This window comes from Corynebacterium heidelbergense (genome assembly GCF_028609845.1).
GTDB classification, from domain to species: domain Bacteria; phylum Actinomycetota; class Actinomycetes; order Mycobacteriales; family Mycobacteriaceae; genus Corynebacterium; species Corynebacterium heidelbergense.
On sequence record NZ_CP063191.1, the window covers coordinates 2,066,297 to 2,181,639 of the forward strand.

Here is a 115,343-nt window from a genome sequence, read left to right on the forward strand (position 1 = left end):
GGTAGGTCTTCCGGTCGCCCACCAGAGAGGACCCCACGGCTTCTCGGAAGGGGCCGTAGAAGGCGCTGGCGTACTTCGCCGAGTAGGCCATGATGCTCACATCCGCGTAACCGGCCGTGTCGAGGGCTTCGCGGATGACGCGCACCTGGCCGTCCATCATTCCCGAGGGGCTCACGACATGCGCCCCGGCCCGTGCTTGGGCCACAGCCATGTCCGCGTATTGGGTGAGTGTGGCGTCGTTGTCCACGATTTGGTTGCCGTAGCGGTCCTGGCCCAGCACCCCGCAGTGGCCATGATCCGTGAACTCGTCCAGGCAGGTATCGGCCATGAGGACAATGTCGTCGCCGAAGCGCTGGCGAACATCCGCCAACGCCCGGTTGAGCACACCATGGGGGTCGATGCCCGCCGAACCCAGCGCGTCTTTCGTCTGCTCCTGTGGAACGCCGAAGAGGTCAATAGACCCGACGCCCGCAGCGAGCGCTTCCTCCACGGCGCGCAGGAGGGAATCCGTCGTGTGCTGCACCACGCCGGGCAGGGAGCTGATGGGCTTGGGCTCCGCGATACCGTCCGCCACAAACATGGGCAGGACAAAACTCCTGGGGTTCAGGTCCGTCTCCGCAGTGAAGTTGCGCATCGCGGGGGTGGTCCGCAGGCGGCGGGGGCGGCGGGAGGGGATGCTCAGTTCTCCGCGCTCTCCGTCCTGGGGGTTATCGCTGGGTGCAGCGCCGGTTGCGCCGCTCATTTGGTTCTTCAGGCTCATGCCCGCCGATGCTACTCGGCGGCCTCGGCGGGCTTCCGGCGCCGACGGCGCTTCCGCGGCGGGGGGAGCTGCCCCTTGGCCCGCAGATCTGCGACGTGGCCGGCGAGCGCGTCGACGAGCTCCGGCACGCCCGCGGCCTCCGGCATTACGTCCACGCGCAGGCCATGCTCCCGTGCCGTCTGAGCGGCCATGGGGCCGATGCAGGCGATGATCGTCCGACTGTGGGGCTTACCCGCAATACCCACCAAGTTCTTCACCGTGGAGGAACTGGTGAAACACACCGCGTCGAAGCCGCCGGTCTTAATCATGTCCCGCACTTCCGGGCTCGGCGGGGCCGCGCGCACCGTCCGATAGGCCACCACGTCCTCCACCTCCCAACCGAGTTTGATCAGGCCCTCCACGAGGGTCTCCGTGGCGATATCCGCCCGGGGTAGGAGAACCCGGTTGACCATGTCCAGGTCTGGGTCGTGCGGCGGGAACACGTCCACCAGGCCGGAGGCGTTGCGGGAATTGCGCGCAGGCAGTAGTTCGGGGGTGATGCCCAGATCCCGCACCGCCTGCGCCGTCTTGGGCCCCACTGCGGCGACGCGAACCCCCGCTAGGGCCCGGGCGTCCAGACCAAATTCCTGCAGCTTGTCCCAGGTCGCCTTTACCGCGTTGACGGAGGTGAACACGATCCAGTGATAGCGCCCATCCACCAGGCCCTTCACGGCGCGCTCCATCTGAGCCGGAGTGCGCGGCGGCTCCACCGAGATCGTCGGCACCTCCACCGGAATCGCACCGTGGGAAGCCAGGCGCGCACTCATCGGGCCCGCCTGATTCTTCGCCCGCGGCACCAATACCGTCCACCCGTACAGGGCCCGGTTCTCCCACCAGGAGTACTTGCTGCGGTTATCCACCTGCGTACCGATGGTGACCAGCAGCTCCTCGGGGATATCCCCCTCCTTTGCGGCGGGGCCCGTGGGAGCCACGACGTTCCTCAAGGACTCGAGGGTGGCATCGTAACTGCGTTGCCGACGGGTCGTGCCGTGCAGCGTCACCGTCACAGGCGTGGCAGCACCCACCCCCCGCTTCCCCAGTTCCGCGGCGATGTCCGCGAGGTCCTCCGGGGCGGCGGTGAGGATCAGGGGGAGGCCCGCACCGGCCAGCTGATCCCAGTCCGCTCCGCCGCGCACGTCCGCCTCGGTGACATCCGGGCCTACGGCGATGCCGGTGAAGGCGGGCACGGCCACGGAGCCCGTCATCCCCGGGACCACCTGGAACTCCACGCCCAAGGCCTCCACCTCGCGCAGTTCCTCCAGCACAGCCGGGTTGCTCAGCGGATTGCCGGCAACCAAACGAATCACGTCGTGCCCCTGCGACGCGCACTCGCCCATCCGGCGGGCAACGTCCCCGCTGGCCTCGCCGGGTTCGGCGGCCACGATCTCGGCGGCGGTCGGGGGCTCCGGGCGCGGTGGCTTGCGGCGGGCACCGGCCTGCTTTGCCTCCTCCAGTTGGGCGACCCACTCCGCCTCCACCCGGTCCAGCTTCTCCTGGGGCACGGGCACCTTCGCGGCAACCAGGTCCCGGACGGCGGGCAGGACCGCGGGGTCCACCCAAGCGTGGGCAGTGTGCTCAAGCACCTCGCGGGCGCGGACAGTCAACAGGTCGGGGTTGCCGGGGCCGGCGCCGACAAAGAGGACGCGGCCCAGCCCGGTGGGGGCGATTCCGGCAGTGGTCATAAGTGGACTTTCGTGTGCTCGGGGGAGGATGGGGATGGGGAGAGTGTTCTTCTGGTGGGAGCGGGCGGGAAAAGCAGCCGGGGATCTGATCGACCGGTGCCACCGCGGCTGTGGAGCCCGGTCACCTGGCGGTGGCCATCAACCTGTCCGCCCCGGCGCCGAGCAGTTCCCTGCCCACGTCCGCTCCGGCGGCCTCCGCCGCCTTCTTCCAGCTTTCGGCGGGTATTCGCACCCTGCGTTGCGTGACGAGTTTGTCGCTGCCATCCAACGCAAAAACGCCTCCGGTGATGGTGAGGGTGCTGTCGTCTTCCGCTAGCGTCGCATGGGCGGCCACGGGGGCGGAGCACCCGGCCTCGAGCGTGGCCAGCACGGCTCGCTCCGCGATAGCCCTCAGATGCGACGGCCGGTGATCCAGTCCCTCCACCGCAGCCCAGGCCAACTGGTCTGCTACCCGCACTTCTACGCTGAGGGCACCCTGGGCGGGGGCCGGCATGATGACGGCGGGGTCTATGGACTCGGCGGCGCGATCCAACTGCCCCACCCGTTCCAAACCAGCCCGGGCAAGGATCACGGCATCTAAGTCTTGGCCGACCCGCCCCATGCGGGTACCGATGTTGCCGCGCAGAGGCAGCAGCTTGAGATCCGGGCGCACGGCCAGCACTTGAGCGACCCGGCGGGGAGCGGACGTTCCCACCTTGGCCCCGCTGGGCAGCTCCAACAATCGGCGGTTATCCACGCTGATCAGCACTTCCCGCGGATCCACCCGCCGGGGCACGACCGTGCGGAAACGCGTGTCCGCCGCCGTCGGCAGGTCTTTGAAAGAGTGCACGGCGATATCGCATTCGCCGCGGGCCAGGGCGGTCCGCAGCGTCTCGGTGAACACGCCGATGCCGATCTGCTCCACGGGCGTTTGCGCCGCCTGGGAGGCGTCCCCGGGCGTGTGGACGATGTGCAGCTCGGCGGTGTGACCGGCTTCGGCCAGGCCATCGCGGACGTGTCCCGCTTGCGTGGTGGCCAGCAGGGAGCCGCGGGTGCCGATGAGCAAGGTGCGGTTGAGGGTCATGCTGATTCTCCCGGGCGCCGGTGGTCCGTGGCGGTCGTCTTTGTTCGGCTGGACGCCACCGACCGCAGCGCGGCGACACCGCCGCTGGGGAGGTCGGAGCTCTGCGGGTTGGTGACGGAATCCACGATCCCCGTGGGCAAGTTGAATAGGGCCGCAAGGGCATCCGGGTAGGTCACGGCCTGCCCCGCCGCGGAGAGCTTCTTCGCCTGCACAGTGGGAGTGTGGAGCAGCTTGTCCACGACTCGCCGCATGGATCGTTCCACCAGCGCGCGGTGGGCCGGGTCCATGCCCTCCGTCTGTCGCTCCAGTTGCAGGAGTTCTTCCGCCATGAGATCCGCCGCGCGGTGGCGCAGGGCCTTCACCGTGGGGACGACCGCCTGCACGCGCTGCTGCTCCAGGAACTCCGCGAGCTCGTGGGCCACGATGCTGCGCGCGGGCGCCTCGTCCTCCAGGGCCTCCCCGGCCATCGTCGTGAGTTGCTCGATGTTGAGCAAGGCCACGTCCTGCAAATTCCCCGCGCCGGAGGCGATATCCCGGGGCATGGACAAGTCGATGAGCACCAGGGGGCGCCCCGGGACGCGCCCGGGCAGCGCGGCAGCCACATGCTCCCTGGTCACGACGGTTTCCACCGCTCCGGTCGCGGACACCACGAGGTCCGCCCCGCCCAATGCTGCGGGCATATCGCCGAGGGCCACGGCGGTGGCACTCACCCCCGCCTGGGCCGCGTGATCAGCCAGGGTCTCTGCCCGGCTAAGCGTGCGGTTTGCCACCGTGACGTGGTCGATGCCCAACTTGCCGAGGTAGGTGGAGGCCAGGGAAGCCATTGCACCGGCGCCGATGATCAGCGCGCGGCGACCGGCCAGGGGCGCGCTGGTGGGGCTGGCGTCCGAAAGACCGAGAATCCGCAACCCCCGATCCACGGCAAAGGAGACCATAGAGGCCCCCGCCGCATCGATGGTGGTTTCCGAATGCACCCGCTTGCCCGTCCGCAGGGCCCGCTGGGTGAGGTCGTGCAGGGTCCGCCCCACGGTGCCGGTGTCCGAGGCAGACTGATAGGCGCTGCGAAGCTGACCGATGATCTGCTGCTCCCCCACCACCATGGAATCTAACCCGGAGGCCACATTGAGCATGTGCTCCGCGGCGGCATCGGCGTAGTGAACGTACAGGTGCGGCTCGAGGTCCTCTGCCGGAACACCGGAGAATTGCGCGACCGTCTCCACCACGTGATCTAACCCGGAGTGGAAGGCGTTGGCCACCGTGTAGAACTCCATGCGGTTGCAGGTGGACAGCACGAGGGATTCGGAGATGACCTCCCCATCCACGAGCGCCAATTGCAGCTTGGGCAGCTCGGAGTCCACGACGCTCACGCGTTCCAACAGGGGAACCGGGGCGGAGCGGAACGACAATCCGACGAGCAGAACCGAGGCCGAACCGGTACGGGCGTTGCCTGACATACGCGCTCGTCTACCTCCTGCTATTCGTCGACGGGCCTTCCGCTCAAGGCCCCCTCTTTCATCGAGGGGCGAAGGCCTGTGCAGCCTGCTTTTCGCCCCTCTTATCCTTCCCGGCTCACTCTTCCGTCCGGGGCTCCCCCACGTGGAAAAGGGGGCCAGGGGCTGTGCGAAGTCCGGGGCGACGGGCTGGCCGGTGGCGGGTCTGGGGTTGGTGGCTACCGGCAAAACCCCGCGCAACTGGCGGGGTGAATACGGGTACCTACGGTATCGCTAAGCCCACCCCAATGACAAAACGCGAGGGCTGTTTTGTTATATAACGCCACCAACCGGATCATTCGGCGGCGCCGAGCGCCGCGGCGAGGTCCTCGTTATCGACTTCCCAGCAGGCAAACTCGGCACCGTCCACGAGGACGACGGGCACCCGATCCCCGAACTCCGCCGCCGCCCCGGCGAACGCAGAGGGGGACTCCACGTCCACTACCTCCAAGGTGGCGCCGGCCCGGTCGACCACGGGCCGGATCTGCTCGAGGACCCGGGCGCAGGACCCGCAGCTAGCCCGGGTGAGGAGGGTGACCACGTGCCCGCCGGAGGGTTGATCCGGGCTCGACCCGGGGGAGGCATGGGCCTGCGGGGCTTTTCGGCTGCGTGACGTGCGGAAGGGAAACACAGCCCCGAGGATAACGAGGTGGGGCGGTACCGGGAGCGGGCGGCGGGGTAGTTTAGTCACTGTGACTGAGCAGCCGCGGGATTACGCGGACCGCCTGCGCAGCCAACGCCGACGGTTGGCGCATCAGGTCCAAAACAGTACCTCGGACAGCATCCTGGCTGTTCGGGGTATTGTTCGTGCCATTTTGAGCCAGCGGATTTTCCCCACCCGTGGGGACTCGGCCCAGCGCGAGGCCGGGGAGGCTTCAGTGCTCACCGCCCTGGACGGGCTAACCCCCGACGGGGAGGGCCCTGGGGCTCCCGCAGGCACCGTGGCCACCCGAGTAAGCCCCCCGGTGGATCCACGGAGCATCGACCCGGATTCGGATCATGCGGAACACGGGCAAGCCATCGACCAGTTGGCGCAGTTCCACGACCTGACTGAGGAGGAACTGCGCACGGCGCTGCGCAACGTGCGGGGAGCCCAGGCCGCGGCGGGCGGGGACAACCGGCTCAACGATCCGGATCCCACCATCCCTCAAGACGCGGGAGTGGCCGCCTTCTTCGATGTGGACAATACGCTGATTAAAGGGGCTTCCATCCTGCTGTTCGCCCGGGGGTTGGCAAAGCGGCGGTTCTTCACCGTTGGGCAGATCTGCCGGTTCTTGTGGAAGCAGGTGAAGTTCCGGGCCTCTGGAAAGGAGGACCCCAGCGATATCGCGTCTGGCCGGGAGGAGGCGCTGGCCCTGGTGCGGGGGCGGCGGGAGGATGAGGTCATCCAGATGGCGGAGGAGATCTGGGCGGCGACGATCGCAGAGCGCATTTTCCCGGACACGAAAGAACTGGCGAACATGCACTTGCAAGCGGGCCATCAGGTGTGGCTGGTCACCGCCACACCGGTGCAGTTGGCGCAGATCATCGCCCGAGAACTGGGCTTCACGGGGGCACTGGGGACGGTGGCGGAGGTCCGCGACGGTCGCTTCACCGGGCGCATGGTGGGGGACATCCTGCACGGCCCGGGCAAGAAGCACGCCGTTGTGGCCCTGGCCGCGTACGAAAACTTGGACCTTTCCCGGTGCACGGCCTACTCGGACTCCGTCAACGACATTCCCATGCTGTCCACGGTGGGAACCGCCGTGGCTATCAACCCCGATTCCCCTTTGCGGAAGCGGGCCCATGACCGAGGCTGGGAGGTGCGGGACTACCGGCGCGGCAGGCGCGCGGTGAAGCGGTTCGGGGCCCCGGCCGCAGCGGCAGCGGCCGCAAGCGCCGCCGGGGGCTACTGGATCATCCGACGCTGATCCCCGGTCGGTGAGGTGACCTTCGGGGGGACCGCACCGTGGGACCTTCCGCAGGCAGCAAAAATCCCCCTGCTTCCTAACGGCGAAAGCCAGGGGGTTCCACGGGCAGCTCCGACCGCGTCAGCGGCCGGGCGCAGGGCTTACTTGCCCAATTTCCGTCGCTGCACGCGCGTCCGTCGCAGCATCTTGCGGTGTTTCTTCTTGGACATGCGCTTGCGGCGCTTCTTGATGACAGAACCCATATGCGACGAACCTCGCTTCTACTCTTCGGCTAGTGCGGACAACTTCTTGTTGATGTGCCTCATCCAGGGCGCACGAATGGGGGCAATGTTACCGCCCCGCCCCGCTGTGGAACAAAAAGCCGCTCGTCGCACGGAGATTTACACGAAGGGGAGAGCGTTGAACTATCCCGTCTTGTCGGCGGAGTACACGGAGGACCCCAGGTACTCCTCCACCGCCTGCTGGTGAACGCGAAAGGAACGGCCCACCCGCACGGCAGGCAGATCGCCCGAGTGCACCAGGCGGTAGACGGTCATCTTAGACACGCGCATGAGCTCAGCGACCTCAGCGACGGTGAGAAACGTTCCGTTGTCTTTGCTAACCATAGATAGTCTTCACTTTCTTCGCGCTCTCCATGCGCTGCAGGCTTCCCCTCCCGCAGGACGTCACACGTGATCGCTACCGGGCTAGTGTACCGTGAAGTTTGTGGCTTATGCGCATCGAGGGGGAACATTATTCTTTTGTAACCTTCCGTGACTGTTGAGGTCACAGGACATGCGAGCACACCGACGCGGCTATTCCGGGGCCTGCTTGTGCCTCTATTTAGCCTATTTCCCCAGCTCGATGGAGCGATCCTTGCACGCCTGCATAGCGCGGAAGAAGGCGGTTCGGATCCCATTTTCCTCCAGCGCCCGGGTGGCGGCGGAGGTAGTACCCCCGGGGCTGGATACCTTCGCCCGAAGGTCTACCGGCCCATCCCCGTTCTCCTCATCATCTAGGCCAGCGGCCATCATCGCCGCCGCGCCCTCAGCCGTGGACACCGCCAGCTCCTCGGCCAATACGCGCGGCAGGCCCAGGTTTACCCCGGCGTCCACCATTGCCTCCGTGACCAGGAAGAAGTAGGCCGGGCCGGACCCAGACACGGCGGTCACCGCGTCGATATCCTTCTCCTTGACGATAACGGCCCGGCCCACCTTGGCGAACACATCCCGCACCAGCTCCAGGTGGGATTGTTCGGCCGCACGACCCCCGGCGAGGGCGCTGGTGCCCTTGCCCACCAACATGGGGGTATTCGGCATCACCCGTACGACAGGGGTGCCTGCGGGCAGCACGGATTCCATGGCCTCCAAGGTCACTCCCGCCGCCACGGATACCGCAATAGTCGCGCTGGGATTGGCGTCCACAACATCGGAGACCGATTCGAAGACCCCGAGGGCCACATCGGGTTTCACGCAATTGATGAGAACGTCGGCATCCTCGGCAGCGTCGGTGGCTTCCACGGAGGTCTTCACCCCGTAACGCTGCTCGAGCAGGCCAAGCCGCTGCTCGGAGCGATCCGCCACCGTGATGGCCGAGGGGTCAGTGCCCTTCGCCACCAGGCCCGACAGCAGGGCCTCGCCGATATTTCCGCCGCCAATAATTCCAATACGAGTCATGCCTCCCAGCGTGCCAGGAAGACCACTCGAGCGCTAACTAGGTGGCACAGAGGCGGATTATGGGCCCTAGGTGAGAGTTATATCCCCTGAATGAACCGTGGGCCGAGGGTGAGCAGCAGTCCGACGAGGAAAGCCAGGAGCAGATGCACCCGGTGGCTGTGCCGCAGCAAGACGTGCACCACGCCCACGAGCAGCAAAGTCACGGCGAGGGAGAGCAGCAGAACAACCCAGGTGGGCATACTGGCCCACAACAGGTTGAACGCGAAGAACACCCCGACACCGGCGGCGATAGCCAGGATGGCTTGGCCGATCAGGGCCGGCCAGGAGATGGTGTTGTCCTCGTACTCGATGATCTCATCGTCGTCGAGGTTCTCCTCCAGCTCCGCGATGTCCGAGGTGGGGCGGCCGTTGTCGGTGGCCTCTGCATCGGTGGTGGTGCCGTGCTCGGTGTTGGGGTCCTGCTCGGCGTCGGCTGTCTGGACGCCGGTGAGTTCGGTGCCAACGGTTTCGGCGCCGGCATTCGTGGCGGGCGCCGCAGTGGCTGCGGTCTCTGCGGGTACCGCAGTGGCTGCGGTATCCCGCTCGGCGTAAGCCACGTCCGAACCCATCCCGCGTGGTTCCTCGCGTGCCTCGCGACTGACCCGGCGGGCCGCCAGGCCGGGCCCCTTCGTTTCAGCATGGCTGTCCGCACTCCGTGCGGCACCGTGGTCTTCCGCATCCTCCGTCGCAGCAGAATCCGTCGCAGCAGCGTCCGTCCGCTGGGTGTTCTCGAGCTTGGCGACGTCCCCCCACGTTTTCTCCGCCTTCGCCGAAGAGCTGCCGTCAGCCTGGGCAGCTTTTTCACGCCGCCGCGCGCGGAAGAGGCCCCTAGAAGCTTCGCCGGAATCGTCACCCTCTACCACCGGCGTTTGCCCCGTCTGGGCCGCAGAGGGGCTGGGGGCGGAGCTGACGGGGCGCATCACAGCGGTGCGCTCACCAGGCTTTTCCCGTTTAGCGGTGCTCTGCGCGGCGGGCTCTCGCTGCTGATCCCGCGAGTCGTGCTGCGGCTCGGCCTCCCGCGGCGTTTCCGGCTCCCGTTGCTGGGCCACCTCGTCCGCCTGATCTTTCTCGGCAACGGCCTGGCCGGCTTCGTCGGTCTTGACGACGGGTATGGATCCGGTGAGCTCGGCGACGGAAATACCGCCGCCCTCAATGCTGCGGTGGCGACGGCGCCGGGGTGGCTGTGCCCCGTCCGCATCCTCGCGCCGATTGCGCGCCAACAGTTCTGCGACCGTCAGCTTTTCACTCATCCATCGATCCCATCAATCAAATCACCGGTAGCTGGCCGTCAACTTTACCTTGGCACCGTCGGCTGCCCTAACCGAAGAAGGATGTTTCCCGGTTGCGTTCACCACCCCGTCGCCTGGTCCATCTTGTTAAACAGCACCCCTTCTCGCAGCGCCCAGGGGCAGATGTGCAGCTCTTCGACACCGAGTTTGCGCATCGCGGCCTCCGCCACCAAGGCCCCGGCGACCACCTGATGCGAACGGTCTTCGCTGACCCCCTCCAGTTCCGCACGATCCGCCGCCGTCATCCGGGAAATAAAGGCGATGAGCTGCCGCAGCCCGGATTGAGTGAGCGTGCGCTGCACCCTGGGTCCCGCCGAACTCGGCGCCGCGCCGGTGAGCCGAGCAAGCATGCGAAAAGTCTTCGAGGTCCCCGCGGCACGATCGAAAGGCCCGGTGCTCAACAGAGTCTCCACCGGCGCCTCCAGCTCCGCGTCGATGAATGCCCGCAGTTCGGCGATAGCTGCCTTGGTCGGCGGATCGCTGTCAAACCATTCCCGGGTGAGTCGCCCGGCGCCGAGGTTCACGCTGAGGGCTTCGTCTGGCCGCTCGTTACCGCCGATGGACATCTCCAGGGAACCACCGCCGATGTCGAGGTCGAGGATGCGCCCGGCGGACCAGCCGTACCAACGGCGGACGGCCAGGAAGGTGAGGCGGGCCTCCTCTTCCCCGCTGAGGATTTCCAGGCGAACCCCGGTTTCTTTTTCCACGCTGTCTAGCACGTCATCTGCGTTTTTCGCGGAGCGGATTGCGGAGGTGGCGAAGGGCAGCATCTCCTCGCAGCGGAATTGCTCCGACATTTCCTTCGCAAGCACGACCCCCTTGGTGAGCCGTTCGATGCCCTTGGTGTTGATCGCCCCCTTTTTGTTGAGGTATTCCACCAGCCGCATGGGGGTTTTCCAATTGCTCATGGGGGTTGGCGGGCCACCTCGCATGGCGTCGACAACCACCAAATGCACCGTATTACTTCCCACGTCCAGGACACCTAATCGCACAGCGTTAACCCTATCCCGTCTAGCGTTGGGAAGGTGACTGCTCCCAGCGATGCCTCCGATAAACCCACGGGTTACCCGCGCGATACCGCCGCCGATCGGGCGGTGCGCAGTGGCCGAGAAGTTGCGGCCGATCATCCGCGGGAATGGCTGGAGTTCATGGATCCCAACGATTCCGCCCACGTTATTTCGGTGGATCTCACGTGGTTGCTGTCCACGTATAGGTGCCGTTTCGGTTCCGGTGATTGTCGGGGTATCGACGCCACCAACCCCGATGCGGGCTGTTGTGCCCACGGGGCTTTCCTCACGGATGCTGAGGATAAGGAGACCGTGGGGCGCATTGCCCGCCAACTCAGCCCGGAGGTGTGGCAGCACCACCCGGACAACGGTGGCCCCGCTGGGGTGGATCGACCGGGCCCAGAGGGGGAACTGGAACCATGGCTGGAGTGGGATGAGCTGGAGAACGATGAGGGTATCGCAGAACCCACACTGCGCACCCGGGTGCTGGAGGGGGCCTGTATCTTCGCCAACCGGGCCCGGTCCAGTAACGGGGAGTTTGCGGGCCCAGTGGGTTGCGCACTACACGCATTCGCAGTGCAACGGGGTATTCCGCTGCCGCAGGCTAAGCCGGAAGTGTGCTGGCAGTTGCCCATCCGCCGTTTAGAGGCGTGGGAAACCCGGCCGGATGGGTCGGAGGTGGTGCGCACGACCATCACGGAGTACACTCGACGGGCGTGGGGCGGGGGTGGGGAGGATTTCCATTGGTATTGCACCTCCGATCCCGCCTGCCACCGGGGCACCCGCCCATTATGGGAGACCCACAAGGAAGAGCTCACGGCACTGCTAGGTGAGGATGCTTACGCCTACGTTGCGCGGCATTGTCAGCGCCGGACCGCTACGGCCCCCAATGGCCAACCCCTCTTAGCGATTCACCCGGCAACAGCCGCAGCCCGGGATCAGATTTCGAACTTGTAGCCCAGGCCCCGGACAGTAACAAGGATTTCCGGTTGGGAGGGATTGCGCTCGATCTTCGAGCGCAATCGCTTGACGTGGACGTCCAGGGTTTTGGTGTCCCCCACGTAGTCCGCACCCCACACTCGGTCGATGAGCTGCCCTCGGGTAAGCACGCGCCCGCTATTGCGCATGAGGTATTCCAGCAAGTCGAATTCTTTGAGGGGCATGGGGACTTTCTCCCCGTCGACCGTGACGATATGGCGCTCTACATCCATGACGACCCGCCCTTCGCGCAGCACGAGGCCGTCGTCGCCATCGTCGAGCGCGTCCGACTCGCCACCGCGGCGCAGCACGGCTCGGATGCGGGCGATGAGTTCCCGCGCGAAGTAGGGCTTAGTGACGTAGTCATCGGCCCCCAGCTCCAGGCCCACAACCTTGTCGATTTCGCTGTCGCGGGCGGTCACCATGATGACCGGCACGCTGGAGGTCTGGCGCAGTTGGCGGCACACCTCGGTACCAGACATTCCCGGCAACATGAGGTCCAACAGAACAATGTCGATGTGCTTCTGGGCGAAGGTGTTGAGCGCGGTGGGGCCGTCGGCGGCGAGGTGGACGTCGAAGCCCTCTTTCTTCAGCAGGAAGGCGAGGGGCTCGGCGAGGGATTCCTCATCCTCGACGATCAGCACACTGGTCACGTGGAAACCCGTTCCTTTTCGCCAGCTCGGCGGGTAGTCAGTTGGGGAAATGTCAACCTAATTTTGCGTTGTCGTTTATCTCACCGCAACCGAGAGCGGGCTATCCGCCGTCGCGGTTCGGTGTCGCCCACCCAGTACGGCGGGGACTCGACTTCTGGGTAGCCGCCGGGTGCACGGGAAGTAAATGAGAGCCGCCGGCGCCGGGTACGGTCTAGCGCTCCGCTTCCCGTGCTTCTTCGCGCAGTTTCTTGGCGTCCGGAATCACCGGGCTTTCCATACGCGGACCGGGTATTCCGGTCGCATCGGGGACGCACAATGGCAGCTCGAGGGTGAAGGTGGAGCCGGTGCCCGGGCGAGACCACAGGGAAACCGCTCCCCCGTGGTTGGCCATGACGTGTTTGACGATCGCCAGCCCTAAGCCGGTGCCACCGGTGTTTCTGGAGCGGGCCTTGTCCACCCGGAAGAAGCGCTCAAAAACGCGTTTTTGGTCCTCCGGGGCGATGCCGATTCCGCGATCGGTCACGCGAATGATGACCGTATCGTCCCGCACCGCGCGGGAGACCGACACGGGCGTGGCTTCTGGGGAGTAATTGATGGCATTGGTGATGAGGTTCGCCAGGCAGGTGACGAGGAGGTTCTTATCCCCCATCACATTGGCGCCCACCTCGGAATCCCGTACGAGGTCTATTCCCGCAGCCTCCGCAGCCAGGCGGCAACGGTCGAACGCGCACTCGACAATGTCGTCCACGTCCAGAACCTCTGGGTCCGGGAGGGACTCAGCACCCTGCAACTTAGATAAGGAAATGAGCTCGGAAATCATCTGGGACATCCGGCGCGTCTCGTTCATCAGGCGCTTGCCGAAGTACTCCACGGAATCCGGATCGTCCCGGGCCTCCATGAGGGTTTCCACCAACAGCGAAATGGCCCCCACCGGAGTTTTCAACTCGTGGGAGACATTGGCCACGAAATCCCGCCGGGCAAATTCCATCCGGACGTGTTCCGAGTCATCCGTGGCGTACACCACCGCATAGCGATCGTCCATGAGCGTGAGCAACTGGACCTGACCGGCAACGGAGATGACAGGGCGGTTACCGCGCCGCGGCGGGGGGAGAAAACGCACCTCCCGGGGCTCGTGATCCCCCAGCACCCGCTCTGCCACGGTCCACGCGTTGGGATTGAGAATGCGCTCATGAACCAAACCCAATTCGTGGGCCCGCGGGTTGGATAAGACAACGCGTTGGCGGTGGTCCACCACGGCGATCGCTTCCGGGGCGGATTGGATGGCGAAATGGAGCACCTGGGTCACCGTGGAGACCCGGTTGCCCTCGAGCTCCTGGCGGGCACGTTGGTTGCGCTTCGCCCTCATGCGTCGACGGTAGGCCCACATCACTGCCATGCCGAGGAGGATGCCCACGGCGAGCCCGATGAGCATCCACATCCACTCGAGGGTGGGGGACCCGCCCCCGGCGGCAAGAATCATCGCGATGATTACTTAGAGGCCTGGCCCTGCGCGGCCACGGCGGCGGCACCGGCAGCAGCGGCCTCCGGGTCCAAGTAGTCCCCACCGGGGTTGAGCACCTCGCCCTGCGCATCCAGCCGGTAGACGAGGGGAATACCGGTGGGGATGTTCAACCCGGCGATGTCCTCATCGGAGATGTTGTCCAGGTGCTTGACCAGCGCACGCAGGGAGTTGCCGTGAGCTGCGACGAGGACTGTCTCCCCCCGCTTGAGGCGAGGTTCAATCTCGGACTCGTAGTAGGGCACAAACCGCTTAACGACGTCCAAGAGGCACTCGGTGCCGGGAATGCGGTCCAGGTTGGCGTACCGGGGGTCCGAGGTCTGGGCGTACTCATTGTTCGGGTCGATCTCCGGCGGCGGGGTGTCGTAGCTACGGCGCCACGCCATGAACTGGTCTTCTCCGTACTTCTCCTTCGTCTCCGCCTTGTTGAGGCCTTGCAGGGCCCCGTAGTGGCGCTCGTTGAGGCGCCAGTCCCGGATCACGGGAATCCAGTGCAGATCGGCGGTATCCAACGCGATATTGGCCGTGGTGATCGCGCGCCGCAGCAAGGAGGTGTAGAGGATCGTGGGGGTCAACCCAGCCTCTTTAATCATCTCGCCGCCGCGAACGGCCTCTTCCCGGCCCTTGTCCGTCAGGGCGACATCGACCCACCCGGTGAACTGGTTGGAGGCGTTCCACTCGCTCTGGCCGTGGCGCAACAGAATGAGAGTGCCGTGGTCTTCTTGGGGGTTTGCCTGAGAGGTGTCGGTCATACATTTCATCTTGCCACGCTGGCGGCCGCATGGTCTGCCCACCGGCATACCCCGAAGGTTTCGCTCCCGGCCAGAAGCCCCCTAAAGGGCCAGAAGCACGCCACAAGTGACGAGTGCGTTGTTCGATACGTGGAGCAGAAATGGGCCCCACAGACTCCGGAACCACAATCGCGCCATTGCAAGGGCGATCCCGAGGAAGAAATTGTACACAATCAGCGGAGGGGCGATGTGCACCAAAGCAAAACAGGCGCTTACGATCGGGACGGCAACCCACCGAGGCAAGACTCCCAGTAGGTAATCAAGGAGAACGCGCCTAAAGACAACTTCCTCCAATAAAGGTCCGACTAAAACATACAGGAAAACTGCGGGCACAATCGCTACCCAACTGAGCCCACCGAAAGCGGTTTTCTCGGATGTCCCCTGCGCCTCAACACCAAGGACACTGCCTACAATCGCCGTAGCCTTAGCCGCTAAAACTATCGCGATTGGGGACCACCACAGGATGTGCCATAAGGAACGACGCGCCTTACAGAACCCCAGTTGCACCCGATTCCACCGACAGTTCCGAATCAGACCGATCCAAAGAATGAGTAAAGCACTAAATGAAGCGGCGAGAAAAGTGCCACTGAGAACGAGCTCAGCTTTCGAACCTAACCCATCTCTGAAAAGTGGGAAGAAAGCCAAGGCCGTTAAGAATGGCAGATATGGAGATAGGAACAAACCTCCCGCCCACAAGAGGTGTTTCCGGGTGGGAGTGGGATGTAGTCCCAAATAGTTCCGTTTTCGCCGTCCAAGTTCTACCAAGTTCACTTCTCCGTTCCACCTGTCCCAAGCTTGTTATAAATCCAGTCACCGACCGGCTTGCGACCACTTTCTAGCCAACCGGCCGATAGCCCCAGGACTTCTGGCACAGGCAGTGGTGCTTTTGCTCTGCTGCTGCGGCAGATGAGACCCCGAAGCTGCTCCGCTAGGCTGGAATATAGCAGCCAGATGTGTCGCTGGCAGTGCGCGCAGTCGAAAGGACCTCTGTGGCAGCCCATCCGTACGTTGAGCCCAAAGTGAAACACCTCCCCTCTCGACCTCTTTACGGGGCCACCATCAGACAGGCCGCCTATCGATTCTTCGCCAAGTCCTTCGACTTTAGGGGATCTGCCTCCAGGAGTGAATTCTGGATAGTTACCGGACTCTTCTGGGCTATCTCGTTCCCGGTCGCCTGGATTGACAACCAGTTTGGTTTAAGGCTGGCTCAGGGATTGAGCATTCTTACCGCGATCCCTTGGCTGAGCCTAACGTGTAGGCGCCTCCATGACGCAGGGTTCTCAATCGCCCTCCTTCTAATCGCCGTGGTACCTTTCCTTGGCTGGATCATCTTGTCGCTACTCATCATGCTTCCCCCATGTACTCGCGATGGGCATTTGCCCAAAGCCGACGAGGCGAACGCTTCCGCTAAACCCGGAAACTAGGCGTAAACTTTTCATTGGCCGCTCCATGAGCGGGCCAGCAGGTTTCATTCTTGGGCCAAGCGGTCCCTGAAACATCCTATGATCCGCACGTACTACGCCAATCTCGTAGAGATTACCTCCATTGGGGGGCACCGCATCTAGGTAAGTCGAAGCATCGAAGGGCCGCGTCGGTTAGTCGGACACGAAAGGAGCAAGAAGACAGTGTCACAACCCTCTGCGGAACAAACTTCACACGGAGTCGAACGGAGAGGTTCCATAGTCCTGTTCGACGGGTTCGAGGCCCTAGATGCTTTCGGGCCAGCTGACCTCATTGGTCACGTCCCCTCCTGGCAAGTGGAGTATGTGGGTGTTCACCCTGAACGTAGCCCGGTTCGTAGCGCCCAAGGCTTCTCAGTTATACCTACTGCGTCGCTAGATGACCTGCGCGCATCGACAGTGGTCGACATTCTGCTTGTTCCGGGCGGCCCAGGGACCAGACTCCTGGTGAATAATGACCACACTTTGCAAGCAATTGCCGCTTTGGGCGAACGCGCGTCGGTCGTCAGTTCCGTCTGTACCGGTGCGGCGCTTCTCGCCCGTGCGGGCCTTCTTGACCACCTGAAGGCAACTTCGAACAAGATGGCTCTTGACTGGGTCTCGAGCCAATCGAGCCTAGTGGACTGGCAAACCAGCGCCCGCTGGGTCGTCGATGCAAACCGATGGACATCTTCCGGGGTGGCCGCCGGCATGGACATGACCTACGCCCTTATCGCCCATTACGCCGGAGAATACGCTGCGGCGACAGCTGCACGCTGCCTGGAACTAAACGTTCAGCGAGATCCCCTCCACGATCCCTTCTCTGCGGAACACGGGTGACTACGCCGAGCAGTTGACGGGCGCGTGTTCGCCAAATTCCCCCTTTTCAGCAGATCAAAAGGTGTTACTCCGGACGCTCCTCGTCATCCGTCAGCTTTTGCGCCTCCCCCTCCGGCTGCGCAGCCTCATCCGGCAAGTGCGAACCCGGCGGCGGCGCCAACAACGCGATCTCTTGATCGGAAGGCTTCAGACGCGCAAATGCCGCGAGGTTGAACGTCGGCTCCCCCCGGGACAGGCGCCAGGCCCACTCATGGCGGATGGAGCTGGCGAAGCCACGCTCCAGAATCCGGTTGAAGTCCCCGTCAGCCCGTTCCATGACGTGCCCCAGTACGCGCTCCAGGTCCTCCGACGTTGTCGAGTCCGGCAGTTGCCCCACCAAGTAGATATCCCCGCTGGCATCCACCGTGTAGTGCACCCCGAAGGTTCGCCGGTTCGCCTGGAGAAGCAACCGGTACACATCCTCGTGGGCTTCCTCCACCGCACGGCAGATAAACGCCTCCACCCGGATCATCCCCTCCTGGGGAATGAACAGGCAGTGGGTCTTCAACCGCTTCTCGCCCGGCAGGGTCACGGCAACCACGCCATCGCCCTGCGAGTACTCCACCCCTGCCTCATCGAGCAGCGCGCATATCCCTTGGGTGTTCATGTGCCCCAAGGTACACCCAGTTTCCCCACACCCCCCCTGGGCCCTAACCGGCGGGTTGGCGGGGCGGGCGCAGCTGCTGGCTCTCCACGTTCGTCAGCGAACAGTACAGATCGGCGAGGCTGCGAGCCGAGTTTTTCCAGGAGAATTTCGCGGCATGCTGCGGGGCATGCTCGCCGAACGCTATGCGCTTAGCGTCGTCCACAATCAACTCCCCCAACGTGTCGGCCCACCGCTGGATATCGTGACCATCCACCAGCAGGCCGGTCTGTCCCTCCTCCACGGCGATGGGCAGACCCCCCACGCGCGTGGCGACCACCGGCGTACCGCAGGCCTGTGCCTCCAAAGCGACCAGGCCGAAGGATTCGTTGTAACTGGGGACGGCCACGATGTCCACCGCCTGATACACGCTCACCAACTCCTCCGGCGGGCGCGGAGAAAGAAACCGCAGGTAGCCCGCAATGCCCAGCTCCCGGGCCAGTTCTTCCAGGGCCTCCGGTTGCTGCGTTCCCGAACCGCTGGGCCCCCCGCAGATGACGACGCGGATCTTTTCCTCCGGGTGCTCCTCGATCAGCCTCGCGACGGCGCGCAGCAAAATGTGCGGCCCCTTCAGCCGTTGGATACGCCCGACGAACGCAATCACCTTTGCGTTGAGCGGGATGCCCAGCTCCCGGCGCGTCCGCTCTGTCGCGTGATCGGAGCCCGGGGTGAACCGCGCCACGTCCGCCCCCGGCATCACCACTTCAATCCGTGAGGTGCGCGCGTCATAACCGCGGACAAGATCGTCCACCTCAGCAGGCGTGTTGACGATCAACAGATCCGCGTTATCCACGATTTGTTGTTCGCAGATGCGTCGGCTTTCTGGTTCGCGGACGTCGCCATCAGCCAGCGCGTTATTTTTTACGGACGCCAACGTGTGCGCCGTATGGACCCATGGGATGTTCCACAAGTCCCGCAGCAACCAACCCACCTGGCCGCTAAGCCAGTAATGCGAATGGATCACGTCATAGTGGGCGCCATCCTCGCGGGCGAAAGCAAGAACGGAGCCAGTGAAGGCGACTAACTGGGTGGGCAGTTCGGACTTCGCCAGGCCCTCGTAAGGGCCCGCGACGCAGTTGATTACCCGCAAGCCCGGGGCGCAGTGAACCACTTCCCCCTGCGACGGCCGGGTGGCTCGGGTGAACACGTCCACCTCCACCCCCAAACGCGCCAACTGCTCGGCGGTGTTGCGGATGTACACGTTCATCCCCCCCGCGTCCCCCGTCCCCGGCTGCTCCAGGGGGGAGGTGTGCATGGAGATCATTGCAATACGCATGCAGCAGAGCTTACCGGCAGGTGGCACACCTCATTGGGGGGCCTTTTCTTTGACATTTTTTGCCCCTAAACAGTTTTCCTTGCCTATTCTTATTGGGGTACATCGGCGCTTCTCGCGGCGCCAAGGCGATTCGAAACCCAGAGGACTGTTCATGACTAACCCCACGCACACCGCCGCCGGCTCCCCGTCTTCCTCTCCCGCCACCAGCGCGGAACCGGGCGGCGCGACGGGCGCAGAAACCGCTGCGAACAGCACCGGTGCGCAAGGCACGGCATGGAAGGACAAGCCCTACCTCAAGTACTACGCGGACTGGACCCCGCACAGCCTGGAGTACAGCGATAAGACCCTTACCGACATGTTGGAGGAGACCATCGCCGCCAACGAGGACCAGCCCATGCTGGAGTTCTTCGGGGCCACCACCACCTATGCCGAATTCGCCGAGCAGGTCAACAGCACCGCAGCGGGACTGCGCAGCCTCGGCGTGAAGCCGAAGGACCGTGTCGCCCTGGTCCTGCCGAACTGCCCGCAGCACCTCATTGCCTTCTTCGCCGTGCTGAAGCTGGGCGCAACCGTCGCGGAACACAACCCGCTGTACACCGCCCGGGAATTGGAGGGGCCCTTCGAGGACCACGGCGCCAAGGTCGCCATCGTCTGGGACAAAGTGGCCGGCACCGTTGGCGAGCTGACCGGGCGGACCCCCTTGGAGAAGATCATCTCCGTCAACATGATCGAGGCCATGCCCGGCACCAAGCGACTAGCCCTGAAACTTCCCTTCGGCCCCATTAAGGAGAAGCGGGACCTGCTACACGCCCCCGCCCCGGGGACCGTGGCTTTCAGCGACCTCATGGGCAAGAAGATCGGCGGGTTGGGCAAGGACATCGTGCGCCACCCCGACATGAGCGCCGACGACGGGGCCATCATCCTGTTCACCTCCGGTACCACGGGCAAGCCCAAGGGCGCCGAGCTCTCCCACCGCAACATCATGGCCAACGTCACCCAAGGCCTGGCCTGGGTCAAGGAACTGGGCAAGGGCGGGCAAGAAAAGTACCTGGCTGTGCTCCCCCTGTTCCACGTCTACGGGCTCACTCTCACCGCCGCACTGGGCGTTTCCACCGCAGGCAAGCTCGTCCTGCTGCCCAAGCCGGAGGTGCCGCTCATCGTGGACCAACTAAAGAAGGAACTGCCCACGTACATGCCGGGGGTCCCGACGCTCTACGACAAGGTGATTCAAGCCGCCGAGGAGCACGATATCGACCTCAAGGGCATCTCCAACGCCCTGTCCGGTGCGGCTCCCCTGCCCGTTCAAACCACCGAACGGTGGGAAAAGAAGACCGGCGGAAAGATCATCGAGGGCTACGGCCTCACCGAGACCTCCCCGATCATCGTCGCGAACCCCATTACCCCCGACCGGCGCGCCGGGTATATCGGGATCCCCTTCCCCGACACGGAGGTGCGCGTCGCCGACCCGGAGGACCTCTCCCGCACCATGCCCGACGGGGAAGCAGGTGAGCTGCTGGTCCGCGGCCCCCAGATCTTCAACGGGTACATCAACCTGCCGGAGGAGAAGCAACCCTTCCACGAGGGCTGGTTCTGCACCGGGGACATGGCCGTTATGGAGCCCGACGGCTTCATCCGCATCGTGTCCCGTATCAAGGAGATGATCATCACCGGTGGCTTTAACGTGTACCCGGCGGAGGTGGAGGAATTCCTCGAAGACCACCCGCAGATTCAGAAGGCCGGGGTGGTCGGCATCGAGGGCGAGGACGGCTCTGAGGAGGTCGTCGCCGCAGTCACCCTGCCGGAGGGTGTCAGCGAGGACCAGTTCGATGCGGAGAGCATCAAGGAATGGGCGCGGGAAGGCCTGACCCGGTACAAGGTGCCCCGCCGCTTCTTCGTGGTGGACGAGATGCCCGCAGACCTCATCGGCAAGATCCGCCGCCGCGAAGTCAAGGACCTCGTGAAGTCCATGCTGGAGGACGGCTCCAAGTAGGCGCCGATAAATCTGGTAGGCGCCGCTTAGCCCGGTAGGGGTCGTTAGATCTGCGCTCCGAGCCACACCGGCTCGGGCTCCAACTCCACCCCAAAGGCTTCGAACACCCCAGCTCGAACGGCCCGGGCAAGCGCCACAACATCCGCGCTGCTAGCCCCACCCCGATTCGTCAGCGCCAGGGTGTGCTTGGAACTCAAAGCGGCCTGCGGGGCCTCCGGCAAGTGCCAACCCCGCGTAAACCCGGCGCGTTCGATCAACCACGCCGCGGAGAACTTAAACGCCGGCTGCTCCTCCGAGCCCACGGAAAACACCGGCATCCGCTCGGCCTCGGCCTCCCCGACCCGCTCGGCTACCGCAGCGCGCACGGCAGCCCGTGCCGCCGTGCCCTGCACGATGGGATTGGTGAAGAAGGAACCTGCGGACCACGTATCGTAATCCCCCTCCTCCAACACCATCCCCTTGCGCCGGCGCAGTTCCAGCACCGCCTCGCGTACCTCCGCCACCGGCCGCCGAGCCGCCCGGGACCCCTGCGCCGCCTCCTCCGCGCTGATCCCCAAGTGCCGCGCCAGCTCCCCAAACCGCAGCGGAATGCTCAACCCCTCCGTATCCAGTTGAAACTCCACCCGCGTCACCACCGCCCGCTGGGTGAACTTCAGGTTGGAGTAGCGGTAACTCAAACCTAAGGCGTCCGGCGTCACCCAGCTACTGCGGGTCGTGCGCCGATCGTAGAGGTACACGCTTTTCAACGTGTCCGCGATCTCCGCCCCATAGGCGCCGACGTTCTGCACCGGGGTGGCCCCCACGGACCCGGGAATCCCGCTGAGGCATTCCAAGCCCCCCAACCCCGCGCGCACAGTCGCAGCAACGAACACGTCCCAGTTCACCCCGGCGTACGCTCGGGCCACCCCGGACTCCGCATCGATAGCGATGGCCTTCGACTGCTCTGGGTCGACCGCCGGGTCCGCCTCGGCGAGGACTACCACCCGGTCCGCCACCTCCGGGCCATCGCCCACGACGAGGTTGGAGCCGCCGCCCAGTACGATCAGCGCCTGGCTGGCGGCGTCCAAAATCTTCACAACCTCCGCCAACGCCGTGGAGTGACGGCACACCACCACGGCGGCCGGGGCACCCCCGATGCGCAGCGTGGTGAGCTCCCGGAAGGTGCGGGGATCCAGGTGGGCACCGTCCACCGCGCCGATGGCCTCCACCAGCCGGGGGCGCAATGTCGCGAGCGTCAACGGATCGGTGGCAGATTGCTTATCGCCAAAAACTTTCACCCCACCAAAGGTAGTCTGTCCACATGACGACAAAAAGCGAGAACACGGCAACGATCAACGCTCCGATCGACAAGGTGTACGCCGCCCTTTCCACCCGGGAATACTGGGATTACGAGGCCCAAAACGTCGGCGACGAGGCCGGGGAGGTGGCCTCCTTCACGGGCGCTCCCACCATCGAGGCCGTAATGCACGAGGTGCTTCCCGCTTCCGCGCTTCCGGAGGCCGTCCGTGGCATGATCCCCCAGGCCCTCAAGCTCAAGCGCACCGTCACCTTCGGCCCGCTGGAGGATGACAAGACCACCGGCGACGTTACGGCCGAGGTCAAGGGCGCCCCCGTGATCTTCCGCTCCGACCTGACCCTCAGCGGCGAAGGCGAAACCACCCTCCTTTCGGCGGACTCCGCCATCAGCGTGAACATTCCCATGATGGGCGGCGTGCTAGAACCCAAGGTTGCCGAATGGGTGCAGGAATTCTTCACGGAGGAAGCCGCCCTGATCGAAAAGTGGGTCGCCGAGCACTAAACCCGCCGGCAGATTCTCTTTCCCTTCCCTTCCCCCCGCTCCTTGCCAGATCACGCGCACAATCAACGGGTCCGGTCCTGGTCTCTAGCAGGATCCGGGCCCGTCGGCGTGCGCACCCGCGGCACCACCGCGCACAACCGCCTGCGCAAGGCGGACCGGTGGTTAGTGGCCCAGCCCCAGGTGCAGGCCCTGTTACGAGCAGCGGTGGTCCACGAACAGCGGCGCCCCCGAGCGGTGGACGTGGGTTACGGCGCTTCCCACACGACAACCGTGGAGTGGGCCCGCTGGCTGCGGACCATCACCCCAGACGTGGAGGTCGTGGGTCTGGAGATCGACCCGGATCGCGTTTTGCCCGAGCGGGAGGGAGTCCGATTCGCCCTCGGCGGATTCGAGCTGGCCGGGATGCGCGCCGACATCATTCGCGCGTTCAACGTGCTGCGCCAGTACGACGTCAGCGAGGTCCCCGCCGCCTGGGAGATGATGTGCAGCCGTCTGCGCCCCGGTGGCATCGTCATCGAGGGCACCTGCGACGAGATCGGGCGGCGAGCCACGTGGGTATGCCTGGATGCCAGCGGTCCACAGACCCTCACCCTCGCCTGGGCCCCGGCCGATGTGGCCCAGCCCTCCGATATCGCCGAGCGCCTCCCGAAAGCCCTCATCCACTGCAACACCCCGGGCCACCGAATCCATGCGGTCCTCCGGCAAATGGATGACGCGTGGGATCGCGCCGCTCACCTCGCCGTTTTCGGCCCCCGGGTGCGGTGGCGGGGGGCACTCGACATTTTTCACGACGCCACCAACATCAGCGCCGGCACGACCCTCGGCCCCGCGGCCGAGCACCACCCGGGCCAACACCGCCGCCTCACTCCCCGCCGACGGCTAAGCGACAACAGCCTCACGCTGCCCTGGTCCGCTGTGGCGGACTAGCCCACCTCGGATGTGCCACACTGGTGCGTAATGAACACGAAACCGATGTACCCGCTCGCCTCCGGCGATCCCTCCCACGGCGGCCCGAGTAGCGGGCTACGCGCGGCAGGGCGGCAGCCCGGCAGGCCCGCCGATCACCCCGCCCCCGGCGATGGCAGCCGCCGCACCGGGACAGGTCGGGGGCGCCCGCGCCGCTCCCTGGGCAAGATCCTGGCGATCACCCTCGCCGTCCTCGCCGTGGTTCTGCTGCTCGCAGAGTTTGGCATGCGCTGGTACATGCGCGACCAGATCATCAGCTCCGTGCAGAACAGCGCGGCGGAATCCGGGGCCCGCATCGAGGCGGACCCGGAAGTGAAGTTCGGTACCTCCCCGGTGCTGCTGGGAATGGCCCAGGGCACCATCCCCCACCTGGACCTAAACCTGCCGTCCACGCTGAACATCAGCTACGTGGATAACGACAAGTCCAAGCCAGTGGTCCAGGGCAATCCCGCCGTCCACATCACCGGGACCGACCTGAAACCGCAGAAGGGGTCGGACAACGCGACGTTCGGGGAGCTGGATGTGAACACCACCATCCCGCCGGAACTCATGCTCGCGGAGGTGCGCAAGAGCACGACGAACAGCCCCGCTGCGGAGGCTAGCCCCGTGGCGAAGCTCATCACCATCTCCGGGATCCGGCCCAACCCGCAAGATCAGAGCCTGGACTTCGAAATTTCCGGGGGGATCGCGCAACTGCGCATGAAACCGGTGGTGCGCGGCGGTCAGATGCAGTTCGAGGTGCAGGGGGCCAAGATTTTCGGCTTTAACGTGCCGGAGAGCTTCACATCCCGCCTGCGCGACTCGCTGGCCTCCGCCGCCGGGCAGACGGACGTGCCGGAGGGCCTGCAGTTCACCTCCGCGAAAGTCGTGGACGGCGGCCTCGAGCTCACGCTGCACGGCACGGACGTGGACATGAAGCGGATGACGGATAGCCTCAAGGCTCAGCAGGGGACCCAGGCTCTAGGCCAGGGCCAGCCAACAGCGCAGCCGGATTCGCTACGCCCAGCCGCGTAGCCCCCGCCGAGAGCAGCCGACCGGCCTCGCCCGCGGAGCATAAAACCCCGGTGACCTTGATCCCCACGGAGGTCGCCCCCGGCTGGGGGATCGCCCCGCGGTAAGGCGCGCGCCCCATCTGCGCCAACTGCCCAGCCATGGCCGACACGGCCGTCAGCGTAGCCTCTGCGGCGTGCTGCGCTTCCATCGGGCCGAGGCCCAGCCGCGCGTCGACGTCCCCCTCCCACCACACCACTTCCGAGACTCCCCCACGGGCGCACGCCGCCGCGAAGTTCGCGCACACCTGAGCCAGCCGGCCGTCCCGGCCCATTCCGCCAGGTTCCGGCGAACCCTCCTCGTCGGCGTCCACGGCCTCGAGCACCGCCCGGGCGGGTAGCACCAATGCCAACTCCACCGGGGGTGGTACCGCCTCGCGCAAGGTGAGAATTTCCGACAGCACGGCGTTGGTGTCCCCGGCCGCCACCGCCGCCCAATCGGCAATCACTTCCACCCTGTCCGCCCCCTGTTCTACGGCGAAACGTGCCTCCGTGGCCTTGAGCAGACTGTGGTTACGGCCGAAAGGGAGGCCAATGACCGGCGCGCAGGTTGGGGGTGTCCCCACCCCATCGGAACAGCCCGCTGCGGCTACGGCCGCAACTACGGCAGGGACCAGGGATGGCCACACCCCGATGCCACCACAGTCATGGGTTGCGGCAAGGCGGACCACCTCCCCCACGCCTGCCGGGCCCAACCCCGCGGACAGCGCCATCAGATCCACCCGGGCGGGATCGATATCCGCCGCGGGGTGGGCGCCACTCACCAAATACCGCCCTCGTTAGCCAGCACGTCCTTGATGGCCGGGCGGGTATCCTGCCAGTACACCCCCACAATCACCGCGGCGATGACCCACAGGATCATGGAGCCGCTGGCGTAGAAGGCCAAGCCCGCCGCCAGGCTAGCCCCCACCAGGAGCAGGGACCACGTCTGCTTCTGGCGATCACAGGCGCGAAAAGCGTCCTCGCGGGTTGTCAACACCAGGACGAGCCCCACCACTGCCAGTAGGAAAATCGCGAGGCTCAATCCCCGATCGAAGAGCAGGAAGGCGTAGCTCGCCATCTGGATTGTCTGCGTCATGGGGACCATCGTACCTAGCCGGACCAGGTGGCCACGTAATTCGCCAACTCCGTAGCGGCGTGGATGGCCAGCCCGGCTAGGGCACCCACCACCGTGCCGTTGACGCGGATGAACTGCAGATCTTTGCCCACCATCAGTTCGATCCGATCACTGGCTTCCTCCGCGTCCCACCGCTGCACCGTCTCCCCGATGATGCTGGTGACCTCCCCCGCGTAGTTATCGGCCAGGTAGCTCACGGCCCGAACCAGCCGGTCCTCCAAGTCCCGGCGCAGATCCGCCTCCCGCTGCGTGCGCAGCCCGAACTCCCGCACCCACGCGGTGATCTTGCGGCGCAGAATGGATTCCGGATCCGCGGCCATCTCCCCCAGGGTCCCGCGAACGGACTCCCACAGCTTCCCCGGCAAGGCCTGGACGGGGCCGGAACCGAGAATGTCCTCCTTGAACTTCTCCACCCTCGCGATCATCGTCTCGTCCGTCTGCAGGTCCTCCGCCAACTGGGTGAGGAAACCCCGCAACTGCACGCGGGCATCGTGATTGGAGTTGCGGCGCACATCGGAGGTGAAGGCAACAAGCTCGCGGTAGACCCGGGCGCCCACGAGATCGCGGATAAACCGCGGGGCCCACGTGGGGGTGCGCTCATCGATGAGCCGGACCACGAAGTCCTCGCTGCTGCGGGCCTTATCGTCCAGCCACACCACCACCGCTTCCACGGCGGGTTCGGTTCGCCCCTCCTCGTTGAGCTGCTGCAGCGCCCGGCCCAGCGGCGGCCCCCACATAGGCTCCCGCAGGCGGTCGACGATGAGCGAGTTCAGCACCTCCTCCGCCTCGGCGGCATTGATGCCCCGAACCACGACGTCCACGAGGCGGCCCAGCTCTTGGGAAACGCGCTCGGCCCCGCCCGGCTCCACCACCCAGGTCGCGGTACGCTCTGGGATGCGGGCCCCGCGGATCTTTTCGCTGATGAGCGGGGCGTTGAGGAAGTTCTCGCCGACGAACTCGCTGAGGGAGTGGCCGACCTGGTCCTTCTTCCGCTTGATGATCGCCGTGTGCGGGATGGGGATGCCCAGGGGATGCTTAAACAGGGCGGTGACGGCGAACCAGTCCGCCAGGCCGCCGACCATGCCCGCTTCCGCTGCGGCCTCCACATAACCGATCCACGCGGCTGTGTGGGTTCCGCCCTGGGTGCCCAGGCTGCGGCAGAGAATGTAGATCACCGCGGCGACGATCAGCAGGCCGGTGGCGAAAGCCTTGTGTTTACGCAATGAAGCGCGGCGCTCAGCCTCCATCTCCGGACTGGGTCCGGGGACGGGAAGCGGAGCAGCCGCGCCGTGGGTGGGGGTTAAAGTCACCTCACCATTATGCCCGCCGGGTGGGGGCCCCAGCGGGCCGCCTTCTACGGGCAGTCTTGGAAGCGGTGTCCGGACTGGCGGAACCCTAGTGGATTCGGCCCGTGCGCTTCTTGTACTCGCGGTAGTTCTTCCGGCCGATGTGCACGGCCAGGAAACCACTGAACAGCAGGCCGAACCCGAGGATCGCGCCGCCGATGGCCAGGTTCGTGGCCCAGGGGTGCAGATCCGAAACCATGCCGGACAGGCCGAAGATCATGGTCCCGAAACCGGCGAGGGAGGACAGCACCAGACCCATCCCGATCCACGTGATGCTGCTGTGGAGGGAAGAGTGGGGCGAATCGAAGCTGGAGGGAACGTAGCCCTCACCGTAGAGCTTGTCTACGTAGAGGTCCTCGGTAATTTTCGGCATTGCGTGCTCCTACGGTGAAACGTGTCTTAGCTGAAGATTAGTCATCCTTGCCGCGGAAAGCAGCACGGGACCGTTCTTTGGTGATGGCGGAAACGGCGGTGAGGGGGATGCCGGCCGGGCACACATCGGCGCACTCGCCGAACAGCGAGCAGTGGCCGAAGGTCTCCTCCAGCTCGTCCACCATCTTGCGGCCGCGCAGGCCGCGCTCTTCCCGGCCCAGCGGGGAGAGTGTCAGGTGCACCAGCTTGGCGCCGGTGAAGAGGTGGGCAGCGCCGTTGGGGCACGCGGCAACACACGCGCCACAGCCGATACACGCCGCGTGATCCAGGGCCTTCTCCGCATCGTCGTGGTTAACGATGAGGCTATCGGCGTCCGGAGCAGTACCCGCCATGACGGATACGAACCCGCCCTTTTCCATGACGCGGTCCAAAGCGGAGCGGTCTACGATCATGTCCTTGATCACGGGGTACGCTGCAGAGCGCATGGGCTCCAGCTTGAGGGTGTCCCCGTCCTTGAAGCTCAGCAGGCGCTGCTGGCAGGCCGGCTTGTTCTTGTCGGGGCCGTGGGGGCGATCGTTGACCATCAGCCCGCAGGTGCCGCAGATACCCTCGCGGCAGTCGGAGGCGAAGGCGAAGGGCTCCTTGCCGTTTTCCACGTAGCCGTTGTTGACGTGGTCCAGCAGCTCGAGGATGGACATCTGGGGTTCAGCGTCTGTCACGTCCACGGACTCGAAGTGGCCTTCAGCGTTCGGGCCCGCCTGACGCCAGATTTCAAGATGCAGTTTCATTACTTGTAATTCCTTGTCATCAGCGGGATTTGGTCGAAGTACAGCGGTTCGCAGTGGCGGATGAACTTGTTCTCGCCGTCCGGCTCCCAGGCGGAGACGAAGCACCAGTTGTCGTCGTCGCGCTCGGCCTCGCCGTCCTCGGAGAGGTGGTCGTCCCGGTAGTGGGCACCGCAGGACTCATCCCGGTCCAGAGCGTCGATGCACATGAGCTCGCCCAAGTCCAGGTAGTCAGCGACGCGGGTGGCGTACTCCAGCGTCTGGTTGAGGCCATTGGCCTCCCCGGGGACGTTGACGTTGGCCCAGAAGTCCTTGCGCAGCGCGCGGATCTTCTCGATGCCCTGCTTCATATCCTCCACGTTGCGGGACACGCCGCAGGAGAAGTAGAGGATCTCGCCGAGCTGACGGTGGTAGTACTCCGGTCCGTGCGGCTCGGGGCCCTCGATGGACATGAGGTCGATGATCCGCTGCTCCGCGCGCCGCAGGGCCTCCCTGGCTGCGGGGGATTCCGCATCGGGGATGGGTTGACCAAGCAGCGGGGAGAGGTAATTGGGAATGGTGAAGGGCAGGGTGAACCAGCCCTCCACAGAGGAGGACAGCAGGGAGTTCGCACCCAGCCGGTTAGCGCCGTGGTACATCCAGGAGGCCTCACCGGAGCAGAACAGCCCCGGGATGGAGGTCATCTCGTTGAAGTCCGTCCACAGGCCGCCCATCGTGTAGTGGCAGGTGGGGGCGATGCGCATGGGGGTCTCGTACGCGTTTTCGCCCGTGACCTCCTCGTACATCTGGATGAGGTTGGAGTAGCGCTCCTTGATCGTGTCCTTGCCCAGGCGCTCGATAGCGTCCGTGAGGTCCAGGTACACGGAGTTCTTCATCGGGCCCACGCCGTACCCGGCGTTGATCTGCTGGGCGTTGGCGCGGGAGGCGATGTCGCGGGGCACGAGGTTGCCGTAGGCGGGGTAACGACGCTCCAGGAAGTAGTCGCGCTCGTCCTTCGGGATCGTCATGGGATCCCGGTCGTCGCCCTTCTTCTTCGGGGTCCACACGCGACCGTCGTTGCGCAGGGATTCCGACATCAGGGTGGTCTTGGACTGCCAGGTGGAGTTCACGGGCAGGCCGGTCGGGTGGAACTGGACGAAGGAGGGAGATGCCATGTAGGCGCCCAGTTCGTAGGCCCGCATCAACGCGGAGGCGTTGGAGTTCTTGGCCAGCGTGGACATGTGGTACACGTTGCCGTACCCGCCGGTGGCGAGGACGGTGACGTGCCCGGTGTGGGCGGTGAGCTCACCGGTGATGATGTTGCGCATCACCACGCCCTGACACACACCCTCGTCCACGATGAGGTCCACCATGTCGTTGTGGGTGAAGATCTCTACGTGCCCAGCGCCGATCTGGCGGTAGAGCGCGGAGGTGGTGGCCAACTGTAGCTGCTGCCCGGTTTGGCCGCGGGTGTAGTAGGTGCGGGAAACCTGCACGCCGCCGAAGGAGCGGGTGGCCAGGGTACCGCCGTACTCGCGGGAGAAGGGGGCCCCGATGGCGTTGAGGTGGTCGATGACGCGCGGGGATTCCATCGCCAGCCGCCAGCAGTCATTCTCACGGCAGCGGTAGTCCCCGCCCTTGACGGTGTCCTTCGTGTGCAGGTAAGCGGAGTCGTTGTCCAGCTTCTTCCCGCGCGAAGAGTTCACACCACCCTGGGCCGCGATGGAGTGCGCGCGGCGGGGGGAATCGTGGTAGGTGAACACCTTCACGTCGTAGCCCAGCTCGCCGAGGGCCGCGGCCGCAGCGCCGCCGGCCAGGCCGGTGCCCACGATGAGCACACGGAACTTGCTGCGGTTCAGCGGAGAGACCATGCCGAAGTGTTCTTTGGCGTACTTCCACTGCTTGTCTTGGCTGGTGGCGTGAGGCGCGTTGTCCTTGAGGACCTTGCCCAGCGTCACGCCGGATACTTGGGAATCGGGCGCGGTGAAGGCGGCGACGGCTTTGTCGTAGTCGAAGTCCGGGCCCTGGTTATGGGGGTGGTTCTTGGATTCACTCATGTGCGTGTTCTCCTTTGTGGGCTCGCGGACTAGTGCCCGGCGTGCGGCATGAACGGGACCTGGTCAACTGCGCCGAACATGACGGCCAGGGGGATGGAGATGTTGCCGATCAGCACGATGGCGGGCAGCAGGTAGGAGATCCAGAGCATGACCTGGCGGGTGCGGTGACCGGTGATGCCGAGGTCGGAGGATGCGGTCCAGATGCCGTGGGAGAGGTGAGCGAAGAGGATGAACATCGCGAGGATGTAGAAGATCGCCACTCCGGGGCGCTCGAAGGAGGAGACAAGGTTTTGGTATGCCGCGTGGTGGCCGCCGTCGGGGTTTTGGAAGTGGCTCGAAGCGGCGGGCTTGACCCCGAGGGTGAGGTCGAGGATGTGGTAGATGATGAACAGCAGCAGCACGATGCCGGTGATGGGCATGGTGCGGGCGCTGAAGGTGTTCCAGGTGCTGCGCATTCCCTTACGCTTGTAGCGACCGCGGGATTGGCTGGACCGGCCGATAAGGGCGAAGGCGCAGCCAACGTGGAGCACCAGGCAGATCAGCAGGACGATGCGGAACAGCCAGAGGAAGCTCTGGTGCGGCAGCAGGGGGTAGCCGAAGGTACGCAGGAAGTCCGCGTAGGCGTTAAAGCCGTGTTCACCGCCGTAGACCTTCAGGTTGCCCAGCATGTGGACCAGCACGAAGAGACCAAAAATGATGCCGGTAACGGCCATAATCATCTTCATTGCCCACGAGGGGAACCCCGGCTTTTTCCGTAGGGGCTTGGTTGTTATCTTTCCGTGGACGATGGCGTCCCGGTCGTCGTATTTCACAGTCATGGCACCTCCAGTGTCACAGTAACTGTACGACTTGACCACCTTAAGCCACTAGTTTGCGGCAGGTTTCCGTCAGTGTGCCCACCCCGGATAGGGGGAACGCGACATCATTTAGGCAACATTCATGTTGCTTTATTCTGTTTGGGACGCTAGGAGCGGCGCGCTTCACCTGCGGTTTCGCTGCGATACACACTTCGACCGTTCCCGCAAGGCCCCGCAACGGTTTTCTCCGCCCGGTGATCCCCGACCGGTTAGATTTCGGTTAGTTGTCCCCGGAGGTCGGCCCGCCGTCGGGGGTCTGCGGAACCACGTCGTGGGAGTTGGACAGCTCCTCGTAGTCCTCTCCCTCCTTTTCATCCTCCAGAACCGGCGCGGAGGATCCGAACCACTCGGAACCGTCCAAGGAGCGATGCTGCAGCTCGTTGGCGCTCTCATCCTCGTCGCGCAGCACGGTGTCTCCCTTGACGGTGACAATGCCGTCGTCATCGAAGACCACCCCCTGGCCCAGCACCCAGATGGGATCCAGCCGTCCGGTCCCGGCCACGACCTTGAGCGTGACCTCCCCGGGGACCACCGTGACCTGAATCCGCACCCCCCGGAGGGTGATGGAGTACTCCAGGGACTTCCACCCGGCGGGCAGCCGCGGATCGATGGAGTACCGCCCATAGTGGTCCCGCAGGCCACCGAAGCCGTAGACCAGCGCACTCCATACGCCGCCGCAGGAAGCGATGTGAACCCCGTCCACGGTGTTCCGGTGCAAATCGGCGAGGTCCACGAACAGACCCCGGTAGAAGAAGTGCTCCGCGGTCTTCCCGTAACCCAGTTCCGCGGCCATAATGGACTGCACCACGGCGGACAGCGTGGAATCACCGGTCGTCAACCGGTCGTAATAGTCGTAATCCGCGCGCTTGATGTCCGTCGCGAAATCCTGCCCCTGCAGGAACAGGGCCAGGACCACGTCGGCCTGCTTGAGCACCTGGTAGCGGTAGATCGTCAGCGGGTGATAGTGCAGCAGCAGGGGGCGCTTGAGGGGGCCGTCCGGGTCGTCGAGGTTCCACACCTCCCGCTGCAGGAACTGATCGTCTTGCGGGTTGACCCGCAGCTTTTCGTTGAAGGGGATGTACATCACATCGGCGGCCTGGGTCCACCGCTCCAGCTCCGTGTTGGTGAGCTTCGTCTGCGCGAGCAGGTCCTCGTAGGCCTTGGGGCGGGCGTCCCGCATCTGCCGAACCACAGCGGCCGCAACGCGCAGGTTATATTGCGCCATCACGTTGGTGTACAGGTTGTTGTTCACCACCGTGGTGTACTCGTCCGGGCCGGTCACGGAGTGTATTTCGAAGCGGTCCCTCTTGGAGTTGAAGAACCCCAGGGACATCCAGAAGCGCGCGGTCCCCACCAGGATGTGGATGCCCTGCTCCAGCAAGAAGTCCGTATCTCCCGTGGCGTAGACGTATTTCATCAGGGCATAGGCGATGTCCGCATCGATGTGATACTGGGCCGTCCCGGCGGCGTAGTAGGCACTGGATTCGCGGCCGTTGATCGTCCGCCAGGGGAACAGCACCCCATCGTGGGAGAGCTCCATCGCCCGGTCCCGGGCCGCCGGCAGCATGCCATGGCGGAAGCGCAACGCATTGCGGGCAAAGGCGGGGTTGGTGTAGCTGAGGAACGGCATCACGTAGATTTCCGTGTCCCAGAAGTAGTGCCCGCCGTAACCGGCACCGGTCATGCCCTTCGCCGGCACGCCGTTAATCTCCGAGCGGGCGGAGGCCTGGATAAGTTGGAAGATGTTCCACCGCACGGCCTGCTGGAGCTGCGGCTGCCCCTCGATGCGCACGTCCGAGCGCTCCCAGAACCGGGCCAGCCATTCCGCCTGGTTTTCCACCAGGTGCCGGAAGCCCACCGCCTTAGCGCGGTTGATCGTGCGCGCACAGCGGAAGGCCAGCTCCTGAGGGGCCACGTGCCGCGAGGAGTGGTAGGAAACGAACTTCTCCAACCTCAACCGCATGCCCCGCTTGCCGTTGAGGTGGTAAACCACCCGTGCGACATCTTCTTCCACATCGGTGGAGATCTCCACGCCCTCGTCGTGGGAGCCGTCTGCGGAGTGATCGGTGGGGTTGTACACGTCCAACACGTGGTCCACCGAGCAGGCCACAGTCATTCCAGAGTGATTGACCTGGTAACCCAAAGTGGCCCGCTCCGGCTCCGGCTGGGCCTGATAGCGGGGCAGCAGCACGCGCTCGGAGAACTGCTCCCCCTTCCGCGGATCGAAAGCCTCCTCGGCCGCGGCCCGGGCGTTGTTGTCCGGGAACTCGCCCTCCCCATCCTGGCGGTTGAGTACCTGGGAGGAGATCACCACGGCAGCATCGTCATCGAGCAGTTCCACCTCCAGGGACATGATGGCCAGGTGCTTTTCCTGGAAACTCACCATGCGCTCGGAGGTCACCCGAACCCGCTTGCCCCCCGGCGTGCGCCAGATGAGGTCGCGGCGCAGCACCCCCTCCCGGAAATCGATGGATCTCCGGTAAGAGGACACCTCCGCGTTGCCCAGCCGCAGCGGCTCGTCGTCGATGTAGAGGCGCATCGCTTTCGCGTCCGGCACCTGGATGATGCTCTGCCCTTCCCGGGCCAGGCCGTAGGCATCCTCGGCGTGATCGATTTTCCACGTTTCGTGCAGGCCGTTGATAAAGGTGCCGTGAGCGGTGGAATCCCGGCCCTCCTCCGGGTTGCCGCGCATCCCCAAGTAACCGTTAGACACGGCGAAGATCGTCTCGGAAACACCCAGGTCCATGCGGTTCGGCTTGGTCTCCACCCAACCCCATTCGTTGACCGGGTTGTTCTCCCGGTCGATGAGCTCCTTGGGGTCCAGGGTGTGGTGGTGCTTATCGGCGCGATAGCCCACACCCACCATGTCCCCGCCGTCGATGGGCCGGGACGGGCCCGTGGCGCGGCCTTCGCGGCGGCGGGAGAAGAAGGCTTCCAACTTTTCGGCTTGCACCGTCCGCTTGAATTTGGCGCTCATGGCTGGTGGTTCCTTCCGCACAGGGGCTGTTCGGTGGGGCGGTTGGGCCGGCACCGGCGGGGGGTAGGTCTCGGCCTGTCCTCCGCCACCCGGCCCACGCGGTCTATTCGTGCGTCACTGATGTTTAGCACCACCCGGGCGTGCCACCCAGGAAAGCCTTCACACAGCACTACGTGATGCTAGCGGGTTTCTCCTTCCGCTTAAATTACCGGGTCTGCGCCCACCTCGCTCGGCGCAAAAGCAGTTGTGCAGTTGTACGGGGGCCTTAACTGCGCGGCAACACGGCAGAAACATCACGCGGCGATACTCGCAGTCATGACCACCGAAAGCATCCCCCTCGAGCGCTTCAATATGGCAGCGGATTCCCTCATCGTCGCCATGCTGGAGGATCTTTTCTGTTCCCGCGAGCTCGCCGTCCGCGTGGTTCTCGCCCGGCCGTTTGGCAGCGTGGAGGAAGCCGCAGAATACGCCGATGCCGCGCTGTTTCGCTTGCCGGACGAGGTGGTTAGGGATGCCGTCAATGCCCATCCCACGATTGGCGGCAAGGTCGCCCCCGGTTCCCACTCCGCCAAAGAGCAGTCCCAAGCACTCGCCTCCCAAGCCGGTTCCTCCGCACCTCATCGCAGCGGCGAGGACCAGGGGGCCGAATCCACCAGCGATACCCTCGCCCGCATTCGGCAAGTCTCCGCAGACTACGAGCAGCGCTTCGGGTACCGCTACCTCGTCCGGGCCGCCGGGCTCAACGCCGCCGACATCCTCGCGGATCTGACCTCCCGGATGAGGAACGATGACGTCAGCGAATGGTTGATTACCCGCAAGAACTTGGCGTCCATAAATGATCTGCGCCTACACAACGCCATCGCGGACCATCAGCCTGCCCACCCCACCCCGGCGCACAACCCTACGCACAATTCCTCGCAGCATTCCGCTCCACGGACCCAGGAGGCCGCCTCGTGAAACTCACTACCCATGCTCTCAACACCGCCACGGGACAACCCGCAGCGGACCTGGGCTTCACCTTGACCATTGTGGCCTCCGATTCCCCCGCCGACGGCGGCCCGGTCCAAGCTCACTCCTCCGATATCGCCGAAGACGGCCGCACCGACGAGGACGGACGCTACGCCTTCGACACCACCCTGGCCCAGGGAACCTACCGCCTACGCTTCCACACCGGCGCCTACTTCGCGGGCAGCTCCACCGAAACGATCTATCCCCACGTGGACATCACCTTCACCGTCCACAGCGGGCAGGGGGACCACCTGCATGTCCCCCTGTTGATCAGCCCGTTTGGGTACACCACCTACCGCGGCAGCTGAGGAAACCCCCTACCCCGAATCGGGGCTCCCCACTCTTTTCTTCGCCCGCTTGGTGCTCTTCCTCCCCCTTTTTCCCTCTCCCCCTTTCCGACGAAAGCCAGCGACGCCCATGAGCAACCCGACCCCCCACCGCGACGGCGCCTCCCCCACGGGACACATCGCGACCGCCACGGTCACCCCCGACAACCCGGCCGTGGCCCGCGCCGAAGCCGATCCCACCGCTCCCGAGGTCTACGGCGTGGACGACCGCCCACCACTGGGGAAGCTCGCGATCCTCGGCCTCCAGCACGTCCTGGCGATGTACGCCGGGGCCGTGGCCGTGCCCCTCATCGTCGGCGGCGCCCTCGTCAGCGCCGGTAAATTTCAAGCGGCCGACCTGCATCACCTCATCGTCGCCGACCTGTTCGTGGCGGGCCTGGCCTCCATCATCCAATCCGTGGGGCTGTGGCGATTCGGTTCCCGGATGCCCCTCATCCAGGGCGTGTCCTTCGTCTCCGTGGCGCCCATGATCTCCATCGGCTCCCAGCACGGCATCACCGCGATCTACGGCGCGGTCATTGCTGCGGGCCTGTTCATGATGCTCGTGGCCCCGGTCTTCTCCACCATTGCGAAGTACTTTCCGAACCTGGTGACCGGCACGATCATGGTGGTCATCGGCCTGTCCCTGGTCAGCGTGGCCGGGGGATGGATTATCGACGCCAACGCCCCGGCGCAAGAACAGGGCACCGGAGTGACCTTCCTTCTCGCCGGCGTGACCCTCATCGCAGTGATCCTTTTCCACCGCTATGCCCCGGAGGCCTACAAGTCCATGGCCATTCTCGTGGGCATCATCGTGGGCATGCTCGTCTCCTTCCTCGTGGGCAAGGCGGATTTCGCCTCCGTGGGGGACGCCGCGTGGGTGGGCGTGCCCCGTCCCTTCTTCTTCGGTCTACCCACGTTCCAGCCCGCCGCGATCATCACGATGCTCATCGTCGGGCTGGTGATCATGACGGAGACCTCCGGGGACATTATCGCCGTGGGCAAGATCGTCGGGCGGCCTGCCAACGGGCGGCTGCTGGCCGACGGGTTGCGTGCGGATGGCCTGTCCACCCTGCTCGGCGGCGTTTTCAACACCTTCCCCTACACGGCCTTCGCCCAGAACGTGGGCCTGGTCAGCCTGACGAAGGTGTTCTCCCGCTACGTAGTCACCGCCGCCGGTGTCATCCTCATCATCCTCGGCATGCTGCCGAAGATGGGGGAAGTGGTGGCCTCCATCCCCGCACCGGTGCTGGGCGGGGCGGGAGTCGCGCTGTTCGGGATGGTGACCGCCTCCGGGATCCGCACACTTGCCACGGTGCAGTGGACGGAGATCCGGGCGCTCATCGTGGGCGTGTCCATCTCCATCGCCCTGCTGCCCAGCATGGTGCCGACTTTTTACAACCACGTGCCGAAAAACCTCGCCATGGTGCTGCATTCCGGCATCGCCTCCGCCGCCATCTGCGTGATCGTGCTGAACCTCCTGTTCAACCGCGAGGATGACGGTCACATCTCCGACGAGTACCTCAAGGAGCACTCATGACCACTAGCGCTGCCCCACAGTTCTCCCCCGTCATCGAGCCCGACGCACCAGCACCACCCGCCTCCCCCGGTGCCTCGCCCGCCGGTTTCGCAAGCGCTACGGCCTCCGCCACCTCCGCCGCTCCCTACGCCGCCCCAAACGGCGCGGCCGGGGAACTGCCCCTTCCCCGCAACCTGACCTTCGACCCCGCGGACTGGCAGATCCTCGCCCGGTACTGGTACCCGGTCGCCTTGAGCAAGGACGTCACCGAGGGCCCCCTCGGCGTGACACTGTTGGACAAGCCCCTCGTTGTCTACCGCGTGGACGGGGAGGTAGTGGTCGCCGATGACTTGTGCCCACACCGGGGGATGCTGTTGAGCCTCGGCGAGGACCAACACGACGGCCGCGGCATCAAGTGCCCCTATCACGGGCTGCGGTTCGGAGCGCAGGGCAAGTGCACCTCCATCCCCGCACACCCGCGCAACAAGATCCCGGAGAAGATGCACCTGCGAGCCTATGGCGCGGTGGAGCGCTACGGGCTGGTGTGGACGTGCCTGGCCCGGCGCGCCGGGGAAGAGGAGGGGGTGGCCATTCCCCCGGTGCCCCACTGGGAGGATGAGGGCTTCCAGCAGATTAACTGCCCGTACATCGACGTTGCCGCCTTCGCCGGGCGGCAAGTGGAGGGCTTCTTGGATGTGGCGCACTTCGCCTTCGTCCATGCGGATTCTTTTGCGGACGCCAATAACCCGGAAGTTCCGGATTACAACCCCGTGCCCACACCCGATGGCTTCCACACGGACTACTGGTCCACCATGGCGAACATCCCCCACGGGGTTCACATGGACGTACCCGACGACTTCCTATGGCTGCGTCACTTCCACCTGCACGTTCCTTTCAGCGCCTCCCTGGTGGTCCACTTCCCCGAAGGCGCCCGGCTGTCCATGCTCAACGCGGCCAGCCCAGTCAGCGCCAAACAGACCCGCCTGTTCGACGCCCGTTGCCGCAACTTCGACACGGATCAGCCGGTGGAGGACGTCTACGCCTTCAATAAGCAGATCTTTGAGGAGGATCGGGCCATGGTGGAGGCCCAGAAGCCGGAGAACCTGCCCCTGGATCCGAAGCTGGAGGTGCACATCCCCGCGGATAAGTCCTCCATCGCCTACCGGCGGGCACTGCGGGACATCGGCCTGTCGGAGTTCTTCACCGCATGAGCGACACCACAGCCACGCCGGGCCGCGCGGGGACGAACACCGCTGCGGCGGAGCAGCCGTTGTTGGATGTGCTGGTCCACTCCATCACCCAAGCTTCCAGCCGGATTCTCCTCATCGAGCTGCGGCCCCTTGAGCCTGCGGAGCTCCCCGCCGCGAGCCCCGGCGCTCATATCGACGTGCACATCGGCCCGCTGGTTCGCCAGTACTCGCTGGTGGAGGCCCCCGGCATCGCGGGATCTGCGCAGCAGCGCTATGTCCTTGGCGTGTTGCGCGAGAAAACCAGCCGCGGCGGCTCCAAGGCCATCCACGAACAGCTCCGGGTGGGCCACCGACTGCAGATCAGTGCGCCCCGCAACCACTTCGAGCTGGTGGAGGCCCCGCGCCACGTCCTACTCGCCGGCGGGGTCGGGGTCACGCCGCTGGCCGCGATGGCCCGCCACCTCGGGAATGCCGAGTTCAGCCTGGACGTGTACGCCGCCCAGCCCTCCGACTTCCCCCTGTACGAATACCTGCAGGGCGCCCTCGAGCACGGGGATGCAGCGTCGGCGGACCACTCGGGGCGGCTGCACTGGCACGCCTCCAGCAGCGGTGATTCCCTGCGCACTGCCGACCACCTCCCCCGGCCCTATACCCCCGGCGCGCAGCTATACCTCTGCGGCCCGCCCGGTTTCCTGGACACCGCCAAGGCCCTCGCGGCGGCCGACGGCTGGCCGGAATCCTCGGTGCACGTGGAGCACTTCGTCTTAAAGGAACCCCTGGATCTCACGGGCGGGAGCTTTGAGGTCGTCGCGGCCTCCACCGGCCAGCGCTTGCCCGTCGGGGAGGAGCAGACCATCGCGGAGGTGCTGCTGGCCGCCGGTTACCCGGTGGAGCTGTCCTGCGAGCAGGGGATGTGCGGTTCCTGCATCCTTGGGGTGAAGGCGGGCATCCCGGAGCACCGGGATGTGGTGCAGTCGGAGGCCGAACATGCCAGCAACCAGCTGATCAACGTGTGTTGCTCGCGCTCCCGCACGCCCAGCCTGACCGTGGACGTGTAAGGCGGGGAGGAGGCGGAGATGTTTTCTGCGATCCGGGGCCATGTGGTCACCGCCACCAGAGAGGGGACGGTGGCGGAGTTCCCCGACGGGCTCATTGTGTACGACGCCACCATCCGCGCGCTCGGCGACTATTCGCAGATCGCGCCCCAGTTTCCCGACGTAGACATCGCCGATTGCCGGAGCCAGCTCATCCTCCCCGGGTTCGTCGATTGCCACGTCCACTACCCCCAGCTGCGGATGACGGCTTCCCCCGGCCACGAGCTGCTGGGCTGGTTGGAGAACTACACCTTCCCCGCAGAGATGGCTTTCGCGGATGCGGAACACTGCCAGGAGGTGGCCGAGGAGTTCTGCGCGCAGTTGACGGCGAACGGCGTGACAACGGCCGCCGTCTACGCCACGGTGCATCCCCAGTCTGTCGATGCCCTCTTCACCGCAGCCGAGAATGTCGGCCAGCGGGTGTTGTGCGGCAAGGTGTGTATGGACCGACACGCGCCGGAGGCCCTGCTGGACACCGCCGGGCAGGCATACGAGCAGTCCGGGGAGCTCATCGAGCGCTGGCATGGCAAGGGCCGCTTGGAGTACGCGATCACCCCCCGCTTCGCGCCGACCAGCTCCCCGGAGCAGCTGCAGTTGCTGGGCCGACTTGCCCACGAGTTTCCCGATGTGGCCATCCAGACGCACCTTTCGGAAAACGTGGCGGAGGTGGAGTGGGTCGCCGAATTGTTCCCCCTCCCGGACGGCGACCGGAACTTTGGGGATGTACACGACTACACCGGGGTATACGAGCGCGCCGGGTTGGTGCGGCGCCGCAGCATTTTCGGCCACGGACTGTACCTCAGCGATTCGGAGCTCTCCCGCCTGGGCCAGGCCAGGGCCGGGATAGCGCATTGCCCCACGTCCAACGCCTTCCTGGGCTCCGGTCACTTCGGGTATCGACGGGCTGCGGCGGTGCCGGGCCTGGAGGTGGGACTGGGCTCGGACATCGGGGCTGGCACCAGCTTGTCCCCGCTACAGACCATGGGTGGGGCCTATGCCGCCTCCCGGCTTTCCGGGGCGGCGATGGATGCCTTCGAGCTGCTTCATGCGGCAACCCTGGGGGGTGCCCGCGCCCTGGGCGTGGCCGAGCAGACCGGCAGCCTCGAGGTCGGGAAGGAGGCGGATATCGCCGTTGTGGACCCGCAGGCGGGCGGGGCCCTGTTGCGATCCCGGGTGCGCCACGCAGACAGCTTGGAGGAGGTGCTGTTCGCACTGTGGATTTTGGGAGACGAACGGGTTGTCAGCCGCACGGTGACGGCCGGGCGGGGTGCGACACGTAAAGCGTAGAGCGAGGTGCGGATAGATGAGCAAGTTAGGCAATTCCGCTCGCCACGAACGTGCCTTCGGTTATCGCCCCTAGTAGCGCGGCCCCTGCGGATAAGGCACGTCCACCCCGGGGCGGTGCTCTCCGATACTGCCCACCTCCTCGTAGTCGAAGGCCTTAAACTCCTCGAACATCGCGGGCCAGTTCTCCCGGGTGATGTCGCCAGCGATGCGGCGGGACAAGCGGGTCAGCCCCGCGTAGATGCCGGAGAGCTGATTTCCCGCCACCGCATGGGAGGCCCGAGCTCCCGTGGAGAAGTGGAACAGGCGCGGGATGTACTCCTTGGCAGCGGAATCGGCCCCGGACTTCGCCTGGAACTGGAAGCCCTCGCCCAAGTAGGGGCACTTGCCTAGAGGGTGGCCATTCGCGGCAGGGGCGAACTCGTCGGACCACAGCGCGATATCCGGCAGAAACTCTGCCAGCTCCGGCCGCAATGACAGGTCCACGGTGTACCCGGTCGCCGAGATCACATAATCGGCCTCCAGTACCCGCCCGTCCTGCGTGGTGATGCGCACCGGCTTAGCGGAGCCATCTTCAACGTATTCTGCACTGGCCCACCGAGTGTTTGTCTTCAGGTGAAAATTGGGCTGCGCATAGGCCCGCCACACCGCCGCCTGTGTCGGCGGCTGCGGTAGCCCCCCGTTGAACAGGCTGAACTCCCACTTCTGCTCGTCGCTGAGCTCGAAAAAGTGCTCCTGCATGCCGGGGAATTCCATCCATCGCAGGGAGTTCTGCCGGGGAATCTCGCTGCGGCGAACGTGCATCTCCACCTCCCCGGCTCCAGCTTCCAGGGCAGCAGAGGCGTTGTCGAAACCGGACGCTCCCCCGCCGAGGACGACGATCTTCTTGCCTTTGAGCGCCGCGAAATCGATGGCATCCTCCGTGTGCGCTCGCACGTGATCCGGCAGCGCCTTCACCGCGGGCGGCAGGAAGGTGGAGCCCCCGCCGATGAGGCCCAACGCGAAGATGATTCGCCGAGCCCGGTAGGTCACGGTGGTCTTCTGCCCCTCGGTGGTGCCCTGTTCAGCCGTGACGGTGAACATCCCCTCCGGCTCGGTGGGCGCATGTACGGCCGAGACCCAGGTGTGAAAGTCCACGTTGGCACCCGTGGTCTTGCGGTACCACGCCAGATAGTCGTGCCAGTCCAGCCTGGGCACCAGGTTGGTAGCGGCCCAAGCCTCCGGGCCGTACTTGGCCTCGAACCACCGCTGCGTGTGGAGGGAGGGGATATCCAGCTCGATGCCCTTCATGTTCTTCGGGCTCCGCAGGGTGTGCATTCGGGCGTAGCGATCCCAGCAGCCGATGGAGCTCTCCGGCCCCGCCTCCAGCACCTTCACCCCGCCGATGCGGTGGCGCTGCAGGGCGAAGGCCGCGCCGAGTCCGGCCTGGCCGCCGCCGATGATGAGGACGTTGTAGGCACCATCCGGCTGCCGGGGTACCCAATCGTGATTGTGGCCGAGGACGTCCATCTCCCGGCGCGCCTGTTGCGCTAGATCGCGAAGCGCGGCTTCCGCCTGGTCGGCAGACCGGGGTTCCGGCCGGGCGATGGACAGGGGTTGTTCTGCGGTGGTTTCCTCGACCGGGGAGTCGGAGGAATTGTCGAGCGAGGTGGTCATGTTTTTCGACGTTAAGCCGCGATTGTTTCCTCTATCGCATCGCTTCTATTTCGGCAGTATTAACTCCGACCAGCTTTCCTTGTTCCCCCTCTGCGCGCCGCAAGTGATACCCGGCGCAACCTCGCCGATACGACCTCCTAATCATTTCCTGTGAGTCAAGGATCTCTGGGTGGCTACTCCACTTCGAATTCGCCGAACCCCGCCAGCGGCTTGGGGGATCGCGGGGCATACGTGCCCACCCGAGACGTCCCCAACCCCTGCCGGACCAGCGATTCCGCCTGCCCCACTGCGGCGGCGACCCCATCCACAACGGGTGCCCCCAGACGAGAGCTCAGCTCCCCTGCGCGCCCGGCCATGCCCGCGCAACCTAGGCAAATGACCTCTGCGCCCTGCGCCAGTGCCTCATCTGCTCTCGCCAGGATGGCACGATCGGTGGAGGTGGCGTCCTCCTCCAATTCCAAAACCCCTAGCCCCGTCCCCCGCACCGAGGCGCATCGGGCCGCAACCCCAGCGGCGGCCAGGCGTTCGCGGATCATCGGCACCGTGCGATCCAACGTGGTCACCACCGCATAGCGATCCCCAATGGCCATCGCGGCGACGGCGGCGGCCTCGGTGATGTCCACGACGGGCACGTCCACGAGCTCCATCAGGGCCTCTTTGCCCTGGTCACCGTAGCCTGCGAGGATCCAGGCATCCACCGGGGTGCGGGTGGGGTCGGCGGTGTACTCGCGGACGGCGCTCAGCACTCCGGTGGCGGAGAGAATGGCCTCCACATGGTTTTCCACGCTCGCGGGGCCGATGGCGGGGGTGAGGCCGAGGACCGTCGTGCCCTGTGCTGCGACACTGCGGGCGGCAGCGAGGATCGTCTGTGTCATGCTCTCGGAGGTGTTAACGTTGACGATGCCGATTCTTATGGACGCCCGGCCCTCCTGCGCGGGCTGCGGGGATCGTGTCGGTGTCCCAGTGTCCTCGTTAGCCATCGGTGGTGGGGGCCTGCCTTCCTGCTCTCGTACTGCCAAACTGCCTGGCCTGCGCCGGTCTTCGCTCTACTACAGCACACCGGCGGGCTCGGCAGCGCCACGATCCGCGCTTCCGAGGTCATCTGCCGCGAGTCCCCGGCGCAGCCGGTGCTGGGTGGGCGCAAGCTTCTCCAGCACAATGAGCAGGACCGCAGCCAGGATGGCGCCAATGAACCAGGTGTAGGAGGACAACTCCTTGGCCGCGGGCACGATGACCATCACCAGAGCCACCGCTCCGGCGACGACAGTGGCCAGCACAGCGTTGCGGTTCACGCCGTTGGTGTATTTGTAGGGTGCCCCTTCCCGGGAATCGAAGAGCCCGGGGACACTGACCGGATCGCGGTTGATGACGTAGAAGTAGGCGATGAGCACGCCGAACAAGGGTCCGATGAAGGCGGCCAGGGTATCCAGCGTGTAGTGGATGACCTGGGGAGAGTTGTACAGGTTCCAGGGGGTGAGGAAAACGGAGCCAACGGCGGCGATCATTCCCCCGACCCGCCAGGTGATGCGCTTCGGGGCAATCGTGGAGAAGTCGAAGGCCGGGGCAATGAAGTTGGCCACGATGTTGATGCCGACGGTAGCGATGACCAGCGTCAGTGCGCCGAAAGCGATGGCCACGGTGTTGTCCATCTGCGCAATGGTCTCCACCGGGTCCGAAATGAGCTTGCCGTAGACCGGCAGGGTCGCGGAGGCCGTGACGACCACGAGCACGGAGAAGACCAGAAAGTTCAGCGGCAGGCCCAGCAGGTTGCCCCGCTTGACCACCTGTTGGCTCTTTCCGTAGCGGGAGATGTCCCCGAAGTTCAGCATCGGGCCGGAGAAGTAGCTGACCACGGTGGCCACCGCCACGAAGAATGCGGAGACGGCCGCGGTACCGCTGAGCTGGTGGTCCGCAAGGCTGAAACTGATGTTGGACCAGCCCGCCTTGTAGATCATGTAACCGGCCAGCAGCATCATGACCACGTACACAGCCGGCCCGCAGAAGTCGATGAAGCGCCGAATGGCCTCCATCCCCCTCCAGAACACCAAGGCCTGGGCCAGCCACAACGCGAAGAAGGCCACGTAACCCACTGGGGACAATCCGAGGAATCCGTGGATGTCCTTATCCGCATAGGGGCCCAAATCGGGCCATATCTTCACCAGCAACACGACGAGAGCGTGGCTGGCCAGGTAGGTCTGAATTCCGTACCAGGCCACGGCGATGAGCCCCCGAATCATCGCCGGCAGCTTGGCCCCCTGTATCCCGAATGCAGCCCGACAGATGACCGGGAAGGGGGTTCCCGTGCGCTGCGAGGGCAGCGAGACGAGGTTGCACATGAAGTACACGATGGTGATGCCGATGAGCAGGGCCAGCAGCACCTGCCAAGCGGTAAGCCCCAGCGCGAACAGGGCTCCGGCGGTGATGTACCCGCCCACGGAGTGCACGTCGGACATCCAGAAGGCGAAGATGTTGTAGGAGCCCCATGTCTGTTGCTTCAGCGGGGCTAGATCGTCGTTGATGAGCTGGGGATCCGCGCCGGGCGGAACCGCTACCTCGTTGTGTTGTACTGCTCCACCGCTCACGAATGGGTTCTCCTTAAAGATCCTGGGGGTGTGGACCGCAGCGGCCGCGTGGATCCACATCCACGTAGACAGCTCCGTCCACTGTTCCCTTGCGGACTTTAGAGAACCCGTGTTTCCCGGGCGGCTCAAAAGTGTTACCGGCTGATTACCAGCGCGCGGCGATGTCTTGCGCGCCCTTATCGGTCAGCTCACCCCACACCCGCAGGCGGGCCAACCCACCGTCCGGGTATACATCCAATCGGACGTGGGTGAAGCGCCCGGTGGAGGTGGCGTCCTCAATAAGGAAACGGTGGCGCGTATCCGGCAGCACCCGCGTTGTGGGCACCAGGGTGGCTTCGGTGCCGTCGGCGGCGATGCCGGTCAGCCGGATGTCGCCGGGGGCGTTGAACACGAAGTAGCTCGTGTCCACCTCCACCCATCGGAGCGTGGATTCGGCGGCGAGCTCCACGGTGAAGTGGTCGTTGCCTTCGCCGCGGCGGCGGGCGTTCTCCCAGCCGCCGCCCATGTTCACCGCCCGGCCCAGGCCGATGGCCTGGGCCGGGGAGGAGTAGAACATGTTCGAACACTCCGTGACACGGGCACCATTTTCCATCGCGGCGACGTCGATGGTGCCAGCCAGGAACCGGGGGTCCGGGGCGGGGCGGCCGTGGACGCGCAGGCGAGCGATGCCGCCGTCCGGGATCATGTCCAGCTTGACGTGGGTGACGCGCCGCTGCCGGGCGGGGTGGCCCTCCGGGACTTCGAATAGGTGCTGGTGATCGCCCTGCGCGGGGGTCCGGGGGACCAGCTCGAACCATTGATCGGCGGGCAGGTCCGCCAATTCCTGGCCGGTGAGCAGGTCATCCTGGCAGGTTCCCCACACCGCCACCTCCGGGGGGAAGTTGCCGGTGAACCAGGCGGTATCCACAACTACGCCCATGATTTGCCCGGGGATGCCCAGGCGCACGATGGCGAAGTCGTAGTCCCCGATCTCCTCGTGGCGGCGCCGGCGGGTCTCCCAGCCGTCGTAGACCTTGCCCTTGTTGCCAAATTCCGCCGGGTCGAAGAGCGGCTCGTGGGGCATGATGAGGTTTTCCCGCTCCGCGAAGGACTCGTCCGTCGCGTACACGACGGATGCGGCCAGGGCGCGGTTCGCGAGATCCGGAAAGTGCTGGAATTCCTTATGGATAACGTGCTTCATTCATTCTCCTTCCGGTCGGGACAATAGCGGGACAATGGGGTGCGGGAAAACATTCGCATCGCTGCGGTCGTCTGCTATTTGAGGGCGGCGGTACACGAGGGACCCGGCGATCCAGGTGTGGGTGACCAGCCCCGCCAGGGCCTGTTGGGCGTAGGCGGTGACTTTGTTGCGGTGATACAGGCATTCTGGCAGTACCACGAAGGCATCGTCAGCGGCAATGGCAGCGAAATCGGCCCGCGCGCCGACGCGTATAGCTCCGCGATCCGGCAGGCCCGCCCAGCGCGCTGGCTTAGTACACATCCAACCCACCACCGACGAAAGGTCTAATCCCCGTCGCCGAGCCTGGGACCACACCACTGGCAACCCCAGTTGGACGCTGGCTACCCCGCCCCAGGCGTCCCCGAAAGAGCCCTGTGCGCCCCGCGCGTCCGCGCCCTTTCCCCCGAGGTCGTTTCCGCTGCTGGCGACGGCACTGAAGGCGTGATCCCGCATGTCGCGGGCCGCGGCGGCAAACTTCTTGAGCTCCGCGGTACACGGGGAGTGATCGGTCACGACCATGTCGATGACCCCGTCGACGAGCCCCTTCCACAATTCCTCTCGATTCTCGGCGCAACGAATCGGCGGGCAGCATTTGAATTGCGTGGCGCCATTGTGGATTTCCTCGCTAAACAGCGACAGATAGTGAGGGCATGTTTCCGCGGTGATGCGCACGCCCCGGTTCTTGGCGTCCCGAATGATCGGCAGGGACTGCGCGCTGGACAGGTGGAGGATATGGGCACGGCAGCCGGTGGCCTCTGCCGCCTCGATAACGGTGCGGATCGCGGCGGTTTCGGCGGAATCGGGGCGGGAAAGCTCGAATGTCCGGTAGACCTCTGTTATTCCCCCGGCTTCCTGTTGGGCCTGCTCTGTTTCATTAATGACGCCCGGGTCCTCCGCGTGGACTATAAGCAGCCCATCGAACTCCGCGATTTCCCGCATGGCAGTGTAAAGCTGGTCGCGGTTCAGCGGGGCGAATTCATCCACGCCGGAATGCAGCAGGAAGCACTTGAAGCCGAAGACCCGGCCGGTTTCCCATAGCGCGCGCAGCTCGCCGGTGCCGACGTTTTCCGGCACTGCCCCGCCCCAGAAGCCGACGGTGATTTTCGCCTTTTGGGCCGCGATCTCGCGCTTCGTCGCGAGGGCCTTCAGGCTTGTCGTGGAGGGGATGGAATTTAGCGGCATGTCCAGCAGCGTGGTCACACCTCCTGCCGCCGCGGCCCGGGTGACGGTCGCGAAACCCTCCCACTCCGTCCGTCCGGGTTCGTTGACGTGCACGTGCGTGTCCACCAGGCCTGGGATGAGGACGTGTGTCGGTGGGACGTCCACGGTTTGGTCGGGCGGCACCTGCGCAGCCAAAGCCGAATCCGCCGGAGCCTCCCCTTGCCGGTCCACCTCCGGGCTAGCACCGCAGCTCTTCGATCGAATCTGGGTGATCATCCCATCGGATACGAAGATTTCCGCCGGGCCAGTGACCGTACGCCCGGTGGCGGGATCCTCGTAGACGGCCGAGTGGGCGCGGAAAACGGTGGTGGAGGCGGGCATCAGACGGGACACTCCTTGCTGTTCGATCTACTGGCTGGCTTAAGGTTCTTGGGCTAGTTTCTACTGCTACCTTCTGCGGTCACTGACTAGTGTTCCACGCCCATCAAAACACCGGTCGCTCGACGGCCGGGCGCCGTTATCCCTCGAAGTCGAGCCTCCCGGTCGCTCGTAGCTGCTGCATGTCCGCCATGCTCACGCCCGTCTCCGCGAACTCCGCTGGGGTGATCGCCCCGCAATCGTGGGCACGCACCAAGTAGCCCGCCATCGCCTTAGCTGTCGCCGGCTCGTCCATCCATGTCGTTGTGTCTCCGCGCACGTAGTCCCGAGTCCGCTCGATGCATTCCTGGGCGGAGACCCGGAAGTACTCGATCGTCGCTAAGTGCCGGGTGACAAGCTGATTCGGGTGCAGGTCCCAGCCTTGCCGGATGCCGCGCTGCAGGTGACGGGTCACTAGCTCGCGGTGGTTTCTCCAGGAGGGCAGCAGCTCCGCCACGCCGCCCACGGGGATGCGATTAGTGGATCCATCGGAGAGCTCCACTCCCCGGCCGGTACACGCGATCTGGATGAGCCCCTTTGCGGCATCTGCGACGGGGTGGGCCAGCGATTGGTAGGTGGCGTCCACACCCAAATAAGCCGAATAATCGTACGTGCCGTAGTGCATCGACAGACAACGGCCCTCGGCGGCCTCGATGAGTTCAGTGACCGCCACCGCGCCGTGCTCCCCCAGAATGGCCTGCGGGGTTTCCACCTGGATCTCGAAGGGGATCCGCGCCCCCACCTGGGCGAGGCCGAATCGCTCCTCTACTTGCTGCAACACACCGACGAGCGCGCGGACCTGGTCCGGGTGCTGCACCTTGGGGAAGGTCAGCCGCAGGGCGCGCGGGGCGTAGTCGGGGCTGCGGGGGTCCAGGATCGCCGCGAGCGTGCCGCGTTCGTGCAGCTCGGTGAGGAACCGGCTGAAGGTGCGTATGCCACGGCGCCGGGTGCCGGGATCGAAGGACTTGAAGCGGATACCGGCGAACGTGGGTGACGCCGCTGGGCCTCCCGGGCGCAGCCAACCATCCACCGCGGCGGCGGCCGCGGGGATGAGGTGGTCCTCGTCGGCGTCGCGGTTTTCCGGGGCGACGTGGCGCTGGGTGAATCCGTCCTCGAAGTCAATCCGGAGGTCTTCGATCGGCTGACTGTTGAGCTTGGCGGCGGTGAGCTGGGCGACCTCTGCCGGGTGCTGGATCTGCAATTCCCCGGCGAGTTTGCGCACGGCGGCGGGCAGGTCTCGAGTGCCGAAAGCCGCGGTCAGGGCGGAGCGGGAGTAGTTGGCCCACACGGCCGGGAGCTGTTCGGGGGTGGATTGGTGCGGGGCGGGCTGGGTGCCCGTCGGCTGGTCCGTTGCGGGCTGGCGGAACGAAAGGTGTTCCTCCTGCATGCCCGCAGGCGCCGCGCCCTCCCCGACCAGCCAATGAGCCGGTACGTAAACCGTATGTATCGGCTGTCGCCAGACAATTGCTGTGGACCACTGTTGGGTGATGCAATTGTCAGCGTGCGCTAGCTGTTTGTCGAGCGCCGTACTCATGACGTCGATAAATCCATTCTCTTGATTCTCGACGCCACCCCCCGGAATTCGGGCCGCACCATCCGGGTTCCCGCCGGACCCCACGTTCTGCTTGATTGCGTTTCCTTCGCTCGCCACAGTCAATCCAGCAGCTCCGCGAGATCGCTGACCACCACATCGGCGCCGGCCTTCCGGAGGGCCTCCGCCCCGGCGCCGCGGTCCACGCCCACAACGAGGCTGAAGTTCCCGGCCTTACCCGAGGCGACGCCGCTGGTGGCGTCCTCAACCACAACGGACTCGGCGACGGGAATGCCAAGCTGATCAGCAGCGTAGACGTAGGTATCCGGGGCGGGTTTGCCGGCTAGATCGTTATCTTTGGCAACGATTCCGTCGACGATGAGCTCGAAGCGATCGCTGAGGCCCGCGGCTTCCAGGACCGGCTTGGCGTTCTTGGAGGAGGAGACGATGGCGATGCGCGGCGCCGGATTAACAGCCGCAACCGCATCTAGGAGGTCGACGGAACCTTCGTAGGCGTCGATTCCCTGTGCGAGCAGTTCCAGGAACTTCTCGTTCTTGCGGGCGCCGAGGCCGTGGATCGTGTCCTGCGCGGCGGAGTCGTCCGGGGTACCGAGTTCCAGCTCGATATTGCGGCTGGTGAGGAGCGCGGCCACGCCCTCGTCGCGGCGGCGGCCGTCGAGGTAGTCGAAGTAGTCCTGCTCCTCGTAGGGTTTGGCGCTGCGGCTGTCGAGGAACTCGCTGAACATCTCCCGCCAGGCGGCGCGGTGCAGGTCAGCGGTCGGGGTGATTACGCCATCGAGGTCGAACAGGAGGGCGCTGTAGCTGAGGATGGGGCGGGCGTCCTTGGTCATGTGGTGAGTCCCCTTTTTCCGGTGTTGGGTTGGCGTTGGTCTGGGTGGTGCTTCGTGTCTTGGGCTGGGTGTTTGGGTGGTCCGTTGGGCAGGGCGTTGCCACGTGGACGCCACGAACCCGACCCATCCTAATGAAGCAACACTGGGCCTAGCACCCAAGGGCGCAACACTGCCGGGCGCAACTGGCGTTGTGCCCGATGCGGCCTGCGCCCGCCGCCGTAGCACGCCAGCAGCCGCCACTTTTACCGGCCCCATGCCACCCCGCACCGCACTGCACGTCTGCAGCCGCCGTTTTTACCGGTTCCATGCCACCAAACTCCACAGGACCGTCACCAAACCGGTAGAAACCCCGCCCCCAAGAAAGGACCCGGGCACTCACCCCCCCACGTCTGCAGCCGCCGTTTCAACCGACCTCACGCCGCCAAACCCCTCCCCTGCACACTTACAGCCACCGGCTTTACCGGTCCTATACCGCCCCGCGCCGCAGTGCACGCCTGCAGCCGCCGTTTTTACCAGTCCCGTGTCACTAAACCCCACGAAACCGTCACAAAGCCGGTAAAAACCTCAGCCGGGCTCAGGAGTGAGGGCGGAGACGCCCCAACTGGGCTCGAAAATGGGGCGATGGCAGCCCCCCTGGGCTCGGGGATGCGGGCGAACGCACCCCCGGGGGACTGCCGGGCACCAACACCTACCTAAGCGATCCCGTTCTTCTCTTTGAACTCGCGGCGCCGCGCGTGCAGGATCGGCTCGGTGTAACCGGAGGGGGAATTCGTTCCGTTCAGGATCAGGTCCTTAGCGGCCTGGAACGCCACGGAATCGTCGTAGTTCGGGGCCATGTTCCGGTAGGCGGAGTCGCCCTCGTTCTGCTTGTCCACCTTCTTGGCCATCCGCTCCAGCGCCTCGATGACCTGCTCCTCCGTGATGATCTCGTGCTTGAGCCAGTTAGCCAGCAACTGGGAGGAAATGCGCAGCGTAGCGCGGTCCTCCATCAGGTCGACGTCGTGGATGTCCGGCACCTTGGAGCACCCAACGCCCTGCTCCACCCAGCGGACCACGTAGCCCAGGATGGACTGGCAGTTGTTGTCCAGCTCCTCCTTGATCTCCTCGGCGGACCAGTTCGCCCCGCCCTCGCCCTTGGCAGCGCTGGCGACGGGCACGGTGAGGATCTTGCCCTGCGTGTCCCGGCGACCTTCGGTGCGCAGCTTCTCCTGCACCTCGAAGACGTTGACCTCGTGGTAGTGCGTGGCGTGCAGCGTGGCACCGGTGGGAGAGGGCACCCACGCGGTGGATGCGCCCTGCTTCGGCTGACCGATCTTCTGCTCCAGCATCTCAGCCATCAGCTCGGTCATGGCCCACATGCCCTTGCCGATCTGGGCCTTGCCGGGCAGGCCGTGCTCAATGCCCGCGTCCACGTTCTTGTCCTCGTAGGCCAGCATCCAGTCGGCGGTCTTCATCTCGCCCTTGCGGATCATGGGCCCCGCGACCATGGAGGTGTGGATCTCGTCGCCGGTGCGGTCCAGGAAGCCGGTGTTGATGAAGGCTAGGCGGTCCTTAACGGCGGCGATGCAGGCGTCCAGGTTGGCGGTGGTGCGCCGCTCCTCGTCCATCACGCCCACCTTCAGGGTGTAGCGCGGCAGGTCCAGCAGGTCCTCGATGGCGGCGAAGAGGTCGTTGGTGAACGCCACTTCCTCCGGCCCGTGCTGCTTGGGCTTCACGATGTAGATGGAGCCGGTGCGGGAGTTGCCCTTGTCGTTGTCCTCGGCCAGGCCGGGGATGGCACAGGCGGAGGTGATCACGCCGTCCATGATGCCCTCGAAAACCTCCTCGCCCTGGGCATCTAGGATGGCCGGGTTCTGCATGAGGTGGCCAACGTTGCGCACGAACATGAGGGAGCGGCCATGCAGGCGCAGCTCTCCGCCATCCCGGGAGGTGTATACGCGGTCCTCATTGAGGCGACGGGTGAAGCTCTTGTCGCCCTTCTTCACTTCCTCAGCCAGCTCGCCGGTGTTCAGCCCCAGCCAGTTGGCGTATCCCAGCGCTTTGTCGGTGGCGTCCACAGCAGCTACGGAGTCCTCGAAGTCCATGATGGTGGACACGGCGGACTCCAGGACCACATCCTTGACCCCTGCCTTGTCGGTCTTGCCGACCGGGGATTCGGGGTCGATCTGAATGTCGATGTACAGCCCGTTGTTGCGCAGCAGGATGGAGCTGGGGTCGTTCAAATCGCCCTGGTATCCCACGTAGGCCTCGGGGGAGCGCAGCTTGAGCTCGCTGCCCTCCACCTCTGCGGTGAACTGGCCGGAGGCGATGGAGTACTTGGTCACGTCGCGGTGGGAGCCGCCGTCCAGCGGCACGGCGCGGTCCAGGAAGTCCCGGGACCACTCGATGACCTTGTCTCCGCGGACCTTGTTGTAACCGGTGCCCTTTTCCTGGCCGTTTTCTTCGGAGATGGCGTTAGTGCCGTAGAGCGCGTCGTACAGGCTGCCCCAGCGGGCGTTGGCGGCGTTGAGGGCGAAGCGCGCGTTGAGCACGGGAACCACCAACTGCGGGCCGGCGGTTTCGGCGATTTCCGAGTCGATGTTTTGGGTGTTGATCTCGAAGTCACCGGGCTCTTCGACGAGGTATCCGATTTCCTTGAGGAAGGCGGTGTATTCCTCGGGATTCTGCTCGCCCTTGTGGTCTGCGTACCAGTTGTCCAGCTTGGTCTGCAGTTCGTCACGCTTGGCCAGCAGCTCGCGGTTGCGGGGGGTGAACTCCTCGACGATCTTGCCGAAGCCGTCCCAGAAGGCCTGTTGGTCTTCGGCGGAGCTCTTGCCGATCCGGGGGAGTACGTCGCCGTTGACGAAGTCGTAGAGCTTCTTGGCGACCTGCAGGCCGCCCGCCGTGACGCGTTCTGTCTGCTGGGGCTGGGTCATTGTGGGCTCCTTCGCATATTTATGGCAGGCGAGGGCGGCGCGGCAGTGCGCGGGCACCTCGCCCCGTGCAGTAGTTGCCGACGTGTGAGGTCACGCTTCGGCATCTTTAGTACCGTTTGTACACCGTCTAGATTAGGTGACCCCCATCACCGACGGCATCAATCTTGTATCTTCACACACATTGTCACCCCCACCTGGTCAGCTCACGGTGGGGGTCTGTTGCGTTTTTCTTCTTGTGGACGCCAGAAACATCCACGCTCCTACCCGCGCATTACCCCTGCATGAGAGGTATTTGGCGGAAATATGAACGGGAACCTACACCGGTGGAACTTTGCAAACTTCACAAAACCCCCCTTTACCCCTACACAAAAAACAGTTCGCGATGTGCGTTGACGTGCATCTTTACGTTGGTACAGTGGCAAGTGACAACGAAGGGCGCCGTCTTCGCGGCATGCCCGGCAGGAGTTTCGAGCTCATTGCAGGCATATTGCACGCCCCCGGATGGCGGGGGTGGCGCGGGAGCCCTTTCGGGTCGTGCACATGCACAACTTCGCGATTCACAAAGGAAGTGAACACTAGATGTCTAACGTCGGTAAGGCACGTACCGCTCAGGAGATCCAGAAGGACTGGGACGAGAACCCCCGCTGGGCTCACGTTGAGCGCGACTACACCGCTGAGCAGGTCGCCGAGCTGCAGGGCACCGTCGTCGAGGAGCACACCCTCGCTAAGCGCGGCGCCGAGATTCTGTGGGAGGCCGTGAACAAGGGCGACGATTCCTACATCAACGCCCTGGGCGCCCTGACCGGTAACCAGGCCGTGCAGCAGGTCCGCGCTGGCCTGAAGGCCGTCTACCTGTCCGGCTGGCAGGTCGCTGGCGATGCCAACCTGGCTGGTCACACCTACCCCGACCAGTCCCTGTACCCGGCCAACTCCGTGCCGCAGGTCGTGCAGCGCATCAACAACGCTCTCAAGCGCGCTGACGAGGTTGCCCGCGTGGAGGGTGACACCTCCGTCGAGAACTGGCTGGTGCCGATCGTTGCCGACGGCGAGGCCGGCTTCGGTGGCGCTCTGAACGTCTACGAGCTGCAGAAGGCCATGATTAAGGCCGGTGCCGCTGGTACCCACTGGGAGGACCAGCTCGCTTCTGAGAAGAAGTGTGGTCACCTCGGCGGCAAGGTGCTCATCCCCACCCAGCAGCACATCCGTACCCTGAACTCCGCACGTCTGGCTGCTGACGTTGCGAACACCCCCACCCTGGTCGTTGCTCGTACCGACGCCGAGGCCGCTACTCTGCTGACCTCCGACGTTGACGATCGGGATAAGCCGTTCCTGACCGGCGGCCGCACCGCTGAGGGCTTCTACAACGTGCAGAACGGCATCGAGCCCTGCATCGCCCGCGCGAAGGCCTACGCTCCCTACGCCGACCTGATCTGGATGGAGACCGGTACCCCCGACCTCGAGCTGGCCAAAAAGTTCTCCGAGGCCGTGCGCTCCGAGTACCCGGACCAGCTGCTGGCCTACAACTGCTCCCCGTCCTTCAACTGGTCCGCTCACCTGGACGACGACACGATCGCCAAGTTCCAGAACGAGCTGGGCGCCATGGGCTTCAAGTTCCAGTTCATCACCCTGGCTGGCTTCCACGCCCTGAACTACTCCATGTTCGACCTGGCCTACGGCTACGCTCGCAACCAGATGTCCGCCTTCGTGGAACTGCAGAACCGCGAGTTCACCGCAGCCAAGGAGCGCGGCTTCACCGCTGTGAAGCACCAGCGCGAGGTGGGCGCCGGTTACTTCGACCGGATCGCCACCACCGTGGACCCGAACTCCTCCACCACCGCCCTGAAGGGCTCCACCGAAGAGGGCCAGTTCCACTAGGCCACTTCTCCCCGCAGAGGTGAGGCCACGGGTGTAAGTCCCCGCTAGTCCACCGCTGCACCCCAAAATGGGGCGGCTCATGCACCTGCATGAGCCGCCCCGTTCTTCTTTCGGCCAGGTTCTACAACGCCTCGCAGGGGGTGCTCTAGGTCAACTAGCCTGCCGCAGATTTTCTACAGCACTCATGGCTTGCAGCCTACGTGAGAAGCCTTTTCATCTCCTTTAATCTTTCTAATCTTTTCGATCTTGCCCGCCTACACCAGCCGCAGCCGGCGGGCGACCTCCACGGTCACAGCGAAGGCCTCGTCCGGGGCCAGCCACGCCACCGGTGCGCTCTCCGAACCGATGGCGGCCGGGCGCTGCGCCCACAGCCGGGTGCGGCAGCAAAAGTCCGCCCGCAGGTCCATCCCAGGCTCGAAGGCGGCTGGCACCGTGACCCAGTTAGCTGCCTCCGTGGCCCGGATCCGCCAAGGCCCCGCTGCTGACCGGTTCCCCTCGGAGCATCGGCGGAAACCACGCCCGGCGCGCAGGGGACGGACGTCCAACCCCACCTCCCGACCACTAGCCGGGCACGTCGACTGGACCCGCACCGGACCGGGCAGAACGAGCCCGGCGAGCATCGCGTCGAAGATGCACCAGGTCCAGGCTGCTCCCCCGGGATGCACCAACCGATGCGGAGTGGGAATGCCCGTGATGAGGCTGCCTACAACCCGTCCCTGATCGTCCCACTGGGTGCAGGGAAAGGAGCGGATGATGTCCGCCTCACCAGGAGAAACGCCGCCCGGTCCCATGTCATAGCAACGCACGCTATCGGTGCGCACCGGCGTGCCACCCTCCCCTTGCGCCAGGGATCGAGCCAGAGCCAACCACACCTGGGCCCGTCGTCCACCGGTGAAGCCGAATGCCGCATCCAATCGCGCGGCCAGAAGCTCCGCCAGTGCCTCAAGCGGTTGCGGCAACGAGCTGCAATAGCCAGATGCGTTATGCGGGCCACTATCGAGGGGTTGCGTGGGAGAAAGCTGCGTCACCCTCCCCAATTTAATGGGAACTATTCCCATTAACAACCCAGCGCGCTCGCTTCCGCCCGTCACCGCCGCTAGCCTTCCGCACCCGTCCTCCCCTACCTTCCGCAACCCGCCCGCCCCAGCTACTGCGCCGCGAACACGTTGTGTTCCGGCCCGGAAGCAAACCCGGTGATGTTGTCCACCCTGTCCTCCCGCACCACGAGGATGTCGTGCTCCCGATAACCACCGGCGCCGGGCTGATTGTGCGGGACGGTGAGCATCGGCTCCATGGAAACCACCATTCCCGGCTCCAGAACAGTGTCGATATCCTCCCGCAGTTCCAGCCCGGCTTCGCGCCCGTAGTAGTGGGAGAGCACCCCGAAGCTGTGCCCATACCCAAAGGTCCGCAACCCCAGGACCCCGTGCTCGGCGTAGATCCCGTTGAGCTTTTTGGCAATCTCGCTGCACACCGCACCCGGTCGGACCAACTCCAACCCGCGGCGGTAGACCTCCATGTTGATCTCCCAATACCGCAGGTGCTCGGAATCCGGGGTGCCATAGAACATGGTGCGTTCGAGGGCGGTGTAGTACCCGCTGATCATGGGGAAGCAGTTCAGGGAAAGGATGTCCCCCTCCTGCACCTTCCGCGTGGTCGGCCAGTTGTGCGCCCCGTCGGTGTTGATATCCGATTGAAACCACACCCAGGTATCCCGCAGTTCGCACCCGGGGTAGCGCCGCGCGATCTCCTCCACCATCGCCGCCGTGCCGATCTGCGCGAACTCATACTCGCTGCGGGCGGGTCCCGCGCACAGGGCCTCCCGGATCGCCTCGCCGCCAATGTCCGCAACCTGCGCACCATCCGTGATGAGCTGGATCTCCTCTTCAGACTTCACCATCCGCATGCGCATGGCCGCAGCACCGACGTCGACGAGTTCCACGCCCGGCCCAAACTCCCCCTCGAGTGCGGCGAGCCCCGCGATCGTCATCGTGTCGTGTTCGATGCCCACGCGGAATTTAGGGCCGGTGAACCCCAGCATGTCCCGCACGGCTTTGCCCACTGCAGCGTGGAAGTTGCCTCGGCTCCAGTCCGTGTACACCACGTTGTCGCCGATGCTGCGCCGCCAGGGCATACCGGCGTCGATGCCGGCGCTGACGGTGCAGGTCGAGTCCTCCGTTACCACCATGGCGTAGGAGCGGCCGAAGGAGGTGAGCAGGAAGTCGCTGTAGTACTTGATGTTGTGCATGCTGGTCAGCACGACCGCGTCCAGGCCGTCGGTGGCCATGTGGCTGCGCAGCGCCTGCAGCCGACGATTCATCTCCGCGTCGCTGAAGGTCAGGGGGAGCTTCTCGCCGTTGCGTCCGTCGCGGATGCGCTCGTGGAGGAAGCTGTGGGTATCCAACACTGGGGTGCTCATGTGATTGTTCTCACCTCGGCAATTCTGGTTGTTCAAACGGTGGGCTCATTTGTGCTTGTGGACGCCAGGAACCTAGCGCCGCTCGCACCCTCGCGATGTGCCGGCGGGCCGCGCGCGGTGGGGTGGCGTCCCCAAGAAGAACAACCGCACCACGTGCCCATCTGCCGCATCGAACCCGCTCCCGCCGCCGCTCACCGGAGATGCTCTTTATTCGTTTCCGCGGCCCGCAGCACCGCGACGAAGGTGATGGTCGCCGCAAGCATGAGGTAGAACGCCGGTGCCAGCTTGCTGCCAGTCCACCCGATCAGCAGGGTCGCGACCATTGGCGCGGTACCACCGAACACGGCGTTGGCAATGTTGAAGGTGAGGGCGAAACCGGTGAAGCGAACCTTCGTGCTGAACTGCTCGGAGAGGAAGGACGGGAGGACCCCGTCGTTCAGCGCCAACACAAGCCCCATGAAAACCTCGATGAGGACCAGCAGGACGAAACCGACCTTATCCAGCAGCAGGAACGCGGGAATCGCGGTGCACACGAAGGCTACGGAGGACACCAACATCACCGTGCGCCGACCCACCCGGTCCGATAGCCACCCGGTCAACAGCACGCTGCCGATGTAGGCCAGCAGGGCAATGGTCGAGGCCATGAAGGCGTGCGTACGATCCTGGCCCAACTCGTCAGTGAGGTAGGTGGGCAGGTAGCTGAGGATGACGTAGAAGCCGATCGCGTTGAGCAGGGCGACGAACAGGGAGATGACCAGCGCCTTCGGCTCGGCCAGGACATCGCGTAGCGGAACGGAGTGGGCGATCTCCTTTTCCGCGGCCTCGAACTGGGGAGTTTCCGCCAGGTGCTTACGGATGTACAGGCCGACCAGGCCGAGGGGCCCGGCCAACAGGAAGGGCAGGCGCCAGCCCCAGGAGTTGACGTCGGCCTCCGAAAGCTGGCTAGTGAGGACCGTGGCCAGGATGGAGCCGAGCAGCAGACCACTGGCGGTGCTAGCGGGCACGACGGCGGCGAACAGGCCGCGCTTGCCGTTGGAGGCGTACTCTGTGAGCAGCGTGGAAGCCCCAGCGTACTCACCGGCGGCGGAGAAGCCCTGGATCAGGCGCAACAGCAGCAACAGGATCGGGGCCAGCACCCCCACCGTCGCGTGGCTGGGCAATAGGGCGATGCAGAAGGTCGCCCCCGTCATGATCATGATGGACCAGCTCAGCGCAGTCTTACGGCCGTAGCGGTCCCCGATGTGGCCCCAGACGAAGGCGCCGAGCGGCCGGATGAGGAAGGAAATGGCGAACAGGCCGAAAGTTTTCACCAGAGCGGTGCGGCCCGAATCCTCCGGGAAGAAGACCTGCGCGATGACGCTGGAGAGGTAGCCGTAGACGGCATAGTCGAACCATTCCACGAAGTTGCCCAGGAAGGAGGACTCGATCGCGCGGCGCCGGTCGTGGGCGCTGACCTCCGGGGAGAGGGGAACGGGCCCGGCCAGAGCTGGGGATACGACGGCTGTTGGGGGTTGGTGGGGAGGATTGGACATCGCGGTCATCTCCTTCATCTGCCGTCCGTACCGCAACTGATGGTCGGACGGCGGCGGTTGCTGTAGGAGCAACCAGATAGAATTCCAGGGGAGCCCTGGCGCGAATTCATTTCACAATATGGGCCGGGGGTTACGCGGCCATATCGAAAGTATTAAGAGGAGATTTCCCTCTCAGTTGGCCCTTTCGGGGCAACCGGTTTAGCCCCGAAACGCGTGACGGCGATGAGGGTTATCAGCGCTGCAAAAACCACGTAATAAGCCGGGGAAATGACCTGGTGGGTGGCCCCAATGAGGATAGTTGCCACCATCGGAGCACTGCCACCAAACACAGCGTTGGCAACGTTGAATGTCAACGCAAAACCGGTAAACCTCACCCTAGTGCTAAATTGCTCCGATAAGAAGGCCGGAATCACCCCATTATTCAGCGCCAGCACCGCACCCATAGCCACTTCTACGGCGATGATGGTGACGAAACCGCCGCGGCCGATGAGTAAAAAGGCGGGGACAGTCAGCACGATGAAGGCCACGGCGGAGGCGATCATCGTCAGTTTCCGGCCAATCCGATCCGAGGCGCGCCCGGTGAGCAGGACAGCGAGGACATAGGCGAGCAGAGCCACACTGGACGCGGCGAAGGCCTCTGTCTTGTTGCGGCCCAGCTCCCCGGACAGATAGGTGGGCAGGTAGCTGAGCACAATGTAAAACCCGATCGCGTCCAACAGGCAGGCGGCGAAGCATACGAGGAGGGCTCGTCGTTCTCGGAAGACCTCCCGCAGCGGCGCGCTGTGTGCTGACCCGCTACCCGCGTCATCGAAGACCGGAGACTCACGGAGCCGGAAGCGGATGTACAAGCCGATGAAGCCGAGTGGTCCGGCGAGGGCAAACGGGATGCGCCAACCCCAGCTAGCCATTTGCTCTGCGGACAGTTGGCTACTCAGCACGGTGGCGAAAACGGAACCCAGCAGCAGGCCAGCCCCCGTGCTGGCGGGGACGATGGCCGCGAATAACCCCCGTTTGCCCGGTGGGGCGAGCTCGGTGAGCAGCGTGGAGGCCCCGGCGTACTCCCCCACCGCCGAGAATCCCTGCACTAACCGTAGCAGCAACAGCGCCGCCGGGGCAGCCACTCCGATCGCGGCATAACCCGGCAAGAATGCGATGGCGAAGGTGGCCAGGGACATCATCACGATGGACCACGTCAGGGCAGACTTGCGCCCCCGGCGATCCCCGATGTGCCCCCACACCACCGCCCCGATCGGCCGGATGAGGAAGGAAACGGCGAACAGGCCGAGGGTCTTCACCAGCGCTGTTCGCCCCGTGTCCTGCGGAAAGAACACGGTGGCAATGACGGTGGAGAGGTAACCGTAGACCGCGTAGTCGAACCACTCCACGAGGTTGCCCAGGAAAGAGGAACCGATCGCTCGCCGACGGTCCGCGGGGGACACGGTAGCGGCCGCAGCCGTGTCGACGACCGGAGGTGACGGTGGCGAGGTGGTGCCGGAGTGCTCCTGAGAGCGAACGATGGTCACGGCGGGGCCTCCTGTCGTAGCCATGGGCGGTGGGCGGGTGCTGCGGGAGAAGGGGCGTGCGGTGGGGTCCTGCGCAAACGGAGTGCGGCAAGAACCGGGGCGTTGAGAATCGGCGCGGTAGGAATCAGCGTGCAGAAATTGCCGCAGTGACGAACGTAAATAGCCCATTTTGCCGTGCAATGACCCTTTTGTTACGTGCTCGTTTCCCCATTGGGTCCCCCGGCACAACAAACGGGTCGTTTATTGTCGGCAGATGAAATATACGGGCCGTACTGGGGTTTTCGGCCCACAATCGGGGGGTAGTCGGGCACTATTGAGAAAATTCACGGCCTCACGGCTGGGCACTTTCCCCGCCTCTTCCTCCCCTGCCGAGGGACGGACGGGACTACACGAAAAGGACGACGAGAATGAGCGATGTGGAGGGCGCGAGCCCCATGGATGCGGACGTCATTGTCGTAGGACTTGGCTCCATGGGCTCGGCCGCAGTGGATCGCTTGGCCGCTCGTGGAGTGAACGTTCTGGGTTTTGAACAATTCGGGCCGGTCCACCAACTGGGTTCCCACCACGGCGGCTCGCGCATCGTGCGTCTGTCTTACTTCGAGCACCCCAGCTACGTCCCCCTCCTGCGACGAGCCTTCGAGTTGTGGGATGACCTGCAGGGCTACGCCGAATCCCAAGGAGAGGAGCGGGTGATTCACTACTGCGGCGGGCTGTACGCCGGCTCCCCGGATTGCGCGACCTACGCCGGGTCCCTGCTCGCCGCCAGGGAGCACGGCCTGGACGTAGAGCTGCTCACCGCCGATGAGTGCAACCGGCGCTTTCCCCAATTCACCCTCGCCAAAGAGGAGGTGGCCCTGTTCGAGAAGAAGGCCGGGTTCGTCCGCCCCGAGCTGACCGTGGGGCTGCAGTTGCGCCGTGCCGCAGCACATGGGGCGGATCTCCGGTTCAACCAAAAGGTCCGTGAGGTCACCGATAGCGGAGGGCCCCAGGGAGTAGCCGTCACCACGGAGGAGGGCACCTTCCGTGCCCCCAAGGCCATCATCACGGCTGGGGCCTGGGCCCCCAAGATGTTCGAAAGTGCCGGTATCCCCCAGTTCGCCGAACGCCAGGTGATGTACTGGTTCACCCCGACGGATGCCGAAGGTGATCCGATGGCCCTGGCCGAGACCTTTGCTTCCGGCCCGGTCTACATTCACGATACTACGGATACCGCCCAGATCTACGGGTTTCCTGCGTCCGACGGCCCGGAGGGAGGGGCGAAGGTCGCGTTCTTCCGAAAAGGGCGGCCGACGGACCCCGATGAGGTCGATCGTGTCGTCACCGAGGAGGAAGTGGCCGCGATGCAGCAACGCCTCACCAGTTTCGCGCCCGCCCTTGCCGCCGGTGCCCTCGTGGACGCAAAAGCCTGCATGTACACCACTACTCCCGACGAACACTTCGTCATCGGCCCCCATCCCTCCCCGAACTCGCCGAATACCGCCATCGCCTGTGGCTTCTCCGGCCATGGCTTCAAATTCGTCCCCGTCGTCGGCGAGATCCTCGCGGACCTCGCCCTCACGGGCGAGACCGCACACGACATCTCCCTTTTCGATCCCCTACGCTTCAGCGAGGTGCGAGCAGCCCAAAAACCGGCTCCCGAGCTGCGATAGGGTCGAGTCATGAAGTTCGGAATGCGCACCCCCAGCTTGCGGAAATCCATCTCTGCCCGCACCACCGGCCGGTTGAAGCGATCGGTGAAGCGCCAACTTATCCCCGGATACGGCCGGAAGGGGATGGGGGTGCTGCGCGACCCTAAACGAGCCGCCTATAACGCCGTGTACCGCAGGACAACTTTTGGCCTTGGCGACCTGTTCAAGTAGATCGCTGTTCGTGGGCTACGTACTTTCCCCCCTACGTATCTTTGGCTTATGACCCAACCTCAGCCCAGCCAGTCGACCCATGCATATCAGGAGGATCGCCCATTCGTGGGGTCCCGTCTGCGCCAGTTACGCAAGGAGCGGGATATATCCCAAGCGAGGCTGGCCCAAACGCTGGGGTTATCGGCGTCCTATATCAATCAAATCGAACACGACAGCCGACCGCTCACCTTGTCGGTACTGACCAAAATCACCGATGCTTTCGGGGTGGACGCCACATTCTTTGCGCGCGAGGATTCCACCCGGCTGCTGGCCGAAGTGCAGGACGTGGTGCTGGATAAGGAGATCTGCCCCACCCCCGTGGATCTCACCGAACTGGCGGAACTCGTCCGCAACCACCCCACGTTGGCGCGGGCCATGGTGGACATGCACTCACGCTATCGCAACGTTTCCGACAAACTCTCGCTCGCCACGGAAGAACGCATTCAGGGTTCCGCCGTGCTGTCCATCACCCCGCGCGGCGAACTATTCGGTCGGGCCTCGGGACCGGAGGCCTTTTCCATGCCCCACGAGGAGGTCAGGGACTATTTCTATGCGCGGCAGAATTATGTGGACATCTTGGACGTCCAGGCCGAGCGCCTTTCCGAACACATCGGTATAGCAAAGCTGCAGATCCCCTTCACTGAGCAGATCATTGTGGACCGGCTCAAGAAAAGCCACGACATCACGGTGACCTACTCACGGGATTTGGGGGATACCCAACATCAGTTCATCCCCGAACGCCGGGAGCTGTTCGTCTCCGCGAAGATGCGCCCCGGGCAGATCGCCTTCCGCCTGGCCAGCGAGCTAGCCCACCTCGAGGCGGGGGATACCATCACCAGCCTGGTGGAGCTGGGGCACTTCACCTCCCAGGCCTCCCGCACCCTCGCAACCAGGGGGTTGGCCAGCTATTGGGCCGCAGCGCTACTGCTGCCCTATCGCACCTTTCACGCCTCCGCCGAGGAATCCCGCTACGACCTGGAATTCCTCATGCGGGAGTACGGCGTGGGGTACGAAACGGTCTGCCATCGCCTCTCCACCCTGCAACGCCCTAGCCTGCGCGGGATCCCGTGGACCTTCGTCCGCGTGGACCGGGCCGGGAACATGTCCAAACGGCAGTCGGCATCCGGGCTGCACCTATCCAACTCTGGCGGGACGTGCCCGCTGTGGAATGTGTACGAGACCTTCAGCTACCCCGGCAAGATCATGCGGCAGATGGCCCAGATGCCCGACGGGCGGACGTACCTATGGATCGCGCGAACAGTAAACCATCATCGCGCGGCATGGGGGCAGCCCGGGAAGATGTTTGCTATTGGGTTGGGCTGCGAGATGCGCCACGCCGAGCGCACGGTGTACTCCGATGGGCTTAACATCCACGATGCCTCCGCGGCCACGCCTATCGGCTCGGGCTGCCGGTTGTGCCCGCGAGATCGCTGCCCCCAGCGCGCCTTCCCGCCTATCCACCGAGCGGTGGAGATCGATGCCCACCGCTCTGCCGTCACCCCGTACTGAGCGGCGCCCGAGGCGGCCCGGCTAGCCCGCCCGGGCCCCGGCGCCGCGGTCACGCGGCGTTGGCTAGAGGTTCAGCATATGCCCAGCGATACCGTGGGCAGCTTCCTTCATGGCCTCCGACAGCGTGGGGTGGGTGTGCACGTTGCGGGCGATTTCCTCGGCGGTGAGGTCGAAGCGCTGGGCGAGAGTCAGCTCCGGCAGCAGCTCGGAGACGTCCGGGCCGACCATGTGCGCACCGAGCAGCTCTCCGTACTCCGCATCCGCGACGATCTTCACGAAGCCCACGGCGTGCCCGAGGCCCTGGGCCTTGCCGTTGGCCGTGTAGGGGAAGGTCGCCACCTTGATCTCGCGGCCCTGTTCCTCGGCCTTCTTCCGGGCCACCTCTTCGGTGTAACCGAAGCTGGCGACCTGCGGGGAGCAGAAGGTTGCCCGGGGCATCATCATGTAATCCCCTAGCAGTTCGGTTTCGGCCCCGGCAATGACCTCCGCGGCCACCACACCCTGGGCCTCAGCCACGTGGGCGAGCTGAAGTTTCGCGGTCACGTCCCCGATGGCGAAGATGTGCTTGACGTTCGTGCGCATCTCATCGTCGATCTGGATCGCGCCCCGCTCGGTGAGTTGCACGCCGGTGTTCTCCAGCCCGTAGCCCTCGGTGCGGGGCGCAAAACCGATGGAGACCATGACGCGGTCGGCCTTGAGGGTTTCCTGCTTGGAACCATCGGCGGATTCGATATCCACCTCCACGCCCTGCCCCTCGCCGTTATCGCGCACGGCCGTGGTCTTGTGCCCCGTCTTAAGCTTCACGCCGAGCTTCTTGTACTGCTTGGCGATCTCTTTGGACACGTCCTTGTCCTCGTTGGGCAACACCCGGTCCATGAACTCCACCACGGTGATGTCCACCCCGAAGTTGGAGAACACGTAGGCGAACTCCATTCCGATGGCTCCGGCGCCGATGATTACCATGGATTCCGGCTTGTTGCTATCGAGGATCTGCTCCTCGTAGGAAACGATGTTCCCGCCCAGTTCGACCCCGGGCAGCGAGCGCACAACGGAACCCGTGGCAATGATCGCGTTGTCGAAGGTGATTGTCTTGCCTGCGTCATCGCCGTCGGAGACCTCAATGGTGTGATCGTCGACGAAACTCCCCCGACCGTTAATCTCCTGGATCTTGTTCTTCTTCATGAGGAAGTGCACGCCCTTGACGATGTTCCCGGAGACCTTCCGGGATCGGGCGTGGGCAACGGAGAAATCCATGGAGATGTTGTCTCCGGTGATGCCGTAGGTCTTCGCTTCCTTGGTAATGGTGTGCGCCAGCTCCGCGTTGCGGATCAAAGCTTTGGAGGGGATACAGCCCACATTGAGGCACACCCCGCCCCAGTACTGCTTCTCCACGACGGCGGTCTTCAAGCCCAGCTGGGCCGCCCGGATGGCGCAGACATAGCCGCCAGGGCCGGCACCGAGTACTACAACGTCGAAATGCTCATTTTGTTCAGCCACGGTTCTTTAGCTTACGTCCTTTGCCCGCTGCCATGTCACCAACCATTTTTCGGCTAGCGGGGCCCGCTCTGACACGCTAAAATTCCCATGAACTACGGCCTGCCGGAACCTGGCAATCCCCTGCGGGCTGCTTCCAAGCTCGGCCCCCGGTCATGTGGCCTGCGTCAACCCCCGCGCGTCACCAACCTCCTCTTTCCCCTGCAACCCCCCCGGTAGAAGGACATCCCCCACCATGAAGCGAAGCATCCGCCGAATTGCCGCAGCGGTTTTGGCCGCCGCCGCACCCATCGGCGCCACGGCCCTGGCCGCCCCAGCAGCCCAGGCCTCCGCCATCAGCGCAGCCGAGCAGGCCCACGGTGCCGCTCCGGCCACTCTGACCTTTGGTCAGCCCACGCCGGGAATCGAAGGCAAGGATCGCTGGCGCGGGCGGTTGGAGGAGTTCCGCAAGTCGGGCTTCGACAACGTTCAGGAAGTGTGGGCCCACTCCCCGGCCATGAACCGGGACATCCCCCTGGTTGTCATACAGCCGAAGAAGCCCGAGCTGCGCGATAACGCCCCCACCCTGTACCTGCTCAACGGCGCTGACGGCGGTGAGGGCCGGGCGAACTGGATCAATCAGACGGACGTAGTGCAGTACTACGGCGGCAACGATAACCCGGCCGCCGGGGAAGTATCGGATGGCATCGGGGCGAACATCGTCATGCCCATGGCCGGGGCCTTCTCCTACTACTCCGATTGGATCCAGGACGCTCCCTCCCTGGGCGGAAAGCAGGCCTGGGAAACTTTTATGACCAAGGAGTTGCCGCAGGCCATCGAGCCGGCCCTTAAGGCCAATGGCAACCGCGCTATCGCGGGCATGTCCATGTCCGCGACATCCTCCCTGCTCTACGCCGAGCACAACCCGGGCACCTACGACGCGGTCGGATCCTTCTCCGGCTGCGCCGCCACGACCACCGGCCTGGCTCCGTCCTTCGTAGAGCTCACCCTTAACCGGGGCGGGGCCACCCCGGCCCAGATGTGGGGCGGACTCAACACGGACACCGCTCGCTACAATGATGCGCTGCTCAACGCCGAAAAGCTGCGGGGTCAGCCGAACATCTACGTGTCCAACGGCACCGGCATCGCCGGCGAATACGATTGGCCCACCTCCCCGCGGATCAACGGCAACCTGTCCGCCTCCGGCCAAGTCATCGTCGAGGGCGGCGTGATCGAAGCTGGTACAAACACCTGCACCCACGACCTTGCCAACCGGACCAATTCCCTGGGTATCCCGGTGACCTACAACTTCCGGCCGCTGGGCACCCACCAGTGGGGCTACTGGCAGCAGGACCTGCGCAGCTTCCAGCCGGTTCTGATGGCGGGCCTGCACCCGGCGAAGTAAGCCCACCCCGCGCCCGTCAGCGCTTTGCCCTCAAGGGCCCCGGGGGTTCAGCCTCTTTCGGCACCAGTCGTACGAATGGGCGCCGGACCTCGGAGCACCCACTGGGATTGGTGGAAACGCGGGATGCCGAAGAACTTGTTGTGCTCATTGCCCATTGTTGCGCTCATTTTCCAGGAATGGCACTTAATCTCGCCCCCGTTTTCTTCCCTTTTGGACGCCCGGCTCCGCAACCCGGCGCTGCCGGTGCTTCAGGCGGCGCTAGGTAGGTGGCGTCGGGAATTGAGAACTACCACGACGAGAGCCAAGGTTGCCATAACCACGCCGAACCCCAACATTATCGGGTAAGTGAACCACTGGGACAGCTTCGTGAGAATCATGGGGAAGAGGAACCCGATGTAAGTCACCACGTAGAAGATCGCAGTGAGACCACCCAGATCGTCGGGACCGGCGATGCGCTGGACCTCGGACAACCCCGAGATCATGCAGAGGCCGTAACCGCCGCCGAGGAGCACGGCAACAACCAGCACGCCCGGAATGGAACGGCTTGCAGCCACCCAAGCGGCCAGGGACATGCCAACAATGACGAGGCACAGGGCGATAATCTGCCCCTTGGCAGAACGCGGGCTGGTGAGGTACTGCACGAATTGCTGTATCCCAAATCCGCACCCCAGACACAGAGCGGTGACTGCCGCAGAAAAAGCAATCGCGGCGGACACCCGGTCTTGGGACAGGGCCGGCATGATGGCATAGGCCACCCCAGCACATCCGAACACCCATGGGGCCACGGGAATGACAGCCAGCAAAAAACGGGGATGCTTAGCCGTGGGCACAAACAGGTCGGACCAGAACGACCCCTTCACCCGAAGGTGCGCGCTCTGGCGGGTTTCCGGGACCTGCAGCAACCCTATTAGGGAGGCCACGGATAAAGCGACGTGCACGACATAGGGCAATTGGGCGGGCAGCGGCGCCCACTGGGCCAGCAGCCCGGCAGTCAGGGCACCAATGGCGAATCCCCCGGTAAGGGACATGGTTGCCCGCTTAGCACCAGAGTCAGCTTTGGCGGTGCGATCCATAGCGGGGGTGGAAAGTTCCTTAATCCACGACCCTCCCGCAGTCATCGCAATACCGATGGACACCCCGGAGAGCACCCGGCCGGTAAACATGAGCCACTCTGTTGTCTCCCCGAAGGCAATTAATACCGAGGCGACAATGGCAACAATGGGCGCGGGCAACATGACGATACGGCGACCAAAACGGTCCGATAGGGGGCCGGCAATCACCAAGCTGCCCGCAATCCCGATGGCGTAGCTGGCCAAGAGGGAATCGACGAAAACCGGGGAGAACACGCTCTCCTTGCGGTACATCACCATCATGGGGGTGAACTCGTTGCCTCCCCAGGCCACCATGAACACCGCGAAGGCCACCAGTAGCCAGGCTCGTCCGATGCCGGGGTAGCTGCGGGCGAAAGAAGACGGCGGCCCGGGCCGGCTCGGTTGCCCGTGCTGGCCCTGGTTGCCCGGCTGTCGAGAAGGGGTGGGCTGTTCGATCATGCGAATAATGCTGCCACATGGAAATGAGCCTGCAGCCACGGCCGCCCGATGTGACGAGAAGGCCCCGGGTAGGAGTTGTTGCTGCCCCCGATCGGCGTGGCTGAGACCATGGGGCACCCCGCCCTGTGGTCAACGGCACAAAAACTTAGGCGCTCCTTGGGTACGATGGTCCTATGTCACATACCACCGCCGAACAGGACACAACTCCGCCGGCCGAAAGCAATGAGCCGACGAACGCCACCACCACCGATGCTCCCGGCACCTCTGGTGCCGCAGCAGCGCCGAAGAATCCCCGCGGCCCGTTCCGCCGCGAGGCGGGCCCCGCGCGCCTGGATAAGAACGTCGATCTTGCCGTAGCTGCCGAATTGCAGAAAGTACTGGACGGGGACTTCGCGGACACCCGCCAGCGAATCCGCACCTACCTGGCGAACGAGAAACGCCTTCCCCGCTACGACCTCAGCTTGGAGGAATCCCGGGCCCATACGACCTCCCAACTAGCTGAATGTCTCGAAACCGGCCTACCCTTTGGCGCCTTCACCAAGGAGCAGGGGGGCACCGGTGATAGCGGCGCCACACTTACCGGCATAGAAATGCTGGGCCACGCTGATCTCTCGCTGATGGTGAAGTCCGGCGTCCAGTGGGGTCTGTTTGGAGGAGCCGTAAGTAACTTGGGTTCGGAACGCCACAGGGACATCGTGGAGGACATCATCCATCTCCGCGCCCTCGGCTGCTTCGCAATGTCCGAACGAGGTCACGGTTCCGATGTCCAGTCTCTGGAGACCACGGGCACCTATGATCCGGAAACCCAAGAATTCATCGTCAACTCCCCCACTGCGGCCTCCGAGAAGTGGTACATCGGCAACGCCGCTCGCGATGGCCGCTGGGCCGCCGTGTTTTGCCAGTTGTTCACCCCGGACCAGGAAGAATCCCACGGGGTGCACTGCATCTTGGTGCGCATTCGCGAGGATGACGGCTCCGCCGTAGAGGGCGTCCACATCGGTGATCACGGCTACAAGGGCGGCCTGCGCGGGGTGGACAACGGCACCCTCATGTTCGACAACGTGCGCGTGCCGCGCGAGAACCTGCTGAACCGCTTCGCGGAGGTAGATGCCGAAGGGCATTACTCCTCCCCCATCGAGAACCCCAACGCGCGGTTCTTCACGATGCTCGGCGCCCTGGTACGCGGCCGCGTGACTGTGGGTGCCGCGGCCGGTGCCGCTGCCCGAACCTGCCTGGACATCGGCGTGCGCTACGCCAACCTGCGCCGCCAGTTCCGAGCCGATGACAGCCTGCCAGAGAAGAAGCTCATCGAGTACCGCCAACACCGGCTGCGCCTCATCCCCCGGGTTGCCCGGGCCTACGCCCTGCAGTTCGCCACCAACCGCCTGATCTCCCGCGTACACGAGCTGGAGGAGCTCGGGCTGGACCGTGCAAAGATGTCCAAGCAGGAGCAGCAGGACCAGCGCGAGGTAGAGGCCCACGCAGCAGCGCTGAAGGTCGCTAACACCCAGCACGCCACGGACGTCATCCAGGAGATGCGCGAAGCCACCGGCGGCTACGGCTACATGGCGGAAAACCTGCTGACCACGATGAAGGCAGACTCGGATATCTTCACCACCTTCGAGGGCGACAACGTGGTGATGATGCAGCTCTGCGCCAAGGAGCTGATGACCGGCTTCGCTAAGGAGCTCGGCGGCCTCAAGCCCATGGAGATGGTTCGGTTCGGGTTAGACAACTTCGCCACCCTGCTGCGCCGCCGCACCGCTGCGGACACGATCATCCAAAACTTCGTGGATACCTTCACGGATTCCGAGGAGACCTCGCTGTTCGACCCCGCCTACCAGGTGAAGCTACTGACCGAGCGGGAGGACCGGCTCATGCTCTCCCTCGCCCGCCGCCTGCGGCCCGCCAAAAAAATGCCGGTGGAAGAAGCGGCGGTCGTGGTGGACGAGGCCCAGGATCACCTGCTCGCCGTGGGCTGGGCACACGTGGACCGCATCCTCATGGAGGCCTTCCTAGACGCCGAGTCCAAGATCGATTCCGAGCGAGCGGCAGAGGTGCTCGAGCAACTGCGCGACGTGTACTTCCTGAACCTCGTCGTGCGCGATGCCGCCTGGTACCTGGAGCAGAATCTGCTGTCCGGGACCCGCACAAAGTCCGCTCGAGCCGCGCTGAACGACCTGGTGGACTCCCTGGGCCCCTGGTCCGAGGTATTGGTTGATGCCTTCGGGGTGCCCCGCGAGCTGACCAACGTGGACCTCATGAGCGACTATGAGGAGATGGTGCCCAAGGCGGAAAGCTGCCCGGCCGCGGGCCAGAAGGCCGCTCAGGGTGGGACTGAGAATAACCGGGAGCAAGGCGAGGGCTCCGCCGCCGGTGGTGCCGCTGAGTCGGACAAACCCGCTGTGGAGCCGAGCGCTGACGGTGAGGTCGCGGACGGCTCGGAGAAGACGAACTCCCTCGGCGACATCGAGGCTGGTGAGCAGTAGTGCCTATCGGTGACGAACGCAAGGACAAGAGCGCCAACGCCGGCAACCCCACCGGTGTCGGCGGCGCGGCCAGTACCACGCTGGACGCCGCCAAGAACAGTTGGAGCAACGTGCGCCGGGCTTACCACGGCATGTCCAAAAAGAAGGACGGTGGCCCCGCCACCGGTGCCCGCACAGATTGTTGGAACGCCGGCCCCAAGCGGCTGACCCGCAGCACAACGAACCGAATGATCGGCGGTGTCTGTGGCGGCATCGCCGATTACCTCGGGATCCCCGCAGTTGTGGTTCGGGGCCTCATCGTCGCATCCGTCGTCATTCCAGGACCCCAGGTGCTGCTTTACCTTGGGGCCTGGTACCTCATGCCCAAGCGCTAGCGCTACACGGAAAAACCCCCGCCGCCACCGCCCCATCCGATTAAGGAGGGGAGGCCAGCGAGCGGGGGTTTTCGCCGTCCTTGAGCTAGCACCAAACGAGGCGCTAACGCACGTTCCTTAGCCGGTACTACCACGTCTGACCGGCACTGGAAGGGTGAACTCTAACTGGATGCTGTTCCGGGCACTATCTGGCGGCAGCCGCCCCCAGTGAGGAACTGCGGCGGCGCGCAGAGTAAAGCCGCAGGCTAAAAACGCTAATGGCCAATGGCTACCGGGCAGCACCCGGGCTAAGCCGGTTGGAGCAGGGCCCAACGGGCCCTAACCGACCCGTTTCCGTCGGACAGAGGCTTAGTTGCCGGCAGCTGCGGCAGCATCGCCGGCTGCCTCACCGCCCTGAGCACCGGAGCTCAGGTCGATGGCGGAGGAGCCCAGCTCGACAGCGGAAGAGCCCGCACCGAGGACGTTACCGGTGGAAGCGTTGATGATCAGATCGATGAGGTTCTTGCCAACCTCGATCAGCGGCTGAAGGGAGTCGATGGAGCCCATGAGGGTGATCCTTTCAATTGGTGACAGTGTTGTTCGGTCCGGTTTAGAGAACCACGAATTCCGCGCTGCCGCAGCGTGAGATGTGGCTTAAACTGGCCGAGGAAGCGGCTCAGTCCCCCGACCAAATGCACGGAAAAAGCCACCCGGAACAGCGAAAAATCGTAAAACGGCAACCGGACTGAAAACGTTTCAAAAAATTTTCGAAGTACCCCAATTTGGGGGCATTTGGACATCCTCCTGCGCCTTAGACTGAAGGGGTGACCAAGTCCAATTCGAACCGCCCCGCGCCTTCCGAAGCGGCCGCTCCCGCTAGGTCAGGTAGCCCTGCCAATCTGGCAGACCTCACCTACCCAGCCGCGCTCATCGGAGCCTCCCGGGACCTCGCAGATCCCCGCACCAAAACCCCTGGCAGCCGCCGCGTTCTCGGCCACCGCAACCGCTTCACCCGCAGCACGACACCGGAAAGCGCGCCACCCAGAGACACTCGGCCGAACTTAGCGGGGTGGCATACATTCGCGCATTCCATCAGCATCCCCGCACCCGCCAGCTCCCTCCGGGTGGCTATCGATGCAATTGTGTCTGGCCGCATGCACCGGCGCGCCGGCGTTCCACTCGCAGATCTGTCGGGCCCCATGTCCCCCGGTGACGTGGTGGTTGTGCGGCTGTGGGGCCTTCGGGCGCCGTGCCTCATTCTGGACGCCCCGAACACCGCGCAGGCTTTTACCTTGACCTATGGAACCCTCCCAGGCCACCCGGAGAAGGGGGAGGAAAGTTTCTGCGTCAGCCATGCCGATGGCCGCCTCACCGTACTGGTTACGGCGTTTTCCAGAGCGGACCGGCCGATCACCCGCGTAGGCGGGCCGGTTGCTCGAGCAGCCCAGCGCGTGTTCGCACGGCGTTATGCCCATGCGGTACTCGCGGAGGTGGGATTGGGTTAGTGAGGTCAGGGAGCGCCCGTGCCCACAACCCCATTCGCCTGTCATGGGCTCACGCCCGCCCTAGCTGGGATGAGTACGGTGGCAGGCATGAGCATCGTAAAGATCAACGCAATTAGCGTCCCCGCAGAAAAAGGCGAGGAGCTGGAGAAGCGCTTCGCCGCGAATGCGGAGCGAATGAGCGGCGTGCCCGGGTTCAAGGGTTTCCAGTTGCTCCGCCCGGTGGCGGGCGAGGACCGCTACTTCGTGTTCACGCAGTGGACTGACGAGGAGTCCTACGCCGCCTGGCGCGACGGGGATGGGCGGGCAGCTCACGCCGGGGAACGCCGCAAGCCGGTTGCCACGGGAGCGCAGCTACTGGAGTTCGAAGTGGCGCTCGATGTCCAAGGGCCCGCACGCTAACCCGAACGTTCGCTTCTCACCCGCCACGCAAGCCATCGACTAGTAGCTGCACCAGGGGTCGTTTTTTGAGTTAGCTTCTGCCTATCGGGTTAATCGTGCCTGCAGCGCCTTGTTCCCCCTGGGTGCCCAGTATTGACATAGCGGATGCGGCTCTGCTCGCAGAGGACCTGGAGGTTCTCGGGGCGTTCACGACAGAGACTTCTGCTCGAAATCGTCTTGAGCAACGCCGACTCGAGAACACAACTCGCTGTGCCGAACCCTCAGAGCTGGTCCATCATCGGGTGGAGGAAAAGATGTACGACTTCTCCCCGCCCCTTATAGGAGACGAATATTCCCTTATGACCGGCGACGTTGTTACTTGGCTGGCCTTATGAACCAGCACTCCTCCCCAGAGCCCCTAGACCGCATCGAACAGCTGGAGCTCAACGTGCACCGGATCCGTGTCTGCATGTTAGACGCCCCGGAACACCACAAGGCCTTCGACCGGGAATGCTTCCTAGCAGACCTCACGTTTGACCAGGAAGCCGACGTTCGAAAAGCGATTATCGACTTCCTGCGTTCAGGGCAGATTTCTGCTAGCGAATTGCTAACGCAGGTAACGAAGATTGCTGGAAATAGCTCTAGTGCGCATCGTCTAATTCGCGCTTTCCGCGCACGGGGTGCCAGCCCGGAAAAATGGTCCGAGCTAGACCCGGATGGCCTGTTATAACGCAGTGGTGAAAGCGGCGCCCCTATGGCCTTGGACAGCTACCCCCATTTGTTCCCGAATGACCTGGAGGCTGTAGCCGCTTCGATGGACGCGAAGATCAGGGCCGAAAGTAACGGCAGTGAATCTGTAGCGGACTGAGAGCGGACTGGCACAAGCGAAGCCACTCTCCCGTTCTCCGGGAAAGTGGCTTTGACCTGTTGGTTCAGTGGAGCCGCTTGCGAGAATCGAACTCGCGACCTTTTCATTACGAGTGAAACGCTCTGCCGACTGAGCTAAAGCGGCGCGTACCGGCAGCAGGCCGGTACGAAGCGCTATCCTACCCACCCCGCTAGCCAGCGCCAAAAGAGGGGCTCCACTCACCCAACGCGGCAGGCCTGCCGCAGCCGACCCGCCATCGCGTCCAACGCCACCTCTGGCTTGAGGTTCAACTGCAGGGTCTGCCGACACTCAGACACCGCGTCGATGCATTGCACCAACGCCTCTGGCGTGTTGCGGCGCGCCAACTCCCGGCTCGTGGCTTTCATGTCCGGGTGCTGGAACCCCCCGATCGGCGTGCCCTCGGCGGAAACGGCGACAACGGCCCCGACCGCCTGCATCATGGCATCCCGATACAACCCCGCCACGTCGATGAGCGCAAGGTCTAAAGAGTCGCGCACCATCCGCACGCGTCGGTTCTTCTGCTCCTTCTCCAGCTCCTTAACCTGCCCCCCGGCCCCGCGCTGCGCCTTCGCGGCCCCGCGCCCCTTGGCCCCCACACCCAGCGCGCGTTCCAGCTCCTCACGCTCCCGGGCCTCCTCCTGTTCCATGGAACTGGCGACCTCCTCCGTGGCTCGCCGCACCAACTCCGCCGTGAATGCGAACAATCGACCCCCCTCGTAGACCATCTGCGGCAGCTTCAGCGCCGTCGCCCGCTTGGCTCGCGCCGCCTCCGTGCTGGCCAACCGTTTGGCCCTGCCGATGTGGCCACCGGAGACGCTCGCCGCCCACGTCGCCTGCTTCTCCGTTAACCCCAGGGTGCTGTCCTGCAACAGCACCTCCCGGACCTGCTGCGGGGAAGGGGTCGGCACGTAAACATGCCTGCACCGGGACCGCAGCGTTATGGAGATGTCCTGCGGATCGGTGCTCGGGGCACACAGGAGGAACACGGTATGGGCGGGCGGCTCCTCCACGGACTTCAGCAGCGCGTTACTCCCCGCCTCGTTGAGCCGGTCGGCATCCTCCATCACCACGACGCGCCACCGCGCCACCACTGGCATCTTCGCTGCGGCCGCGATCACCTCGCGCACCCCGTCCACCGGAATGACCGAGCCCGTTGTGGTCACCCACAGGACATCCGGGTGGGTTCCCGCCGCCACCGACCGGCACTGCTCGCACCGCCCGCAGCCACCGTCCGGGCACACGAGCGCGGTGGCAAAAGCCTTCGCGGCGATGGACCGTCCAGATCCGGGGGGGCCGGTGAACAGCCAGGAATGCGTCATGGCACCGGGGTCCGCCACTGCGGCCGCTAGCGGCTCCCGAACGCCTGCGGCGGTAATCAAATCGAGGACGTCACCCCCGGGGCGCTCCCCGGGGTCTCCACCAATGCTCACCTTCGCGATTGTAGGCGCCACGGCGCGGGAGGCGGTTCGATAGTCTTAGGACTCATGAATCGGTTCGGGCGCTACTTTGTGTGGGCTTGGGGAACCCACTGGCCCCTCTACGCCGCCACTATCCTGATGACGAACGTCATCGGCACGATCGGCGTGGCGGCGTTTCTGCGATTCTTCATCCCCCTACCCGCGGCCAAGGATTTCACCAGCCCCAACACCACAACCGCGCTGCTGTACCTGGGGTACTACGTGCTGGCGATCGTCGTGGGGATCGCCGCAACCCTGGCCTTCTTCGCACCCGTGCTGCGATGGCAGCGTAACCCTCGCGCCTACGACCCGAACATGGTGCGGGACCTGGTGCTGCGCATCCCCACCCTGCAAACGCTGACGGGCGGGGTGCTGTGGGGCATCGGAGTGGTGATTTTCACCGTCGCCGCCGCCCAGTATTCCCAGACGTGGGCGATCACCGTGGCGATTACCGCGACGCTCGGCGGCCTGACGGTGATGCTAATGACCTACCGGGAAGCCGAACGCCTGGTGCGGCCGGTGGCTGCCAAGGCGCTATCCCAGGGCTCGGCGGACAACTCGCGGGTCTCCTCCATGACCCCCCGGCTCCTGGCGACGTGGATGCTCACCTCCGCCGTGCCGATTATTGGCATGATCCTGTTGGTCACCGGCCAAGCTATCGGATTCTTCCCCACCCCCGCAGAGGACCTCATCCCCGCCCTTTTGGCCCTGCTGATTTACACACTGGTCACGGGTTATTCGGGGACGTTCCTCACATCCATGTCCGTGGTGGACCCCATCCGCGAGCTCCAATTCGCCATCAACAAGGTCCGCCGCGGGGACATCTCCACCAAGGTGCGGATCTACGATTCCTCCGAGATTGGCGTGCTGCAGGCGGGTTTCAATGAGATGATGCGGGGCCTACGCGAGCGCCAACGGGTCAGCGACCTTTTCGGCCGCTACGTTGGCGCGGAGGTGGCCCGTCGTGCCCTCGAGGAGAAACCCGAGCTGGGCGGGGAGGCGCGCAGCGTTGCGGTGCTGTTCGTGGACGTGATCGGTTCCACCGGTTTCGCGGCCAGCGCCGAGCCCCAGCACGTGGTGAAAGCGCTCAACGAGTTCTTCGACCGGGTGGTGGAGGTGGTCCACCGTCACCGCGGGATCATCAACAAGTTCGAGGGGGACGCCGCCCTCGCCGTCTTCGGCGCCCCCCTGCCGCTGGACGACGTGGCCGGACACGCCCTGGCGGCCGCCCGCGAGCTCAAACAGGAGCTCCGGGGCCTGGAGTTCGAGGCAGGCATCGGGGTGGCCGCAGGCTCCGTCGTGGCTGGCCATATCGGCGCGAAGGACCGGTTCGAGTACACGGTTATTGGGGACGCCGTGAACCAGGCGTCCCGGTTGACCGACCTCGCCAAGGACACCCCAGGGCGGGTCCTGACCAGTGCAGACACCCTCGGCGCGGCGAACGAGGCCGAGCGCGCGCGGTGGTCGCTGATGAAATCTGTTGAGCTCCGTGGACGGCGGGAGATGACTCAACTGGCCCGGCCGGTCCGACCAACTCTCGCCGACCGAGGCTAGGCGGCGGGGACAGCCCCAGCCGTCACAGGCTGCGAGCGATGAGTTCCTTCATAGTCTCGTTGTTCCACCGTAGATTCGCTGCACACGAGCGTCGGCATAGGCCCGGGAGATCGGGTACTCCAGCATGAACCCAGAACCGCCGAACAGTTGCAGGCAGCGGTCGGTGATCTCCCCTTGTTTGTCCGTCGCCAGCAGCTTGGCCATGGATCCAGGCGCTCCCGGCCCCGGTTAAAGCCCGGGCGGGTCGCTTCCACGGCGAAGAGGCTGATCCCCCTTGCTGCCGGCGCCGCCGGTACGGGTGACCACGAGGATCACATCCGCGTGGGTGCCGTTGGTGATAAAGGTCTTGGAGCCGTTGATGACGTACTCGTCACCGTCGCGCACGGCGGTGGTGGCGATCGACTGCAGGTCGGAGCCGGTGCAGGGTTCCGTCATGGCAATGGCCAGCACGGTGTCCCCGGTGCAAGCACCGGGGAGGAAACGCCGCTTTTGCTCCTGCGTCCCGTAGTGCTGGAAGTAGGGGGCGACGATGCCGCTGTGCACGGTGTTGCCCCAACTGGTGTCGAACATGCGGGCATGCTCCTTCATGACGACCGCTTCATGGGCGAAGGTGCGCCACCCCCGCCGTATTCCTCCTCGATGCTGAGGCATAGCAGGCCAGCATCCGCGGCCTAATTCCAGAACTCCCGGTCCACCGCGTGCTCGGCCAGCCATCGCTGCTGGTTGGGTGCGGCCTCCCGCTGCAGGAAGTCGCGGGCCAACTCGCGCAGCGAGTCCAGCTCCGCGTCCATCCAGGGGGAACGATGGTCTTCGAGGGCGCTGATCGATTCTCCCGCTCTTTTCTGTGGTGCTTCGTGGCTTTTTGGGCACGATAACACCGCACCTAGAGCAGTAGATCCGGTTTCACGAAGATTCAGTTGAGTCACGGCAGCGGTGGCACGCGTAGCGCCCACTACGACCGCGATGGTACGCGGCACACTCCTAGGCGTTGGCCTTGCGCGCCGCCTTCTTCGTGGATCGCTTGCCAGCCTTAGACGTGGACCGTTTGACGGTCCTCTTCGTCGTGGATTTTGAAGCCTTCCGCGTGGTCTTCCGGGCGGACTTCGCCCCGCCACCGCTGCCCTCCGCGGCCTCCTTCGCCCGTCGCTCGGAGAGCAACTCGTTGGCCCGCGCATCCGTTATGGCCTCCGGGGTATCCCCCTTGCGCAGCGTCGCGTTGGTCTCGCCGTCCGTGACATAGGCGCCGAAGCGGCCCTCCTTGACACTCATCGGCTTGCCGGAAACGTCGTTATCACCCAGTTGCTTCAGCGGCGGTTTTGCGGCCTGGCGGCCGCGCCGCTTCGGCTCCGCGTAAATGCGCCGGGCCTGATCCAGGGTGACGGTGAACAGCTCCTCCTCGCTGCCCAGGGAGCGGGAATCATTGCCCTTCTTGAGATAGGGGCCGTAGCGCCCGTTCTGCGCGGTGATCAGCTCCCCGTCGGCAGGATCCACACCCACGTCCCGGGGAAGGCTCATCAGCTTCAGCGCCTCCTCCAGGGTCACCGTCGCCGGCTCCATCGAGCTAAACAAGCTGGCCGTCTTGGGCTTGAGGGTGGCCTCCACGATCTCCTTGACGCGCTTGGCCTTCTGGCTCTGCGCGGTCTTAGTTTCGCGGCTCAGCGGCTTCTTACCCTCTGCCTCCCGCTGCTTGTCCTGCTCGTCGCGCTCGGCCTCCCACTTCTTCTCCGCCCGGGCGGCCACAGTGGCTTCCTCGTCATCGCCGAGCAGCTCCGTGACATAGGGGCCATAGCGGCCCTCCCGCGCCACAACGGTGCGGCCACTATCCGGATTGACCCCCAACTCGCGACCGGTCTGGGGCGTGGCAAACAGCTTCTCGGCCACCTCCAGGGTCAGCTCATCCGGGGTCATCGCCTCCGGCAGGTTCGCGCGTTGCACCTCCGGCTCGGTGCCCTCCGGGGAACCGGCCGGGATGGGCATGACCCGCTCCAAGTAGGGCCCGTAGCGGCCCACTCGGACCACGATCGGTACGCCGTTGGCGTCGTCAAAAAGATGTAGCGAATTGACTACACGCGGATCGATCTCCTCCAACCGCTCCCCGACAACGCGCTTGAGCCCATACTGATCCGGCTCATCCACATTGCCGAAGTAGAAAGCCTGCAGCCACGCAGTGCGGTCCTCGTCGCCGGAGGCGATCTCGTCGAGCTGATCCTCCATCGCGGAGGTGAAATCGTAGTCCACGAGCTTGCCGAAGTTCTTCTCGAGCAACCCCACCACGGCGAAGGCCACCCAGGTGGGCACAAGAGCATTGCCCCGGCTCGCCACGTATCCGCGATCCTGAATCGTGCGAATGATGGAGGCGTACGTGGAGGGTCGGCCGATCCCCAGATCCTCCATCTTCTTCACCAGGCTGGCCTCGTTGTAGCGCGCCGGGGGATTCGTGGTGTGCCCATTGGCCTCCACGGACTCGGAGCGCAGCTCATCGCCGCTGGACAGGACCGGCAGCCGCTTCTCCGCGTTATCCGCCACGTCCCGCCCGTCGGAGGTCCGGCTGACCTCCACGTAGGCCTTGAGGAAGCCGGGGAAGGTCACCGTGCGGCCCGTAGCGGTGAACTCGCACTCCTCCCCGCTGCGGGCGGTGCCCTGCACCGTCACCCGCATGGAGGTGCCCTTAGCGTCCGCCATCTGGGAGGCCACCGTGCGCTGCCAGATCAGCTCGTAGAGCCGGTACTCCTCGGCGTCCAACTGCCCCGATAGGGCCCCGGGGGTAGCAAAGGTCTCGCCGGCGGGGCGGATGGCCTCGTGGGCCTCCTGGGAGTTCTTCACTTTCCGGGAGTACTGCCGGGGGGCGCTGGCGACGAATTGCTTGCCGTAGAGCTCCTCGGCCTGCTGGCGGGCGGCGGCAATGCCGGACTGGGACAGTGTTGTGGAGTCCGTGCGCATGTAGGTGATGTGCCCGTTTTCGTAGAGCCGCTGGGCGATGCGCATCGTGCGCTCCGAGGTGAAGCGGAGCTTACGGCCGGCCTCTTGCTGGAGCGTGGAGGTCATGAAGGGCGGGTAGGGCCGCCGGGTGTAGGGCTTCTCCTCCACGTCCCGAACCCACATCTGCGTGGAATCCAGGCCCTGCGCCAGACGGTGGGCATCGCTCTGCGTCAGCACCCGCGCGCGGACCTTGAGCTGACCATCGGCACCGAAGTCCTTGCCCTGTGCGAGGCGCTGGCCGTCCACGCTGGCGAGCCGGGCGGTGAAGGACTTCGGCTCACCGACATCCCCGGCGGCCCCGGTGACCAGGTCGGAGGTGGTGGCTAGCTGGGCGGTGAGGTCCCAGTAGTCGGCGGTGACGAAAGCCATGCGTTCCCGCTCCCGCTCCACGATCACGCGGGTGGCCACGGACTGCACGCGACCGGCGGACAGCCGCGGCATGACCTTCTTCCACAGCACGGGGGAGATCTCGTAGCCGTAGAGGCGGTCCAGGAGGCGCCGGGCTTCCTGGGCGTCGACGAGGTCTTGGTCCAGCTCCCGCGTATCCTGCGCCGCGGCGAGGATGGCGGGCTTGGTGATTTCGTGGAACACCATTCGGCGCACCGGTACCTTGGGCTTGAGCACCTGCAGCAGGTGCCAGGCGATGGCCTCCCCCTCCCGGTCCGGGTCGGTCGCCAGATAGAGCTCGTCAACCTGCTTCAGCTTGCTCTTGAGGTCCGCGACCTTCTTCTTCTTGTCGGGGCTGACCACGTAGAGCGGGGCGAAGTCGTCGTCCACGTTGACCCCGAGGCGGGCCCAGGGTTCTTTCTTGTACTTGGCGGGGACGTCCACGGCGCCGCGGGGGAGGTCCCGGATGTGCCCCACGGAGGCTTCCACGATGTAATCAGGGCCCAGATAGGGCGCGATCTTTCGCGCTTTGGTTGCCGACTCGACAATGACGAGCCGTTTGGTGCCACCCTGTTGTGCCATCGTGGTGGGTTTGCCCTTCCTGGTTGAGTATCCCTAGCCGTTGTAAAACTGCGCAGAATTCATCGGTCCTGCGTTCATCGGTCCTGCACCTTGCCCGGTGCGGCGGACGGCAGTGGGGAACGGCCGAAAACCTCGGGCCGCCCCGTGCACTGAAGTGCCCGTGGCTATAAGTGCTTACACGCTTTGTGGGGAGTTTCGCACGCCTTGGGCCACATTTGCACCCATCCGGGCGGGAATGACGGAGGTTGGCTGCGCATGCGGCGAGGACGGGCCGTTTCGCTTATGCAAACACAACTACACCCGTTCGGCCAATTTCCTTCCCTTCGGACGCACCGTTAAAACCATGAGTCTGTAGTCTTATTTTTATGGACGCCATCACCGGCGGCTCGGCCGGAACTCCCCCACTCACCGGGCCGAGAAGCTTTCCTAAGAGACCCGCCAGAAGCTGCTGCTACCCATCCCCCCCGAAAGAGCCGAAACGTTCGCGGGCGGGGGTGCGTTAGCAGTACCCCCGCCGACTATGCGGGATTTCACACTTTCGTGGCACGCAAAGCTCAAAAATGCAGTGCTATGAACCTACCCAAGGTTAGGCGACTCGACCCGATAAGGCCAGCTAGCAGCGCTGCAAAAAGGCCTCGCATGGCGGCTCACCGCAGGTTTTTGGCCCTTGCCGAACGAGACTCTCCGATCCCCCCATACGGGGGCGTTGCTGTAAATTTTCTTCCACTCGCGGACTCGCGCCCCAGGGTACTCTCGGGAACCGTCATTCCAAACCCCCACTATGCGAGCGGGTCCACGGACCCCTCCCCCCGATCCACCTCACTTCTCCCTCCCTCCCCCCCAGCAACACCGCCGGTTGAACCCCTGCTTTCTGTTTGCTCACCTTCCCCCGAACCCTTTGTTTGACCCTCGTACGAAATTGTCAGGAGCACAACCCCAATGTCCACCATCGCGGTCATGACATCGCCGGCCAAGGGCCACCTATACCCTCTGATGGAAACACTGCTGGAACTGCGCGATCGCGGCCACAATGTCGTAGTGCGCACTCTCGGTTCCGAAGTCACCATGCTTAACAACCTCGGCTTCAAGGCCAGCGCCCTGTCGGAGGACCTCAACTCCGCCGAACTGGAGGACTGGGATGCCTCCAACCCCGTCGCGGCCCTCAACGCCGTGCTGCAGCAGCTCGTTTCGCGTATGCCCCACGACTGCGCCGAGCTGAAGGAACTCATCGCCCAGGAAAACCCGGACATGGTGATGGTGGATTTCACCACCTTCGGCGGGCAGATCGCAGCGGAGGCCTCGGGCTTGCCCTGGGCACTGTGGAGCCCCACGTTTTTGCCCCTGGAGATGCCCGATGACCCACCCTTCGGCCTGGGACTGCGCCGGGCCACCGGCCTACGCGGCAAAGCCCGGGATAAAGTGCTGCGCCGCGGCATGTCTCACCTGTGGGACCGCTTCAGCCTCAAGCAGGTCAACGAAATGCGCGTGAAAAACGGCCTGGGCAAACTGCGCCACACCACCGACCTGCTCAAGCGCCCACCAGCGGTAATCAACTTCACCGCCGAGCCCTTCGAATACGCCCGCAAGCAGTGGCCGGAGAACCTCCACCTCGTGGGTCCCGGCAACTGGTCTCCGCCGAACCACGACGGCCCGGACCTCAGCCACATCACCGACCCCATCGCCCTTGTCACCTGCTCCACCGAATTCCAGGACGATGCAGAGCTGGGGCAGGCGGCCATCGACGCCCTCAAGGGCACCGGCATGCACACGGTAGTCACCGCCGGTGCCCTGGACCCCCTCACCTTCCGCCCCGGGGAGCAGGCGACCGTGCTGGACTTCGTTTCCCACGACGCGATCCTCCCCCGCTGCGCCATCGTCATCAGCCACGGCGGGATGGGGATCACCCAAAAGGCCCTCAGCCACGGACTGCCCATCGTGGTGGTGCCCTTCGGCCGGGACCAGAAAGAGGTCGCCGAGCGCGTCCGCGCCTGCGGTGCCGGAGAGGTCCTGTCCACCAAATACCTGACCCCCGAGCGCCTCCACGCGAAGGTCACTGCCGCCATGGCGCGCAGCGGGCGGGCCACCAAGATCGCCAAGGCCTTCGAGAAGGCCGGCGGGGCCCAGCACGCCGCGAACGTCGTAGAAGATCAACTCAACCGGGCCTAGGTGCCCCCCGCCCGTTTCCGCTCCCCCGTTTTCCTATCCCTTCCCCTGCTGCCCCCTCCCTCCCCCTTCCCGCAGAAAGCGCACTCAGCGAAGCACCCCCTCGTTGCCACCATGAAAACATCCACTTCAGCCTCCCCGGCCGCCGCCCGCACCGACCATCCCTCCCCCAATCACCGCCGCACCCGCCGCCACCTGCGTACTTTCACGGCACTCACGGCCGGCGCGCTGTCCCTGGCGTCCACAAGCCTCCCCCTCACCATCCCCACCGCCGCGGCCCACGCCCAAACACCGCCGAGCGCCCCGGCCGCCGGCCCCGTCTGGCCCGGACCCGACGGCCGCCCCGGAGCCACCGGACGCTGGATCACGGACCCCGCCGGCCGCACCGTCATCTACCACGGCGAAAATATCGTGGCCAAGAAGGCGCCCTACACCCCCGAATCCATCGGCTTCGGCGATGACGACATTTCTTTCCTCAAAGCCAACGGTTATAACGCGGTGCGCCTCGGCATCATCTGGGAAGCCGTGGAGCCCCAACCCGGGCAGTACGACGAGGCCTACCTGGACAACATCGAAAACACCGTCCGCAAGCTCGCCGACGCGGGCCTGGGCACCCTCCTGGAGGTTCACCAGGACGCCTGGTCCAAGCGCTACGGCGGGGAAGGCGCCCCCGACTGGGCCAGCCTGGACCAAGGCCTGCCCGCCCTACCCGGCGGGCTCATCGCCGCACAGTTCAGCCCCGCCGTCTACCAGGCCGTCAACAACTTCTTCTCGAACGCCCCCGCCGCCGACGGGGTGGGCATCCGCACCCGCTTCGTCAACATGTGGGGCCATGTCTCCCAGCGCTTCGCCAGCGTGCCCGGCGTGATCGGCTACAGCCCCATCAACGAACCGACCCCCGGCTGGCCCTTCCTACTATGCCAGGCGGACCTGTGCCCCCAACCCGTCGTGGACCGGCTCATCAGCCTCAACGCAGACGTGGCCAAGACCGTGCGCCAGCAGGACCCCCGCACCACCATCTGGCCCATGGCCTACATCACCACCGCCCTGGGCACCCACCCCCAGATGGGTGCGCCCGTGGACCCCAACGAGGTATACCCCTTCAACTCCTACACCATTATCTGCAACATCGGGATCAACCTCCCCGGCTTCGTCTGCGACCCCCACCAGCGCCTCAACGCCGCCCGTTCCCGGGAGTACGCCGAGCAGTGGAACATCCCCTACGCCATGACCGAATTCGGCGCGATCGGCAGCCCCGGGGTGCTCACCACCCAGAGCCGCATCGCCGACGATAACCGCATTGGCTGGTTCCACTGGAATTACGGCGGGCCGGACCACACCACCTCCGCCCCCTCCCCCGAAAACCAGGCGATGGTGAAGAATCCACAGCTCCCGCCGACCGGGGACAACGTCAACACGGACAACCTCACCAACACTGTGCGCGCTTACCCCAAGAGCGTCTCCGGCACCCCCCTGAGCTGGGGCACCGACCAAAACAAGGTCTTCACCGCCCGGTGGAATGGGCAGCGGGTGGATGGGACGGGCAGCTTCGCCCCCGGGGCGACCAGCGTGATCACCGTGCCCCCGGCCCTCTACCCCAATGGCTACACGGCCACCGTCACCGGCGGGCGCGTGCTCTCCGAACCCGGGGCAATGGACCTCGTCATCGCCGCGGACGGGCCGGGGGACGTGAACGTCAGCATCGCCCCGCGTTAGGCAGGGCCCGGTTACCTAAGACCCCGGGAGCGCCGAGGAACCGGGGACCGGCGGCAGGGCAAGAGCCGGCGGGTTCTTCGGCCGCACCGTGACGGACACCGGGGAGCCGCTGCCATCGGAGACCACCAACAGTTTCCGGGCGCCGGGCGCGGAAACCACCCGCCCCCCGGAAACCTCCACGACGTAATCGGAACCGTAGTTAGCTTCTGGCACCCAGATCGTCGTGGCATCCGTGGTCGTGAAGGATCCAGTGCCGTCGGCCCGCTGCGGGCTCCAGCGAGCCGTGAAGGTCTGGGAGCCCCGGTCGTAGTTCCAGGTCTCCGGGGTGCCTGCCACGGACTGCGGGTAGGGCTCCTCCAGCGCGGCGAGGGTGGCCCACTGGACGTTGTCCCCTTCGATTGGCTTGCGCGGATCCTTGACGATCGCCTGGTCCTCCGGGTTGGATGCCGCGGTGGCGGGGTCGATGCCCATGTACGCCCAGTGGTACCAGCCGATTCGTTGCCTGCGGGCCTCGTCCGTCTGCCGCTGGAGGACGTCGGCCCGGGTGGTGGCACCGAACTCCGTGATGACGCGGGGGATATCGTACTTTTCCGCGTAGAGGCGGGACTGCTCTGCGGTGGCGTTAATCTGCGGATCGCAGAAGGGCAGGGGCACCTGCGGCCAGGCATCGAGTGCCAGGCAGTAGGTGTTGTAGTTGTACATCGCGTTGTCCACCGGCGGCTCCCCGAGGTTCGGCGGGGTGCCGAAGATGGTGGTGAGGTAGCCGGAGTAGACCACCGGGGTGGAGGCATCCTCGCGGCGGATGGCCTTGCCGGTGTCCTTGTACAGGTCCTCCAGTTTCTTCGTTGTGCCGGGCGGGCAGATGTTGAGCTGGCACAGCAGATAGGGCCAGCCCTCGTGGGGCTCGTTGATGATGCCGTATCCGGCCAGCCCGTTCGTTCCCGCCAGGTAGCCGGCGGTGTGGCCCCACATCTCCACGAAGTGGTCCTTGATGCCCTTGCCGTCCGGGGCGGGGCGGTTGGCGAAGAAGTTCTGGATGGCCTGGTTATTGGCGGGGTTGGTGCCCGCGCCGAGGATGCCGGCGTTGGTGTTGTAGAAGCCGTCGTCGATGCTGGCCCACTCGGGGGCGCCGTCGCCGTTGTACTTTTCGGACCAGGCGTCCTGGTGGAATTCGACCACGGTGGACATGCCGTGGCGGTGGAACATTTCCACCGTCTTCTTCACGTTGCTCAGGTAGGCATCGTCATAGGTACCCGGGGTCGGCTCCACGCCCACCCAGAGCACGGCTAGGCGGACGGAATTGAATCCGTGCGACGCCAGGAACGCGGCGTCCTCCTCAGTGACCCCGAGGGCATCCACGGTGTACGGCGCACGCTTGTTCGCGATGTTCTCGCCATGGGGGATCACGACCTTTCCGGACCCGTCCACGACCCACCGACCGACGGTACGGAAGGGGCCATTTTCGCCGCTATCCGCGCGGATGGCACCGAGGTCCGTGCCCGGGCCGGCGTGAGCTGGGGGCGGGGAGAGGGGGTTGAGTCCGGCTGGAATGAGGCCGCCGGCGCCGGTCGTGATCGTCAGGGCGGCACATGCTGCGGCGGCGGCGCGGGTAACGCGGCGCATACGGGCAGTGCGGGGGGTGCGAGCTGTGCGGGTCACGCGTATTTGTTCCATTTCCGTGAGGTGAGGCGGGGTGTTTCCGGTTTCCGCGGAGGGTGAGAAGAACCTGGGAGAAAAATAATAAAGCTACAACTATCTGCTGGAAATAGTAGCTATCAAACCCCGTTCGCGCAGCCATCGAGGAACCGACGCGAACCGTCTACCCCCCTTCCCTCAGCGGTAAAACAGGGTTTACAAAACTGCAACAAAGGTAGAACGGGCAGTTAACACGCTCGGCTTAGCCTGAGGGCCATGCTCAGAGACCTCAAACGCCAGTACATACCGGCCGCGCAGCGGAGCAGCGCCGCCGTCCTGCTCACCGCCGCTCTCGCCACCTTCGGCGCGGTCCCCGCAACATTGGCCGAACCAGCCCAAGCTCCAACCCCCGGGAGTGGTGCCGAACTGTCCTCAGCCCCGCCCGAGGCCAACGGCATCACCTACCAGGTGGGCCACAGCCCTGTGCCGGAGACCGAAGGAACCGCCACGAGCAAAGACGGTACCCCGATCTCCTACTTCGAATACGGCAAGGCCCGTGGCACTGCACCCACGCTCGTGCTCGTCCACGGCTACCCCAACACCCACGCTGTGTTTTATGGCGTCATCAAGGAACTGGCCAGCAAGTACCACATCGTCAACATCGACACCCGAGGCTCCGGGAAGTCCGGACACCCCGCCGACACCTCCGCCTACACCATGGACCGCCTCAACGAGGACTTCCTGGCGGTTGTCAATCAAGCGGCCCCCGGCGAGAAAGTCACCTACGTTGGCCACGACTTCGGCGGCATCATCGGCTGGGACCTGCTAGCCCACCCGGAGACGCGCGACAGGATCGCCAACTACGTGACGTTCAGCTCCCCTTCCTTCGAACAGTGGTCCCAGTGGCTGCGCACCCGCACACAACTGGGGGATCAGCCCTTCGGGCTGCTAGACGTGGCCAGCCAAATGATCCGCATCCCTGAATTCTGGGGCTTCCTCGTCCCCGGAGTACCCGAGGCCTCCTGGGCGGTGGGCACCTTTGACGCGGTGGTCCGCTACTTCAACCGGCTGTCCGACGAGCCGCGCGAGGCCGGATACTCCAACGCAGACGGCCTGGCGCAGGCCCGGATGTACCAGGCCAACTTCGGCGACCGGATCCTGCACCCTCGCTACACCAAGTTGGAGAACACCCCTCCCATCCTCAGCCTGGACGCGACACAGGACCGCTTCTTCGACCGGGACTTCGTGTACTCGATGGACGCCCAGCAACCCGAGGTAACCCACGAAAGCTTCGAGGGCGGCCACTGGGGCCTGGCCACCAATCCCAAGGACGTTGCCGCCCACATTGATGGCTTCGTGGCACGCCACTAAAGGGGCCGTCCACCCCCCTAAGAACCGGGCCCGCTGGCGACGTTCGCGTCGCCTGCCGGGCAACCCAACCACCGTAGAGAGGAACCCCAACCCCGATGCACCGCCTCACCCGTGCGACCGCCGGCGCAGCAATGACCGTAGCCCTCGCCGCTACCGCCGCAGCCACCGCGCCCGAAGCTGCAGCCCGCCGAGGTCCCACTAATGCCCCCGGGACGGCGCAAAACGACTTCGCCACCGCCTACGCCACCTCCCTACTCCACCCGGGTGCGATGCCCCCGGACGTCAACGACTGGAATTGCAAGCCCGCCCCGGAGCACCCGAACCCCGTCGTCCTCATCCACGGCACGTGGGACAACGCCTATGCCACATGGTCCCAGCTCAGCCCCATGCTCAAGGCCCAGGGCTACTGCGCCTACTCCTTCAATTACGGTGACGATGAATCGGGCCTCGTCGGGTTGCCGCCGGGGGTCTACGGCACCCAGACGCTGCGGAAGTCGGGGGATGAGGTCGCTGGGTTCATCGACGAGGTGCTCGCGCGTACGAAGGCGAAAAAAGTGGACCTCGTTGGCCATTCCCAGGGCGGCATTCATGCTCGGCTCTACGTGCAGGACCACGGCGGGGCCGATCCGCAGCACCCGGAGAACAACAAGGTGGATAAGCTCATCGGCCTCGGCGCCAACAACCACGGCACCTCCTTTTCGGGCATCGCCGCAATCGGCCAGCAGATCCAGGACTTGGGGGTGCCCGTGATGGACATTGCCCGATTCCCGCTCGGCGATGCGGGGATTGATCAGGCGGTCGGCTCGCCCTTCTTCGATCACCTCAACGCTGAAGGAGATACCCGGCCCGGCATTGCCTACACCATGATTGCCACCCGATATGACTGGAACGTCTCCCCCTTCCGCACCCAATTCCTAGCGAGCGAACCGAACTCGGATGTCACGAACGTGACCATCCAGGACTATTGCGGTAACGATGCCAGCGAGCACTTGTCCATGACTTTCTCCCCCAACGTCCTGGACATGGTGATGAAGCGCCTGGACGGCAAGCCGGTGGACAAGAACATGCAGTGCAAGACCGTCCTGCCGTTCACCGGCGAGGTGGGCTCTCTGAGCTCCTGATCGGAGGGGCCCCTGAGCCGCCACTTGCCGTGGGCCCTCTCGGGCCCGCCCCCCAGGCAGACAAAAGCACCGGGGCTTTCCCCACCCCACTCCCCTCGATCCTCCCTCCTTCTGGACGAGAGAGGGCGGAGGACGCACCGCAGTGCGATCTACCATCTTCCCGCAGTCCATACGAAGAGAAAGCGTGGGGAGTGGGACGAAAAGAAGTCCCGGTGACTCTCTAAGTGGTTAGCTCGTTTTACAGAGCAACAACGTTCTGAGCCTGGGGGCCCTTAGCGCCCTCACCGATCTCGAACTCCACCTTTTGGTTTTCATCAAGGGAGCGGAAGCCGCTGCCCTGAATCTCGGAGTAGTGAACGAAGACATCGGCGGATCCATCGTCCGGAGCGATGAAGCCGAAGCCCTTTTCTGCGTTGAACCACTTAACGGTTCCCTGTGCCATGTTCTTACCTAACTTTGTGTGGCGTTCGATTACTGCCTGACTTACGGCAATAATCGGGCCGAGCGAACGGGATCCCGCTTTAATCAGAATGCACGCTCTAACTAACAAGCCACCCGCTTCACGGCTTTTCGCCTGCTTCAAGAGCTGGTAGCACGTGTGGACCACGTGTACCGGTCCCCCGTCGAGCGCGGAAGCGGATGGCAACTTACGACCGCGCTCCAGTCTGCCACGTTTCCGGCGCTTGTGCGTAGCGAGCTAACGGTTTCTTAACGCTTATGCGGATTTTGGCCAAACTTCCAGGAATTGTTCCGGGATTTCGCATTTGCACCACGCAGCCGAATTTGATTGCGTCCATCTTGCAAACGCGCATGTCCACGCCAATAAATGCGTCGATTTGCGCCGCCTTCTAGCGGGACCGTGCGGGGCTATCGTCCGACACGCCGGGGCAAAATGCGGCCTCACCCCAGGTACCCCCGCTACCCCCGGCATGACAGCCGTAGTATTTCACACGATGAACCCCAATGCAGCAAACCTCGGCACTGAGCTGCTGCAGGAACTCACCGAGGCCCTGCCGCGCTCGACGTGCACCCACGTGCGCCACGAACCGGCCCGCCGGTCCACCACAGCCGATTGGCCTGAGTGGGTTCACCCCGAGCTGGTGAGCTATCTCCAGGAGCAGGGGGTCAGCGCCCCCTGGGCACACCAGGTGGAAGCCGCGGACGCTGCCTGGCAGGGGCGGGACGTGATTGTCGCGACCGGGACGGCGTCCGGAAAATCCCTGGGTTACCAGCTCCCGATCCTCTCCGCCATGGCCCCAGCCGCACCCACCGCACCACCTCCCACCGCCCTTTACCTCTGCCCCACCAAAGCCCTCGCCCAAGACCAATGCGCCGCGTTGGCCCGGATGTGCCGGGGTGTTCCCGCGCTCAACGACGTCATGGTCGCCACCTACGACGGGGATACCCCCACCGAACACCGGCGGGCCATCCGCGACCAGGCGCGCATCGTGGTGAGCAACCCGGACATGGTACATGCCAGCATGTTGGGCCAATCGGCCAGGTGGGGGCGGTTCCTGCGGGGCCTGCGGTTCGTGGTGATCGACGAGTGCCACGCCTATCGGGGCATCTTCGGCGCCCACGTGGCCATGGTCCTGCGCCGCTTGCTGCGGCTGTCCGCCGACCCGGCGTCCCCCCAAAGCGGGCCGGTTCTTATCCTAGCCAGTGCCACCAGCGTGGACCCCGCGGAGCACGCCCGGCGGTTGACCGGCAGATCCCACATCCACGCGGTGACCTCTGATGCTTCCCCGGCGGGCCAGCGCACCATTGCCCTGTGGGAACCGGGCTTCCTGCCCGACAGCACCGGCGAGCACGGGGCCCCCGTGCGGCGCGCGGCGAACACGGAGGCCGCCGAGATCATGGGGCGCATCATTGCCCAGGGTGCCCGGACCATAAGCTTCGTCCGCTCCCGGCGCGGGGCCGAGCTGGTGGCGCTGGGGGCCGCCCAGCAGTTGTCCGCAATGGGTCGGGCCGGCGATGCCCAGCGAGTCGCCGCGTACCGGGCGGGGTATACCGCGGAGGACCGCCGGGATTTAGAGCGCCGCCTGGATGACGGGGATCTCCTGGGGGTGGCGGCAACCAGCGCCCTGGAGTTGGGCATCGACGTCGGCGGGCTGGATGCGGTCATCAGCTCGGGATTCCCCGGCACCATTGCGAGCTTTCGGCAGCAGTCGGGCCGGGCTGGGCGGCGCGGGCAGGGGGCCCTGGTGGTGCTGGTGGGGGCCGACGATCCAATGGATACCTACCTAGTGCATCACCCGGAGGCCCTGCTGGATCGGCCGGTGGAGAACACGGTCTTCGATCCGCGCAACCCCTATGTGCAGGCGGACCACGTGGTCTGCGCCGCTGCGGAGCGGCCGCTGGGGGAGGCGGAGGTGGCGCAGTGGGGAGCCGAGGAAACCGTCGCCGGGCTGATCGCCGCGGGAGTGCTGCGGCGGCGGCCGCGGGGGATCTTCGCCAATGCCACTGCCGCGGAGCAGGCTCACGCCCACGTGCAGATCCGCGGTGGCGCGGCGGATCAGGTGGCCATTGTGGAGCATGACTCGGCCCGGCTATTGGGCACTGTGGACCTCGGCCGAGCGGTGGGGGATGTGCACACCGGGGCGGTGTACGTGCACCAGGGGGAAACCTTCGTCGTGGATTCGCTGGATCTGGCCGAAAAGGTGGCGTGGGTGCGGGCGGAGTGCCCGGAATACACCACGGCGGCGCGGCGGGAAACGGATATCGAGGTGCTCGGGGCCCCGCGCCGGACGCACCAAGTGACTGCGGGTGTGTGGTTGGCCGATGTGGACGTGGCGGTAACCCACACGGTCACGGGGTACATCAAGCGCCTCCCGGGCGGGGAGGTGTTGGAGACGGTGCCGCTGGATATGCCGCCGAGCACCCTGGAAACGCGCGCGGTAGCGTACACGGTGGATCCGGATGTGCTGTTGGATCTGGGGTTGGTGGAGCCGACGTGGCCCGGGACCCTGCATGCCGCCGAGCACGCCGCGATTGGCCTGCTGCCGCTGATCGCTACGTGCGACCGGTGGGATATCGGCGGGGTCTCCACCGTGAACCACCCGGATACCGGCCTACCCACGGTTTTCGTCTACGACGGATATGCCGGCGGCGCGGGGTTTGCGGAGGCCGGATTCGAACGCTTCTCCCGGTGGATGCGGGCGACGGCGGAGGCGGTGGGGGGCTGTGAGTGCGACGCGGGTTGCCCCTCCTGCGTGCAGTCCCCGAAGTGCGGGAATGGAAATGACCCCCTGTTCAAACGGGGGGCCTTGGAGCTGCTGCGGTTTTTGGCTGGTCAGGCCGGTCCCGCTGCAGCGGCGGCCCGCTGAGTGCGGACCTGGACCTCGACCCGAATCACCTCCCCCTCGATCCGGCAGGATGTGGTGTGCCCGCCATTGCGCTCGGCAATGTGGGCGGCGATCCCACAGGCCTCCGGGTCCCCAGCCAGCAGTGATGCGGCCCCGGAGAGGGCGGCGGCATCTGCGGCGGCGGTTGCGGTGTGGTGGTCATTAATTTTTACGACGCCCCCAACCAGAACCAGGGTGAGAGCGATGACCCCGAGGATGGACCAGGCCCCGGTGACAGTGCTCATGGTCCCTCCCCCTCCACCGGCGGTTCTGCCACGATCTCCGTGTTGGCCGAAACGTCTGCCAGCGGTGCTGGCAGGGTGACCCGCACGCTGATGGTCTGCAGCCCGGAGCCCTTGAGGGTCTCCTGCTGGGACACCTCCACGCGCGCGTCGGCTCGCCGCTGAGTCACCCACCGACCAGCATCGCCACCGAGAGCGGCCGCCCGTGCCCCGTCGCGGGCTAGCGTCCGCGCCGAGGCCGCCGTCGCCAGCGTGGCCACCCCGGAGACCAGTAGCCCGGTCGTCACCGTCAGTGCACTGAGCACCATCGCCCCCTCCACGGTGTTCACCTTGTCCTCCTCCCTGTTTTCCCAGCCGCCGGGGTCCCCCGGGGCCGGAGGCGTTAGTGCTCGTTGAGCGCCCGTTCGAAGATCCCGGATAGTGCGCTCTCGACGGCATCGGAGGTGACGACGGTGTAGAGCAGCGCCCCGAGGGCTGCGGCGGCGACGCATCCGAGGGCGTACTCGATGGTGCTCATGCCCTCCTCATCGTGGAGGTGACGCCGAATGGCATCGATGAAGCGGTGCCGGATCCCCGGGGCGGCAAAGCGCTCCTGTAGGCCCTCGGCGATGACCGCCGGGGCCCCTGGGGTGGGGCGGTCGAGCTCCCGGAGCTGTTCCTCCGGATCGATGGTGTGCTGAGAGTTCTGCTCAAGTACTGCAGCAGTCATGGTGGAAAAGTCCCCCTTCTTCGAGTGTGGTTGTGCAATCAATGGATGATGGCTGGTCTTGCGTGCCCGCGGCGACTGATTTCCGACCAGCCGCAAGAGCGGGCATTTCTGGGTGTTCACAGCCCCGCCAGCCCGATGACCAGCGGGATGAGGCCGACGACGACGAAGGCCGGGAGGAAACACAGCGTGAGCGGAGCAGCCAACGCAATGAGCACCCGCTCTGCATTGGCCGTGGACGTATCCGCAGCCCGGCGACGGAGCCGCCCGGCGTGCAGGTGGACCCCTTCCGCCAGCGCGAAGCCGGACCGGGTTTGGTGGACCGCCTGGCGAGCGATAGGGCCATAGGAGCCGTCCTGGACGAGGGGTTCCCACGCCCGGGGGCCGGCCCCACTGGCCAGCAACGCGGCCACGGCCCCTTCCGGGGAAGATCGTTCTCCCTTCGCGGACGCATTCGCGCCGACACCTGCAGCGGCCATGGACCACGCCGTGGGCACGGTGGCTCCGGCGACGAGAGCCTCGGCAAACACGTCGAGGATTCGCGCCGCGGCGAGGTCCCTGTCCACCGGCGGGCCCGCTCGCCCGCCGACGCCCCCGAGGGCGCGCACGGTCAACGCCTCCGTCCACAAGACACCCCCGCACGCCAACAGCACGCCGACGAGCAACAGCAGGCAACCCAGTGCCGTGGACAACAACAGGCCCGCAGTGTTCAGTCCGAAGGATCCGCCGAGCAGCACTGCCCCCACCGGAAGCGCCAGGAGGACGATGACAGTCAACCGGGCCCCCGCCATTGCCGAGGCCGCCTTAGACTGATGCGCCAACTGTGCATCGAGATCCCGCACGTAGGCGTCGAGCAGCGGCGCCAGGGCCACCCCGTGGCGGCGGTTGAGCTGCCATAGCTCCAGGAGGTGCCGCACGTGCCCCTCGGCCCCCGCCTCGGGATCCCCTTCCGTGTACGCGGCGACCTGCCGGGGGTCTGCCCCCAGGCTGACTTCACTACCCGCCCGGCTCAGCACCCGACCCAACGCCGGGTCCTGGACGTGTTCGGCCACGGCTCCCAGGGCGTCGGCCGGTAGGGCCCCAGCGCCGACCTCCCGGGCCAGGGCGTCCACCGCCTCGCGCAGGTGGGCGAGGAAGGCCCGGGCCCGTGCGGCCTGGCGTATCCTGCGCCCGACTTGCCAACCGGTGAAACCCACGAGCATCAGGCACGAGGCCCATACCACCGGGATCATGGGTCCCCCACCTCCACCATGAGCTCCTCCCAGCCCGGCAGCGCGCGGCCGCACCACACCGTCTGCATCTCCATACCCCCGGCGATCGGCCGGAACCGCGCCACGTGGGTCAGCCGCCGCCCCTTGGGGGTCCTGGCCACGTGGATGAGAACATCTATCCCGTCCAGAACCTGGCGGGTCAAAGCCTCCCCAGGCATTTCCGCCATCGCGCCCAGCGCCATCAGGCGCCCCGGCACCGCCGCCGGATCGTTGGCGTGCACCGTCCCTGCACTACCGGCGTGGCCCGTGTTGAGGGCCACCAGGAGATCCGCAATCTCCGGGCCTCGGATCTCCCCCACCACCAGCCGATCCGGCCGCATGCGCAGGCACTGGCGCACTAGTTCCGTCATCCCGATCTCCCCTGCCCCATCCGCGTTGCCGCGCCGCGTCGCCAACCGGACCACATGCGGATGGGCGGGCATGAGTTCCGGTGTGTCCTCCACAATCACCGTGCGCTGATCAGGTGGAACTTCCGCGAGCAGGGCCGCCAGCAACGTGGTCTTCCCCGCCCCCGTACCCCCGCTGATCAGCAAGTTCTTCCGGGCGCTAACGATCGCGCGCAGCACCTGAGCCATCTTGGGCGTGGTGAGTTTGCGCTCGACCAACCCATCGAGACCTAGGGCGCCGCCAGACAGGACCCGCAGGCTGATACAGGTTCCCCGGGCCGCCGGGGGTGAAAGCGCCGCGTGCAGGCGGATCCCAGCAGCGGTTAATCCCACCGGCAAATCAGTGAGCACCCCGTCCGCAAAGGGGCATGCCTCGTCCAATCGGGCCCCGCAGGCTCCGGCCAACCGCACCGCGATGGTCCGCGCCTGCTCCGGGTTGATCACCACCCCCGTGTCCTCCATCCCCTGGCCCCGATCCAGCCACACTCGCCCATCCCCGTTGAGCACCACATCCGTCACGCCCGGCAGCCCCAGCGGAACCGCGAGCGGACCGAAGCCCAGGAATTCCCGCTGCAGCTCGCGGATCTGCTCCACAAGGGCCTGTCCCTCCGCTGGTCGGGTCAAGCGGGGGCGCACCTCCTCCAGCGCAGAGGCGATGTCGCCCACCCCCGGCCGCGTCCGCCCCCGCTTGGCCAGCTCCACCCGCACCGCATGGGTCAGCCGCTCGGTATCCCCCGGTGCGATTCTGGGCTCCGGCTGCTCTGCCTGCCGCCGGAAGGCCGCGATGTTCAACACCGAGGCCCCTAACGCGGCCCGGGTGCTCATACCCGCACCTCCAGTGAATCGCCAAGGACCTCTCCGAGGGCTTCCACCGCCGCCGAACCCAGGGCCCCGGACGTTAGGTCGAAGTCCCCCGCGTCCAGGGCAGCCTGCACGTACTCGTCATGGTCGATGACCCCCACCGGCGCCTGGTCCAGCATCATCGCCGCCATGGGGACGTCCACCTCTGCCCCTCCACCCCGGCGGTACTTGCGTCGCCTGGTCCCGGCCAACCTGCGCAGCACTACCTGCCCCCTCCCACAGGCCGGTACTGCCGCCACTGCGGACAGGTGGTCCAGCGCGGTGCGGGCGGCGTCCAAACCCGCAACGCTCAACGGCGCCACCAGTAACACCGCATCGGGCTGCACCATGCGCAGGACCTCCTCCTGCCATGCCCCCTCCCGCACCCGAACCCGGCCGAAGTCCACGACGATGGGCACCCGCTGGCGCAGCAACACCGGCAGGGTCCTGCGGATATCTGCCACCGTCCCGCCCCGGTTGCTGGCGATGGCCACGTCGTAGTCGTTGCCCCCAACCCAGGGCATCTGGTCGATTACTTCCTCCCCGGCGTCCGCGCCAATGTCCCGCAGCCGCCAACCCGGGTCCTGCTCCACCCCGGCCAGCAGGTCCAACCCCACCGACAGCGGGTCGGCATCCACCACCAGCGCCTCCTGCGACTGCGCCGAGAGGCATCCTGCCAGGGCCAGGGTGAACACGCTGCCCCCGGCACCCCCACACGCGGAAAAAACTGCCACCCGCGGCACATCCGCCGCCACGAGGTACTCCGCCAGGCTCACCGCACCCCCAGCGGCCAGGGGCGGGTCCCACTGGTCCACCCGGATCACCCGGGCGGCCCGCTCCCACCGCTGTTCCTCGCGGTCCGTGAGCACAGTCACCCCAGCCGCCGTTACGACCTCCTCGGGGCTGCACACCCGCCGCCCCGTCACCACTGCCACGAGCTGCGCCTCCTGGGCCAAACCGGGGTCCTCCACATCCACGATCAACGCCGCCCCAGCGGGACCGCTCGCCTTGTCTTTTCTCCCCATGGCCCACAGGTTCCCAGCCACCGGGCCCCCTGTCCCACCCCCACGCGCCGGGCCTGTGCACAACCGCCCACCCCGCCCCAACACTCGGCCCGCGCTGTGGAAAGGCAGCTTGGCCCTCAGCGTCGGCCCATGTTATCGGGGTACCGCGGCACCGGGGGCTACCATAAACGGCGTGACCCCACCGCCGCCGACCACCGAACCCCCCGCCGGGCAGCGCGTCCTCGCCGTCTTCGACCTGGACAAAACAATCCTGGACACCAGCGCCTCCCTGGCCTACCGCCGCCCCATGGCGCAACGCGGCCTCATCAGCACGGGGGAGGTTGTGCGGATGATGGCGTTGTTGGGCAACTACATGCTCACCACCCATTCGGAGGCGGCTATGGACGCCACCAAGAACGCGCTACTGAACATCATCCGCGGCCAAAGCACCTCCGCCCTGCGCAGCGTGGCCCAGGACGCGCTGCAGGAGGTCATCACCCCCTTCGTCTATGCGGAGGCCCGGGAGCTGCTGGCGCGGCACCGGGAACAGGGCCACAAGATCGCCATCATCACGGCCTCCGCGAGCGTGCTGGTGGAACCCATCGCAGCGGAACTGAAAGTGGACCACCTTATCGCCACGGAGCTGGAAGAAGTGGACGGGGTGTTCACCGGGGAGGTGCTGCACTTCAACCGCGGGAGCGCCAAGGTGGAGCGGCTCGCCGAGCTGGCGTTGACCCACGGCTATGCCCTGGAAGACAGCCATGCCTACACGGATTCAGCCACCGACCTGCCCCTGTTGGAAGCTGTGGGCCACCCCCATGCGGTCAACCCGGACCGGCCGCTGCGCAAGATTGCCGTGGAACGCGGGTGGCCCATCGAACAGTTCCGCCGCCCAGAACCGCTCTTTGAGCAGACGAAGGTCCTCGCCGGGGCTGGGGCCACGCTGGCGCTGCTGGGGGCTGTCGCCGCCGGGCTAACCGTATGGTTCCGCGGCCGGGAGGAAGAGGGCTAGGGCCGGGAGGCGTCCGCGATGGACTTGCCCTCCAAGGCGCCCTCGGACAACCCCTGGGCGTGGAAACAGATCCACGCCCCGACGGCTTCCGGGGTGCCTTGTGCGAAAGCCCGGGCTAAATCGCCGTACTCCCCCCTATGCCGGTTCCACCACACCTCTGGCACACCCAGTCCGCGCGGGTCCAGGCCGCTGGCGATCGTAGTCAACCGGGAGCAGGCCCGCGCGGTAACGCCATTGGCTCCCGCGAACGGGGCCAGGGCCAGCAATTCTCCGTGCACTACTGCGGAAAGCACCACTGCGCTGACGCGGCTTCCGCCGGTCAGCAGCGCTGCCAGCAATTTCAGCCGCCCGCCCGCTGCAGCCCACGGGCGGCCGGGAACGAGGAATTCGGAGCCCCCCTGCTCAGATCCCCGCGCTGCCAACTGGCGGAAGGCCGGATCCGACATCTCCGGGCTGGCCAAGGCGTTGATCTTGGCCATGATCTGCAAGGGGGCCCGGCGCCAGATCGTCTGCGTCTCCGTAGTTCCATCCGGCGCCAGCATCTCCGCCACGCGCAGGGACCCGGCCAGAATCGGGTCGGCCACCTGGCCGTCCTCCGGCAGGCGCACCGATCCCCCGTCGATCTGGGCGGAGGCTCGAGCCCCCCGCAGCACAGACTCGGCCCCAGTGACATCCCACCCCCGCAGGTTGGCGGGATGACGGTGTACCCGCGCCACGTAGTCGCTGGCCTCCTGCACGGCATCGGCGACCCCCGGTAGCTCTAACAGTGGAGCGAGCGGATCTGGCTGGTTACTGGGGGTGGCGACTGGCATGGGAATAGAATAATTCACCCTTGCGCGCAATTATCTGGACGGTCTGGCAAACTAGTGGGAGTCAATGGCGCGAAATCCCAGGAGAATACCCGTGAGCAACAACCATAGCGATGGTCTCTACACTGACCGCGATAGCTTTAACCCGCAGGTCAACGCCATTCCGCTGTCGGACGTCGATTCCCGCAGCCAGGGTCAGGGCAGCATCGCCGATCTGCTTAAGGATGCTTCCGCCCAGTTCTCCACGCTGGTGCGTACGGAGATCGAGCTGGCCAAGGCGGAGATTTCTGAGTCTGCGAAGAAGGCCGGAATCGGCGCTGGCCTCTTCGCCGCGGCAGCCGTCATCCTGGCCTACAGCTCTTTCTTCCTTTTCTTCACTATCGCCGAGGTGTTGCAGACCTTCATGTGGCGCTGGGCCGCGTTCCTCGTCGTCTTCCTGTTCATGCTGGTGCTCGTCGCCGTCCTGGCGCTCATCGGCCTGAAGCAGGTGAAGAAGATCAAGAAGCCCGAAAAGACCATCGAGTCCGTCAACGAGCTCAAGCAGGTCGTGCCGGCCAATAACAAGCAATTGTCCCGGGGCAAGGCCGGTCGCACCGAGAACGGGATGTACACCTAAGGGGTCAGTACTCCTCCCCTCCCCTGTAAACCCCTTCCCTTCCCCATTCGACCCCACTCGTAGACGTGACGAGCAGCCTGGAACCCGCCGCAGAACGCACCCCGGAGAGCATCTTCGTTCACTCCCGGGGTGTGCGTTTGCATCTCGCCGTCCAGGGCCCCCGAAACGCCCCGCTCCTGCTGCTCATCCACGGTTTCGGCGGGGGCGCCTTCGAGTGGCAGGAACTGCTGGAGCAGTTGCGAGGTGCCCACTACCGCATCGCTGCAGTGGACCTGCGGGGCACCGGCCGCTCAGATAAGACCCCGCGCGGGTACGACCTCACCACCGCCGCCAGCGACATGGCGGGCGTCATCCGCGGCCTCGGCTATGCCCGAGCAATTGTCGTGGGCCACGGCTACGGCGGCCTCGTCGGCTGGACCCTCGCCGCCCACGAACCGGCGCGCGTCTCCTGCCTGGTCACCCTCAGCGCACCCCACCCGGTGGTGCAGGCCCAAAAGATCCTCACCCAACCGGTAGCGCACTGGTCCCAGCTATGGCCCAACCTGTACGTACAGCTACCCAAGGCCCCGGAAAAGACCCTGCTGAAGGACGGCGCCGCTGCTGCTGAGCGCTACTTCCGCGCCCGCGTGGCCCCCGGCTTTCGGGACACGGAGCTCTACCGCCGCCATGCCGAGCTGCGCCGCGAGGCCATGCTGGTGGACAAGGTGGCCCATACCTCCTGTGAGTACCGGCGGTGGACCTTCCGCTCCCGATTCCGCCCGGAGGGGATCAGCTTCGACCGCAGCTTCCCCCGCCGCATCGCAATCCCGGTGGTCTGCGTCAACGGGAGCATGGACCCGGCGTACACCGCCGCCGCTGCCCGGCGGTCCGCCCACCGCGGCGGCCCTGGCTCCCGCGCCGAGCTGCTCTACGGCGTGGGCCACTTCCCCCACATCGAGGATCCCCAGGCCGTGGCGGAGATCCTGCAGCGCGCCGTGGCCGCCGCCGACGCAGACTAGCCGTTCACGCAGGCCCCGGTCCCCACGGCCGCCCGATACTGACTGAGCTGCCCCACCTGGCTATCCACTTCCTCGCGCGTCAGGGCGTAACCGGTGCCATCCTCGTTGGCATCCGCCCCGAAGATGAGCCCCAGAACATGCCCTTCCCCATCCACCAGGGGACCCCCTGAATTGCCGTGCTGAACGGTGGCCCGCAGGGAGTAGGCCTCCCGGTCCACCCTGCTGTTGGCGTAGATGTTGGGCCCGGAGACCACGAACTTCTCCCGCACCCTCGCCGGGGTAGCTGTGAAGGGGCCGCCCAGGGGATACCCGAGCACGATGGCATCCTGCCCAGCCTGCGCATCCGCCTCCGACCATTGCAACGGCTGGAGGCCCAGCCCCGGCGCGCTGAGCAGCGCGATGTCGTGCTGCGGGTTGTACATGGTCACGGTGGCATCCACCCGCCCGTTCACCGTGGAGAGCTGTACCTTGTTGGTGCCCGCAACGACATGCGCGTTTGTCATCACCGTGTTGGGCGCCACCACAAACCCGGACCCCTGCAGTAGGCGACTGCACTGGTCCGCCTCGCCGATGACGTGAACCACGCTGGGACCCACGGCGGCCACGACAGGATCGGCGCTGAGGGCGGAGTTGGGCGCATCCACCTGCCGTTGTGGCATTTGGTTGAAGGGGTCGCTGATCACCGGGAAACCGGAGGCATCGATGAAAGAGTGCACGCGCGCCGGGACGTTACGGATGAATTGGGGCGTGGCCCGCTCCACCCCGGAGAGCACGGCGGATCCCTTGAGGGACTGGCTGAAATGGTTGGAGTCCCGCGCTGCCACCGGGGCCAGCACGAGCCACACGACGACGAGCGTGGTCACCACGTGAACGATGGAGCCCAGCAACGAATCCACCCCCGCCGCACTCGTTGTGCGCAACCGTTGGCGCAGCCACGCACCGATGGCGGAGCCCAGGGCATACCCCACCAGGACAAACCCGAGGATAACCCCGAGGGCCAGTAGAAAACGCCACCCCTCCCCCGCGTCCGCCTCGGCCCCATCTCCCCCGCTCGCGCGGTCCACGAGCCTGAGCACGACGGGAATGGCCCGCACACCTACGAAACCGCCGGCCAGCACCCCAGCCAGGCTGAAACCCGCCACGCTCCCGCCCTGCCGCCACCCTGCGACCACGGAGGCCAGGATGAAGAGGAGAAGCACCACGTCGATGACTGCGGACCCGCTCATGGGGCACCTCCGGTCTCCCCGGCGGCCCGGAACTTTGCCGCCATGTGGGCCAGCGCCTCCTTGTTGGCGGACTTGCGCAGCACCTCCAGCAGATCCCGCGTCGGCTCTGCCGCCCACGATTGCTCCCACCCGGCCACCTGCAGCACGGCGGTAAGCACCCCGGCGGTGAAACCCCACAGCACCATGCCCTCGACGTCGAAGGCCGGCCCGGACCACCCGGCGAAGCCCACGGTGTAGCGCAGCCGGGGGTCCACGAGTCGGCGCAGAGGATAGGCCTGCACCCAGTCGTTTTCCGGGGATGCCGGGTGCACCTTCCCCGGCCGCGCCCAGTAGGCCAGCACGGGGATGACCGCGAAGTTGCTGCGGTCGATGTACACCGGTTGGAGGACTGCCAGCGGCTCCACACCGGAGGTGTCCAGCCCGGTTTCCTCCTCCGCTTCCCGCAGGGCCGTCTCCACGGGCCCGGCGTCCTGCGGTTCCCACCGCCCGCCGGGGAAGGCCATCTGCCCGGAGTGGTTGCGCATCGTGGGGGCCCGGTGGGTCAGCAACAGGGTGGCCTCCGGGGGAAAGGGCTGCTCCGGGGTGGGGTCGAAGCCCTTAGGCCCGCCGATGAGCAGGAGCACAGCGGAATAGCGCGGCGGGGTGCCGTCCGGCCCGGTCTCGGGGACAATCCGGGCCGGTTCGTTGAGCCGATCGTGGATGTTGCCCTGCCGGGCTGCGGTGGCGAAGTCACGTAGCCAGGGCGGAATTTGGCTGGGTAGGGGCGGCTGGTCGGCGGCCGCGCGCCGCCATTGGTCCAGCGTGTAGAGGGGGGATGTCATGGTGTGCAGTGGTGGTTTTCTCGGTTCGGCTGTAGGCGGTCGGGCTCGCGGACAAAGGGGCAAGGCGGGCTAACCCAGGGCCTCCTGCACTGCTTTTTCCAGCTCCTCGTAGGAGGTGAACGGCCGCATCTCCATCTTCGCCTCGGATCCGTCGGCCCGGTACACGATGGTCAGGGGCACCACGCCCGGCAGGCTGGCCTGGCGGGGGAATTCCTTTTTGGCGTCCTGGTAGGAGGCCAGGTGGGTGATGTGGAGGTCTGTCATCTTTTGGACGCCCGCCTCCGCAGCCGGATCCGCGTGAAGACCCACGACATTCCATTCGGGGTGCCGCTCGGCCAACGTGTTCACCAGGGGCAGCTCCTTCTGACACGGACCGCACCACCAGGCCCACACGTTGAGCACCGTCGGCTTGCCGACGAGGTGTTGGCTGAGGGTTTTGCGGGCCGAGTTATCCCCGCTGTCCGTCAGGCAGGGCAGGGACGTTTTTTGCAGGCCCACGGCCACGGTGGTGCTGGCGGGGCCGTCCGGATCCGGTGCCCCAGGGGCCACGCCTGGGCAGGCGATGGGGGTGTCCAGTACCGGGATTGCGGGGTCTGGTGTGCGCTGCGCGGTGCTGGTGGCGTCCACAGCAGAAGACGAGCCACCGACCACCCCAGGGGCCGCGGCGGGGGAATCCGGCTGTTCTCCCAACCACGCCGCCACCAGCGGAATCGCTGCGACGGCGAGGCCGACCACCACGGTGAGCACCAAGATGATCCGGCGGGAGCGGTCCGCCTCCGGGGCGCGGGAAGTCTTGGTCATCACTGCTCAGCTCCTTCAAAACCCGCCAGGGATAACAGGTGCTCCCGATCCGCAGAGGTGATCAACCGCATCGCGGCCTCCGGGTCAGCCGGGCCGACCATCCCGAAGCTGGGGCACTGCCGGGCCAGGAAGCAGGCGCCACAGGCCGCCCGGCGGGAATGGCAGATTCGGCGGCCGTGGAAGATCGCCCGATGGGAGAACACGGTCCAGTCCCGGCGCTCGATCAACTCTGCCAAGTCCTGCTCCACCTTCACCGGATCCTCCTGGCGCGTGAGCATCCACCGGCGGGATAGCCGCCCCAGGTGGGTATCGACCGTCAATCCGGGGGTGTCAAAAGCATTGCCCAAGACCACGTTCGCGGTCTTGCGGCCGACCCCGGGCAGCTTCACCAGATCCTCCAGGCGCCCCGGCACCACCCCGCCGTGGCGCTCCTCGATGGCCCGGCCAAGGCCCATGATGCTCGTCGCCTTCGACCGGAAAAAGCCGGTAGGCCGGATGAGGGCCTCCAGCTCCTCGCGCTGGGCTGCGGCATAATCTGCGGCGGTCGGGTAGCGCAGGAACAGCGCCGGGGTCACCTGGTTGACCCGCACATCCGTGCACTGGGCGGACAGGACCGTGGCCACCAGCAGCTCTAGCGGGTTACTGAAGTTCAACTCCGCCTCCGCCCTGGGGTAGGCCTGGGCCAGCAGGCGGCTAATTTTCCGGGCACGGCGCTTCGTGCCCAGGGGGGTTTCCCGGCCGAGGGCGGCGATGTGGCGCCCGGGCTTGGGCAACCGGGGTTCGAGCGGAGCGGGCATGCAGACCACTCTAATGCCCGCCACGCGGGGCACCCGGACTCCCCCACGCTGCTGCAGAGTGTCTACTTACCTGGGGTTCAGCAGTTTTGTGGGACATGCTAAGCACTCAACGGGCGCCGGAACACTAGACTAGTGCCGTAAAACTAGCTGGCTGCGGTGGCCCGGCCCGCCGCACGCCCGCGTTTTTCATCAGCGGAAGTGAGCCGAAGACATGCCTGAAACCCCCGAAATCCTGTCCCGCGCGGGCATTTTTCAGGGAGTCGACCCCGGGGCCGTGCGCTCGTTGATCGAGCAGCTAGATTCTGTGAAGTTCCCCCGCGGCACGACCATTTTCAACGAGGGCGAGCCCGGAGACCGGCTGTACATCATCGTCAGCGGCAAGGTGAAGCTCGCCCGGCACGCCGCCGACGGGCGGGAGAACCTGTTGACGGTCATGGGCCCCTCGGACATGTTCGGGGAGCTGTCCATCTTCGACCCCGGTCCGCGCACCTCCTCCGCCGTGTGCGTGACGGACGTGCGGGCCGCGACGATGGATTCCGCCATGCTCCACGCGTGGATCGGGGCGCACCCGGCAATCTCCGAGCAGCTCTTGCGGGTGCTGGCCCGCCGCCTGCGCCGGACGAACAACTCCCTGGCGGACCTCATCTTCACCGACGTGCCCGGCCGCGTTGCCAAGGCCCTGCTACAGCTAGCCAATCGCTTTGGCACGCAAGAGGGCGGGGCGCTGCGAGTGCATCACGACCTAACCCAGGAGGAGATTGCGCAGCTCGTGGGGGCTTCCCGGGAGACGGTGAACAAGGCCTTGGCCGAATTCGCGCAGCGCGGGTGGATCAAGCTGGAGGGCAAGGCCGTGGTCATCTCCGACACGGAGCGCTTGGCTCGCCGCGCCCGCTAGCGGGGAACGCTACTTCTTTTGCAGGAAACGCAGGGTCACGCGCGTGGACTGGGCTGCGGCGTCCCGCAGGACCGGGTCCACGTCGGTGTAGATGTAGTCCACGATTTCGGAGACGTCCGCGTCGTCCCCGAGCTCCGCCAGCGCTTGTTTGACCTGCTCGAGGCGCTGCTCCCGCCGGTCAATGTAGCGCTGAGCGATTTCTGCGGTGTTCGGCTGATCCGGCCCGTGCCCGGGCAGCAGCGGCACGTTAGAACCGCGATCCCGCAGGGTGGCCAGGGTATCCAGGTAGGCGCCAAGGTCCCCGTCCGTTTCGGAGATCATCGTGGTGTGGCGCCCGGCGATGGTGTCCCCGGTGATGATGGCTTCCACATCCGAATCATCCGTTCCCCCCTCGGAGTGGATGAAGAAGCTCACGCTGTCCGCAGTGTGGCCGGGCGTGTGGACCACCTCGATGGTGGGGGTCAGCCCCTCGAAGGAGATGATCTCCCCATCCTGCAGCGGCTCCGCCCCGCCATAGCAGTACTGCTTGTCAAAGGCCCGCACCTGCACCCCGGAGATCTGGCGGAAGCGGTGGGCCCCGCCGGCGTGGTCGTGGTGGCGGTGGGTGAGCAACACGACGGCGATGTTGGCGGGGTTTTCCTCGTCGGGGCCGGTGGCCTTGGACCACAGCACGTTGAGGTGCCCTTCATCCTGCGGACCCGGATCGACCACCACGGAGACGGAATCGCCTTCGCCGCGCAGGACCCAGGAGTTGGTGCCCTCCAGCGCCGCGTAGCTCGGGTTGGGGGCCAGCACAACCCCCGCATTGGCTGTGACCGGTCGCAATTGGCTGTACGCAGGATGTTTCATGGGGTCCAGTGTACGACTCACCGGGGGCTTTCGTCGTTACTTGGCGCTGTGGCGGATCTGGGCCATGACCTCGATTTCCACAGGGGACCCGAGGGGCAACTCGGCCACGCCCACTGCGGCGCGCGCGTGGGTACCGGCGTCCCCAAAAATGTGCCCCAGTAGGTCGGAGGCCCCGTTGACCACCCCGGGTTGCCCGCCGAAGCCCGGCGCGGAGGCCACGAACCCCGTGACCTTGACGATGCGCTCGATGTTGTCAATGCCCGCGAGGTCGTCGATTGCGGCGAGGGCGTTCAGCGTGGCGGTTCGGGCGAGGTCGTAGGCTGCTTCCGCGGTGACCTCCGGGCGTGCGGCGGCGGGGGCCTCCGGTGTGTTCTTGGGGACGCCCACAAGCCCCGTTGCGGGCAGTTCCCCCGCAATGAAGGGCAACTGACCCGAGGTGTAGACCATGTCCCCCACCTGCACGGCCGGAACATAGGCGGCGACGGGGGCGGCGACGGTGGGGAGGGCGATTCCCAATTCCGCGAGGCGCTCGGAGGGGACAGGGGATCGCTGCGGGGAAGAGTCAGTGGACATGTGCAAGACCAGTCCGTTACTGAGCCAGTTCGCGCTTGAGGTACGCGACGTGCTGCTCACCGGTGGGGCCGGGAAGTACGGAGACCAGCTCCCAGCCGTCCTGGCCCCAGGAATCAAGGATTTGCTTGGTGGCGTGCGTGAGCAGCGGAACGGTGGCGTATTCCCAGTTAGTCATGCCTGTGGAGTATAGCGGCGCGGCTTAGGCCACGCCCTCCCGCTGGTGCCGGGCCTCCAGTTGGGCGGCGAAGAAGTCCGCCCAACTTTCCACGTCGGGGTGCTTACGCAGCAGCGCGCGGCGTTGGCGCTCCGTCATGCCGCCCCACACGCCGAATTCCACCTTGCTATCCAGGGCATCTGCGCGGCACTGAAGCACCACGGGGCAGTGGCGGCAGATCGCCACCGCTTTGCGCTGGGCCGCGCCGCGGACAAACAGCTCGTCTGGGTTGACGTTGCGGCAGTGGGCCCGGGTTATCCAGTCGCCCCGGTTGGCGAAGGATTCGCGAGAGGTCACTTGGTTCACGTGCAGCGTGGTGGGGGCGGCTGCGGGGCGAGCAAGCGATGCGGTCATGGTGGGTGTACCTCCAAAAAGGGGGAAACGGTGGACCGGAAAGGATAGGGAGCACGGGGGCTGCTGCGACTCCCTGGGCCGAGAAAACGCTCTATGTGATCTCGGTCACGGCTTTGCGGGTAATGCTAACCGGCATGGCGGCGGAATGTCGAATAGATCACACTATGAGGGTACGGGCCCTGCGACACCCGGGTAGCGCCAGCTAGCTGGTAGTAAGCCCGAAACATACACATGTTTCTATTTGGTATCTAAACAGATTTTGTTCAGATTTTAAAACAACTTCGCAGGTCACCGGCGGCCCAACAACTGTTCTGAGAGACTCACGCCACCCCCACCCAACGGCAGTCGGGCCGGCCACTTTCAGCACCCGCCTGCGGACCGATTTGGGCCGCCCAAATTACCCCCGTTACTACCCCCTCTAGCCCCCGCAACGGCGGGAATGAACCCGGCGTCGCTGGGGTTGGAAATAGTGTTCTCGGTGTCCCGAGGGTCAGCTAGGGTGTTGGGGGTGGACAAAGAGCAGGCCCTCCGGAGACTGACCGCGGCAATCCTCATTGCGGGGACGCTCGTGGCCATTTCCCTGCTTCCGCTCGTCGTGGCCGGGGCGGCGGTGGTGAACACCTCCGCGCAGACGATGAACAGCAATCTGGACGACATCACTAGCAACTCCTCGTTGCCCCGCACCACCACCGTCACGGACCGCGACGGCCAGCCGATTGCGTGGATTTACGACCAGCGGCGCACCCCAGTCACCCCGGATCTCATCTCCGATCAGATGAAGAAGTCCATCGTCGCCATCGAGGACCGCCGGTTCTATGAGCACAAAGGGGTGGACGTGCGGGGTTCCGTCCGCGCCCTCGTGGCCAACCTGTCCAGCGGCGGCGTGGAGGAAGGCGCCTCCACAATCGACCAGCAGTACGTCAAGAACTACCTCTATCTCATCTCCGCCGATACCGAGCAGGAACAAGCCGCCGCCATCGAGACCTCGATCCCGCGCAAGCTGCGCGAGATGAAGATGGCCTCCGAGCTGGACCGCACCTTTGGCAAGGACGAAATTCTGGCCCGGTACCTCAACCTCATCTCCTTCGGCCACGGGGCCTTCGGCATCGAAGAGGCCTCCCAGACCTACTTCGGCATCAGTGCCGTAGACCTCAACTCCAGCCAGGCTGCGCTGCTGGCCGGGGTGGTTCAATCCACCAGCGCACTGGACCCCTGGGCCAACCCGACCGGGGCCACGGAACGGCGCAATCAGGTTCTGCAGGCACGCGTGACCGCGGGCACCCTCACCCAGCCCGAAGCTGACCAACTGGCCAAGGAACCGCTCGGCATCCTGGACAAGCCCGGCGGCCATCCCAACGGCTGCATCGGCGCGGGGGGAGCGGGGTTCTTCTGCGACTACGCCCTCGGTTGGCTCAAGGACCAAGGCTTCGACCAGGAGAAGATCTCCCGCGGCGGTTACACCATCAAGACCACCCTGGACCGCGAGGCCCAGCGCCGCGCGGAAGCGGAAGCCGCCGCGAAGGTCAGCCCCACCCAACCCGGGGTCGCACAGGCCACCAACTTCATCACCCCCGCCAAGGATTCCCATGAGGTCGTAGCCATGGCATCCTCCCGGGCCTATGGGTTGGACACGAACCAGCAGCAAACCGTCATGCCGCTAACCCACTCCCTCCAGGGCCATGGGGCCGGGTCCATCTTCAAGGTTTTCACCGCGGCCGCTGCCCTAGAACAGGGAATGGGCCTCGACAGCATGCTTGCCGTACCCAAGCGGGTGGAGATCGAAGGCATGGGCGACGGGGGAGCGCCCAACTGCCCCGCCGGCAAGTACTGCGTGGAGAACTCCGGCCCCTACGCCGGGGCAATGTCCCTCCGCCAAGCCCTGGCGACCAGCCCCAACACGCCATTCGTGAACATGCTCAAGGAAACCGGCGTGAACCGCCCCGTGGACATCGCGGTGAACCTGGGGCTGCGCTCCTACAAGGCGCCGAAGACCTTCAACGACCAGTACTCCATCGCGGACTACGTGAAGACCACGAAGCTCGGCTCCTTCACCCTAGGTCCCACCGCTGTGGATCCCCTGGAGCTGGCGAATGTTGCCGCCTCCCTCGCCGACCACGGCCGGTGGTGCGAACCGAACCCCGTTCTCAGCGTGACCGGACCGGAAGGCAATGAGGAGAAGATCAAGCGCAAGCCCTGCGAACAGGTCCTGGCCAAACCAGTGGCGGATGCCCTGGCCAACGGTCTGGCCGGGGATGCCACAGGCACCGGAACCGCCGCCGGTGCCGCCGGGGCAGAAGGGTGGAACGGCCCCATCTCCGCGAAGACCGGCACCACGGAAACCAGTTTCTCCTCCGCATTCATGGGCTTCACCCCCCGCTGGGCCGGCGCCACCTACATCTTCAACGACGGTGGCACGCCCTCTCCCCTGTGCTCCCGCCCGGTACGCCAGTGCGGGAACGGCGACCTCTTCGGTGGAGAGGAACCCGCCCGCACCTTCTTCGCCGTATCCCGGGACATGGCCGGGAAATACGGCGGAGGCGGACTACCCCCGGTGGATCCCAAATACCTAAAAGGTAATGGGCGGTTCGATAACATCGGGCCGCCCCGAGACCGCCGCGACCTCTTCGGAACTCCCCTACCCCTGCCCGGCTTCGGGCCCCGCACCGGGGACCAAGCCCCCAACCTGCAGGATCTCGCCAACAACGTAGAGGACCTGGTCAACCAGTTCCTGCACCGCTGATACCCGCCGCCTCCGCCCCCGGGCCCAACCCACCCCGGCCGCTACACTCGCAAGGGTGAGTAGATCGCCCCAACCTCGACCCACCCGCCTGAACCCACTGCTCCGCACCGCCGGGGTGGGGATGGCGGCGGCAACGAGTGTGCTCCTGGCGTCCAATAGAGAAATCCGGCAATTCGAGCTACACGAGGTGACCGTCCCCCTCCTCGCCCCCGGGACGCTGCCGCGGGACTGGGCCTCCCTGCGCATCCTGCACCTCTCCGACCTGCACATGCTGGATAGCCAACACGCCAAACAGGACCGGGTTGCGGCCCTGGATGCCCTAGAACCGGATCTCGTAGTGAACACGGGGGACAACCTCGGGGAGATCCAGGCCGTGCCGGCGGTCCTGCGCGCCCTGGACCCGCTGCTGAACCGGCCGGGGCTGTTCGTCTTCGGCTCCAACGACTACTGGGCCCCCCGCCCCGCAAACCCGGTCAACTACCTCATCGGCAAGAAACGGGAGCACAGCGACGTGGAGCTGCCGTGGCGCGGGATGCGCGCGGCCTTCATCGAACGCGGATGGCAGGACGCGACCCACCAGCGCTTGGAATTCAGCATCGATACCCACGCGGTGGGACTGGATCAACCCAGCCGCATCAAGCTCGCCGCCGCCGGGGTGGACGACCCCCACTGCGACCAGGATGATTACGACCGCATCGTCGGCCACCCCAACCCCGAAGCGGACCTTGCCCTGGCCCTCAGCCACTCCCCGGAGCCACGCGTGCTGGACCGTTTTGCCTTCGACGGCTACCAGCTCGCCCTGTGCGGGCACACCCACGGCGGCCAGCTCTGCCTGCCGGGCCACCGCAGCATCGTCACAAATTGCGGAATCGACCGGGCCCGCGCGTGGGGTTTGTCCCGCTGGACCGAGCGCATGTGGCTGCATGTCACGAACGGCCTGGGTAACTCCAAGTACGTGCCCTTCCGCACCTTCTGCCGGCCCTCGGCGACCCTCATCCACGTCACCGAGCGGCCCGGCCCCCACAGCTAGCCGCCCCCAAGCCGCACAGGGGTTTTGCTCCCGCTTGATGCGCCCGGCTATAGTGTTCCCCTGTGCGCTCGACGGCGGATGGCGCATGTCCCGCCGGGCCCAAGCTTGTGGTCAACCAGGGCGCGCGCGAAAAAATTCACGGGGTATGGCGCAGCTTGGTAGCGCGCTTCGTTCGGGACGAAGAGGTCGCAGGTTCAAATCCTGTTACCCCGACCATTAGCTTCAACGCGTACGTCGAGCACACGGGGGGCTCGCCGCCGCATCCAGGGGGAACACAAAGGGATTTATAGGCGCCCACTTCCCCCACCACCTGGGGAAAAGGGGGAAATGATAAACTGTCCGAGTCTGACTGGGCGAAAAAAGTGCAAGCTAACCGCATAATGCTCGCGTGCGCACGCCCACGAACGCCATCCGACATAAACCGCCGGATCGGTGCTTCCACCGCACCGCCCTCCGTCGCGCAGAGAATCTTCCAAAGCAGAGCTGGGGTGTTGTAATCACGTGGCTTTAATTGCCATTCCCGTTGTCCTCGCAATCGCCCTTGCCCTCGTGCCCGTCTTCGTCCGGTTCTTCGACCGCAACGCCGGATGGCCACTGTCCCTGACCTTCGTGGCCCTCGCGGGTTACATCATCGCGCACGCCCACCCCATCATCGCCGGGGACACCGAGCGGTGGACAGTGACCTGGGTGCGGGGCCTGCTCACGGGAATCCCGGGGAAACCCGGCTCCGGCGACGTGCAGTTCGCCCTGCGGATGGACGCACTCAGCATGTTCTTCACCCTGCTGGCGCTGCTCATCGGGGCCATCGTCTTCGTGTACTCCACCCGCTACCTGCACCCGGGCAAGCGGGTGATGAGCTTCTACGTGCTCATGACGGCCTTCATGGTCTCCGTTGTGCTGCTACTCCTCGCCGACGATGTCGCCCTGCTCTTCGTGGGATGGGAACTCGTCTCCCTGGCCTCCTTCTTCCTCATCGCCCGCGCCGGCTCCAGCGGTGAGGCCGGGGCCAGTCGCACCCTCGTGCTGACTTTCGCCGGCGGATTGTTCCTGGCGTCCGCACTGGGAATCGCCGCCGCCATGTCCGGCACCACACAGCTCTCCCTCATCCTCACCTCCCCGGTGTGGGATCAACACCCCACCCTCACGGCGATCGTTGCGCTACTCGTCGCGATGGCGGGTTTTTCCAAAGCCGCTCAACTGCCCTTCCACTTCTGGCTTCCGGAGGCGATGGCGGCGGATACCCCCGTCTCCGCCTTCCTCCACGCCGCTGCGGTGGTGAAGGCCGGCATCTACCTGCTCATGCGCTTCTCCGGGCTGTTCAATGGGGTGCCGCTCTGGCATCTCCTGCTCATCGTCGTGGGGATGGCCACCGCCGTCATGGCGGCCGTGTACGCGATGCAGAAGACGGACCTGAAGAAGCTCACGGCGTACTCCACGGTCTCCCAACTGGGCTGGATTGTGGCGACGATCGGTGTCGGAACGCCCGCGGCGCTCGTCGCAGCAACGGTGCACACTGCGGCTCACGCACTGTTCAAGTCCTCCCTGTTCATGCTCGTGGGAGTGGTGGATCACCAGGCCAAATCCCGCGACATGCGGCGCCTGGGCCCGCTGTACAACCGCATGCCCTTCACCTTCTGGTCCGCGGTCATCGCCGCCTCCTCCATGGCGGCCATTCCGCCCACCTTCGGCTTCGTGTCCAAGGAGGGCATGCTGGAGGCATTCACGGAGGCTCCCCTCCCCCACGCGGGAGTCATTGCCCTACTCGCCGTTGCGGGGTTCGGGGCCCTGGCCACCTTTATGTACTCGGCCCGCTATGTGTTCGGCGCGTTCATCGATGGGCCCAAGGATGAGTCCAAGGTGCGGGAGGCGGAGATCGGCCTCTGGCTACCGGCCGCGCTGCCCGGTGTGCTCTCCCTGCCGATCGTGCTCGTCATGCACTCTGGTGGGCATTTTCTGGACGCGATTGCCCAGGCCACGGGTGTAGGGGAGACACACACGCACCTGTCCCTCTGGCACGGCATCACGGTGCCCTTCCTCATCTCCGTCGCGGTGCTCGCGCTGGGCCTGTGCGGGATCTTCGCCCGGCGGCGGATCTTCGCAGTGCTCTACGGCCGCAAGCTGGGCATCGCCACGGGCGCGGATCTCCTCAACGCCGTCACCCGCATATGTGTGCGCTGGTCGCGCTATGTGTCCAAGCCGGCCGAGAGTCTCTCGCCCAACCGGCACGTCGTGTGGATACTCCTCACCCTCGTGGCCCTCGGTTTCATGGGGTTGCTGGGGCCCGGGCGCCTCGCCGGGATCGCCGCGTTGCCGCCCCGCGTGCCGGGGATCGATCAGCTCGGCGATCTCGTCGGTCTCATCATCATCGCCGGTTCCGTCGTGGGGATCGTGTCCACGCGCTCTCGGGTGGCCTCCGTCATTCTCGCCGGGGTGGCGGGCATTGGGACCTCCTGGATGATGTTGACCCTCGGGGCCCCGGACGTGGCCCAGACGCAACTCCTTGTTGAGTTCGCGGTAGTGGTGCTGTTCATGATGGTCGTCCGCCATCAGCCCCGTCTGTACCTGCGGGAAGGGCTCAACCGGGCGAAATTCGCCACCACCGTGTCCATTCTTGTGGGAACTGTCACCTTCTTTGCAGTCTGGCTGCTGCTCGGCCGGCATGAACGGCCCCAACTAGCACAGTGGTACCTACAAGAGGCCCCCGAGGTCTCCGGCGGCAACAACGTTGTCGCCGTCATCCTCGTGGAGTTCCGTGCGCTGGACACGCTCGGAGAGCTGTCCGTGCTGGGAATGGCAGGGGTCGTCATTGCCGCGATCATCCGATCCATCCCCAAGTCCCCGGTGCCGGGGTATGGGCCGGGCTCCACCTCCGAGCTCTTCCGGGCGGAGGGGTCTCACCGTTTCGCGGATGTGCATAAAATCCCGGAGCTGGCCCCCTTCTACTCCAAGTATTTGCGCAGCACGCATCTGAACTCCATCCCCACCCGGATGTTGCTCTACCCCCTGCTGCCGGTCCTCGGAATCCTCTCGGCGCTGACCGTCTGGCGGGGGCACCAGGAATCCGGTGGTGGATTCCTGGGTGCTCTCATCATCGCGGGCGCGATTCTCATGTGGTACATCGGCCAGGCTCGGGCCCGCAGCATCGGCAAGCCCGACACGGGCTACCTCTTCATCGGAGGCGGCATTCTGCTATCCCTCGCCACTGGGTTGGTGGGCCTCGTGGCCCACGGCAGCTTCCTTTCCCCGATCCACGGCCACCTCGGTTCCGTCCACCTATCCACCTCCCTCGTCTTCGACTTGGGCGTGTACTCCGCGGTGATCGGCTTGGTCATCGTGGCGGTGAACTTCATGGGCGGACGGGACCGCCCCGGTGCCGACGTGCCGGAGCGCCTGCCCCGGTTGGAGCAGTTGACCAGCCGTCGGCTGCGCAAACTAGGCCTGCGCCCCAGCTACGCGGAAGCGAAGGCCCCTGCCCCCACCCGTCCACACCCCGATGGGGCCAGCAAACCGGCCCCCGACACGAAGAAGTCCCGCTCCGGGGTAGGACCGCGGCCCATCACCGCCGGCGGTTCGGCCATCCTGCTGAACCCCTCCGCTGTCCACGAGGCGGAAACCCGCACCGAGGAGATGCACCGGCTGGAACGCGAGGAGGCGAAACGTCCCCCGCAGAGGTCCCCCCAGAGTCCCCCACCAGCATCGACACAGCCGACCCCCGGCTCAGACCAGCAGAACGGAGAAGCGCCATGATTATCGCCGCTATCATCGCCATCCTCGTCGGCGGAGGCGTGTACATGGTGCTCCAGCGCGGCATGCTGCGCATCATCATCGGCATCAACCTGCTCAGCCACGGCGTTAACCTGCTGCTGCTGGCCACCGGTGTGGGGGCCTGGCGGGGCGATCCACTGGTCCACCGCACCGGCCTGGCAGAGGCCGCAGACCCCCTCCCGCAGGCCTTCGTCCTCACCGCGATCGTCATCTCCATGGCCTCCGTCGCGGTGATGCTGGCCCTAGCCGCAGTGGGGCGCGATGACGATACCAGCGCCGCCGAAATCCCGGAGCGCGCCGCCCGTCTGTTCCGCTCCCTGGGCACGCTCGGCCAGCAGGCCCAGCACATCCAACCCGATTCGAAGCGGGCCAAGCGCCGCTCGGAGCGGGAGGAGGTCCGCTAGATGCCCTCCCCCGCTCTGCTGAGCCTCTTCATCGTCATTCCACTGGGCACCGCCGCCTTCGCCGCGATCAACCCGGCCCGTTTCATCAACCGGGTCCTTAACCTCGCGGTCCCCGCCTTCGGAGCGGCTGGCGGCGCATACTTGCTAGTCATCTTGCGCGCCGGTGATGGCGTCGTCGCCGATAATGTGGGCGCATTCGCCAGCGGCATCTCCATCCCCTTCGTCGCCGACACGCTCACCGCCCTCATGCTGGTCGCCTCCGCAGTCGTTGCCTTCGCCGCCAACTGGTTCGCGGACGTCGTAGGCGAGTCCCAGGCCCGCTTTTACCCCGCGCTATGCCTCATGCTGCTCGGCGGGGCCTGGGGAGCCCTACTCACGGCGGACCTGTTCAACCTGTTTGTCTTTATCGAAGTGATGCTCATGCCCTCCTTCGGGCTGCTCGCGATGACGGGAACGTGGGCCCGCCTCGCCGCCGCGCGCATGTTCATCGTGGTGAACCTCATCACCTCCATGCTGCTGCTCACCGGCGTGGCCCTCACCTACGGGGTCGTGGGCACCACCAACCTCGCCGCCCTCGCCGGAGCGGCCGGCCCCCGCGGCACCGAGCACTTCGCCCCCGGCGTCTTCGGCACGCAATGGCAACTGCTGGCTGCCCTGGGCGTGGTACTGCTCGCCCTCGCAGTGAAGGCCGGCCTCGCCCCCGTCCACACGTGGCTCCCCCGGGC

Annotated in this window: 98 protein-coding genes, 2 tRNA genes and 1 pseudogene (2 of these 101 running past the window's edge); 40 read left to right on the top strand and 61 right to left on the bottom strand. The window is 65.5% G+C overall.

Translation table 11 applies throughout. The annotated features are described in order from the left end of the window. From hemB to CHEID_RS09205, 5 genes are all read right to left on the bottom strand, one after another. A protein-coding gene (gene hemB / locus CHEID_RS09185; RefSeq protein ID WP_420536405.1) for a porphobilinogen synthase crosses the window boundary here: on the bottom strand, positions 1 to 742 show its 5' portion. Its footprint begins 320 nt before the window's first position; the window shows 742 of its 1,062 coding nt (coding positions 1–742); it begins with the start codon at positions 740 to 742; its stop codon lies beyond the left edge, outside the window. A 29-nt stretch (positions 743 to 771) separates the two neighbouring features. After that, positions 772 to 2,481 (bottom strand): bifunctional uroporphyrinogen-III C-methyltransferase/uroporphyrinogen-III synthase, encoded by a 1,710-nt coding sequence (locus CHEID_RS09190; RefSeq protein ID WP_273661112.1) that lies wholly within the window; start codon positions 2,479 to 2,481, stop codon positions 772 to 774. A 121-nt stretch (positions 2,482 to 2,602) separates the two neighbouring features. Beyond that, the gene (hemC, locus tag CHEID_RS09195; protein ID WP_112768527.1) at positions 2,603 to 3,544 is read right to left on the bottom strand and encodes a hydroxymethylbilane synthase; all 942 of its coding nucleotides are present in this window, start codon (positions 3,542 to 3,544) and stop codon (positions 2,603 to 2,605) included. Continuing rightward, on the bottom strand, positions 3,541 to 4,998 hold the full coding sequence (locus CHEID_RS09200; protein WP_112768526.1) for a glutamyl-tRNA reductase: 1,458 nt from the start codon (positions 4,996 to 4,998) through the stop codon (positions 3,541 to 3,543). Before CHEID_RS09200 ends, hemC begins: the two co-directional genes overlap by 4 nt. A 331-nt stretch (positions 4,999 to 5,329) precedes the next feature. Next, positions 5,330 to 5,575 (bottom strand): glutaredoxin family protein, encoded by a 246-nt coding sequence (locus CHEID_RS09205; protein WP_112768539.1) that lies wholly within the window; start codon positions 5,573 to 5,575, stop codon positions 5,330 to 5,332. A 151-nt stretch (positions 5,576 to 5,726) separates the two neighbouring features. Between CHEID_RS09205 and CHEID_RS09210 the strand changes: the two genes are divergently transcribed. Beyond that, positions 5,727 to 6,944: an HAD family hydrolase gene (locus CHEID_RS09210; RefSeq protein ID WP_238599201.1), complete on the top strand. Its 1,218-nt coding sequence runs from the start codon at positions 5,727 to 5,729 to the stop codon at positions 6,942 to 6,944. A 140-nt stretch (positions 6,945 to 7,084) separates the two neighbouring features. On the opposite strand, the gene CHEID_RS09215 is transcribed toward CHEID_RS09210, so the two are convergent. The 5 genes from CHEID_RS09215 to CHEID_RS09235 all read right to left on the bottom strand — a co-directional run bounded on the left by CHEID_RS09215 (position 7,085) and on the right by CHEID_RS09235 (position 10,919). Beyond that, positions 7,085 to 7,186, bottom strand: coding sequence for a 30S ribosomal protein bS22 (locus CHEID_RS09215; RefSeq protein WP_003855542.1), 102 nt, complete (start codon positions 7,184 to 7,186; stop codon positions 7,085 to 7,087). A gap of 162 nt (positions 7,187 to 7,348) precedes the next feature. Beyond that, a complete protein-coding gene (locus CHEID_RS09220) occupies positions 7,349 to 7,549 on the bottom strand; it encodes a helix-turn-helix domain-containing protein (protein WP_112768525.1) in 201 nt (66 codons plus the stop codon). A 222-nt stretch (positions 7,550 to 7,771) separates the two neighbouring features. Then, positions 7,772 to 8,599 (bottom strand): pyrroline-5-carboxylate reductase, encoded by an 828-nt coding sequence (gene proC / locus CHEID_RS09225; protein WP_112768524.1) that lies wholly within the window; start codon positions 8,597 to 8,599, stop codon positions 7,772 to 7,774. Positions 8,600 to 8,676: 77 nt separating this feature from the next. Further along, the gene (locus CHEID_RS09230; RefSeq protein WP_112768523.1) at positions 8,677 to 9,888 is read right to left on the bottom strand and encodes a hypothetical protein; all 1,212 of its coding nucleotides are present in this window, start codon (positions 9,886 to 9,888) and stop codon (positions 8,677 to 8,679) included. Positions 9,889 to 9,986: 98 nt separating this feature from the next. After that, on the bottom strand, positions 9,987 to 10,919 hold the full coding sequence (locus CHEID_RS09235) for a Ppx/GppA family phosphatase (protein WP_112768522.1): 933 nt from the start codon (positions 10,917 to 10,919) through the stop codon (positions 9,987 to 9,989). 33 nt (positions 10,920 to 10,952) lie between these two features. On the opposite strand from CHEID_RS09235, the gene CHEID_RS09240 reads away from it, so the two are divergent. Next, positions 10,953 to 11,891 carry a DUF3109 family protein gene (locus tag CHEID_RS09240; protein WP_112768521.1) on the top strand — a complete coding sequence of 313 codons (939 nt, stop codon included), beginning with the start codon at positions 10,953 to 10,955 and terminating at the stop codon, positions 11,889 to 11,891. Here the strand turns inward: CHEID_RS09240 and CHEID_RS09245 are convergent. From CHEID_RS09245 to CHEID_RS10585, 4 genes are all read right to left on the bottom strand, one after another. Continuing rightward, the gene (locus CHEID_RS09245) at positions 11,873 to 12,565 is read right to left on the bottom strand and encodes a response regulator transcription factor (protein WP_112768520.1); all 693 of its coding nucleotides are present in this window, start codon (positions 12,563 to 12,565) and stop codon (positions 11,873 to 11,875) included. The genes CHEID_RS09240 and CHEID_RS09245 overlap by 19 nt on opposite strands. Positions 12,566 to 12,776: 211 nt before the next feature. Next, positions 12,777 to 14,003: a sensor histidine kinase gene (locus tag CHEID_RS09250; protein ID WP_112768537.1), complete on the bottom strand. Its 1,227-nt coding sequence runs from the start codon at positions 14,001 to 14,003 to the stop codon at positions 12,777 to 12,779. Between the two features lie 50 nt (positions 14,004 to 14,053). Next, positions 14,054 to 14,836 carry a phosphoglyceromutase gene (locus CHEID_RS09255; protein WP_112768519.1) on the bottom strand — a complete coding sequence of 261 codons (783 nt, stop codon included), beginning with the start codon at positions 14,834 to 14,836 and terminating at the stop codon, positions 14,054 to 14,056. Between the two features lie 81 nt (positions 14,837 to 14,917). Then, complete coding sequence (locus CHEID_RS10585; protein ID WP_112768518.1) at positions 14,918 to 15,646, bottom strand: CPBP family intramembrane glutamic endopeptidase; 729 nt, start codon at positions 15,644 to 15,646, stop codon at positions 14,918 to 14,920. 248 nt (positions 15,647 to 15,894) lie between these two features. Here CHEID_RS10585 and CHEID_RS10590 point away from each other — a divergent pair, with 248 nt between their 5' ends. Both CHEID_RS10590 and CHEID_RS09260 read left to right on the top strand, forming a co-directional pair. Then, positions 15,895 to 16,299: a DUF805 domain-containing protein gene (locus CHEID_RS10590; protein ID WP_420536406.1), complete on the top strand. Its 405-nt coding sequence runs from the start codon at positions 15,895 to 15,897 to the stop codon at positions 16,297 to 16,299. A 201-nt stretch (positions 16,300 to 16,500) separates the two neighbouring features. Next, the gene (locus CHEID_RS09260; protein ID WP_112768516.1) at positions 16,501 to 17,154 is read left to right on the top strand and encodes a DJ-1/PfpI family protein; all 654 of its coding nucleotides are present in this window, start codon (positions 16,501 to 16,503) and stop codon (positions 17,152 to 17,154) included. A 64-nt stretch (positions 17,155 to 17,218) separates the two neighbouring features. Here CHEID_RS09260 and CHEID_RS09265 read toward each other — a convergent pair whose 3' ends face one another. Beyond that, complete coding sequence (locus CHEID_RS09265; protein ID WP_112768515.1) at positions 17,219 to 17,800, bottom strand: type III secretion system chaperone family protein; 582 nt, start codon at positions 17,798 to 17,800, stop codon at positions 17,219 to 17,221. 43 nt (positions 17,801 to 17,843) lie between these two features. Next, positions 17,844 to 19,112 (bottom strand): D-inositol-3-phosphate glycosyltransferase, encoded by a 1,269-nt coding sequence (gene mshA / locus CHEID_RS09270; RefSeq protein ID WP_112768514.1) that lies wholly within the window; start codon positions 19,110 to 19,112, stop codon positions 17,844 to 17,846. A gap of 151 nt (positions 19,113 to 19,263) precedes the next feature. On the opposite strand from mshA, the gene CHEID_RS09275 reads away from it, so the two are divergent. Next, the gene (locus tag CHEID_RS09275) at positions 19,264 to 21,102 is read left to right on the top strand and encodes a long-chain-fatty-acid--CoA ligase (protein ID WP_112768513.1); all 1,839 of its coding nucleotides are present in this window, start codon (positions 19,264 to 19,266) and stop codon (positions 21,100 to 21,102) included. Positions 21,103 to 21,146: 44 nt separating this feature from the next. On the opposite strand, the gene CHEID_RS09280 is transcribed toward CHEID_RS09275, so the two are convergent. After that, entirely contained in the window at positions 21,147 to 22,313 is a 1,167-nt protein-coding gene (locus CHEID_RS09280; RefSeq protein ID WP_420536407.1) for a UDP-N-acetylmuramate dehydrogenase, read from the bottom strand. 89 nt (positions 22,314 to 22,402) lie between these two features. On the opposite strand from CHEID_RS09280, the gene CHEID_RS09285 reads away from it, so the two are divergent. From CHEID_RS09285 to CHEID_RS09295, 3 genes are read left to right on the top strand one after another with little or no spacing between them, the layout of a single operon-like run. Further along, complete coding sequence (locus CHEID_RS09285; protein ID WP_112768512.1) at positions 22,403 to 22,900, top strand: DUF2505 domain-containing protein; 498 nt, start codon at positions 22,403 to 22,405, stop codon at positions 22,898 to 22,900. A gap of 42 nt (positions 22,901 to 22,942) precedes the next feature. After that, positions 22,943 to 23,827 carry an O-methyltransferase gene (locus CHEID_RS09290; protein WP_112768511.1) on the top strand — a complete coding sequence of 295 codons (885 nt, stop codon included), beginning with the start codon at positions 22,943 to 22,945 and terminating at the stop codon, positions 23,825 to 23,827. A 30-nt stretch (positions 23,828 to 23,857) separates the two neighbouring features. Next, complete coding sequence (locus CHEID_RS09295) at positions 23,858 to 24,880, top strand: LmeA family phospholipid-binding protein (protein ID WP_112768510.1); 1,023 nt, start codon at positions 23,858 to 23,860, stop codon at positions 24,878 to 24,880. Here CHEID_RS09295 and CHEID_RS09300 read toward each other — a convergent pair. From CHEID_RS09300 to CHEID_RS09335, 8 genes are all read right to left on the bottom strand, one after another. Continuing rightward, positions 24,801 to 25,679 (bottom strand): hypothetical protein, encoded by an 879-nt coding sequence (locus tag CHEID_RS09300; RefSeq protein WP_112768509.1) that lies wholly within the window; start codon positions 25,677 to 25,679, stop codon positions 24,801 to 24,803. The genes CHEID_RS09295 and CHEID_RS09300 overlap by 80 nt on opposite strands. Then, positions 25,676 to 25,993, bottom strand: coding sequence for a DUF2516 family protein (locus CHEID_RS09305; protein ID WP_112768508.1), 318 nt, complete (start codon positions 25,991 to 25,993; stop codon positions 25,676 to 25,678). The genes CHEID_RS09300 and CHEID_RS09305 overlap by 4 nt, the downstream gene beginning before the upstream one ends. A gap of 14 nt (positions 25,994 to 26,007) precedes the next feature. Further along, positions 26,008 to 27,279: a DUF445 domain-containing protein gene (locus CHEID_RS09310; RefSeq protein WP_112768507.1), complete on the bottom strand. Its 1,272-nt coding sequence runs from the start codon at positions 27,277 to 27,279 to the stop codon at positions 26,008 to 26,010. 148 nt (positions 27,280 to 27,427) lie between these two features. Then, positions 27,428 to 27,751: a hypothetical protein gene (locus CHEID_RS09315; RefSeq protein WP_112768506.1), complete on the bottom strand. Its 324-nt coding sequence runs from the start codon at positions 27,749 to 27,751 to the stop codon at positions 27,428 to 27,430. Positions 27,752 to 27,788: 37 nt separating this feature from the next. Next, the gene (locus tag CHEID_RS09320; RefSeq protein WP_112768505.1) at positions 27,789 to 28,538 is read right to left on the bottom strand and encodes a succinate dehydrogenase/fumarate reductase iron-sulfur subunit; all 750 of its coding nucleotides are present in this window, start codon (positions 28,536 to 28,538) and stop codon (positions 27,789 to 27,791) included. Further along, positions 28,538 to 30,571 carry a fumarate reductase/succinate dehydrogenase flavoprotein subunit gene (locus CHEID_RS09325; protein WP_273661113.1) on the bottom strand — a complete coding sequence of 678 codons (2,034 nt, stop codon included), beginning with the start codon at positions 30,569 to 30,571 and terminating at the stop codon, positions 28,538 to 28,540. The genes CHEID_RS09320 and CHEID_RS09325 overlap by 1 nt, the downstream gene beginning before the upstream one ends. 29 nt (positions 30,572 to 30,600) lie before the next feature. Next, a complete protein-coding gene (locus CHEID_RS09330; RefSeq protein WP_112768503.1) occupies positions 30,601 to 31,389 on the bottom strand; it encodes a succinate dehydrogenase cytochrome b subunit in 789 nt (262 codons plus the stop codon). A gap of 259 nt (positions 31,390 to 31,648) precedes the next feature. Further along, positions 31,649 to 34,405, bottom strand: a complete 2,757-nt coding sequence (locus CHEID_RS09335; RefSeq protein ID WP_112768502.1) for a glycoside hydrolase family 65 protein — start codon at positions 34,403 to 34,405, stop codon at positions 31,649 to 31,651. A gap of 315 nt (positions 34,406 to 34,720) precedes the next feature. Here CHEID_RS09335 and CHEID_RS09340 point away from each other — a divergent pair, with 315 nt between their 5' ends. The 6 genes from CHEID_RS09340 (at position 34,721) to guaD (ending at position 40,829) form a co-directional block, all read left to right on the top strand. Continuing rightward, the gene (locus CHEID_RS09340) at positions 34,721 to 35,362 is read left to right on the top strand and encodes a 2-oxo-4-hydroxy-4-carboxy-5-ureidoimidazoline decarboxylase (protein ID WP_112768501.1); all 642 of its coding nucleotides are present in this window, start codon (positions 34,721 to 34,723) and stop codon (positions 35,360 to 35,362) included. After that, positions 35,359 to 35,721 (top strand): hydroxyisourate hydrolase, encoded by a 363-nt coding sequence (uraH, locus tag CHEID_RS09345; RefSeq protein ID WP_112768500.1) that lies wholly within the window; start codon positions 35,359 to 35,361, stop codon positions 35,719 to 35,721. The genes CHEID_RS09340 and uraH overlap by 4 nt, the downstream gene beginning before the upstream one ends. Positions 35,722 to 35,830: 109 nt before the next feature. Beyond that, positions 35,831 to 37,279 carry a nucleobase:cation symporter-2 family protein gene (locus CHEID_RS09350; RefSeq protein ID WP_273661114.1) on the top strand — a complete coding sequence of 483 codons (1,449 nt, stop codon included), beginning with the start codon at positions 35,831 to 35,833 and terminating at the stop codon, positions 37,277 to 37,279. Beyond that, a complete protein-coding gene (locus tag CHEID_RS09355; RefSeq protein WP_112768498.1) occupies positions 37,276 to 38,469 on the top strand; it encodes an aromatic ring-hydroxylating oxygenase subunit alpha in 1,194 nt (397 codons plus the stop codon). Before CHEID_RS09350 ends, CHEID_RS09355 begins: the two co-directional genes overlap by 4 nt. Continuing rightward, complete coding sequence (locus tag CHEID_RS09360) at positions 38,466 to 39,506, top strand: PDR/VanB family oxidoreductase (protein WP_112768497.1); 1,041 nt, start codon at positions 38,466 to 38,468, stop codon at positions 39,504 to 39,506. The genes CHEID_RS09355 and CHEID_RS09360 overlap by 4 nt, the downstream gene beginning before the upstream one ends. A gap of 18 nt (positions 39,507 to 39,524) precedes the next feature. After that, positions 39,525 to 40,829 (top strand): guanine deaminase, encoded by a 1,305-nt coding sequence (gene guaD / locus CHEID_RS09365; protein WP_112768496.1) that lies wholly within the window; start codon positions 39,525 to 39,527, stop codon positions 40,827 to 40,829. 69 nt (positions 40,830 to 40,898) lie between these two features. Here the strand turns inward: guaD and CHEID_RS09370 are convergent, their stop codons facing one another. The 8 genes from CHEID_RS09370 to CHEID_RS09405 all read right to left on the bottom strand — a co-directional run bounded on the left by CHEID_RS09370 (position 40,899) and on the right by CHEID_RS09405 (position 53,158). Further along, positions 40,899 to 42,482 carry an NAD(P)-binding domain-containing protein gene (locus tag CHEID_RS09370; protein WP_112768495.1) on the bottom strand — a complete coding sequence of 528 codons (1,584 nt, stop codon included), beginning with the start codon at positions 42,480 to 42,482 and terminating at the stop codon, positions 40,899 to 40,901. 173 nt (positions 42,483 to 42,655) lie between these two features. Beyond that, positions 42,656 to 43,396, bottom strand: a complete 741-nt coding sequence (locus tag CHEID_RS09375; RefSeq protein WP_112768535.1) for an aspartate/glutamate racemase family protein — start codon at positions 43,394 to 43,396, stop codon at positions 42,656 to 42,658. A 135-nt stretch (positions 43,397 to 43,531) separates the two neighbouring features. Beyond that, positions 43,532 to 45,124 (bottom strand): NCS1 family nucleobase:cation symporter-1, encoded by a 1,593-nt coding sequence (locus CHEID_RS09380; RefSeq protein ID WP_112768494.1) that lies wholly within the window; start codon positions 45,122 to 45,124, stop codon positions 43,532 to 43,534. Positions 45,125 to 45,209: 85 nt separating this feature from the next. Further along, entirely contained in the window at positions 45,210 to 46,244 is a 1,035-nt protein-coding gene (gene alc, locus CHEID_RS09385) for an allantoicase (RefSeq protein WP_112768493.1), read from the bottom strand. Beyond that, positions 46,245 to 47,825 carry an allantoinase AllB gene (allB, locus tag CHEID_RS09390; RefSeq protein ID WP_273661115.1) on the bottom strand — a complete coding sequence of 527 codons (1,581 nt, stop codon included), beginning with the start codon at positions 47,823 to 47,825 and terminating at the stop codon, positions 46,245 to 46,247. A gap of 136 nt (positions 47,826 to 47,961) precedes the next feature. Next, a complete protein-coding gene (locus CHEID_RS09395; RefSeq protein ID WP_112768534.1) occupies positions 47,962 to 49,395 on the bottom strand; it encodes a DUF6986 family protein in 1,434 nt (477 codons plus the stop codon). A 119-nt stretch (positions 49,396 to 49,514) separates the two neighbouring features. Beyond that, positions 49,515 to 50,243 carry an HAD family hydrolase gene (locus tag CHEID_RS09400; RefSeq protein WP_112768491.1) on the bottom strand — a complete coding sequence of 243 codons (729 nt, stop codon included), beginning with the start codon at positions 50,241 to 50,243 and terminating at the stop codon, positions 49,515 to 49,517. A gap of 692 nt (positions 50,244 to 50,935) precedes the next feature. Further along, a complete protein-coding gene (locus CHEID_RS09405) occupies positions 50,936 to 53,158 on the bottom strand; it encodes a malate synthase G (RefSeq protein WP_112768490.1) in 2,223 nt (740 codons plus the stop codon). Between the two features lie 579 nt (positions 53,159 to 53,737). Between CHEID_RS09405 and aceA the strand changes: the two genes are divergently transcribed. Next, positions 53,738 to 55,033, top strand: a complete 1,296-nt coding sequence (aceA, locus tag CHEID_RS09410; protein ID WP_112768489.1) for an isocitrate lyase — start codon at positions 53,738 to 53,740, stop codon at positions 55,031 to 55,033. 254 nt (positions 55,034 to 55,287) lie between these two features. Here aceA and merB read toward each other — a convergent pair whose 3' ends face one another. The 4 genes from merB to CHEID_RS09430 all read right to left on the bottom strand — a co-directional run bounded on the left by merB (position 55,288) and on the right by CHEID_RS09430 (position 60,531). Then, a complete protein-coding gene (gene merB, locus CHEID_RS09415) occupies positions 55,288 to 56,061 on the bottom strand; it encodes an organomercurial lyase (protein WP_273661116.1) in 774 nt (257 codons plus the stop codon). A 119-nt stretch (positions 56,062 to 56,180) separates the two neighbouring features. Beyond that, the gene (locus tag CHEID_RS09420) at positions 56,181 to 57,452 is read right to left on the bottom strand and encodes an aminopeptidase P family protein (protein ID WP_112768487.1); all 1,272 of its coding nucleotides are present in this window, start codon (positions 57,450 to 57,452) and stop codon (positions 56,181 to 56,183) included. 191 nt (positions 57,453 to 57,643) lie between these two features. Next, positions 57,644 to 58,984 (bottom strand): MFS transporter, encoded by a 1,341-nt coding sequence (locus CHEID_RS09425; RefSeq protein ID WP_112768533.1) that lies wholly within the window; start codon positions 58,982 to 58,984, stop codon positions 57,644 to 57,646. A gap of 152 nt (positions 58,985 to 59,136) precedes the next feature. Further along, on the bottom strand, positions 59,137 to 60,531 hold the full coding sequence (locus tag CHEID_RS09430) for an MFS transporter (protein ID WP_112768532.1): 1,395 nt from the start codon (positions 60,529 to 60,531) through the stop codon (positions 59,137 to 59,139). A 383-nt stretch (positions 60,532 to 60,914) separates the two neighbouring features. On the opposite strand from CHEID_RS09430, the gene solA reads away from it, so the two are divergent. From solA to ramB, 3 genes are read left to right on the top strand one after another with little or no spacing between them, the layout of a single operon-like run. Further along, entirely contained in the window at positions 60,915 to 62,156 is a 1,242-nt protein-coding gene (gene solA, locus CHEID_RS09435; protein ID WP_238599197.1) for an N-methyl-L-tryptophan oxidase, read from the top strand. A 9-nt stretch (positions 62,157 to 62,165) separates the two neighbouring features. Beyond that, on the top strand, positions 62,166 to 62,366 hold the full coding sequence (locus CHEID_RS09440; protein WP_112768486.1) for a hypothetical protein: 201 nt from the start codon (positions 62,166 to 62,168) through the stop codon (positions 62,364 to 62,366). Positions 62,367 to 62,414: 48 nt separating this feature from the next. Then, the gene (ramB, locus tag CHEID_RS09445; RefSeq protein ID WP_112768485.1) at positions 62,415 to 63,914 is read left to right on the top strand and encodes an acetate metabolism transcriptional regulator RamB; all 1,500 of its coding nucleotides are present in this window, start codon (positions 62,415 to 62,417) and stop codon (positions 63,912 to 63,914) included. A gap of 63 nt (positions 63,915 to 63,977) precedes the next feature. Here ramB and lpdA read toward each other — a convergent pair whose 3' ends face one another. Further along, positions 63,978 to 65,411, bottom strand: a complete 1,434-nt coding sequence (gene lpdA, locus CHEID_RS09450; protein WP_112768484.1) for a dihydrolipoyl dehydrogenase — start codon at positions 65,409 to 65,411, stop codon at positions 63,978 to 63,980. 232 nt (positions 65,412 to 65,643) lie between these two features. Between lpdA and CHEID_RS09455 the strand changes: the two genes are divergently transcribed. Continuing rightward, entirely contained in the window at positions 65,644 to 66,792 is a 1,149-nt protein-coding gene (locus CHEID_RS09455) for an alpha/beta hydrolase (RefSeq protein ID WP_112768483.1), read from the top strand. A gap of 248 nt (positions 66,793 to 67,040) precedes the next feature. On the opposite strand, the gene CHEID_RS09460 is transcribed toward CHEID_RS09455, so the two are convergent. Then, positions 67,041 to 68,342 (bottom strand): MFS transporter, encoded by a 1,302-nt coding sequence (locus CHEID_RS09460; protein WP_112768482.1) that lies wholly within the window; start codon positions 68,340 to 68,342, stop codon positions 67,041 to 67,043. Positions 68,343 to 68,515: 173 nt separating this feature from the next. Between CHEID_RS09460 and CHEID_RS09465 the strand changes: the two genes are divergently transcribed. Beyond that, positions 68,516 to 70,831 (top strand): acyl-CoA dehydrogenase family protein, encoded by a 2,316-nt coding sequence (locus tag CHEID_RS09465; protein ID WP_112768481.1) that lies wholly within the window; start codon positions 68,516 to 68,518, stop codon positions 70,829 to 70,831. Beyond that, positions 70,831 to 71,205 (top strand): PspC domain-containing protein, encoded by a 375-nt coding sequence (locus CHEID_RS10595; RefSeq protein ID WP_420536374.1) that lies wholly within the window; start codon positions 70,831 to 70,833, stop codon positions 71,203 to 71,205. Before CHEID_RS09465 ends, CHEID_RS10595 begins: the two co-directional genes overlap by 1 nt. Before the next feature lie 348 nt (positions 71,206 to 71,553). Here the strand turns inward: CHEID_RS10595 and CHEID_RS09475 are convergent, their stop codons facing one another. Further along, complete coding sequence (locus CHEID_RS09475) at positions 71,554 to 71,751, bottom strand: hypothetical protein (RefSeq protein WP_112768480.1); 198 nt, start codon at positions 71,749 to 71,751, stop codon at positions 71,554 to 71,556. Between the two features lie 257 nt (positions 71,752 to 72,008). Here CHEID_RS09475 and CHEID_RS09480 point away from each other — a divergent pair, with 257 nt between their 5' ends. The 3 genes from CHEID_RS09480 to CHEID_RS09490 all read left to right on the top strand — a co-directional run bounded on the left by CHEID_RS09480 (position 72,009) and on the right by CHEID_RS09490 (position 73,797). Beyond that, positions 72,009 to 72,689, top strand: coding sequence for a DUF1990 domain-containing protein (locus CHEID_RS09480; RefSeq protein WP_112768479.1), 681 nt, complete (start codon positions 72,009 to 72,011; stop codon positions 72,687 to 72,689). An 87-nt stretch (positions 72,690 to 72,776) separates the two neighbouring features. Next, positions 72,777 to 73,088, top strand: coding sequence for an antibiotic biosynthesis monooxygenase family protein (locus CHEID_RS09485; protein ID WP_112768478.1), 312 nt, complete (start codon positions 72,777 to 72,779; stop codon positions 73,086 to 73,088). A gap of 370 nt (positions 73,089 to 73,458) precedes the next feature. After that, positions 73,459 to 73,797, top strand: a complete 339-nt coding sequence (locus CHEID_RS09490) for a hypothetical protein (protein WP_112768476.1) — start codon at positions 73,459 to 73,461, stop codon at positions 73,795 to 73,797. A 206-nt stretch (positions 73,798 to 74,003) separates the two neighbouring features. Here the strand turns inward: CHEID_RS09490 and CHEID_RS09495 are convergent. Both CHEID_RS09495 and CHEID_RS09500 read right to left on the bottom strand, forming a co-directional pair. Continuing rightward, positions 74,004 to 74,079, bottom strand: a tRNA-Thr gene (locus CHEID_RS09495). 74 nt (positions 74,080 to 74,153) lie between these two features. Beyond that, entirely contained in the window at positions 74,154 to 75,386 is a 1,233-nt protein-coding gene (locus CHEID_RS09500; protein WP_273661117.1) for a DNA polymerase III subunit delta', read from the bottom strand. 54 nt (positions 75,387 to 75,440) lie between these two features. Between CHEID_RS09500 and CHEID_RS09505 the strand changes: the two genes are divergently transcribed. After that, positions 75,441 to 76,967 carry an adenylate/guanylate cyclase domain-containing protein gene (locus CHEID_RS09505; RefSeq protein WP_112768475.1) on the top strand — a complete coding sequence of 509 codons (1,527 nt, stop codon included), beginning with the start codon at positions 75,441 to 75,443 and terminating at the stop codon, positions 76,965 to 76,967. A 22-nt stretch (positions 76,968 to 76,989) separates the two neighbouring features. Here CHEID_RS09505 and CHEID_RS09510 read toward each other — a convergent pair. Together CHEID_RS09510 and topA are read right to left on the bottom strand one after the other, a co-directional pair. Further along, positions 76,990 to 77,758: pseudogene (locus tag CHEID_RS09510) on the bottom strand (acyl-CoA dehydrogenase family protein). A gap of 190 nt (positions 77,759 to 77,948) precedes the next feature. Continuing rightward, a complete protein-coding gene (topA, locus tag CHEID_RS09515; protein ID WP_112768474.1) occupies positions 77,949 to 80,915 on the bottom strand; it encodes a type I DNA topoisomerase in 2,967 nt (988 codons plus the stop codon). Positions 80,916 to 81,854: 939 nt separating this feature from the next. Between topA and CHEID_RS09520 the strand changes: the two genes are divergently transcribed. Both CHEID_RS09520 and CHEID_RS09525 read left to right on the top strand, forming a co-directional pair. After that, entirely contained in the window at positions 81,855 to 83,081 is a 1,227-nt protein-coding gene (locus tag CHEID_RS09520) for a glycosyltransferase (RefSeq protein ID WP_112770380.1), read from the top strand. A gap of 111 nt (positions 83,082 to 83,192) precedes the next feature. Further along, positions 83,193 to 84,794 (top strand): cellulase family glycosylhydrolase, encoded by a 1,602-nt coding sequence (locus tag CHEID_RS09525; protein WP_273661118.1) that lies wholly within the window; start codon positions 83,193 to 83,195, stop codon positions 84,792 to 84,794. Between the two features lie 15 nt (positions 84,795 to 84,809). On the opposite strand, the gene CHEID_RS09530 is transcribed toward CHEID_RS09525, so the two are convergent. After that, the gene (locus CHEID_RS09530) at positions 84,810 to 86,453 is read right to left on the bottom strand and encodes a cellulase family glycosylhydrolase (RefSeq protein ID WP_273661119.1); all 1,644 of its coding nucleotides are present in this window, start codon (positions 86,451 to 86,453) and stop codon (positions 84,810 to 84,812) included. Between the two features lie 252 nt (positions 86,454 to 86,705). On the opposite strand from CHEID_RS09530, the gene CHEID_RS09535 reads away from it, so the two are divergent. After that, positions 86,706 to 87,800 (top strand): alpha/beta fold hydrolase, encoded by a 1,095-nt coding sequence (locus CHEID_RS09535; protein ID WP_112770011.1) that lies wholly within the window; start codon positions 86,706 to 86,708, stop codon positions 87,798 to 87,800. A gap of 95 nt (positions 87,801 to 87,895) precedes the next feature. Then, entirely contained in the window at positions 87,896 to 88,921 is a 1,026-nt protein-coding gene (locus tag CHEID_RS09540) for an esterase/lipase family protein (RefSeq protein ID WP_112770012.1), read from the top strand. 238 nt (positions 88,922 to 89,159) lie between these two features. Here the strand turns inward: CHEID_RS09540 and cspE are convergent, their stop codons facing one another. Next, positions 89,160 to 89,363, bottom strand: coding sequence for a transcription antiterminator/RNA stability regulator CspE (gene cspE / locus CHEID_RS09545; protein ID WP_112770013.1), 204 nt, complete (start codon positions 89,361 to 89,363; stop codon positions 89,160 to 89,162). 487 nt (positions 89,364 to 89,850) lie between these two features. Here cspE and CHEID_RS09550 point away from each other — a divergent pair, with 487 nt between their 5' ends. Next, complete coding sequence (locus CHEID_RS09550) at positions 89,851 to 92,247, top strand: DEAD/DEAH box helicase (RefSeq protein WP_273661120.1); 2,397 nt, start codon at positions 89,851 to 89,853, stop codon at positions 92,245 to 92,247. Here the strand turns inward: CHEID_RS09550 and CHEID_RS09555 are convergent. From CHEID_RS09555 to CHEID_RS09580, 6 genes are all read right to left on the bottom strand, one after another. After that, entirely contained in the window at positions 92,214 to 92,510 is a 297-nt protein-coding gene (locus CHEID_RS09555) for an Rv3654c family TadE-like protein (protein ID WP_112770015.1), read from the bottom strand. The two genes, CHEID_RS09550 and CHEID_RS09555, sit on opposite strands and share 34 nt — an antisense overlap. Continuing rightward, positions 92,507 to 92,836 carry a hypothetical protein gene (locus tag CHEID_RS09560; RefSeq protein ID WP_112770016.1) on the bottom strand — a complete coding sequence of 110 codons (330 nt, stop codon included), beginning with the start codon at positions 92,834 to 92,836 and terminating at the stop codon, positions 92,507 to 92,509. The genes CHEID_RS09555 and CHEID_RS09560 overlap by 4 nt, the downstream gene beginning before the upstream one ends. A gap of 53 nt (positions 92,837 to 92,889) precedes the next feature. After that, the gene (locus tag CHEID_RS10600; RefSeq protein ID WP_420536375.1) at positions 92,890 to 93,216 is read right to left on the bottom strand and encodes a DUF4244 domain-containing protein; all 327 of its coding nucleotides are present in this window, start codon (positions 93,214 to 93,216) and stop codon (positions 92,890 to 92,892) included. A gap of 116 nt (positions 93,217 to 93,332) precedes the next feature. Beyond that, on the bottom strand, positions 93,333 to 94,445 hold the full coding sequence (locus CHEID_RS09570; RefSeq protein ID WP_112770017.1) for a type II secretion system F family protein: 1,113 nt from the start codon (positions 94,443 to 94,445) through the stop codon (positions 93,333 to 93,335). Then, on the bottom strand, positions 94,442 to 95,695 hold the full coding sequence (locus CHEID_RS09575) for a TadA family conjugal transfer-associated ATPase (RefSeq protein ID WP_112770018.1): 1,254 nt from the start codon (positions 95,693 to 95,695) through the stop codon (positions 94,442 to 94,444). The genes CHEID_RS09570 and CHEID_RS09575 overlap by 4 nt, the downstream gene beginning before the upstream one ends. After that, positions 95,692 to 96,735 (bottom strand): CpaE-like family protein, encoded by a 1,044-nt coding sequence (locus CHEID_RS09580; RefSeq protein ID WP_146743892.1) that lies wholly within the window; start codon positions 96,733 to 96,735, stop codon positions 95,692 to 95,694. Before CHEID_RS09580 ends, CHEID_RS09575 begins: the two co-directional genes overlap by 4 nt. Before the next feature lie 172 nt (positions 96,736 to 96,907). On the opposite strand from CHEID_RS09580, the gene CHEID_RS09585 reads away from it, so the two are divergent. Then, positions 96,908 to 97,726, top strand: a complete 819-nt coding sequence (locus CHEID_RS09585; protein ID WP_238599433.1) for an HAD family hydrolase — start codon at positions 96,908 to 96,910, stop codon at positions 97,724 to 97,726. Here the strand turns inward: CHEID_RS09585 and CHEID_RS09590 are convergent. Continuing rightward, positions 97,723 to 98,538, bottom strand: a complete 816-nt coding sequence (locus tag CHEID_RS09590; RefSeq protein ID WP_112770308.1) for a Fic family protein — start codon at positions 98,536 to 98,538, stop codon at positions 97,723 to 97,725. The genes CHEID_RS09585 and CHEID_RS09590 overlap by 4 nt on opposite strands. A 91-nt stretch (positions 98,539 to 98,629) precedes the next feature. Between CHEID_RS09590 and CHEID_RS09595 the strand changes: the two genes are divergently transcribed. Both CHEID_RS09595 and CHEID_RS09600 read left to right on the top strand, forming a co-directional pair. Next, a complete protein-coding gene (locus tag CHEID_RS09595) occupies positions 98,630 to 99,151 on the top strand; it encodes a phage holin family protein (RefSeq protein WP_238599432.1) in 522 nt (173 codons plus the stop codon). A 65-nt stretch (positions 99,152 to 99,216) separates the two neighbouring features. Then, positions 99,217 to 100,149, top strand: coding sequence for an alpha/beta hydrolase (locus CHEID_RS09600; protein ID WP_273661124.1), 933 nt, complete (start codon positions 99,217 to 99,219; stop codon positions 100,147 to 100,149). Here the strand turns inward: CHEID_RS09600 and CHEID_RS09605 are convergent. From CHEID_RS09605 to nth, 4 genes are all read right to left on the bottom strand, one after another. Beyond that, positions 100,146 to 101,375 carry a MarP family serine protease gene (locus CHEID_RS09605; RefSeq protein WP_273661125.1) on the bottom strand — a complete coding sequence of 410 codons (1,230 nt, stop codon included), beginning with the start codon at positions 101,373 to 101,375 and terminating at the stop codon, positions 100,146 to 100,148. The two genes, CHEID_RS09600 and CHEID_RS09605, sit on opposite strands and share 4 nt — an antisense overlap. Beyond that, entirely contained in the window at positions 101,372 to 102,196 is an 825-nt protein-coding gene (locus CHEID_RS09610) for an NUDIX hydrolase (RefSeq protein WP_112770185.1), read from the bottom strand. The genes CHEID_RS09605 and CHEID_RS09610 overlap by 4 nt, the downstream gene beginning before the upstream one ends. Positions 102,197 to 102,265: 69 nt before the next feature. Beyond that, positions 102,266 to 102,997 carry a TlpA family protein disulfide reductase gene (locus tag CHEID_RS09615; RefSeq protein ID WP_112770184.1) on the bottom strand — a complete coding sequence of 244 codons (732 nt, stop codon included), beginning with the start codon at positions 102,995 to 102,997 and terminating at the stop codon, positions 102,266 to 102,268. Further along, positions 102,997 to 103,794: an endonuclease III gene (gene nth / locus CHEID_RS09620; protein WP_112770183.1), complete on the bottom strand. Its 798-nt coding sequence runs from the start codon at positions 103,792 to 103,794 to the stop codon at positions 102,997 to 102,999. Before nth ends, CHEID_RS09615 begins: the two co-directional genes overlap by 1 nt. A gap of 211 nt (positions 103,795 to 104,005) precedes the next feature. Between nth and glxR the strand changes: the two genes are divergently transcribed. Next, positions 104,006 to 104,689, top strand: a complete 684-nt coding sequence (glxR, locus tag CHEID_RS09625; protein ID WP_112770182.1) for a CRP-like cAMP-activated global transcriptional regulator GlxR — start codon at positions 104,006 to 104,008, stop codon at positions 104,687 to 104,689. A 9-nt stretch (positions 104,690 to 104,698) separates the two neighbouring features. Here the strand turns inward: glxR and CHEID_RS09630 are convergent, their stop codons facing one another. From CHEID_RS09630 to CHEID_RS09645, 4 genes are read right to left on the bottom strand one after another with little or no spacing between them, the layout of a single operon-like run. Further along, positions 104,699 to 105,538: an MBL fold metallo-hydrolase gene (locus tag CHEID_RS09630; RefSeq protein ID WP_112770181.1), complete on the bottom strand. Its 840-nt coding sequence runs from the start codon at positions 105,536 to 105,538 to the stop codon at positions 104,699 to 104,701. 36 nt (positions 105,539 to 105,574) lie between these two features. Continuing rightward, positions 105,575 to 106,111, bottom strand: a complete 537-nt coding sequence (locus CHEID_RS09635; RefSeq protein WP_112770180.1) for a RidA family protein — start codon at positions 106,109 to 106,111, stop codon at positions 105,575 to 105,577. Between the two features lie 16 nt (positions 106,112 to 106,127). Then, on the bottom strand, positions 106,128 to 106,286 hold the full coding sequence (locus CHEID_RS09640) for a Sp36 family protein (protein ID WP_112770179.1): 159 nt from the start codon (positions 106,284 to 106,286) through the stop codon (positions 106,128 to 106,130). Between the two features lie 24 nt (positions 106,287 to 106,310). Continuing rightward, entirely contained in the window at positions 106,311 to 106,679 is a 369-nt protein-coding gene (locus CHEID_RS09645; RefSeq protein ID WP_112770178.1) for a WhiB family transcriptional regulator, read from the bottom strand. Between the two features lie 508 nt (positions 106,680 to 107,187). On the opposite strand from CHEID_RS09645, the gene CHEID_RS09650 reads away from it, so the two are divergent. The 6 genes from CHEID_RS09650 to CHEID_RS09675 all read left to right on the top strand — a co-directional run. Beyond that, positions 107,188 to 109,419, top strand: coding sequence for a transglycosylase domain-containing protein (locus CHEID_RS09650; protein ID WP_337956026.1), 2,232 nt, complete (start codon positions 107,188 to 107,190; stop codon positions 109,417 to 109,419). Positions 109,420 to 109,540: 121 nt separating this feature from the next. Beyond that, positions 109,541 to 110,449: a metallophosphoesterase gene (locus CHEID_RS09655; protein ID WP_112769675.1), complete on the top strand. Its 909-nt coding sequence runs from the start codon at positions 109,541 to 109,543 to the stop codon at positions 110,447 to 110,449. A 139-nt stretch (positions 110,450 to 110,588) separates the two neighbouring features. Further along, positions 110,589 to 110,665: transfer RNA gene (locus CHEID_RS09660), tRNA-Pro, on the top strand. A gap of 285 nt (positions 110,666 to 110,950) precedes the next feature. Continuing rightward, positions 110,951 to 114,196, top strand: coding sequence for a DUF4040 family protein (locus CHEID_RS09665; RefSeq protein WP_112769676.1), 3,246 nt, complete (start codon positions 110,951 to 110,953; stop codon positions 114,194 to 114,196). Further along, a complete protein-coding gene (locus CHEID_RS09670; RefSeq protein WP_112769677.1) occupies positions 114,193 to 114,618 on the top strand; it encodes an NADH-quinone oxidoreductase subunit K in 426 nt (141 codons plus the stop codon). Before CHEID_RS09665 ends, CHEID_RS09670 begins: the two co-directional genes overlap by 4 nt. Beyond that, positions 114,619 to 115,343: the beginning of a monovalent cation/H+ antiporter subunit D family protein gene (locus CHEID_RS09675; protein WP_112769678.1), read on the top strand. The gene runs 961 nt beyond the window's last position; the window shows 725 of its 1,686 coding nt (coding positions 1–725); it begins with the start codon at positions 114,619 to 114,621; its stop codon lies beyond the right edge, outside the window.

What these genes read in the sequence shown, in the direction of transcription:
- CHEID_RS09430 (WP_112768532.1), bottom strand. Translation starts at nt 60,531, where the DNA reads ATGGCTACGACAGGAGGCCCCGCCGTGACCATCGTTCGCTCTCAGGAG.
- CHEID_RS09485 (WP_112768478.1), top strand. Translation starts at nt 72,777, where the DNA reads ATGAGCATCGTAAAGATCAACGCAATTAGCGTCCCCGCAGAAAAAGGC.
- CHEID_RS09215 (WP_003855542.1), bottom strand. Translation starts at nt 7,186, where the DNA reads ATGGGTTCTGTCATCAAGAAGCGCCGCAAGCGCATGTCCAAGAAGAAA.
- CHEID_RS09640 (WP_112770179.1), bottom strand. Translation starts at nt 106,286, where the DNA reads ATGACTAACTGGGAATACGCCACCGTTCCGCTGCTCACGCACGCCACC.
- CHEID_RS09335 (WP_112768502.1), bottom strand. Translation starts at nt 34,405, where the DNA reads ATGAGCGCCAAATTCAAGCGGACGGTGCAAGCCGAAAAGTTGGAAGCC.
- CHEID_RS09475 (WP_112768480.1), bottom strand. Translation starts at nt 71,751, where the DNA reads ATGGGCTCCATCGACTCCCTTCAGCCGCTGATCGAGGTTGGCAAGAAC.
- CHEID_RS09635 (WP_112770180.1), bottom strand. Translation starts at nt 106,111, where the DNA reads ATGTCCACTGACTCTTCCCCGCAGCGATCCCCTGTCCCCTCCGAGCGC.
- CHEID_RS09310 (WP_112768507.1), bottom strand. Translation starts at nt 27,279, where the DNA reads ATGGAGGCTGAGCGCCGCGCTTCATTGCGTAAACACAAGGCTTTCGCC.
- CHEID_RS09645 (WP_112770178.1), bottom strand. Translation starts at nt 106,679, where the DNA reads ATGACCGCATCGCTTGCTCGCCCCGCAGCCGCCCCCACCACGCTGCAC.
- CHEID_RS09550 (WP_273661120.1), top strand. Translation starts at nt 89,851, where the DNA reads ATGACAGCCGTAGTATTTCACACGATGAACCCCAATGCAGCAAACCTC.
- CHEID_RS09295 (WP_112768510.1), top strand. Translation starts at nt 23,858, where the DNA reads ATGAACACGAAACCGATGTACCCGCTCGCCTCCGGCGATCCCTCCCAC.
- CHEID_RS09655 (WP_112769675.1), top strand. Translation starts at nt 109,541, where the DNA reads ATGGCGGCGGCAACGAGTGTGCTCCTGGCGTCCAATAGAGAAATCCGG.
- CHEID_RS09355 (WP_112768498.1), top strand. Translation starts at nt 37,276, where the DNA reads ATGACCACTAGCGCTGCCCCACAGTTCTCCCCCGTCATCGAGCCCGAC.
- CHEID_RS09505 (WP_112768475.1), top strand. Translation starts at nt 75,441, where the DNA reads ATGAATCGGTTCGGGCGCTACTTTGTGTGGGCTTGGGGAACCCACTGG.
- aceA (WP_112768489.1), top strand. Translation starts at nt 53,738, where the DNA reads ATGTCTAACGTCGGTAAGGCACGTACCGCTCAGGAGATCCAGAAGGAC.
- CHEID_RS09305 (WP_112768508.1), bottom strand. Translation starts at nt 25,993, where the DNA reads ATGACGCAGACAATCCAGATGGCGAGCTACGCCTTCCTGCTCTTCGAT.
- CHEID_RS09350 (WP_273661114.1), top strand. Translation starts at nt 35,831, where the DNA reads ATGAGCAACCCGACCCCCCACCGCGACGGCGCCTCCCCCACGGGACAC.
- CHEID_RS09340 (WP_112768501.1), top strand. Translation starts at nt 34,721, where the DNA reads ATGACCACCGAAAGCATCCCCCTCGAGCGCTTCAATATGGCAGCGGAT.
- CHEID_RS09330 (WP_112768503.1), bottom strand. Translation starts at nt 31,389, where the DNA reads ATGACTGTGAAATACGACGACCGGGACGCCATCGTCCACGGAAAGATA.
- CHEID_RS09570 (WP_112770017.1), bottom strand. Translation starts at nt 94,445, where the DNA reads ATGATCCCGGTGGTATGGGCCTCGTGCCTGATGCTCGTGGGTTTCACC.
- CHEID_RS10600 (WP_420536375.1), bottom strand. Translation starts at nt 93,216, where the DNA reads ATGACTGCTGCAGTACTTGAGCAGAACTCTCAGCACACCATCGATCCG.
- CHEID_RS09220 (WP_112768525.1), bottom strand. Translation starts at nt 7,549, where the DNA reads ATGGTTAGCAAAGACAACGGAACGTTTCTCACCGTCGCTGAGGTCGCT.
- CHEID_RS09250 (WP_112768537.1), bottom strand. Translation starts at nt 14,003, where the DNA reads ATGTGGATGCTCATCGGGCTCGCCGTGGGCATCCTCCTCGGCATGGCA.
- CHEID_RS09615 (WP_112770184.1), bottom strand. Translation starts at nt 102,997, where the DNA reads ATGACCAAGACTTCCCGCGCCCCGGAGGCGGACCGCTCCCGCCGGATC.
- CHEID_RS09555 (WP_112770015.1), bottom strand. Translation starts at nt 92,510, where the DNA reads ATGAGCACTGTCACCGGGGCCTGGTCCATCCTCGGGGTCATCGCTCTC.
- CHEID_RS09315 (WP_112768506.1), bottom strand. Translation starts at nt 27,751, where the DNA reads ATGCCGAAAATTACCGAGGACCTCTACGTAGACAAGCTCTACGGTGAG.
- CHEID_RS09440 (WP_112768486.1), top strand. Translation starts at nt 62,166, where the DNA reads ATGAAGTTCGGAATGCGCACCCCCAGCTTGCGGAAATCCATCTCTGCC.
- cspE (WP_112770013.1), bottom strand. Translation starts at nt 89,363, where the DNA reads ATGGCACAGGGAACCGTTAAGTGGTTCAACGCAGAAAAGGGCTTCGGC.
- CHEID_RS09265 (WP_112768515.1), bottom strand. Translation starts at nt 17,800, where the DNA reads ATGAACACCCAAGGGATATGCGCGCTGCTCGATGAGGCAGGGGTGGAG.
- solA (WP_238599197.1), top strand. Translation starts at nt 60,915, where the DNA reads ATGAGCGATGTGGAGGGCGCGAGCCCCATGGATGCGGACGTCATTGTC.
- alc (WP_112768493.1), bottom strand. Translation starts at nt 46,244, where the DNA reads ATGAAGCACGTTATCCATAAGGAATTCCAGCACTTTCCGGATCTCGCG.
- hemC (WP_112768527.1), bottom strand. Translation starts at nt 3,544, where the DNA reads ATGACCCTCAACCGCACCTTGCTCATCGGCACCCGCGGCTCCCTGCTG.
- CHEID_RS09605 (WP_273661125.1), bottom strand. Translation starts at nt 101,375, where the DNA reads ATGAGCGGGTCCGCAGTCATCGACGTGGTGCTTCTCCTCTTCATCCTG.
- CHEID_RS09580 (WP_146743892.1), bottom strand. Translation starts at nt 96,735, where the DNA reads ATGGGGAGAAAAGACAAGGCGAGCGGTCCCGCTGGGGCGGCGTTGATC.
- CHEID_RS09425 (WP_112768533.1), bottom strand. Translation starts at nt 58,984, where the DNA reads ATGTCCAATCCTCCCCACCAACCCCCAACAGCCGTCGTATCCCCAGCT.
- CHEID_RS09670 (WP_112769677.1), top strand. Translation starts at nt 114,193, where the DNA reads ATGATTATCGCCGCTATCATCGCCATCCTCGTCGGCGGAGGCGTGTAC.
- CHEID_RS09520 (WP_112770380.1), top strand. Translation starts at nt 81,855, where the DNA reads ATGTCCACCATCGCGGTCATGACATCGCCGGCCAAGGGCCACCTATAC.
- guaD (WP_112768496.1), top strand. Translation starts at nt 39,525, where the DNA reads ATGTTTTCTGCGATCCGGGGCCATGTGGTCACCGCCACCAGAGAGGGG.
- CHEID_RS09465 (WP_112768481.1), top strand. Translation starts at nt 68,516, where the DNA reads ATGTCACATACCACCGCCGAACAGGACACAACTCCGCCGGCCGAAAGC.
- CHEID_RS09460 (WP_112768482.1), bottom strand. Translation starts at nt 68,342, where the DNA reads ATGATCGAACAGCCCACCCCTTCTCGACAGCCGGGCAACCAGGGCCAG.
- CHEID_RS09535 (WP_112770011.1), top strand. Translation starts at nt 86,706, where the DNA reads ATGCTCAGAGACCTCAAACGCCAGTACATACCGGCCGCGCAGCGGAGC.
- CHEID_RS09360 (WP_112768497.1), top strand. Translation starts at nt 38,466, where the DNA reads ATGAGCGACACCACAGCCACGCCGGGCCGCGCGGGGACGAACACCGCT.
- CHEID_RS09370 (WP_112768495.1), bottom strand. Translation starts at nt 42,482, where the DNA reads ATGACCACCTCGCTCGACAATTCCTCCGACTCCCCGGTCGAGGAAACC.
- nth (WP_112770183.1), bottom strand. Translation starts at nt 103,794, where the DNA reads ATGCCCGCTCCGCTCGAACCCCGGTTGCCCAAGCCCGGGCGCCACATC.
- CHEID_RS09190 (WP_273661112.1), bottom strand. Translation starts at nt 2,481, where the DNA reads ATGACCACTGCCGGAATCGCCCCCACCGGGCTGGGCCGCGTCCTCTTT.
- ramB (WP_112768485.1), top strand. Translation starts at nt 62,415, where the DNA reads ATGACCCAACCTCAGCCCAGCCAGTCGACCCATGCATATCAGGAGGAT.
- CHEID_RS09590 (WP_112770308.1), bottom strand. Translation starts at nt 98,538, where the DNA reads ATGCCAGTCGCCACCCCCAGTAACCAGCCAGATCCGCTCGCTCCACTG.
- CHEID_RS09395 (WP_112768534.1), bottom strand. Translation starts at nt 49,395, where the DNA reads ATGAGTACGGCGCTCGACAAACAGCTAGCGCACGCTGACAATTGCATC.
- CHEID_RS09455 (WP_112768483.1), top strand. Translation starts at nt 65,644, where the DNA reads ATGAAGCGAAGCATCCGCCGAATTGCCGCAGCGGTTTTGGCCGCCGCC.
- CHEID_RS09255 (WP_112768519.1), bottom strand. Translation starts at nt 14,836, where the DNA reads ATGACCGACACCTCTCAGGCAAACCCCCAAGAAGACCACGGCACTCTC.
- CHEID_RS09490 (WP_112768476.1), top strand. Translation starts at nt 73,459, where the DNA reads ATGAACCAGCACTCCTCCCCAGAGCCCCTAGACCGCATCGAACAGCTG.
- CHEID_RS09320 (WP_112768505.1), bottom strand. Translation starts at nt 28,538, where the DNA reads ATGAAACTGCATCTTGAAATCTGGCGTCAGGCGGGCCCGAACGCTGAA.
- CHEID_RS09285 (WP_112768512.1), top strand. Translation starts at nt 22,403, where the DNA reads ATGACGACAAAAAGCGAGAACACGGCAACGATCAACGCTCCGATCGAC.
- allB (WP_273661115.1), bottom strand. Translation starts at nt 47,825, where the DNA reads ATGCCCGCCTCCACCACCGTTTTCCGCGCCCACTCGGCCGTCTACGAG.
- CHEID_RS09275 (WP_112768513.1), top strand. Translation starts at nt 19,264, where the DNA reads ATGACTAACCCCACGCACACCGCCGCCGGCTCCCCGTCTTCCTCTCCC.
- CHEID_RS09575 (WP_112770018.1), bottom strand. Translation starts at nt 95,695, where the DNA reads ATGAGCACCCGGGCCGCGTTAGGGGCCTCGGTGTTGAACATCGCGGCC.
- CHEID_RS09540 (WP_112770012.1), top strand. Translation starts at nt 87,896, where the DNA reads ATGCACCGCCTCACCCGTGCGACCGCCGGCGCAGCAATGACCGTAGCC.
- CHEID_RS09420 (WP_112768487.1), bottom strand. Translation starts at nt 57,452, where the DNA reads ATGAGCACCCCAGTGTTGGATACCCACAGCTTCCTCCACGAGCGCATC.
- glxR (WP_112770182.1), top strand. Translation starts at nt 104,006, where the DNA reads ATGCCTGAAACCCCCGAAATCCTGTCCCGCGCGGGCATTTTTCAGGGA.
- proC (WP_112768524.1), bottom strand. Translation starts at nt 8,599, where the DNA reads ATGACTCGTATTGGAATTATTGGCGGCGGAAATATCGGCGAGGCCCTG.
- CHEID_RS09230 (WP_112768523.1), bottom strand. Translation starts at nt 9,888, where the DNA reads ATGAGTGAAAAGCTGACGGTCGCAGAACTGTTGGCGCGCAATCGGCGC.
- CHEID_RS09200 (WP_112768526.1), bottom strand. Translation starts at nt 4,998, where the DNA reads ATGTCAGGCAACGCCCGTACCGGTTCGGCCTCGGTTCTGCTCGTCGGA.
- CHEID_RS09405 (WP_112768490.1), bottom strand. Translation starts at nt 53,158, where the DNA reads ATGACCCAGCCCCAGCAGACAGAACGCGTCACGGCGGGCGGCCTGCAG.
- CHEID_RS09630 (WP_112770181.1), bottom strand. Translation starts at nt 105,538, where the DNA reads ATGAAACATCCTGCGTACAGCCAATTGCGACCGGTCACAGCCAATGCG.
- CHEID_RS09380 (WP_112768494.1), bottom strand. Translation starts at nt 45,124, where the DNA reads ATGTGGATCCACGCGGCCGCTGCGGTCCACACCCCCAGGATCTTTAAG.
- CHEID_RS09400 (WP_112768491.1), bottom strand. Translation starts at nt 50,243, where the DNA reads ATGACCAAGGACGCCCGCCCCATCCTCAGCTACAGCGCCCTCCTGTTC.
- topA (WP_112768474.1), bottom strand. Translation starts at nt 80,915, where the DNA reads ATGGCACAACAGGGTGGCACCAAACGGCTCGTCATTGTCGAGTCGGCA.
- CHEID_RS09525 (WP_273661118.1), top strand. Translation starts at nt 83,193, where the DNA reads ATGAAAACATCCACTTCAGCCTCCCCGGCCGCCGCCCGCACCGACCAT.
- CHEID_RS09610 (WP_112770185.1), bottom strand. Translation starts at nt 102,196, where the DNA reads ATGACATCCCCCCTCTACACGCTGGACCAATGGCGGCGCGCGGCCGCC.
- CHEID_RS09325 (WP_273661113.1), bottom strand. Translation starts at nt 30,571, where the DNA reads ATGAGTGAATCCAAGAACCACCCCCATAACCAGGGCCCGGACTTCGAC.
- mshA (WP_112768514.1), bottom strand. Translation starts at nt 19,112, where the DNA reads ATGCGTATTGCAATGATCTCCATGCACACCTCCCCCCTGGAGCAGCCG.